114 protein-coding genes (2 of these 114 only partly in view) are annotated in these 113,464 nt (G+C 59.0%); 44 read left to right on the forward strand and 70 right to left on the reverse strand.

Annotated elements, in window-relative coordinates:
* The 8 genes from NOR97_RS09215 to NOR97_RS09250 form a co-directional block, all read right to left on the reverse strand.
* Window positions 1-746, reverse strand: the 5' portion of a protein-coding gene (locus NOR97_RS09215) for a DUF2189 domain-containing protein (protein WP_257598911.1). It extends 40 nt beyond the left edge of the window; the window shows 746 of its 786 coding nt (coding positions 1-746); its start codon is at window positions 744-746; its stop codon lies off the left edge, out of view.
* 26 nt (window positions 747-772) lie between these two features.
* Entirely contained in the window at window positions 773-2,173 is a 1,401-nt protein-coding gene (locus NOR97_RS09220; RefSeq protein ID WP_257600854.1) for an amidase, read from the reverse strand.
* 103 nt (window positions 2,174-2,276) lie between these two features.
* A complete protein-coding gene (locus NOR97_RS09225; protein WP_257598912.1) occupies window positions 2,277-2,981 on the reverse strand; it encodes a M50 family metallopeptidase in 705 nt (234 codons plus the stop codon).
* A gap of 1 nt (window position 2,982) precedes the next feature.
* Window positions 2,983-4,110 (reverse strand): peptide chain release factor 2, encoded by a 1,128-nt coding sequence (gene prfB / locus NOR97_RS09230; RefSeq protein WP_170343977.1) that lies wholly within the window; start codon window positions 4,108-4,110, stop codon window positions 2,983-2,985.
* A gap of 94 nt (window positions 4,111-4,204) precedes the next feature.
* Entirely contained in the window at window positions 4,205-4,597 is a 393-nt protein-coding gene (locus NOR97_RS09235; protein ID WP_257598913.1) for a RidA family protein, read from the reverse strand.
* A gap of 15 nt (window positions 4,598-4,612) precedes the next feature.
* Window positions 4,613-7,102: a penicillin-binding protein 1A gene (locus NOR97_RS09240; protein ID WP_257598914.1), complete on the reverse strand. Its 2,490-nt coding sequence runs from the start codon at window positions 7,100-7,102 to the stop codon at window positions 4,613-4,615.
* Window positions 7,103-7,196: 94 nt separating this feature from the next.
* Window positions 7,197-8,417, reverse strand: coding sequence for an N-acetylmuramoyl-L-alanine amidase (locus NOR97_RS09245; protein WP_257598915.1), 1,221 nt, complete (start codon window positions 8,415-8,417; stop codon window positions 7,197-7,199).
* A gap of 66 nt (window positions 8,418-8,483) precedes the next feature.
* Window positions 8,484-9,647: a pyridoxal phosphate-dependent aminotransferase gene (locus tag NOR97_RS09250; RefSeq protein WP_257598916.1), complete on the reverse strand. Its 1,164-nt coding sequence runs from the start codon at window positions 9,645-9,647 to the stop codon at window positions 8,484-8,486.
* Between NOR97_RS09250 and NOR97_RS09255 the strand changes: the two genes are divergently transcribed.
* Genes NOR97_RS09255 through NOR97_RS09265 form a run of 3 tightly spaced genes read left to right on the forward strand, consistent with a single transcriptional unit; the run spans window position 9,646 to window position 12,878 of the window.
* Window positions 9,646-11,028, forward strand: coding sequence for a M48 family metalloprotease (locus NOR97_RS09255; protein ID WP_257598917.1), 1,383 nt, complete (start codon window positions 9,646-9,648; stop codon window positions 11,026-11,028). The two genes, NOR97_RS09250 and NOR97_RS09255, sit on opposite strands and share 2 nt — an antisense overlap.
* Window positions 11,025-11,783 carry a DsbA family protein gene (locus NOR97_RS09260; RefSeq protein ID WP_257598918.1) on the forward strand — a complete coding sequence of 253 codons (759 nt, stop codon included), beginning with the start codon at window positions 11,025-11,027 and terminating at the stop codon, window positions 11,781-11,783. The genes NOR97_RS09255 and NOR97_RS09260 overlap by 4 nt, the downstream gene beginning before the upstream one ends.
* Window positions 11,784-11,807: 24 nt before the next feature.
* Complete coding sequence (locus NOR97_RS09265) at window positions 11,808-12,878, forward strand: agmatine deiminase family protein (RefSeq protein ID WP_374041573.1); 1,071 nt, start codon at window positions 11,808-11,810, stop codon at window positions 12,876-12,878.
* Window positions 12,879-12,896: 18 nt separating this feature from the next.
* Here NOR97_RS09265 and ispG read toward each other — a convergent pair whose 3' ends face one another.
* From ispG to hemA, 3 genes are all read right to left on the reverse strand, one after another.
* Entirely contained in the window at window positions 12,897-14,018 is a 1,122-nt protein-coding gene (gene ispG / locus NOR97_RS09270) for a flavodoxin-dependent (E)-4-hydroxy-3-methylbut-2-enyl-diphosphate synthase (RefSeq protein WP_170343969.1), read from the reverse strand.
* 71 nt (window positions 14,019-14,089) lie between these two features.
* Window positions 14,090-15,295 carry a helix-turn-helix domain-containing protein gene (locus tag NOR97_RS09275; protein WP_257598920.1) on the reverse strand — a complete coding sequence of 402 codons (1,206 nt, stop codon included), beginning with the start codon at window positions 15,293-15,295 and terminating at the stop codon, window positions 14,090-14,092.
* A gap of 129 nt (window positions 15,296-15,424) precedes the next feature.
* Complete coding sequence (gene hemA / locus NOR97_RS09280; RefSeq protein WP_170343967.1) at window positions 15,425-16,648, reverse strand: 5-aminolevulinate synthase; 1,224 nt, start codon at window positions 16,646-16,648, stop codon at window positions 15,425-15,427.
* A gap of 326 nt (window positions 16,649-16,974) precedes the next feature.
* Here hemA and NOR97_RS09285 point away from each other — a divergent pair, with 326 nt between their 5' ends.
* Window positions 16,975-18,360: a dipeptidase gene (locus NOR97_RS09285; RefSeq protein ID WP_257598921.1), complete on the forward strand. Its 1,386-nt coding sequence runs from the start codon at window positions 16,975-16,977 to the stop codon at window positions 18,358-18,360.
* Between the two features lie 153 nt (window positions 18,361-18,513).
* Here NOR97_RS09285 and lpdA read toward each other — a convergent pair whose 3' ends face one another.
* The gene (lpdA, locus tag NOR97_RS09290; protein ID WP_171328054.1) at window positions 18,514-19,908 is read right to left on the reverse strand and encodes a dihydrolipoyl dehydrogenase; all 1,395 of its coding nucleotides are present in this window, start codon (window positions 19,906-19,908) and stop codon (window positions 18,514-18,516) included.
* Between the two features lie 213 nt (window positions 19,909-20,121).
* On the opposite strand from lpdA, the gene NOR97_RS09295 reads away from it, so the two are divergent.
* Complete coding sequence (locus NOR97_RS09295; protein WP_257598922.1) at window positions 20,122-20,556, forward strand: hypothetical protein; 435 nt, start codon at window positions 20,122-20,124, stop codon at window positions 20,554-20,556.
* A gap of 44 nt (window positions 20,557-20,600) precedes the next feature.
* Here the strand turns inward: NOR97_RS09295 and NOR97_RS09300 are convergent, their stop codons facing one another.
* From NOR97_RS09300 to NOR97_RS09315, 4 genes are all read right to left on the reverse strand, one after another.
* Window positions 20,601-21,176, reverse strand: coding sequence for a DUF924 family protein (locus NOR97_RS09300; RefSeq protein ID WP_170343963.1), 576 nt, complete (start codon window positions 21,174-21,176; stop codon window positions 20,601-20,603).
* A gap of 109 nt (window positions 21,177-21,285) precedes the next feature.
* On the reverse strand, window positions 21,286-22,557 hold the full coding sequence (locus NOR97_RS09305) for an MFS transporter (RefSeq protein WP_170343962.1): 1,272 nt from the start codon (window positions 22,555-22,557) through the stop codon (window positions 21,286-21,288).
* A 111-nt stretch (window positions 22,558-22,668) separates the two neighbouring features.
* Window positions 22,669-23,715 (reverse strand): tRNA preQ1(34) S-adenosylmethionine ribosyltransferase-isomerase QueA, encoded by a 1,047-nt coding sequence (gene queA, locus NOR97_RS09310; protein WP_257598923.1) that lies wholly within the window; start codon window positions 23,713-23,715, stop codon window positions 22,669-22,671.
* 42 nt (window positions 23,716-23,757) lie between these two features.
* Window positions 23,758-27,144, reverse strand: a complete 3,387-nt coding sequence (locus NOR97_RS09315) for a DUF3971 domain-containing protein (RefSeq protein WP_257598924.1) — start codon at window positions 27,142-27,144, stop codon at window positions 23,758-23,760.
* Between the two features lie 68 nt (window positions 27,145-27,212).
* On the opposite strand from NOR97_RS09315, the gene NOR97_RS09320 reads away from it, so the two are divergent.
* The 6 genes from NOR97_RS09320 to aqpZ all read left to right on the forward strand — a co-directional run bounded on the left by NOR97_RS09320 (window position 27,213) and on the right by aqpZ (window position 32,309).
* Window positions 27,213-27,674 carry a peroxiredoxin gene (locus NOR97_RS09320; RefSeq protein ID WP_170343959.1) on the forward strand — a complete coding sequence of 154 codons (462 nt, stop codon included), beginning with the start codon at window positions 27,213-27,215 and terminating at the stop codon, window positions 27,672-27,674.
* An 84-nt stretch (window positions 27,675-27,758) separates the two neighbouring features.
* Window positions 27,759-28,577, forward strand: a complete 819-nt coding sequence (locus tag NOR97_RS09325) for a ferritin-like domain-containing protein (RefSeq protein WP_374041621.1) — start codon at window positions 27,759-27,761, stop codon at window positions 28,575-28,577.
* Between the two features lie 174 nt (window positions 28,578-28,751).
* A complete protein-coding gene (locus NOR97_RS09330; RefSeq protein WP_257598925.1) occupies window positions 28,752-30,083 on the forward strand; it encodes a M23 family metallopeptidase in 1,332 nt (443 codons plus the stop codon).
* On the forward strand, window positions 30,073-30,573 hold the full coding sequence (locus NOR97_RS09335; RefSeq protein WP_117868644.1) for a polymer-forming cytoskeletal protein: 501 nt from the start codon (window positions 30,073-30,075) through the stop codon (window positions 30,571-30,573). Before NOR97_RS09330 ends, NOR97_RS09335 begins: the two co-directional genes overlap by 11 nt.
* 123 nt (window positions 30,574-30,696) lie before the next feature.
* The gene (locus NOR97_RS09340; RefSeq protein WP_257598926.1) at window positions 30,697-31,506 is read left to right on the forward strand and encodes a zinc-dependent peptidase; all 810 of its coding nucleotides are present in this window, start codon (window positions 30,697-30,699) and stop codon (window positions 31,504-31,506) included.
* 113 nt (window positions 31,507-31,619) lie between these two features.
* Window positions 31,620-32,309, forward strand: coding sequence for an aquaporin Z (gene aqpZ / locus NOR97_RS09345; RefSeq protein ID WP_257598927.1), 690 nt, complete (start codon window positions 31,620-31,622; stop codon window positions 32,307-32,309).
* Window positions 32,310-32,369: 60 nt separating this feature from the next.
* Here aqpZ and NOR97_RS09350 read toward each other — a convergent pair whose 3' ends face one another.
* Together NOR97_RS09350 and NOR97_RS09355 are read right to left on the reverse strand one after the other, a co-directional pair.
* A complete protein-coding gene (locus tag NOR97_RS09350) occupies window positions 32,370-32,927 on the reverse strand; it encodes a peptidylprolyl isomerase (RefSeq protein WP_257598928.1) in 558 nt (185 codons plus the stop codon).
* The gene (locus tag NOR97_RS09355) at window positions 32,920-33,426 is read right to left on the reverse strand and encodes a peptidylprolyl isomerase (protein ID WP_257598929.1); all 507 of its coding nucleotides are present in this window, start codon (window positions 33,424-33,426) and stop codon (window positions 32,920-32,922) included. The genes NOR97_RS09350 and NOR97_RS09355 overlap by 8 nt, the downstream gene beginning before the upstream one ends.
* 133 nt (window positions 33,427-33,559) lie before the next feature.
* On the opposite strand from NOR97_RS09355, the gene pgk reads away from it, so the two are divergent.
* The 6 genes from pgk to NOR97_RS09385 all read left to right on the forward strand — a co-directional run bounded on the left by pgk (window position 33,560) and on the right by NOR97_RS09385 (window position 39,483).
* A complete protein-coding gene (pgk, locus tag NOR97_RS09360; protein ID WP_257598930.1) occupies window positions 33,560-34,750 on the forward strand; it encodes a phosphoglycerate kinase in 1,191 nt (396 codons plus the stop codon).
* A gap of 71 nt (window positions 34,751-34,821) precedes the next feature.
* The gene (locus tag NOR97_RS09365; RefSeq protein ID WP_170343951.1) at window positions 34,822-35,166 is read left to right on the forward strand and encodes a lysozyme inhibitor LprI family protein; all 345 of its coding nucleotides are present in this window, start codon (window positions 34,822-34,824) and stop codon (window positions 35,164-35,166) included.
* A 140-nt stretch (window positions 35,167-35,306) separates the two neighbouring features.
* Window positions 35,307-35,606, forward strand: coding sequence for a septum formation initiator family protein (locus NOR97_RS09370; protein WP_170343950.1), 300 nt, complete (start codon window positions 35,307-35,309; stop codon window positions 35,604-35,606).
* 170 nt (window positions 35,607-35,776) lie between these two features.
* Window positions 35,777-36,766 (forward strand): pyruvate dehydrogenase (acetyl-transferring) E1 component subunit alpha, encoded by a 990-nt coding sequence (pdhA, locus tag NOR97_RS09375; protein WP_171328037.1) that lies wholly within the window; start codon window positions 35,777-35,779, stop codon window positions 36,764-36,766.
* A 15-nt stretch (window positions 36,767-36,781) separates the two neighbouring features.
* A complete protein-coding gene (locus tag NOR97_RS09380) occupies window positions 36,782-38,155 on the forward strand; it encodes a pyruvate dehydrogenase complex E1 component subunit beta (RefSeq protein WP_170343948.1) in 1,374 nt (457 codons plus the stop codon).
* A 14-nt stretch (window positions 38,156-38,169) separates the two neighbouring features.
* Window positions 38,170-39,483 (forward strand): pyruvate dehydrogenase complex dihydrolipoamide acetyltransferase, encoded by a 1,314-nt coding sequence (locus NOR97_RS09385; RefSeq protein WP_257598931.1) that lies wholly within the window; start codon window positions 38,170-38,172, stop codon window positions 39,481-39,483.
* 201 nt (window positions 39,484-39,684) lie between these two features.
* Here the strand turns inward: NOR97_RS09385 and cysE are convergent, their stop codons facing one another.
* Entirely contained in the window at window positions 39,685-40,494 is an 810-nt protein-coding gene (gene cysE, locus NOR97_RS09390; RefSeq protein WP_170343946.1) for a serine O-acetyltransferase, read from the reverse strand.
* Window positions 40,495-40,577: 83 nt separating this feature from the next.
* On the opposite strand from cysE, the gene NOR97_RS09395 reads away from it, so the two are divergent.
* Window positions 40,578-40,916 carry a TraR/DksA C4-type zinc finger protein gene (locus tag NOR97_RS09395; protein ID WP_210092498.1) on the forward strand — a complete coding sequence of 113 codons (339 nt, stop codon included), beginning with the start codon at window positions 40,578-40,580 and terminating at the stop codon, window positions 40,914-40,916.
* Here NOR97_RS09395 and NOR97_RS09400 read toward each other — a convergent pair.
* The 16 genes from NOR97_RS09400 to NOR97_RS09475 all read right to left on the reverse strand — a co-directional run bounded on the left by NOR97_RS09400 (window position 40,897) and on the right by NOR97_RS09475 (window position 53,571).
* A complete protein-coding gene (locus NOR97_RS09400; protein ID WP_257598932.1) occupies window positions 40,897-41,193 on the reverse strand; it encodes a hypothetical protein in 297 nt (98 codons plus the stop codon). The genes NOR97_RS09395 and NOR97_RS09400 overlap by 20 nt on opposite strands.
* A complete protein-coding gene (locus tag NOR97_RS09405) occupies window positions 41,193-45,308 on the reverse strand; it encodes a glycoside hydrolase/phage tail family protein (RefSeq protein WP_257598933.1) in 4,116 nt (1,371 codons plus the stop codon). Before NOR97_RS09405 ends, NOR97_RS09400 begins: the two co-directional genes overlap by 1 nt.
* Window positions 45,308-45,754 carry an NlpC/P60 family protein gene (locus tag NOR97_RS09410; protein ID WP_257598934.1) on the reverse strand — a complete coding sequence of 149 codons (447 nt, stop codon included), beginning with the start codon at window positions 45,752-45,754 and terminating at the stop codon, window positions 45,308-45,310. The genes NOR97_RS09405 and NOR97_RS09410 overlap by 1 nt, the downstream gene beginning before the upstream one ends.
* A complete protein-coding gene (locus tag NOR97_RS09415) occupies window positions 45,751-46,638 on the reverse strand; it encodes a DUF2163 domain-containing protein (protein WP_257598935.1) in 888 nt (295 codons plus the stop codon). The genes NOR97_RS09410 and NOR97_RS09415 overlap by 4 nt, the downstream gene beginning before the upstream one ends.
* Window positions 46,638-47,270, reverse strand: coding sequence for a DUF2460 domain-containing protein (locus NOR97_RS09420; protein WP_170343941.1), 633 nt, complete (start codon window positions 47,268-47,270; stop codon window positions 46,638-46,640). Before NOR97_RS09420 ends, NOR97_RS09415 begins: the two co-directional genes overlap by 1 nt.
* 15 nt (window positions 47,271-47,285) lie before the next feature.
* Entirely contained in the window at window positions 47,286-47,948 is a 663-nt protein-coding gene (locus NOR97_RS09425; protein WP_171204954.1) for a phage tail tape measure protein, read from the reverse strand.
* On the reverse strand, window positions 47,935-48,144 hold the full coding sequence (locus tag NOR97_RS09430; RefSeq protein WP_170343939.1) for a rcc01693 family protein: 210 nt from the start codon (window positions 48,142-48,144) through the stop codon (window positions 47,935-47,937). The genes NOR97_RS09425 and NOR97_RS09430 overlap by 14 nt, the downstream gene beginning before the upstream one ends.
* Window positions 48,141-48,461 (reverse strand): gene transfer agent family protein, encoded by a 321-nt coding sequence (locus tag NOR97_RS09435; protein WP_170343938.1) that lies wholly within the window; start codon window positions 48,459-48,461, stop codon window positions 48,141-48,143. The genes NOR97_RS09430 and NOR97_RS09435 overlap by 4 nt, the downstream gene beginning before the upstream one ends.
* A gap of 4 nt (window positions 48,462-48,465) precedes the next feature.
* Entirely contained in the window at window positions 48,466-48,879 is a 414-nt protein-coding gene (locus NOR97_RS09440; RefSeq protein ID WP_170343937.1) for a phage major tail protein, TP901-1 family, read from the reverse strand.
* A 20-nt stretch (window positions 48,880-48,899) separates the two neighbouring features.
* Window positions 48,900-49,313 carry a DUF3168 domain-containing protein gene (locus NOR97_RS09445; RefSeq protein WP_257598936.1) on the reverse strand — a complete coding sequence of 138 codons (414 nt, stop codon included), beginning with the start codon at window positions 49,311-49,313 and terminating at the stop codon, window positions 48,900-48,902.
* Window positions 49,310-49,648, reverse strand: a complete 339-nt coding sequence (locus tag NOR97_RS09450) for a phage head closure protein (RefSeq protein WP_257598937.1) — start codon at window positions 49,646-49,648, stop codon at window positions 49,310-49,312. Before NOR97_RS09450 ends, NOR97_RS09445 begins: the two co-directional genes overlap by 4 nt.
* Window positions 49,645-50,244 (reverse strand): head-tail connector protein, encoded by a 600-nt coding sequence (locus tag NOR97_RS09455; RefSeq protein WP_257598938.1) that lies wholly within the window; start codon window positions 50,242-50,244, stop codon window positions 49,645-49,647. The genes NOR97_RS09450 and NOR97_RS09455 overlap by 4 nt, the downstream gene beginning before the upstream one ends.
* 170 nt (window positions 50,245-50,414) lie before the next feature.
* On the reverse strand, window positions 50,415-51,593 hold the full coding sequence (locus tag NOR97_RS09460) for a phage major capsid protein (RefSeq protein ID WP_257598939.1): 1,179 nt from the start codon (window positions 51,591-51,593) through the stop codon (window positions 50,415-50,417).
* A gap of 34 nt (window positions 51,594-51,627) precedes the next feature.
* Window positions 51,628-52,185, reverse strand: coding sequence for an HK97 family phage prohead protease (locus NOR97_RS09465; protein ID WP_374041622.1), 558 nt, complete (start codon window positions 52,183-52,185; stop codon window positions 51,628-51,630).
* Window positions 52,186-52,199: 14 nt separating this feature from the next.
* Complete coding sequence (locus NOR97_RS09470) at window positions 52,200-52,418, reverse strand: hypothetical protein (protein ID WP_152458319.1); 219 nt, start codon at window positions 52,416-52,418, stop codon at window positions 52,200-52,202.
* Entirely contained in the window at window positions 52,411-53,571 is a 1,161-nt protein-coding gene (locus NOR97_RS09475; RefSeq protein WP_257598941.1) for a phage portal protein, read from the reverse strand. The genes NOR97_RS09470 and NOR97_RS09475 overlap by 8 nt, the downstream gene beginning before the upstream one ends.
* Before the next feature lie 179 nt (window positions 53,572-53,750).
* Here NOR97_RS09475 and NOR97_RS09480 point away from each other — a divergent pair, with 179 nt between their 5' ends.
* The gene (locus NOR97_RS09480) at window positions 53,751-54,719 is read left to right on the forward strand and encodes a cation transporter (protein ID WP_257598942.1); all 969 of its coding nucleotides are present in this window, start codon (window positions 53,751-53,753) and stop codon (window positions 54,717-54,719) included.
* Between the two features lie 19 nt (window positions 54,720-54,738).
* On the opposite strand, the gene NOR97_RS09485 is transcribed toward NOR97_RS09480, so the two are convergent.
* Both NOR97_RS09485 and NOR97_RS09490 read right to left on the reverse strand, forming a co-directional pair.
* Window positions 54,739-55,965, reverse strand: coding sequence for a DNA-packaging protein (locus NOR97_RS09485; protein ID WP_257600855.1), 1,227 nt, complete (start codon window positions 55,963-55,965; stop codon window positions 54,739-54,741).
* Window positions 55,966-56,561: 596 nt separating this feature from the next.
* On the reverse strand, window positions 56,562-56,939 hold the full coding sequence (locus NOR97_RS09490) for a VOC family protein (RefSeq protein ID WP_257598943.1): 378 nt from the start codon (window positions 56,937-56,939) through the stop codon (window positions 56,562-56,564).
* Between the two features lie 39 nt (window positions 56,940-56,978).
* Between NOR97_RS09490 and NOR97_RS09495 the strand changes: the two genes are divergently transcribed.
* Window positions 56,979-57,515, forward strand: a complete 537-nt coding sequence (locus tag NOR97_RS09495; RefSeq protein WP_257598944.1) for a winged helix-turn-helix transcriptional regulator — start codon at window positions 56,979-56,981, stop codon at window positions 57,513-57,515.
* 326 nt (window positions 57,516-57,841) lie between these two features.
* The gene (locus tag NOR97_RS09500) at window positions 57,842-59,107 is read left to right on the forward strand and encodes a DEAD/DEAH box helicase (RefSeq protein ID WP_257598945.1); all 1,266 of its coding nucleotides are present in this window, start codon (window positions 57,842-57,844) and stop codon (window positions 59,105-59,107) included.
* Window positions 59,108-59,191: 84 nt separating this feature from the next.
* On the opposite strand, the gene mltG is transcribed toward NOR97_RS09500, so the two are convergent.
* From mltG to fabD, 7 genes are all read right to left on the reverse strand, one after another.
* Window positions 59,192-60,349, reverse strand: coding sequence for an endolytic transglycosylase MltG (gene mltG / locus NOR97_RS09505; protein ID WP_257598946.1), 1,158 nt, complete (start codon window positions 60,347-60,349; stop codon window positions 59,192-59,194).
* A complete protein-coding gene (fabF, locus tag NOR97_RS09510; RefSeq protein ID WP_257598947.1) occupies window positions 60,350-61,615 on the reverse strand; it encodes a beta-ketoacyl-ACP synthase II in 1,266 nt (421 codons plus the stop codon).
* Window positions 61,616-61,798: 183 nt separating this feature from the next.
* Window positions 61,799-62,542 carry a HisA/HisF-related TIM barrel protein gene (locus NOR97_RS09515; RefSeq protein WP_170343924.1) on the reverse strand — a complete coding sequence of 248 codons (744 nt, stop codon included), beginning with the start codon at window positions 62,540-62,542 and terminating at the stop codon, window positions 61,799-61,801.
* A gap of 123 nt (window positions 62,543-62,665) precedes the next feature.
* On the reverse strand, window positions 62,666-63,205 hold the full coding sequence (locus NOR97_RS09520; RefSeq protein WP_170343923.1) for a GNAT family N-acetyltransferase: 540 nt from the start codon (window positions 63,203-63,205) through the stop codon (window positions 62,666-62,668).
* Window positions 63,206-63,343: 138 nt separating this feature from the next.
* Window positions 63,344-63,577 carry an acyl carrier protein gene (locus NOR97_RS09525; RefSeq protein WP_008756330.1) on the reverse strand — a complete coding sequence of 78 codons (234 nt, stop codon included), beginning with the start codon at window positions 63,575-63,577 and terminating at the stop codon, window positions 63,344-63,346.
* Between the two features lie 206 nt (window positions 63,578-63,783).
* On the reverse strand, window positions 63,784-64,521 hold the full coding sequence (gene fabG / locus NOR97_RS09530) for a 3-oxoacyl-[acyl-carrier-protein] reductase (RefSeq protein ID WP_170343922.1): 738 nt from the start codon (window positions 64,519-64,521) through the stop codon (window positions 63,784-63,786).
* 42 nt (window positions 64,522-64,563) lie between these two features.
* Window positions 64,564-65,502 carry an ACP S-malonyltransferase gene (fabD, locus tag NOR97_RS09535; RefSeq protein WP_170343921.1) on the reverse strand — a complete coding sequence of 313 codons (939 nt, stop codon included), beginning with the start codon at window positions 65,500-65,502 and terminating at the stop codon, window positions 64,564-64,566.
* Window positions 65,503-65,676: 174 nt separating this feature from the next.
* On the opposite strand from fabD, the gene NOR97_RS09540 reads away from it, so the two are divergent.
* Entirely contained in the window at window positions 65,677-66,903 is a 1,227-nt protein-coding gene (locus tag NOR97_RS09540) for a cytochrome b/b6 domain-containing protein (RefSeq protein WP_257598948.1), read from the forward strand.
* Between the two features lie 59 nt (window positions 66,904-66,962).
* Here NOR97_RS09540 and NOR97_RS09545 read toward each other — a convergent pair whose 3' ends face one another.
* Window positions 66,963-67,535, reverse strand: coding sequence for a YceI family protein (locus NOR97_RS09545; RefSeq protein ID WP_170343919.1), 573 nt, complete (start codon window positions 67,533-67,535; stop codon window positions 66,963-66,965).
* A gap of 125 nt (window positions 67,536-67,660) precedes the next feature.
* On the reverse strand, window positions 67,661-68,179 hold the full coding sequence (locus NOR97_RS09550; protein ID WP_117868609.1) for a hypothetical protein: 519 nt from the start codon (window positions 68,177-68,179) through the stop codon (window positions 67,661-67,663).
* 283 nt (window positions 68,180-68,462) lie between these two features.
* Between NOR97_RS09550 and rpsF the strand changes: the two genes are divergently transcribed.
* The 6 genes from rpsF (at window position 68,463) to NOR97_RS09580 (ending at window position 72,247) form a co-directional block, all read left to right on the forward strand.
* Entirely contained in the window at window positions 68,463-68,816 is a 354-nt protein-coding gene (gene rpsF / locus NOR97_RS09555; RefSeq protein WP_170343918.1) for a 30S ribosomal protein S6, read from the forward strand.
* Window positions 68,817-68,844: 28 nt separating this feature from the next.
* Window positions 68,845-69,072 (forward strand): 30S ribosomal protein S18, encoded by a 228-nt coding sequence (gene rpsR / locus NOR97_RS09560; RefSeq protein WP_005608650.1) that lies wholly within the window; start codon window positions 68,845-68,847, stop codon window positions 69,070-69,072.
* 12 nt (window positions 69,073-69,084) lie between these two features.
* A complete protein-coding gene (gene rplI / locus NOR97_RS09565; RefSeq protein WP_257598949.1) occupies window positions 69,085-69,705 on the forward strand; it encodes a 50S ribosomal protein L9 in 621 nt (206 codons plus the stop codon).
* A gap of 156 nt (window positions 69,706-69,861) precedes the next feature.
* Window positions 69,862-70,347 (forward strand): lytic transglycosylase domain-containing protein, encoded by a 486-nt coding sequence (locus tag NOR97_RS09570; RefSeq protein ID WP_257598950.1) that lies wholly within the window; start codon window positions 69,862-69,864, stop codon window positions 70,345-70,347.
* Window positions 70,348-70,583: 236 nt separating this feature from the next.
* On the forward strand, window positions 70,584-71,285 hold the full coding sequence (locus NOR97_RS09575; RefSeq protein ID WP_170343915.1) for an autoinducer binding domain-containing protein: 702 nt from the start codon (window positions 70,584-70,586) through the stop codon (window positions 71,283-71,285).
* Between the two features lie 107 nt (window positions 71,286-71,392).
* Window positions 71,393-72,247 (forward strand): acyl-homoserine-lactone synthase, encoded by an 855-nt coding sequence (locus NOR97_RS09580; protein ID WP_170343914.1) that lies wholly within the window; start codon window positions 71,393-71,395, stop codon window positions 72,245-72,247.
* Between the two features lie 101 nt (window positions 72,248-72,348).
* On the opposite strand, the gene tig is transcribed toward NOR97_RS09580, so the two are convergent.
* The 3 genes from tig to NOR97_RS09595 all read right to left on the reverse strand — a co-directional run bounded on the left by tig (window position 72,349) and on the right by NOR97_RS09595 (window position 76,898).
* Window positions 72,349-73,680, reverse strand: coding sequence for a trigger factor (gene tig / locus NOR97_RS09585; protein WP_257598951.1), 1,332 nt, complete (start codon window positions 73,678-73,680; stop codon window positions 72,349-72,351).
* Window positions 73,681-73,864: 184 nt separating this feature from the next.
* On the reverse strand, window positions 73,865-74,989 hold the full coding sequence (locus NOR97_RS09590) for a porin (protein ID WP_257598952.1): 1,125 nt from the start codon (window positions 74,987-74,989) through the stop codon (window positions 73,865-73,867).
* Window positions 74,990-75,296: 307 nt separating this feature from the next.
* Complete coding sequence (locus tag NOR97_RS09595) at window positions 75,297-76,898, reverse strand: NAD(P)H-hydrate dehydratase (protein WP_257598953.1); 1,602 nt, start codon at window positions 76,896-76,898, stop codon at window positions 75,297-75,299.
* Window positions 76,899-77,069: 171 nt separating this feature from the next.
* Between NOR97_RS09595 and NOR97_RS09600 the strand changes: the two genes are divergently transcribed.
* From NOR97_RS09600 to NOR97_RS09615, 4 genes are all read left to right on the forward strand, one after another.
* Window positions 77,070-77,408 carry a P-II family nitrogen regulator gene (locus NOR97_RS09600; protein WP_170343910.1) on the forward strand — a complete coding sequence of 113 codons (339 nt, stop codon included), beginning with the start codon at window positions 77,070-77,072 and terminating at the stop codon, window positions 77,406-77,408.
* A 41-nt stretch (window positions 77,409-77,449) separates the two neighbouring features.
* Complete coding sequence (gene glnA / locus NOR97_RS09605; RefSeq protein WP_117868600.1) at window positions 77,450-78,856, forward strand: type I glutamate--ammonia ligase; 1,407 nt, start codon at window positions 77,450-77,452, stop codon at window positions 78,854-78,856.
* Window positions 78,857-79,228: 372 nt separating this feature from the next.
* Window positions 79,229-80,023: a lytic transglycosylase domain-containing protein gene (locus NOR97_RS09610; protein WP_257598954.1), complete on the forward strand. Its 795-nt coding sequence runs from the start codon at window positions 79,229-79,231 to the stop codon at window positions 80,021-80,023.
* 197 nt (window positions 80,024-80,220) lie between these two features.
* Complete coding sequence (locus NOR97_RS09615) at window positions 80,221-81,132, forward strand: hypothetical protein (RefSeq protein WP_170343908.1); 912 nt, start codon at window positions 80,221-80,223, stop codon at window positions 81,130-81,132.
* A 36-nt stretch (window positions 81,133-81,168) separates the two neighbouring features.
* On the opposite strand, the gene NOR97_RS09620 is transcribed toward NOR97_RS09615, so the two are convergent.
* The gene (locus tag NOR97_RS09620; protein WP_257598955.1) at window positions 81,169-81,912 is read right to left on the reverse strand and encodes a DUF3445 domain-containing protein; all 744 of its coding nucleotides are present in this window, start codon (window positions 81,910-81,912) and stop codon (window positions 81,169-81,171) included.
* A gap of 123 nt (window positions 81,913-82,035) precedes the next feature.
* Here NOR97_RS09620 and dddP point away from each other — a divergent pair, with 123 nt between their 5' ends.
* On the forward strand, window positions 82,036-83,379 hold the full coding sequence (gene dddP, locus NOR97_RS09625) for a dimethylsulfonioproprionate lyase DddP (protein ID WP_257598956.1): 1,344 nt from the start codon (window positions 82,036-82,038) through the stop codon (window positions 83,377-83,379).
* Between the two features lie 10 nt (window positions 83,380-83,389).
* Here dddP and NOR97_RS09630 read toward each other — a convergent pair whose 3' ends face one another.
* Window positions 83,390-83,584: a hypothetical protein gene (locus NOR97_RS09630; RefSeq protein WP_257598957.1), complete on the reverse strand. Its 195-nt coding sequence runs from the start codon at window positions 83,582-83,584 to the stop codon at window positions 83,390-83,392.
* 273 nt (window positions 83,585-83,857) lie between these two features.
* Between NOR97_RS09630 and NOR97_RS09635 the strand changes: the two genes are divergently transcribed.
* Complete coding sequence (locus tag NOR97_RS09635) at window positions 83,858-85,072, forward strand: bifunctional alpha/beta hydrolase/OsmC family protein (RefSeq protein ID WP_257598958.1); 1,215 nt, start codon at window positions 83,858-83,860, stop codon at window positions 85,070-85,072.
* Window positions 85,073-85,102: 30 nt separating this feature from the next.
* Here the strand turns inward: NOR97_RS09635 and NOR97_RS09640 are convergent, their stop codons facing one another.
* The 3 genes from NOR97_RS09640 to NOR97_RS09650 all read right to left on the reverse strand — a co-directional run bounded on the left by NOR97_RS09640 (window position 85,103) and on the right by NOR97_RS09650 (window position 86,510).
* Complete coding sequence (locus tag NOR97_RS09640; RefSeq protein WP_170343903.1) at window positions 85,103-85,432, reverse strand: hypothetical protein; 330 nt, start codon at window positions 85,430-85,432, stop codon at window positions 85,103-85,105.
* An 11-nt stretch (window positions 85,433-85,443) separates the two neighbouring features.
* Entirely contained in the window at window positions 85,444-86,004 is a 561-nt protein-coding gene (locus NOR97_RS09645) for a hypothetical protein (protein WP_257598959.1), read from the reverse strand.
* Between the two features lie 173 nt (window positions 86,005-86,177).
* Window positions 86,178-86,510, reverse strand: a complete 333-nt coding sequence (locus NOR97_RS09650) for a hypothetical protein (RefSeq protein WP_257598960.1) — start codon at window positions 86,508-86,510, stop codon at window positions 86,178-86,180.
* Window positions 86,511-86,598: 88 nt separating this feature from the next.
* Between NOR97_RS09650 and purB the strand changes: the two genes are divergently transcribed.
* From purB to NOR97_RS09670, 4 genes are all read left to right on the forward strand, one after another.
* A complete protein-coding gene (purB, locus tag NOR97_RS09655; RefSeq protein ID WP_170343901.1) occupies window positions 86,599-87,903 on the forward strand; it encodes an adenylosuccinate lyase in 1,305 nt (434 codons plus the stop codon).
* A gap of 373 nt (window positions 87,904-88,276) precedes the next feature.
* Complete coding sequence (locus NOR97_RS09660) at window positions 88,277-88,819, forward strand: hypothetical protein (protein WP_171328000.1); 543 nt, start codon at window positions 88,277-88,279, stop codon at window positions 88,817-88,819.
* Between the two features lie 96 nt (window positions 88,820-88,915).
* Window positions 88,916-89,989: a flagellar motor switch protein FliG gene (locus NOR97_RS09665; protein ID WP_257600856.1), complete on the forward strand. Its 1,074-nt coding sequence runs from the start codon at window positions 88,916-88,918 to the stop codon at window positions 89,987-89,989.
* Window positions 89,990-90,126: 137 nt separating this feature from the next.
* Entirely contained in the window at window positions 90,127-91,050 is a 924-nt protein-coding gene (locus NOR97_RS09670) for a lysophospholipid acyltransferase family protein (protein ID WP_257598961.1), read from the forward strand.
* Here the strand turns inward: NOR97_RS09670 and NOR97_RS09675 are convergent, their stop codons facing one another.
* Window positions 91,051-91,752, reverse strand: coding sequence for a thioredoxin family protein (locus NOR97_RS09675; protein ID WP_257598962.1), 702 nt, complete (start codon window positions 91,750-91,752; stop codon window positions 91,051-91,053). It abuts the gene before it with no gap.
* 224 nt (window positions 91,753-91,976) lie between these two features.
* Here NOR97_RS09675 and acnA point away from each other — a divergent pair, with 224 nt between their 5' ends.
* The 3 genes from acnA to NOR97_RS09690 all read left to right on the forward strand — a co-directional run bounded on the left by acnA (window position 91,977) and on the right by NOR97_RS09690 (window position 97,132).
* On the forward strand, window positions 91,977-94,667 hold the full coding sequence (acnA, locus tag NOR97_RS09680; RefSeq protein WP_257598963.1) for an aconitate hydratase AcnA: 2,691 nt from the start codon (window positions 91,977-91,979) through the stop codon (window positions 94,665-94,667).
* Between the two features lie 121 nt (window positions 94,668-94,788).
* A complete protein-coding gene (locus NOR97_RS09685; protein ID WP_257598964.1) occupies window positions 94,789-96,291 on the forward strand; it encodes a BCCT family transporter in 1,503 nt (500 codons plus the stop codon).
* A gap of 139 nt (window positions 96,292-96,430) precedes the next feature.
* Entirely contained in the window at window positions 96,431-97,132 is a 702-nt protein-coding gene (locus NOR97_RS09690) for an SDR family NAD(P)-dependent oxidoreductase (protein WP_257598965.1), read from the forward strand.
* Between the two features lie 29 nt (window positions 97,133-97,161).
* On the opposite strand, the gene NOR97_RS09695 is transcribed toward NOR97_RS09690, so the two are convergent.
* The 10 genes from NOR97_RS09695 to yajC all read right to left on the reverse strand — a co-directional run bounded on the left by NOR97_RS09695 (window position 97,162) and on the right by yajC (window position 104,159).
* Window positions 97,162-97,701: a DsbE family thiol:disulfide interchange protein gene (locus tag NOR97_RS09695; protein ID WP_170343893.1), complete on the reverse strand. Its 540-nt coding sequence runs from the start codon at window positions 97,699-97,701 to the stop codon at window positions 97,162-97,164.
* A complete protein-coding gene (ccmD, locus tag NOR97_RS09700) occupies window positions 97,694-97,852 on the reverse strand; it encodes a heme exporter protein CcmD (protein ID WP_257598966.1) in 159 nt (52 codons plus the stop codon). Before ccmD ends, NOR97_RS09695 begins: the two co-directional genes overlap by 8 nt.
* Entirely contained in the window at window positions 97,849-98,622 is a 774-nt protein-coding gene (locus NOR97_RS09705) for a heme ABC transporter permease (protein WP_170343891.1), read from the reverse strand. The genes ccmD and NOR97_RS09705 overlap by 4 nt, the downstream gene beginning before the upstream one ends.
* 61 nt (window positions 98,623-98,683) lie before the next feature.
* Window positions 98,684-99,340 (reverse strand): heme exporter protein CcmB, encoded by a 657-nt coding sequence (gene ccmB / locus NOR97_RS09710; RefSeq protein WP_170343890.1) that lies wholly within the window; start codon window positions 99,338-99,340, stop codon window positions 98,684-98,686.
* On the reverse strand, window positions 99,337-99,951 hold the full coding sequence (gene ccmA, locus NOR97_RS09715) for a heme ABC exporter ATP-binding protein CcmA (RefSeq protein WP_170343889.1): 615 nt from the start codon (window positions 99,949-99,951) through the stop codon (window positions 99,337-99,339). Before ccmA ends, ccmB begins: the two co-directional genes overlap by 4 nt.
* A gap of 144 nt (window positions 99,952-100,095) precedes the next feature.
* On the reverse strand, window positions 100,096-100,449 hold the full coding sequence (locus tag NOR97_RS09720) for an Mth938-like domain-containing protein (RefSeq protein ID WP_257598967.1): 354 nt from the start codon (window positions 100,447-100,449) through the stop codon (window positions 100,096-100,098).
* A gap of 12 nt (window positions 100,450-100,461) precedes the next feature.
* Window positions 100,462-101,226 carry a sulfite exporter TauE/SafE family protein gene (locus NOR97_RS09725; RefSeq protein WP_306975875.1) on the reverse strand — a complete coding sequence of 255 codons (765 nt, stop codon included), beginning with the start codon at window positions 101,224-101,226 and terminating at the stop codon, window positions 100,462-100,464.
* Window positions 101,207-102,175, reverse strand: coding sequence for a protein translocase subunit SecF (gene secF / locus NOR97_RS09730; protein ID WP_170343887.1), 969 nt, complete (start codon window positions 102,173-102,175; stop codon window positions 101,207-101,209). The genes NOR97_RS09725 and secF overlap by 20 nt, the downstream gene beginning before the upstream one ends.
* Window position 102,176: 1 nt before the next feature.
* On the reverse strand, window positions 102,177-103,838 hold the full coding sequence (gene secD / locus NOR97_RS09735) for a protein translocase subunit SecD (protein ID WP_257598968.1): 1,662 nt from the start codon (window positions 103,836-103,838) through the stop codon (window positions 102,177-102,179).
* Window positions 103,839-103,871: 33 nt separating this feature from the next.
* Window positions 103,872-104,159, reverse strand: a complete 288-nt coding sequence (gene yajC / locus NOR97_RS09740) for a preprotein translocase subunit YajC (RefSeq protein WP_117868574.1) — start codon at window positions 104,157-104,159, stop codon at window positions 103,872-103,874.
* A 201-nt stretch (window positions 104,160-104,360) separates the two neighbouring features.
* On the opposite strand from yajC, the gene NOR97_RS09745 reads away from it, so the two are divergent.
* Window positions 104,361-106,025 (forward strand): mechanosensitive ion channel family protein, encoded by a 1,665-nt coding sequence (locus NOR97_RS09745; RefSeq protein ID WP_257598969.1) that lies wholly within the window; start codon window positions 104,361-104,363, stop codon window positions 106,023-106,025.
* Between the two features lie 72 nt (window positions 106,026-106,097).
* Window positions 106,098-107,390, forward strand: a complete 1,293-nt coding sequence (gene serS / locus NOR97_RS09750) for a serine--tRNA ligase (protein WP_257598970.1) — start codon at window positions 106,098-106,100, stop codon at window positions 107,388-107,390.
* A gap of 57 nt (window positions 107,391-107,447) precedes the next feature.
* Here the strand turns inward: serS and NOR97_RS09755 are convergent, their stop codons facing one another.
* Window positions 107,448-108,089 carry a helix-hairpin-helix domain-containing protein gene (locus NOR97_RS09755; RefSeq protein WP_257598971.1) on the reverse strand — a complete coding sequence of 214 codons (642 nt, stop codon included), beginning with the start codon at window positions 108,087-108,089 and terminating at the stop codon, window positions 107,448-107,450.
* A 93-nt stretch (window positions 108,090-108,182) separates the two neighbouring features.
* Window positions 108,183-109,166, reverse strand: a complete 984-nt coding sequence (locus NOR97_RS09760; RefSeq protein WP_170343882.1) for a fatty acid desaturase — start codon at window positions 109,164-109,166, stop codon at window positions 108,183-108,185.
* 511 nt (window positions 109,167-109,677) lie between these two features.
* Here NOR97_RS09760 and NOR97_RS09765 point away from each other — a divergent pair.
* Window positions 109,678-110,043, forward strand: a complete 366-nt coding sequence (locus tag NOR97_RS09765; protein ID WP_257598972.1) for a hypothetical protein — start codon at window positions 109,678-109,680, stop codon at window positions 110,041-110,043.
* 44 nt (window positions 110,044-110,087) lie between these two features.
* On the opposite strand, the gene der is transcribed toward NOR97_RS09765, so the two are convergent.
* The 3 genes in view from der to NOR97_RS09780 are tightly spaced (at most 49 nt apart) and all read right to left on the reverse strand, a layout consistent with a single transcriptional unit that may run on beyond the window.
* Window positions 110,088-111,551: a ribosome biogenesis GTPase Der gene (gene der, locus NOR97_RS09770; RefSeq protein ID WP_257598973.1), complete on the reverse strand. Its 1,464-nt coding sequence runs from the start codon at window positions 111,549-111,551 to the stop codon at window positions 110,088-110,090.
* Window positions 111,552-111,600: 49 nt separating this feature from the next.
* The gene (locus NOR97_RS09775) at window positions 111,601-112,923 is read right to left on the reverse strand and encodes a PQQ-like beta-propeller repeat protein (protein ID WP_257598974.1); all 1,323 of its coding nucleotides are present in this window, start codon (window positions 112,921-112,923) and stop codon (window positions 111,601-111,603) included.
* A gap of 44 nt (window positions 112,924-112,967) precedes the next feature.
* Window positions 112,968-113,464 carry the 3' portion of a hypothetical protein gene (locus NOR97_RS09780; RefSeq protein ID WP_257598975.1) on the reverse strand. 175 nt of this gene lie beyond the right edge of the window, so only the last 497 of its 672 coding nucleotides appear in the window; its start codon lies beyond the right edge, outside the window; its stop codon occupies window positions 112,968-112,970.

Consider the following 113,464-nt stretch of genomic DNA (forward strand, 5'->3'; position numbering starts at 1 on the left):
CGGTACAGATGCCAGCTGGCATGCCCCAGCAGCGGCAGGACCACCAGCAACCCCAGAAACCAGGGCACCATCGCCAGAAATGTCAGCACCGCGATGAACGCGCCCCAGGCCAGCATCACTGGGTAGTTCTTTGACACGTAGGAAAAACTGGTGATCATGGCAGTCACGAAATCCAGTTCACGATCCAGCAGCAACGGAATCGACAGAACGGTGATCATGTACAGAACGGTCGCAAAAACCGCCCCGACTGCCGTGCCGACTGCCAGCATTGTCAGGCCATTCAGCGTCAGAAACACCTCAAGCGAGGTTGACACGTTGGTCATCGTCGCCAACCCCATGAACAGGGCAAAGATCATGTGCCCCAGAAAAAACCAGAACAGAAACACGACGACTATGATCGCGCAGATCGAGGGCAGTTGTCTGCGGCTTTGCTGCATCACGACCCCGAAGATCGCGCCAAAATCGAGCGGCTCGCCTTGTTCCAACCTGTGCGAAACCTCGTACAGACCAACAGCGGCAAACGGGCCGATCAACGGAAACCCGATGGCCGCCAGCACCAGCCAGAAGGTTGTTCCGGTCTGAACTGTCACCCATGCCATCGCCCACCCGGACAGTACGTAAAACCCCGCAAAAACAAGGCCGAACAGCGGTGCGCGGCGAAAGTCGGCCCAGGCGCGCTTCAAAGCAGTGCGCAGCATGGCGGTATCGACCGGTCGCATATCCGGAACACCAAAGGGTTTGTCCATGTTGTCTTCCTCCTCCCTGACCGGCGTTATGGCATCGCCGGCCTCTTGTTCGGCCAATCTGTTTCGGCGTGGTAAGCCGCTCCGACTGACAATAGTTTTCGATCCGATCCTCTGGGTCCGAACAGTTGAAACCCCATGGGCAGCCCCTGCGTGCCAAACCCCGCGGGCGCAGCAAGACAAGGCAGGCCGATCAGGCTGACCGGTACCGTGACATGCATCCATCGGTGATAGGTATCCATGGCCCGGCCCGCGATCTCTGTCGGGTAAGGCAGATCAACCGAGAACGGCCAGACCTGAGCAGACGGCAGAACCAACGCGTCAAACCGTTCGAACAGGTTCGCCGCGCAACGGAACCATTCCGAGCGGATGACACTGGCGTGGTGCACCTCCATCGCACTCATCGCCAGCCCCCGATCCAGCTCCCATTGCGCCGTGTCTTTCAAATGCTCTTTTTGCGAAGCCAAAGGTTCCAGCCCTGCGGCCACGCTGAACGACCGCAAGGTGATCCAGCTGGTCCAGAGTTTTTCAGCATCGAAAGGCGGGGGGATGTCCTCAACCTGCGCTCCACGCGTTTCGAATACGCCCATCGCGTCTTTGCAGATGTCGAGAATACCGTGCTCGGTCGGAAAAGCGCCGCCCCAGTCGCCAAGCCACCCGATCCGCAGCCCGTGCAAATCGGCGGCGGTCACCGGCGACACCGGGGCACTTTCTGCGGCCAACGGCAAGCGCGGGTCCGGACCCGAGATGACATCAAGCAGAACACCCAGGTCTTCGGGGCAGCGCGCCATGGGGCCCAGTGTCGACAACTGGTGCAAAAAACTGTCGCCCACGGGATCGGAAGGCACCCTGCCCCAGCTTGGCCGAAAGCCGTAAACGTTGTTCCATGCAGCCGGGTTGCGCAAGCTGCCCATCATGTCCGAACCATCGGCCAGCGCAACCATGCCCGTCGCCAAGGCAACCGCCGCCCCGCCGGACGAACCACCGCAGGTACGATTGGCGTCATAAGGGTTGCGCGTTGCACCATAGACCGGATTGAACGTGTGCGATCCCAGCCCAAATTCCGGCGTATTGGTCTTGCCGATCAGGATGGCACCTGCGGCCCGCATCCGGGTGGCAATCAGATCGTCAGCGTCCGGCACGAAGCCCTTGAACATCGGTGAGCCCTGAGACGAGACGACGCCCGCCACGTTCACAAGATCCTTGACTGCGATTGGAAGACCGTGCAGCGGGCCGGTGATCGGACCATCGTCACAGGCCTTCGCCTCGGCCATCAAATCATCTGAATCCCTTAGCGCGACGATGGCATTCACCTCACCATTGACCGTGGCGATGCGATCCAGCGAGGCCCGCATCACGTCCGAGGCTGAAACCTGCCGGCTGGCCAACTGTTTCAAAAGGTCTGTAGCCGATATCCGGGTCAGGTCCATGACGCGCCAATCCATTGTCGTTTCCGGCAGCCTAGCGGGCAGTTCAGATCATTTAAACCCACTGTTTAAATGTATCTTTTCAGTGAAGTCCCGGACGGCAATGTCAGCGCGCTGATCCGCGAAAATGCAGGTTGCTGTCAGCCCCAAGCCAATAGCGCAGGCAAAGAGCAATCGCCATGCAGCTGAGCACCAGCCAGATCCCGCCCCACAACATGGCAGAGCCACCGAATTCCTCGGCCAGCATGAATGCATCCGAACGCGCGCCGGACCGTCGGATCGTGTCGTCGAAGATGTCGAAAGGGACATAGATCATGCTGGTCAATCCGATCACGCGCAGCACCAGATCGCTTACATCGGGGCGCAGATACCACGCCGCAGCAATCATCGCAGCCCCGGTTCCGATGCTGAAAACAAGGGCGAACGGGTCGCGGATATACAGCACCGCCACCAGACACATGACACCGCCAAAACCCGCCAGAACGGCGCGGTCGGCCTTTGTTCGCAGGGCAAGGATCAAAAGGGCCATGCCAAGCGCCAGTGAACCAAGATATCCGGCAGACAGGCTGAGAAAGCGATTGCCGCCCCGGCCGAGGACAACGCCGCCCTGCTGCGATGAGATCGAAAAGCTCTCGACCGAGCCGCCCGTCATCAGGATCGTCACCGCATGAGACAGCTCATGCAGAAAGACGACCAGTATCTTCAGTGGAACCGCAACCGGTGTATTCCAGAGCAAAAACACCAGGGCCGTGATCAGGATAAGCTGCCAATGCCCTTTCAGAACGTACAGGAAAGGGCTGTTACGCTTCACCTCAGCTGTCGCCCTGTGCCTCGGAGCGGCTCTTGCCCGCCACGTTCAGGGCCAGTGTGGCCGCCATGAAGCCGTCCAGATCGCCGTCCAGAACACCCTTGGTATCCGAGGTCTCGTAATTGGTCCGCAGGTCTTTGACCATCTGGTAGGGCTGCAAAACATATGACCGGATCTGGTTGCCCCAGCCCGCATCCCCCTTGGCCTCGTGTGCCGCGTTGATGTCGGCGTTCCGGCGGTCCAGTTCCAGTTGATACAAGCGCGATTTCAGAGCCTTCATGGCGATATCGCGGTTCTGGTGCTGCGACTTCTCGGAGGAGGTCACGACAATCCCGGTCGGAATGTGCGTGATGCGCACGGCCGAGTCCGTGGTGTTCACGTGCTGACCGCCCGCCCCCGATGACCGGTAGGTGTCGATGCGGATGTCCGCAGGGTTCACCTCGATCTCGATATTGTCGTCCACCACCGGATAAACCCAGACCGAACAGAACGAGGTGTGCCGCTTGGCCGCCGAGTCAAAAGGCGAAATCCGCACCAGCCGGTGTACGCCGCTTTCGGATTTCAGCCAGCCGTAGGCGTTGTGGCCGGAAATCTTGTACGCAGCCGATTTGATCCCTGCCTCTTCGCCCGGGGTTTCGGACTGAAGCTCGACCGTATAGCCTTTTTTCTCGGCCCAGCGCACATACATCCGCGCCAGCATCGAGGCCCAGTCGCAGCTTTCGGTTCCGCCCGCGCCCGAGTTGATCTCGAGGAAGGTGTCGTTGCTGTCAGCCTCACCGTCCAGCAGCGCCTCAAGCTCTTTCTTTGCGGCCTTGGCCTGAAGCGCCTTGATCGCGGCTTCGGCGTCCTGGACGACCTCTTCGTCTTCTTCCATTTCACCCAGCTCAATCAGTTCGATATTGTCGCTGAGGTCGGTTTTGATGGACTCGTAAGTCTCGATCGCGTCGACCAGCATCTGCCGCTCGCGCATCAGTTTCTGTGCCTTTTCGGGATTGTCCCACAGGTTGGGATCTTCGACACGCGCATTGAATTCCTCAAGGCGATGCGGCGCGGTCTCATAGTCCATGCGCTGCGCCAGCAGCTCCAGCGACTTTTCGATTTCCGCTATGATGTTCTGGGTTTCGGCGCGCATGGTCTTGTCCCAACTTGCTCAATCAGGCCTGCGTGATAGCAAGAGGTGCGAGACACCACAAGACAGGCTGGATGGATGGAGCGACTCTCGTGACTCACTCGGAAAGATGTGCGATCGCCCGAATTTCAACCAAGGCACCCTCCCGTCGAAGTCCCGCAACCTCAACTGCGGTCCAAGCCGGGTAAGGCGCAGGCAGAACCTCAAGGCGCACACGGTCAAACAGATCGAAATGCTTTCGCATGTCAACATGGTAGGTCGTCATCTCGACCACAGTCTCCAAACCTTGGTTCGCTTCCTTTAATACCTCGGCAATCTTGGAAAAGGCGTTCCGGAACTGTAGTTCCGGATCATACGGCATTGAACCGTCTGCCGCGCTCCCGGTCATACCGGTGAGAAACACGTGCCCTCCCGAGATGACACCCGGAGAGATGCTTAGCTGCCCGGGCGCACCCAGCAAAGCATGTGGAATCAGAGGTGTCTTACCCAACTTGGTCAGTCCCTGTCAGTAAAGCCCCCCGGTACTCAGATCGCCTTGCGAGGCCTTGGGCCCGACCGTGATGGTTTCACCCGTCGACGTCTGAACCTGCACACCTGCGCGCTGTGCTTCCTCGAACAAGGGCAGGTCGGAACCAATCGCAAAACCACCGTCATAAACACGGTCGATGAACCCATCGACACCGTCGCGGAAGAATTCGGCCACGACATAGTCGCCGGTGGCGTCATCCGGCAGGCGGGCGCCGCTGAAACGGTCGATTTTGATGAAGTGACCACCTTCTGGAACCTTGAATGGCCCACCGCCATACTTTTCGACGGCTTTTTCCATGAAGCTCTGGAACACCGGGCCGCACAAGGTCCCACCATAAGCCCCCCGCCCCATCGGGCGCGGGCGGTCATAACCGATGTAGCAGCCCGCCACGATATTCGAGGTAAAGCCGATGAACCACGCATCCTTGGATTCGTTGGTGGTTCCGGTTTTGCCGGCCGTCGGCACCGGCAGGTTCACATAGCGCGAGGCCGTGCCACGATCCACCACGCCTTTCATCATGGATGTCAGCTGATAGGCCGTGATGGCATCCATGACCTGCGCGCGGTCCGTGACGAGGGTCGGGGCCTCGTCGGGCTCGAGCCAGGTCGAGTTGCAATTCAGGCATTGACGATCATCATGACGATAGATGGTCTTGCCGAACCGGTCCTGAATACGGTCGACCAGAGTGGGCTCGACCCGCTGACCCCCGTTCGCGAACATCGCATAAGCGGCGACCATCTTGTACAGCGTCGTTTCTTCGGACCCCAGCGAGTTGGCAAGGAACGCGCCCATCCGGTCATAGACGCCAAAGCGTTCGGCGTAACCTGCAACCACCGGCATCGTGACCTCTTGCGCCAGACGGATGGTCATCAGGTTCCGCGACTGCTCGATCCCGGTGCGCAAGGGGGTCGGCCCGTAGAACTTGTTCGACGAGTTCTTGGGCCGCCACAAGCCCTGTGGCGTGTTCACCTCGATCGGTGCGTCCACGACGATGGTTGCGGGGCTGTAGCCGCTGTCCAGCGCGGCGGCATAGACAAAGGGTTTGAAGCTGGACCCCGGCTGGCGCTGTGCCTGCGTGGCGCGGTTGAACACGGTGTCCTGATAAGAAAACCCGCCCTGCATCGCCAGAACGCGGCCCGAGTTCACATCCATCGCCACAAAGGCGCCCTGAACTTCGGGCACCTGACGGGCAGACCACTGCCCCTCTTCGCCCTCGACCACAAGGATCACATCCCCGCGCTTGAAGTTCGCCGCAAAATCACCCTGCATCCACTTGATATCGGACCGCGGAATGGTGCCATCCGCAGGGCCGTCCTCGATCCCGACGGTAAGTTGCTGATCCGAGACATTCAGAACCACGGCGGGATACCAGCGGGTCGGCAGCACCACATCGCGCGGGATTTCCAGAAGCGAAAGCGCCTCGCGCCACTGTGCCTCATCCGCCAGTTTTTCTTCCGGGATCACTTCGCCGGTGCCGCGCCATTTCCCGCGCGACCGGTCATATTTCTGCAACGCCGTGCGCAGGGCCTTCGCGGCTTCGACCTGCATTTCCTCGTCCACCGACGCACGAACCGTGAAGCCGCCGGTAAAGAACTCACCTTCACCAAAGTCCTCGCTCAGTTGACGACGGATTTCATCGGTGAAGTAATCGCGCGGCGGCAATGCGGTGCGGAAGCTTTCGAAATCGCCGTTCTGAACCGAGCGCAGCGGCATCTCGACCTCGGACTCATAGGTCGCCTGATCGATGTAACCGTTCTGGTACATCTCGCGCAGCACATAGTTTCGGCGGGCCAGCAGGCGTTCCTTTTCCCGAACCGGGTGATAATCCGACGGCGCCTTGGGCATTGCGGCCAACATCGCGGCCTCGTGCGGGGCCAGTTCCTGCAAGGTCTTGTTGAAATAGGTCTGCGCGGCGGCCGTCACACCGTACGAGTTCTGACCCAGAAAGATCTCGTTAAGGTAAAGTTCAAGGATCTGCTCCTTGTCCAGTGTGTCCTCGAGCCGGGTGGCGAGGATGATTTCCTTGATCTTGCGTTCTGCCCGGCGGTCGCCCGACAACAGGAAGTTCTTCATCACCTGCTGCGTGATGGTCGACGCACCGCGCACGGTTCCGCCTTTGGTTCGCACCGCTTCGACTCCTGCCGCGATGATCCCCCGCGGGTCATAGCCCTGATGGGTATAGAAATTCTTGTCTTCCGCCGAAATAAACGCCTGCTTCACCAGATCGGGAATTTCCGAGGACGGCGTGAACAGGCGGCGTTCCTGCGCGAATTCGTCGATCAACTGGCCTTCGCCCGAATAGATCCGGCTGATCGTCGGGGGCTTGTACTGGGCCAGGGATTCGTGGCTGGGAAGATCGCGGCCATACATCCAGAACACCGCACCGATCACCAGTGCGACCATGAAAATACCCAAGGTGACGATACTGAAGATCGCCCCGAAAATCGAAAGAATGAACCGGATCACGTTACTGCCTTTTTCTCGCGGTGGTGCCTATATAGTGTTGCACCGCCCAAGGGTCAAAACACCAAGCGCATTCTAGCCGTTTTGCGCCGTAAGGTCACTGGCCAATCAGGGATTTGCGGATCACATCCTGCTGACGCCAGTCTTCGATCCCCTGAAAGATCCCCAACGCCATATTCGCCCGCCATTCCGAATTTCTCAGGTTTTCCCGGTCTCTGGGGCTGGAAAGGAACCCAAGCTCGATCAAAACAGACAGAATATCGGCCGCCTTGAGCACCGAGAACGACGCGGTCCGCAACGGTTTGCGGTTCATCGGCCCGCCCTGCTGGGCCATTCCGTTGGCGATCGCGCTGGCCAGCGACCTGGTCCGCGGCATCGTTTCCTGGCGCGCCAGATCAAGCAAAACATCAGCCACCTGATCATCGGCACCATTCAGATCGATGCCCGAGATCAAATCCCCCCGGTCATGTCGTTCAGCCAGTTTTGAACTGGCCACATCCGAAGCATCGGCAGACAGGGTATAGACGGCCGCCCCATGGGCCTGCCCTTCCGACAGGGAATCCGCGTGCAGCGAAATGAACAGATCCGCGCCAGCCCGATGCGCCAGGGCAATCCGACGTTCCAACGAGACGAACTGATCATCAACGCGGGTCAGGACAACCTCGTAACCTCCTGATCGCAATAACACTTCGCGCAGTTCGCGGGCAAAGGTCAACATCAGGGTTTTTTCATCAACGTCATCGGTTTCGGCGCCCGGATCGATCCCGCCATGCCCCGGATCGAGCATTACGCGCAACGGTCGGTCCGCGGAACGCGAAGGTGCCTGCGGCACATCAGCCGGTTCCGGCAAGTCCCAACCCGGATTGCGCGGCGCACCTGCGGTTGCGTTGAACGTGTCAAAATCCGTGCCCTTGAGGTTCAGAGACAGCAGCGCCGCCCCCGAATCCTCGGCCACCGACAGCTCGGCTGTGTCTACGGCCATCGGTGCGCCCAGTTCCAACACCAGCCGCGACCAACCCGGAACATAGGCCCCGAAGTGCACGCCGCTGACGCGTTCGGATTGCAGAAAATTCGTTCGGTTCAGCCCGGTCCAGTCCACTTCGTTGAAGTCCAGAACCATCCGGTACGGATCCTGCAAGGTGAAAATCCGGTACGGCACCCCCTGGCTCAGGCCGATATCCACGCGAACGCCGGTTCGCCCCACATCCGTGATGCGGCTTTGGTCAGGTTGAATGCGTGCCAGCGCGCTGAAATCCTGCGCGACGGCACTGCCTGCCAGCGCCCAGATCAGGGCGATGCAAAAGATGATCCTGCTCATGGCCTCAAGTTTTCCCGAGATCGCTTGCCGGGCAGCCTATACCACAAGGGCTGATTTGTGAACGGCTCAGGCAGGTTCCCCGATCGCCTTCCGCTCGGTCATGAACAGGCGCAACCGTTCCAGCCCGTCCTGAATGTCGACCGTCGAACGCGCATAGGATAACCGCAACGTCGTATGGCCGCGTTTCGGATCGAAATCCAGACCCGGCGTGACCGCGACACCGGCCTTGTCCAGAATCTCGGCCGCAAATGCGCGGCTGTCATCGGTCAGATCGGACACGTCGGCATAGACGTAAAACGCCCCGTCCGGCGGCGCGATGTTCGTGAAGCCCGCCTTGGGCAGGCCTTCCAGCATCAGCGCGCGGTTTCGGCGGTACACGTCCAGATTGGCCTGCAACTCGTCCTCGCAGTCCATCGCAGCCAGTGCCGCAACCTGACTGGCATGCGGCGCGCAGATGAACATGTTCTGGGATATCCGCTCGACCACGCGCACCTGATCCTCGGGCACGACCATCCACCCCACGCGCCAACCGGTCATCGAGAAATACTTGGAAAACGAGTTGATCACATAGCACTCATCCGTCAGTTCAAGCGCCGTCACGGCTTTGGCTTCATATTCCAGACCGTGATAGATTTCGTCGCTGATGAAAGACGCCCCCTGCCCGTGTGCGGCTTCGATCAGCGACCCCATGGCGGCGTGATCCAGCATCGTGCCGGTAGGATTCGCCGGAGAAGCCACCATCAGCCCCTTCAGGCCCATTCCCTGAATATCCGCTGCAACGGGTTGCAGACGGTTTTCAGGCGCGGTCGGCAGATCGACCGGTTCCAACCCAAGTGCCCTGAGAATCTGGCGATAGGACGGATATCCCGGCGCACCGATTCCAACCCGATCCCCGCTGTCGAACAATGCCGTGAAAGCCAGCAGAAACCCGCCGGACGATCCGGGCGTGATGATCACGCGCCCCGGGTTCAAGTCCACATCGTACCAATCCCCATAAAGCCGCGCGATACGCTTTCGCAGCGCAGGCAAGCCCAGTGACACCGTATAGCCCAACGGGCTTTGATCCATCGCCCTCGCCAGCGCCTCGGTCGCGCCCTTGGGTGCGCCGGTTCCGGGCTGGCCAACTTCCATGTGGATCACATGGCGGCCCGCTTCTTCCGCACGGCGCGCGGCCTCCATCACGTCCATCACGATGAAGGGATCGACCCCGGACCGGGTTGAGTTTCTCATGCCCATCTCCCATGTTGCAGCCATGGCTTTTGAACGCGTATCCCGGCTGACGTCAATCCCGGCTCTGATACTGTCGGTTGCCGTCTGGCTGACGGCGGCAACGCAATCCCATGGGCAAAGCCTGATCCGCGACCCCGATATCGAGCATGGCCTGCGCGAGCTGGCGTTTCCGGTTCTGCGCGCCGCCGGCCTGAACACCAACCGGGTTCAAATCCTTGTGGTCAATGACAACACGTTCAATGCCTTCGTCATCGACTACAACGCGATCTATTTGAATTACGGGCTGATCCTTACGGTCGAAAGCCCCGAAATGCTGCAAGCGGTGATCGCGCATGAGGCGGCGCATATCGCGAATGGTCATCTGGCCCGCCGCGCCGAAAACCTGAAGGCGGCGCGGCGCAATGCAGGCCTCGGCACCGCTTTGGCCCTGCTTGCGGCTGCGGCCGGAGGGGGTGAAGCCGCCATTGGTATTGCCGCAGGCACCCAGGGCGCCGCAATCCGCAGCTTTCTGGGCCATACCCGCGCCGAAGAAGCCTCGGCCGACCGAAGCGCTGCAAGCTACCTGCGATGGGCTCAGATTTCCCCCAGCGGCATGGTGAAGCTGCACAGGAAATTTGCGGGTCAGGAATTGCTGAGCGTCGCCAATCAGGACCCGTATATGCGGTCGCATCCCACCAGTCGTGAACGATTGCGCGCCGCCGAAGCGTTTCTGGATGAGTTCGGCGACAAGGCGGTTCCGAATGCCAATGCCGATTATTGGTTTGCCCGCGTCAAAGGCAAGCTGTCGGCCTTTTTACGCTCACCCAGTTGGACGCTACGACGCGCCAAAGAGGAAACCGCCCAGGACATCCGCCTGATGCGCGAGGCTTCGGCTTATCATCAGAACCGTGATTTGGATCGCGCGCGTCGTGCCATCGACGAGGCCCTGGCGCTGCGCCCGAATGACCCGTATTACTATGACCTGAAAGGGCAAATTCTGTTGGAGAACAGGCAAATAGGCGCGGCTGTTGAAGCGTACGGAAACGCTGTTGAAATGGCTCCGAACGATGCGCTGATCCTGGCTGGATACGGGCGGGCGTTGCTGGCGCAGGGGCAAACCAAACAGGCCTTGAGCGTTCTGGAAAAAGCCCGCGCCCGGGATTACCGGAACGCCAGGCTGTTGCAGGATCTTGGTGTGGCCTATGCTCAGGTTGGCAATGATGGTATGGCATCGACCGTGACGGCAGAGCGGTATGCGCTGCAAGGGCGGTTGAAAGATGCCGGAATTCACGCGAAACGCGCCGTGGCGCGACTGCCCGAGGGCTCACCGGGTTGGCAAAGGGCGCAAGACGTGTTGATTGCGTCGGAACGACTCAACAAAGACAAAAGGAAACGGAAATGATCCTCAGACATGCTGCACCCGCCCTTCTGGGGCTTTCCATGGCGGCAACCTCGGCGCAGGCGCTGGACCTGAACGCGATGAACGATGCCGAAAAAGCGGAATTTGGTGCCCAGGTGCGCGAATACCTGCTGGAAAATCCCGAAGTGATCCTCGAAGCCATCAACATTCTGGAACAGCGCAATGCCGTTGCAGAGGCCGCTGCGGACAAAGAACTGGTCGCCGCCAACTCGGATGAACTGTTCGATGACGGGTACAGCTGGGTCGGTGGCAACCCGGATGGTGACATCACGCTGGTCGAGTTCATGGACTACCGGTGTGGTTATTGCCGCCGGGCCGTGCCCGAAGTGGCCAGTCTGCTGTCAGAAGACGGCAACATCCGCCTTGTGATCAAGGAACTCCCCATCCTGGGTGATGCGTCCGTGCTGTCCTCACGCTTTGCCGTGGCCACCAAACACGTGGCGGGCGATGATGCGTACAAGCAGGTCCATGATGCCCTGCTGGAATTCACCGGCGAGCCAAGCGAAGTTTCCCTGCGCCGCATCTCGGACGGGTTGGGGCTGAACAGCGACGAGATCATCGCGGCGATGGACAGCGATCGCGTCACGGATGAGATCGCGCGCACCCGCGCTCTGGCACAGCGGATGCAGATCTCGGGCACGCCTTCGTTTGTGTTGGGCACAGAGATGTTGCGTGGCTATTTGCCAGCTGATCAGATGCAGCAGATCGTTGACGGCATACGTGCCGAACGCGGCTAAGGCCGGATTTGTCGGCAACGTGCCATGAAGCGGCGAGAATTTCTGGTGGCCGGAGGAGCGTTGGGTATGACGGGTATCTCTGGCCAGTCTATTGCGCAGTCCGCAACCGGCCTCCACGTCCCGGCCGAAGACGCCCGGCATGATCGCACTTTCATGCAATGGCCGGTCAGCCGCAGCGTCTACCCCGACCCCGTTTTTCTGGAAATGGTACAGGGGACCATAGCGGTAATCGCAAACACGATCTCTGCTTTTGAGCCCGTCACACTGCTGGCCGGATCAGAGTATCACGCAGATATCCGCAAACGGCTTTCTGCGGCGGTCGAGATTTGGGATGTCCCGACCGAAGATCTGTGGTGCCGGGACGCAGGCCCGGTGTTCGCGATCAACAACCGCGGTGCGCTTGCAATCAAACAGATCCAGTTCAATGGATGGGGGCGAAAGCAGGTTCACGCACATGATGCGAACATTGCTGGCAGAGTGGCCGAAAGGCTGGGGCTGACCCTGTTGCCGACCGGGCTGATCGGCGAAGCCGGTGGCGTCGAGCAGGATGGGCATGGGACACTCATGGCGCATGAAAGCACGTGGGTGAATGACAACCGCAATCCCGGCCTCACTCGGGACGAGATCGAAGCCCGGTTGTTGGCGGCCTACGGGGCCAACCGCATGATCTGGTCCGAAGGTGTCTGGGGCGAAGATATCACCGATTATCACATTGACAGTCTGGCCCGCTTTACCGGCCCAGGTCACGGCATCATCAACTTGCCGGATAAGCCGGACAATCATGATCCTTTCCACATGGCCGCGTTGGACACCCATGATCGACTGGTTGCCGCGGGCCTGGACATGGACGTGATACCCGAACCGCATTACCGCCGTGTCAAGAACCCGGATTTCGTCGCCTCTTACGCCAATTACTACGTCTGCAATGGCGGTGTGATTGCGGCCCGGTTCGGAGACTCGGAAACAGACAGGATCGCGTCGGAAACACTTGCAAGACACTATCCCGGACGTGACGTCGTAACACTTGACGTTGATCTGCTGGGAGAACTTGGCGGCGGTATCCATTGCGCCACACAACAGATGCCGGGTTTTTAGATGTAGCGAAGAACCCGACTATTCAGCCGCTTCAGCCGCCGCGTCCAGTTCAGCCGCCTTTTTCTCGACCTCTTCCACGATGTGATCGATCATCTGATCGTTCGACATCTTGTGGCTGGCCTTACCGGCCAGATAGACCATGCCGGACCCTGCCCCGCCGCCGGTGAAACCAACATCGGTCATCAGCGCTTCGCCCGGCCCGTTGACCACGCAACCGATGATCGACAGGCTCATGGGCGTCTTGATGTGCTCAAGGCGGTGCTCCAGCGCCTCGACGGTTTTGATGACATCAAAACCCTGTCGCGCGCAGGACGGGCATGAGATGATATTGACGCCCCGATGGCGCAGGCCAAGGGATTTGAGGATCTCAAACCCGACCTTCACCTCTTCCACCGGATCAGCAGACAGGCTGACGCGGATCGTGTCGCCGATCCCCATCCACAGCAGGTTGCCAAGGCCGATGGCCGATTTGATCGTACCGCTGACCAGCCCCCCCGCTTCGGTAATGCCCAGGTGGATGGGGGCATCCGTCGCCTCGGCAATACCTTGATAGGCCGCGGCGGACAGAAACACGTCGCTGGCTTTTACGCTGATCTTGAACTCGTGAAAATCATTGTCCTGAAGGATGCGGATATGTTCCAGCCCGCTTTCGACCATCGCCTCGGGGCACGGCTCGCCATATTTCTCAAGCAGGTGCTTTTCCAGGCTGCCCGCGTTCACGCCGATCCGGATTGAACAATTGTGGTCGCGCGCCGCCTGGATGACCTCTTTCACGCGGGTTTCGTCACCGATATTGCCGGGATTGATGCGCAGACAGGCAGCGCCCGCTTCGGCGGCTTCGATGCCGCGCCGATAGTGGAAATGAATATCCGCCACGATGGGCACGGGGCTTTCCCGAACGATCTGTTTCAGCGCCTTGGACGACGCCTCATCAGGAACCGAGACGCGAACGATGTCAGCGCCAGCCTCAGCCGCCGCCTGTACCTGCGCCACGGTCGCCGCCACATCGGTGGTCAACGTGTTGGTCATGGTTTGAACGGCAATGGGTGCATCGCCACCTACGGCGACGTTGCCGACCATGATTTGACGGGATTTACGACGATAGATGTCGCGCCATGGGCGCACGTGATTGAGGGACATAAGGACGGATCCGCGTCTGCCTGAGTTGCGATTGTAGATAGTTCGGCAACGGGGTTATCGCAATGGCTAGATCACTCGGCGGGCGTTTCTGTCGCCTCGGTTTGCAGTTCCGCCACCAGTTGCTTGAGCGCGCTGTTCTGTTCCGCCTCAAGATCGGCGATGGCATAGGACTCGGATACGGCGTCTTTCGACAGAACGACACCCTTGGCGACCGTGCCCGGAGCACCCGCCGGGCCGTAGTGCTTACCGTTTATCGCGAAGTAAACGGATCCCGATGCGCCCGCACGCAACAACGGCGGTTCTTCCGTCAGGGGCACTTCGAACACACTGCCCTGCTCGACGGTACCCAGTGTGCCTTCGAAAATGACGCTGCCATCCGCAGCCGTCACGCGCATCCATGCCGGATCAACAGCCACGATCTTGAGCGTGGTATCGATCTGTTCGACCACTTGCGGCAGGGCGGGTTTTTCGACCGTGTGCAGTTCAGCCACTTCGAACTGCGGCAATTCGGGCGGGCGGAAGGTTCCAACCTCGCGCGGATCAAGCGTCGAGATCGGAGCATCCCGCGCAACCAGCACCGGAACATCCAGTGCCTGCGGACGATAGAGACGGTCCAGTGCTTCGGCACTTGCCACCTGTGCAGCATCATCCGACACGTTGCTGCGCGCCGCATCCAGCGGATCCAGATCAGACAGAACCACCGGCGCTTGTTCAACCGGGCTGACCTGTACTTGCTGAATTCTGTTCAGAACAGCCCAGCCGCCATAGCCGATGCCACCGATCACCGCCAGCAATACCAGTGACGAACCGATTGCGCGGGGTTCAATCTGGCTGACCAGGGACTCCTTGCCCGGAATATAGGGTGTATTGGGCGAAATGAACGGATCCCGACCCATCGGGCCGCGTGCAGGCAGAGCCCCGGAAGGCTTCCGCACCACCGAGGCCTCTGCGGACATGCCATGCGCGACCTCAAATCCGCTTTCCTGGCAGAAAGTCGCGAAGGTCTCATCGGGGTTCATGCCCAGATAGCGTGCGTAGGAACGCACATACCCGGCGATAAAGCCGGGTGTATCAAACGCATCGGGGTCGGCGTTTTCAATTGCAGCGATATAGTTGGCTTTGATCCGCAGCTCGCGCTGAACATCCAGAAGAGATTTGCCCATCGTTGCGCGTTCACCGCGCATCTTGTCGCCTAGGCGAACTTCATAGTCGTCAAACCCTTTTGGTCTGACATCTACGTCCTCTTCGGATTCGCGCTGAGATCTGCGCCCAATCATCCCTGCTGCCCCATTCTGCCTGTCGCGTATTTCGCGTAAGTGGCGAATCATCCCCACAATGATTCGTCTACTCGTTTTGTTAGCGTAAGCTTAACACGCGGCAAACTCGTTGCACACTTTGGCGTTAGGTTATCCGGCAAGTTCGGCGCGATTTAGCGCACAATGTGACCAAAGTTCGTCCATCGCCTGCACCAGACGGTTCATTTCGTCGGGTCCATGCACCGGAGACGGGGTAAAACGCAGACGCTCGGTTCCGCGCGGGACGGTCGGGAAGTTGATCGGTTGCACGTAAATGCCATAATCGTCCAGCAGCATGTCGCTGAGCTTTTTGGTGTGTACCGGATTGCCGACGATCACAGGCACGATGTGGCTGCCGTGGTCGATCAGCGGCAGGCCCATTCCCTTCAGCCGCAGCTTGAGGATCTTCGCCTGGGTCTGGTGCTGCTCGCGCAGTTCAGGCGCGGATTTCAGGTATGCAACGGATGCCGCAGCCCCTGCGGCAACCGCCGGCGGCAACGATGTCGTAAAGATGAAGCCCGGCGCATAAGACCGCACGGCATCGCACATCTTGGCGCTGGCCGCGATATAGCCCCCCATGACGCCATAGGCCTTGGCCAGAGTGCCATTGATGATGTCGATCCGATGTGCCAGGCGATCCCGCTCGGTCACGCCGCCACCGCGCGGGCCATACATGCCCACCGCGTGCACTTCGTCGATATAGGTCAGGGCGCCGAATTCATCGGCCAGATCACAGATTTCTTCGATCGGACCAAAATCACCGTCCATCGAATAGACGGACTCGAAGGCGATCAGCTTGGGCGCGGCGGGATCGTCCGCCTCGAGCAATTCGCGCAGATGTGCCACGTCGTTATGACGGAAGATGCGCTTGGCGCCCCCGTTTCGGCGCACCCCTTCAATCATCGAAGCATGGTTCAGCGCGTCAGAATAGATGATCAGCCCCGGGAACAGCTTGGGCAGCGTACTGAGGGTGGCGTCATTGGCAATATACGCGCTGGTGAACAACAGCGCGGCTTCCTTGCCATGCAGATCGGCCAGTTCGGCCTCGAGCCGTTTGTGATAGACCGTTGTCCCCGAGATGTTGCGCGTACCGCCCGACCCGGCGCCGGTTGCGTCGATCGCTTCGTGCATCGCTTGCAACACGACCGGGTGCTGGCCCATGCCCAGATAGTCATTGCCGCACCACACGGTGATGTCCTGCTGCGACCCGTCGGGGCGCGTACGCACTGCATGGGGAAACTGTCCGTTGCGACGTTCGATATCGATGAAGGTCCGGTAACGTCCTTCGTCATGCAGCCTGGCAATCGCTGAATCGAGCTGAGCAGTATAGTCCAACGGACCCTCCTTGAATGCCCGTTTCCGGTTTCCCTCGGGCAATTAGTCTGCCACATCCCACAGCTTAACCTGTATCAGCAGCTTTGTGTTACTTTATTCAGCTGGTTACAGCCGAACAGGTGAACCCAACTTTGATTTGCATCAAATATAAGTTTGCAATGCTCACGGCAAGTATAGTTCCGGCCATCGGACGCGTGGAAACGACGCAGCCCGCACAGCGCGATTTCGCGGGCTTGTGATCGCGTGCAGAATTCAGATCAACCGCTCTGGACGGCGCTGTCAACGCTGCTAGGGTTCGCCCGAACACAGACAAGCAGGAGATCCCCATGTCGCTAGACACCGTGCTGAACCGGATTGACGAAGATCTGCAAAAATCGATCGACCGCCTGATGGAGCTGCTGCGCATCCCCTCGATCTCGACCGATCCCGCCTACAAGGCCGATGTCAGCCGTGCAGCCGACTGGCTGGTTGCCGACCTCAACAGTATCGGAATTGCCGCCGAAAAACGGGAAACTCCGGGGCACCCGATGGTCGTAGGCCATGTGGGCGAGGACTCAGATGCACCCCATATCCTGTTCTACGGCCATTATGACGTGCAACCTGTCGATCCGTTGAACCTTTGGACACGCGACCCGTTTGACCCCGCCATCGAAGACACCGAGCACGGCCCGGTCATCCGGGGGCGCGGGGCATCGGACGACAAAGGTCAGCTGATGACATTCGTCGAAGCCTGCCGCGCCTGGAAAGCCGTGCACGGATCCCTGCCCTGCCGCATCACCTTCTTCTTTGAGGGCGAAGAAGAATCCGGCTCACCCTCGCTGGTCCCCTTCCTCGAAGACAACGCGGCCGAACTCAAAGCGGATCTGGCGCTGGTTTGCGATACATCCATGGTATCGCGAGGTGTTCCGTCGATCGCCGCACAGCTGCGCGGCATGCTGAAGGACGAGTTCACCATCATCGGGCCCCGCATCGATCTGCACTCCGGCCATTACGGTGGCCCGGGCCTGAACCCGCTGCGCGAACTGTCGAAAATCGTTGCCTCATTCTATGATGACGAAACCGGTCGTGTCGCGGTCGAAGGGTTTTATGAAGGCGTTCATGAAGTGCCGCAGGACCAGTTGCGTCAGTGGCAAAACTGCGGCTTCGACGAAGCGGATTACCTGAACTCGGTCGGATACACCCAGCCACACGGCGAAAAGGCGTATTCGACGCTCGAGCAGCAATGGGCGCGTCCGACACTTGAGGTGAACGGGCTGTGGGGCGGGTACAACGGCGCGGGTTCGAAAACCGTAATTCCTTCGGAAGCGCATTGTAAAATTACGTGCCGACTGGTCGGCGACATGGACCCCGACGCGCTGCGCAGCAAGATCCGCAAACATGTCGAGGATCGCCTGTCCCCGGATGCAAAAGTAGTCTGGGACAACGATCTGGAAGGTTCGCCCGCTTCGGTCATGAATATCGATCGCCCGGAATTCGAAGCCGCGCGCAAAGCATTGTCGGACGAATGGGACCGCGAAGCGGTGTTTACCGGCATGGGCGGCTCGATCCCCGTCGTCGGGTACTTCAATACCGTTCTGGGGCTGGATTCGATGCTGGTCGGCTATGCCAACGAAGACGACGCCATCCATTCGCCGAATGAGAAATACGACGTCAAAAGCTTCCACAAGGGCATCCGTTCGTGGGCCCGCATTCTGGATGCTTTGAACAGGTAGCGGATTTCAGCGAGGCTCTGCCTCGCGCTCCGGGATATTTGCAGCCAGATGAATAAAGGCCCCCTTGTTCATCTGGCCCAAAATATCCCGGGGGAGCCGCGCGCAGCAAGGCGGGGGCAGCGCCCCCTGCCCGGCCGCAACACGCATACGACGTTACATGTGGATCACGCGGCCATACGCATCCAACACGCTTTCGTGCATCATTTCTGACAGAGTCGGGTGCGGGAAGACCGTGTTCATCAGATCTTCTTCGGTGGTCTCCAGCTGCCGCCCAACCACATAGCCCTGGATCAGTTCCGTGACTTCCGCGCCGATCATATGCGCCCCCAGCAGTTCGCCTGTCTTGGCGTCGAACACGGTTTTGATCAGACCTTCCGGTTCGCCCAGAGCTATGGCCTTGCCGTTGCCGATGAAAGGGAAGCGACCGACTTTGATGTCATAACCCAGCTCTTTGGCCTTGGCTTCGGTATATCCCACCGAGGCCACCTGCGGCTGACAATAGGTACATCCGGCGATGCTTTCGGGCTTGACCGGATGCGCATGCTGGCCTGCGATCAGATCGGCGACCATGACCCCTTCGTGGCTGGCTTTATGTGCAAGCCAGGGCGCGCCCGCGATGTCACCAATCGCATAAAGGCCATCGACACCGGTGCGGCAATATTCATCCGTCACCACATGCGTGCGGTCGATCTTTACGCCCAGCGCCTCCAGGCCCAGGTTTTCGACATTTCCTACGATCCCGACAGCGGAAATCACGGTGTCGAACTCGTGCTTCTCAACCTTGCCCTTGACCTCGATATGCGCGGTCACCTTGCCCTTTCCACGATCCAGTTGCTTGACCATGGCTTTTTCCATGATGGTCATGCCTTGCTTGGTAAAGGCTTTCTTGGCCAGGGCACTGATTTCCGCATCTTCCACGGGCAACACGCGGTCCATCACCTCGACCACCGTCGTATCGGCCCCGAGCGTGTTGTAGAAACTCGCAAACTCGATGCCGATCGCGCCCGAGCCGATGACCAGCAACTTTTTGGGCATCCGGGGCGGTTGCAGCGCGTGCTTGTAGGTCCAGACCAGATCGCCGTCAGCCTCGAGACCGGGCAGTTCGCGGGCCCGCGCGCCGGTTGCTAGAATGATGTTCTTGGCCGTCAGTTCTTCGGTGCCCTTGTCGGTCTTGACGCTGACTTTGCCTTTTGCGGGGATCGTCGCCTCACCCATCACCACGGCGACCTTGTTCTTCTTCAGCAGATGGCCGATGCCGCCCGAAAGCTGCCCGGCAACGCCACGGGATCTCTTGACGACCGCGTCCAGATCGTAACCGATCTTGTCGGCCTTCAATCCGAAATCCTTGGCGCGTTCCATCAGGTGAAACACTTCGGAGGACCGCAGCAATGCCTTGGTGGGAATGCACCCCCAGTTCAGGCAGATGCCACCAAGGTGCTCGCGCTCGACCACGACGGTTTTCAGACCAAGCTGGGCCGCACGGATGGCGGCGACATAGCCACCGGGGCCAGCCCCGATTACGATCAGATCATAGGATTGTGCAGCCATGTGTTCCTCTCGGCGCAGGTGGTGGAAAATTAGTTTACCATTAAACTATTTCCAGAAACGCATCAACACGCCTTCCCGCGACAAATGCGACGCGGGGTAAACCATGCCTGAATATGCGGATTTCAGCCTATACCCCGGCCCGTGCTATGGCTAGAACAGAACCGCCGACGCCGCTCGGACATTTGTGAACACATTGAATTCTAGGGGTTTAACATGGCCAAAACACTAAAAGATCTGGCGCTTGCTCTGCTCAACGCAACTTTGATACTTGTCGCCCTTTGCCTGTTTCTGGGCTGGAAGCTGGTATCGAAAGTCGAAAGCGTCTCGGCAGAATTCTCGGAGACCGTTCAGGTTCTTGCCCCTATTCGGGATGAGGCGAAGGGTATTCGGAGCGAGCTTTCTGCGTTGCGTGGTGATTTGGCGACCTTGAGGAGTGAGAACCAGATCACCGACAGTCAAGCCGCACAAGACATCCAGGCAACGTTGCGCCGCCTGAACGCAGTTGACCAAAAGCTGCAAACTGCGCAGGAGCGGTTCACTGAACTTGCCGAGACACCAGAGGTTCTGATCGCCCAAGCCATACAGACCGGAGCAGACATCGCATCCGAACGCGTCTTGGCGTTCAAAGGATGTGAGCCGGGATCCTGAAGCCACCGCACGAACGACCGAGGCGCACAACCTGTACTGCGTTCTCAGGCCATCGCTTGCAGTTCTCGCACGGTGCTGCCATAGCCGCCCATGTCGACGTAAGCCTCTTCATGCGGGGTCGAGCTGCGCGACAGTGCTTTGTTCCGGTAGGGGAAACGACCGAACTTGCGGATCACTTCACGATGGGCTCGGGCGTGCAGCAGATTGCTTGTATCGCCGCTCAGGTTCTGACAGATCAGACGCACGCAGCGTTCCTGATCGCACAGATTCTCCGAATGCATCATCGGCAGGTAAAAGAACTGCCGGGCCGGTTCATCAATCTTCTTGTCCCAACCTTTGTCGACCGCGCATTTCGCCGCCGCCAAAGCCGCTCGGTCCGTCGCGAAAGCACGCGCTTGCCCGCGGAACATATTGCGTGGAAACTGGTCCGTCAGAATTATGTAAGCCAGTGACCCGCTGGGATAGGTCAGCCAGAGCGAAAACTTGCCCTCGGCCGCAGCTTCCCACGTTGATTGAAAACGTGCGCGGATTTCTGAATCCAGCGCTTCATCCTCAATGTACCAGCCCTTTGGACCCACCTCATCTAACCAAAAACTCAATACTTCTTCAGGCGTTACCATTGCCTTAAACTCCGTCTTGTGCCCGTACTTCGGACGTAACGTCATTTAAGGCCGTTTTACAGAACTGTTACAGTAACATATTGCAACACTTGCGACATAATCCTGTGTCCTAGGCATCTTCCTGCTCAGCCTGCTCGGCCTCGGCCGCTTCGATGGCGACTTCCTGCGCCACTTCAAGTGCAACTGGCGAGGATGTTGGATACAGCGCCGACATTGTGCCGGTTTCGTCCACTGGAATCGAAGCCCGCTGTGTCGTTCGATACAAAGCGTAGAGTGCCATTGCGAGTAACAGTGCCGCAATAAAGAGAAAAAAGCCCGGTGGCCCGAATATGGCATCCCCCATCAACCAGCCGGTGATCACCGGCCCGGCAATTGCGCCCAGACCGTTGATAAACACCAGTCCGCCAGATGCCGCCGCCATATCCTCGTATTCAAGAAAGTCATTCGCATGCGCGATCAGCAATGAGTAGAGCGGGTTGGAGGTGCCGCCGATCAGGAAAGCCGAGGCAAGCAGAATTGGAAACGATCCCCCCATCATCATCGCGATCGTTGCGCCACCGGCACCGGCGAGCGCCACAAGCAGGATCAGAAAGCGGCGATCCATACGGTCAGAGAACCAGCCCAACGGATATTGCAGAACCACTGCGCCGATATAAAACGCCGCAACGAAGGTTGAAATTTCAACAAGCGACAGCCCTGCCCGGGCGCCATACACCGCCGCCATGCCGAACTGCGCCGAAAACACGCCCCCCAGAAGAAACATGCCCACGCAGCCCAGCGGAGAGGTCTTCAGCAATTCCTTCAGGGTCATCGGTTTGGTGGTGTCAAAGGCCGGTGTCGGCGAGATCGACAGCAAAATGGGTGCGAAGGATACCGAAACCAGGATCGAGGCGATCACAAAGGTCTCATAACCGGCCGGGTCGCCGACCAGAACAAGCGCCTGCGCACTGATGATCCCCGTCATCTGGACGATCATATAGAGCGACAGCGCCTGCCCGCGATTTTCATTGCTGGCCGCATTGTTGAGCCAGCTTTCGGCGGTGACATAGACGCCAGAAAAACAGAACCCGATCACCACCCGGCCCAATGCCCACGCGATCGGGTCTGCCAGCATCGGATACATGATCATCACGGCCGAGATGAACGACGCAAGGGCCGCAAAGACCCGCACATGGCCAACGCGCCGGATCATCTCGGGCGCAAGGCGTGAACCGCCCAGAAAACCCAGGAAATAGGCCGACATGACAAATGACATCTCAAGGGTCGAAAACCCTTCGATCTCACCCCGCACACCCAGAATCGTGCCCTGAAGGCCGTTTCCGACCATCAGCAACCCCATGCCGAGCAGCAGCGCCCATGCGCTGGAAAGGACCTGAATCATTGGGGCCTCCGACTAATGCCAACCTGATTTTAGTGTCGTTCTGCGATCAAAGACCGCCTACGTCGCGCTTGTCTACGACATTCCCGATCCGTGATGCCGTATACGCGCCCTTCAGGGGATCAAAAGCGACGCGTCGCCATAAGAAAAGAACCGATATTTTCGTGCTATGGCATGCGTGTAGATATCGCGCATCCGATCCTGCCCCATCAATGCCGATACCAGCATGAGCAAAGTGGACTTCGGCAAATGAAAATTGGTCATCAATGCGTCTGTTACATGGAATTCGAAACCGGGATAGATGAAGATATCCGTGTCGCCTTCCCAGGGTTCGATCTTTCCTGACCTTGCCGCGCTTTCGATCAGGCGCAGAGCGGTTGTCCCCACCGGGATCACACGCCCGCCAGCCGCCTTGGTTGCCTGTATCTGGGCCGCGGCCTCGGGGCTTACCTGCCCCCATTCAGCATGCATCTTATGGGTTGTGACATCCTCAAACTTGACCGGAAGAAAAGTGCCTGCCCCCACATGAAGCGTCACATGCGTGAAGCTTACACCTCGCTCGGCCAACGCCTTCATCAGCGCCTCATCGAAATGCAACGATGCGGTCGGGGCGGCCACGGCGCCGGAACGGTTTGCCCAGATGGTCTGATAGTCCGTTTTGTCACGTTCATCGGCCGGGCGCTTGGCTGCGATGTAGGGCGGCAGAGGCATCGCTCCGGCCTGATCCAGCGCCGCGTCGAAATCCTCGCCGCTGAGATTGAAGCGCAGATAAGCCTGACCGTCGGCAACCCTGTCCAGGGTGGCGCTGAGATCATCCGAGAAGACAATCTCTTCCCCAAGTTTCACCTTTTTGAGCGGCTTGATCAACGCGGACCAGGTACCGTCGGCCTGCGGGTCCAGCAAGGTGGCCTCGATCCCGGCGGAAACCGGCCCCTGCGCGCTGTCGCGATGGCGCCGACCGTTCAGACGCGCCGGAATGACGCGGGTGTCATTCAACACCAGCCGGTCACCGGGCCGCAGGAAATCGGGCAGGTTGAAGACATGGCTGTCCGTGATTGCATCCCCCTGCGCCACCAGCAGACGCGCAGAGGAACGCGGGCTGGCAGGCCGCGTGGCAATCAGGTCTTCAGGCAAGTGGAAGTCAAAATCGCTGAGTTTCATGCCCGCGCCTTACAACCCTGCATCAGATTCGGCCATATCCTGTCAGCGGTCACTTGGGGATGATCCAAATGTGCGTTTGGGTTCATCCGGTTTCTGAGGCACCGCGTTCGGGCCATCCTGAACCTTGGGTGCCGGGGCACGCATCAGGTCGCGCAGGAACAGAGGTGCAAGACCGGACAACGGATTTACCGACACTTTGGGCGAGGCAAGCGGGCCGGTCAGCGTGTAGTTGAAGCCGAAGACGCCTTCGCCCTTGCGCGTGAAAACGCTGCCGACCGCGTTGAGGAGGTAAATTGGCGAGATCGCACCGCGCAGGTTCAGCATTCCGTTCACCGTATCGATGGTGCCGTCAAAAGACAGGCCCATGGATGGCCCGACGGCACTGCCGCTGAGCACCTTGATATCCGTCGGCGTGATCCGCATCCGGCTGTCGATTGCCGCAAAAAAGATACCCTGCCCCGCCATTTCATCCAACAGGCCCACAAGGCTGATGGCATTCAGCAAGGCCGCCATGGCCGGGGCGTCGGTGATCCGCGTGTTGGTGATTTTCAGCATCACGTCATAGCTGCCCGGTGCCGTCACAGGTTCGAGCTTGAGGTTCATTTCTCCGCCCCGCGCCTGTGTCAGAACCCCGGCCGATCGCAGCACGGCCCCTGCTTCTTGCGACGTCAGGTCAACGGCACTTCGGTTCCCTCTGGGGCTCACCTGCCCTCTGACCGGCGCACCGCCATTGACCCGCGCAGTGAAGTTCCCTTGTATGCCGCCGGTCGTCTGGAAAGCACCCCGGAACCCGGTCAGCGCGACGGTTTCCGTAACCTGAAGGCGATCCAGCGTCACGTCCAGTTTCGGCCCGGCACTGCCCCCGCCGCCCGATCCGCCGCTTTCGCCGAAACTCGCGCGGCCCATATCAAGGACGCCGCCAAGGACACGGATATCCGGCATGGCGCTCCCGCGCCCGATCAGCTCTGCCGGGACCGCCAGCCAGTCGCCCAGGTCAAAAGAAGTGAACCGAACCCGGTCAAATTCGCCGTTTTCACGAAACGTAATCGAGGCAGATGTGCGCAAACCCGCCGCATTCAAGCGCAGGCTATCCACCTTCAACTGCGATCCCAAAGTCGCTTCGGCCGTCAGAGAGCCGGTCGCGTCGGCCCCCTTTCTCCAACCAAGTTCGGGTATGGCCAGCGCGACACCCTGCAAATCGGACGTCACGGACAGCTTCGGGGCAACCCCGGCACCGAGCCCCAGGGTGATATCCGCAACCCCCTTGCCGGTCAGCATCCCCGGAGGCAGACCGGCGCCGATCTCGTCCATCAATCGCGGCGACAGTTCGATCTGACCGGTCAGGGTGCTTCGCTGTTCCGACTTGCCGTCTATCGGCTGCCGCCAGAGCGCCGTCAGCGGCACGTCCCCGAACTGCCCCTGCCCCTGAATCTGAACGCCGGACTGATCACCCGAAATATCCAGAAGATCAGCGCTGACATCAAAACCGGGCACCAAGCGGTCACTGAACAGGTTGGCCAGCCTGCCGTTGAAATGGAACTCGGTCTCGTCAAACTTGAGACCCTTTTTCAAGGGCAGGGAAAGGGTTCCCGCCAACGACACGGATCCCTTCGCCACATCAACGGGCAACCCTGCCTTGCTGAGCAATTCCAGCGGAGGCCGGTCCAGCAATGACAACGCGGCCGTCACGCTGCCTTTGGCCTGGATGCGCGCAATCGCCGGCGCGGATTTCTTGATGTCCGTGTCGGGTATGATGAAGGACGTTCCCGATGCATCCACCGCACCACCGTCCTCCGCGATCACGACGCCCTGCTGCGCAGTGACCGTGAACCTGCGGTTGATCAGGCTGGCCTGACCCTGCGCCCTTTCGATCGGCGGCAGCGTTTTGACAAATCGGACCTTCGCCTTCTCAAACCCGAAATCCAGATAGAGATCCGGTTTCGACCCGGGCAACAGGCGCAGGGCAAAGTCCATATCCGACAGAACCCCTTCGTACAGGTTTTTGGTCACCCACTCTCGCGGTTTCGGGGCCAGACGTTCGGGCCAGTACCCCAGAACCTTGTCCGACGTCATTTGGTCCAGATGTGCGTCCAGCTTGACGGCCCAGCCATCCGGCCGCCCGGTCAGGACACCAAAGGCACGCACCGTATGGCCCGGATCTTCGATGGTCATCTGACCCAGATGCAGCTGGAACGGGTTGAGGACCATCTTGAAATCCAGGCTGGCCCGCGAAAGCTGAATAGGTTGCGGGAACAGGTTTGCCGGGTTTACGTTGATTCCGGACAACTGCAACTGCGCAGACAGGCTGTCCAGCACGCCATCTTCCGCACCTTCCAGAAACGCCTTCCCGTCAGCCTGCACCTCGCCCCAGGCCGAGACAACTGAAACTTCGTTGAAGTCCAGCACCTGCCCTTTGGGGTCATAAGTGAAATACGTGCGGGCAGATTCGAAGGGGACCGGGCGTGTTTCGGGGTTTGGCTGAACGGCCCCCGCCCCCAGATTCAGAGTTGCGTATACGGTTTCGATCGATCCTTGTTCATCGATTCCACCCCGCAAGGCACCCGAAATCGGGGCCCGCAGAACCTGCAACCAGGCAAGGGCGGGCGTTTGGCCCGCGATGTCCTCGGCTGGCAGGTCAGTGACCGAGATCCCGAATTGTGCGGCAGGTGTACCCAGAACGCTTGTGTAATTGGCCTCGATGGCACTGACATAGTCTCGCCCCGCCAGAACCGAAAACCCGGTCGCCAAGCGCACTTCGTTGCCGCTTCGGTTGGCTTGAATATGCCCGCCATCCAGAATCCAGGACCGCCCTTGCCGAAGATCGCGATAATCCAGCGTGATCGCATCAAACTCGACCGAGGTCAGTGCAGACAGGGCCGGAGACAGGAAGACCTGATCCGAAGCTGCGATAAGCTGCGCCAGGTTCGGGGCCTCCTGCACCGGTGCGCTGCCGGACCCGACCGTAAGACTCAGCGCCCCGTCCTTGTCCCGGGTCACGGCGATCTGCGCACCGCTCAGAATAATTCTTTTCGGGCGGACGTGCCCCCGCAACAAGGGGCGCATGGCCAGACTGGCGCGCATGTCGGACACCTGCGCAATTTGCCGACCCGCCGCATCGCTGATGGCCACATCGGTCAGACGCAGGCGCGGCCGCCAACCCTCGTGAATGATGAAACTGACATCGCCAAACCGGATTTGCAGCCCGCCCAAAGCCTGCTCAAGCCGCGCCTCGACCCTGTCCCGCAGCCAGACGGGTGCGTGCATTCTTTGCCCGACAACCATGAAACCGGTGAACAACGCCAGCAGCACCAGCACAAAAGCGCCGCGCATGGCCCACAGGCCAGCGGCCCGACGGCGAGACCGACGGCGCACGGGCTTGTCCGCCTGTGCTCCGTCACCGTCTTCGTGCTGCTTCAAATTGCTGTCCACGCCTTCCAACCCGCACGCGTTGCTCTATGATACCAGGCAGCCTTTAAAAACCTTCAGCGGAGTTTCCAATGCCCGACGTTTCAGACATCGCCCCTGACTTCACTTTGCCGCGCGACGGCGGCGGCGAGGTGACGCTTTCGGCGTTGCGCGGTAGCACCGTGGTTCTGTTCTTCTACCCCCGTGATGATACGCCGGGCTGCACCAAGGAATCCATCGGTTTCTCGGAACAACTTCAGGCCTTTGCGGATGCGGGTGCTCAAGTTTTCGGCATCTCGCGCGACAGCGTCGCCAAACATGACAAATTCGTCGCCAAGCATGGGCTGACAACACCGCTGTTGTCGGATGAGAACGCGACCGTCTGCGAGGATTACGGTGTGTGGGTCGAAAAGAACATGTACGGGCGCAAGTCGATGGGGATCGAGCGTTCCACCTTCATCATCGACCCGGAAGGCAAAATTGCCCGCGTTTGGCGCAAGGTCAAGGTTCCCGGTCACGTGGACGAGGTGCTGGAGGCCGTGCGGGCGCTGTAACGCCCTCGACCACGGTCGCCATCCGGTTTAAGAGCCACAGGATCAACCAGGCGGAGAATAATGGTGTCCAAATCGCTGACTCAGATGGCGACCGAAGTTCTTGCAACGGCGGAAGGTCGGGAAAAGACCGCCCTGTCCAAACAGCACGCCGCCGCGTGGTTTGCGTCGCGCAAGGGCGACGCACCGCCGATCGAGATCGGAACCGCGTCACCGCCGCTGCGACCCGCGCGCCCGGACCGGCCCGAACTCCTGTCTCCGCGCGAGGTGCCAAAGCGGAAGCCGGGCACCGAAGCGGGTCGCATCGCCCTGTTGCATGCCGTCGCGCATATCGAACTGAACGCCGTCGATCTGCATTGGGACATCATCGCCCGCTTTGGCCATGTGCCGATGCCGATCGGGTTTTATGACGATTGGGTGAAATGCGCCGAAGAGGAATCGCGCCATTTCGAGATGGTCTGCGATTGCCTTGAACAGATGGGCAGCCACTATGGTGCCTTGCCGGCCCATGCCGGAATGTGGCGTGCGGCCGAGGACACCGCAGACGACCTGATGGGACGGCTGGCGGTCGTGCCGATGGTGCTTGAAGCGCGCGGTCTGGACGTGACCCCCGGCATGATCGAGATCTTTCGCAAGGCCAGGGCCGAGCAGGCCATTGCCGCACTTGAGGTGATCTATGCCGAAGAAGTCGGCCATGTCGCCTATGGGTCCAAGTGGTTCCATTTCCTGTGCGGCCGGGAAAACGCCGACCCGAAGGATGTGTTTCACACTCTGGTGCGCCGGTATTTCCACGGCGTCCTGAAACCACCCTTCAACGAGGAAAAGCGGGCAGAGGCCGGGTTGCCACCGGACTTTTACTGGCCGCTGACCGAAGACCTGCCCGCGCCCGGCGAAATCACAAACTGACACCTCAGCATTGTTTTCGGCAATTTCCCGCCGATCTTTGGGGGGATTTCCACGCTGTTGGCGCCAGACTGATCAACAAACTTGCCCGAACGCTGCCTGCCCTTTATGCAATCGGCCCAAGGAGCGGCCGGCACTCACGACCGGGCCCGATCTTGGGGATGAGAGGTAGGACGCGTGCGAACACGTCTGGCAATAAAAATACACTCTGCACTTGAACGGTTCTTTCCGGAACGCCGGGTTTTTCTGAAGTCTGACAAAGATACACGCTTTATCCGTCTCAGTTCGGAAACACAGGTGGTCGCGGTGGCCGGTGTTGCTGTCATGGTCGGATGGACTGCGGTGGCAACCGCCATTCTGCTGATGGACAGCATCGGTTCGGGCAATTTCCGGGAACAGGCGAAACGCGACCAGGCCACCTATCAGGAACGTTTGAATATCCTGTCCGCTGAACGCGACGCGCGTGCGAAGGAGGCCCTGGCCGCTCAGGATCGTTTCAACGCCGCGCTGGAACAGATTTCGGCCATGCAGTCCGAACTGCTGGCCTCGGAAAACCGCCGTCGCGAACTTGAGACGGGGATCGAAGTCATCCAGACCACGCTGCGCACGACCATGAAACAGCGGGAAGATGCGCGGGCGGAACTGGCGGCGCTGAAGCAGGAAACCAGCAACGCTGACATGTACGTTGCTGCCTCCACCGCCCCGGTGCAGATGGCGTTCATGACGGACGCCCTGGCGCGCACGGCCGAGGAACGCGACCAGATCGCCGCCAACGCCCGAGAGGCACTGGACCAGCGCGATGATCTTGAGCTGGAAATCCGCCTTATGCAGGAACGCAGTGACGAGATTTTCCGCCAGCTGGAAGAAGCCATGGTGATCTCGGTCGAGCCTCTGGACAAGATGTTCCGTCAGGCGGGAATGCCAACAGACCGCATCATCGAAGAAGTCCGGCGCGGATATAGCGGTATGGGCGGTCCGCTGACCCCTTTATCCGTTAGCACGCGCGGTGAGGTGGACGAGTTGTCCGCCGAGGAAGCCCGCGCGAACACATTGCTGCAACAGATGGATCAGCTGAACCTTTACCGACTTGCGGCGGAAAAGGCCCCCTTTGCCAATCCCGTGCATTCGGCCGTGCGTTTCACCAGCGGCTATGGCAGCCGGCGCGACCCCAAAACCGGTGGTCGCCGGATGCATAACGGGGTCGATTTTGCGGGGCCGCAAGGCACGGACATCTTTGCGACCGCAGACGGCGTCGTTACCCATGCAGGCTGGCAATCCGGTTTCGGGCGGCTTGTGAAAATCAAGCACGCATTCGGAATTGAGACTCTTTACGCTCATAACACCAAGATCAACGTGAAGGTTGGTCAAAGGGTCTCGCGCGGGGATCATATTGCTGATATGGGTAGCACCGGACGGTCGACCGGCACGCATCTGCACTATGAGGTGCGCGTGAACGGAAAACCCGTAAACCCAATGACTTACATCAAGGCTGCGAGAAATGTTTTCTAAAAGCAAAATCAACGAGCCCGCATCCAAGGCACCCGAGGCGGCCAAACCAGCCGCTCCGGCGACCCCAGCGGCCCCTGCACCGACCGAGTCGAAACCTGCCACCGCACCCAAGCCCAAGCCGCCTGCGTCGGTTCTGTCTTCGGATCTGCACATCACCGGCAATATCAAGACCTCCGGTGACATTCAGGTGGAAGGCACGGTTGAAGGCGACATCCGCGCCCACCTGCTGACCATTGGTGAATCGGCGACGATCAAGGGTGAAGTCACCGCAGATGACGTCGTGATCAACGGCCGCATCGTGGGTCGCGTGCGAGGCCTCAAGGTACGCCTGACGTCGACCGCACGCGTTGAAGGCGACATCATCCACAAGACCATCGCCATCGAAAGCGGTGCGCATTTCGAAGGGTCGGTACAGCGCCAGGACGATCCGCTGAACCCGGGCCGCAGCGCCAAAGCCGGATCGAACCCGGCAGCAGACGTCAAACAATAATTCGACCCTTGAGGTCAGACCGGAGACGCCGCGGGGAGACCCGCGGTGTCTCTTTTTTTGGGACCGCAGCCGTTGTCCGGGAAACTTGTTTTGATCCCGCCGGGATCACGTTAGGGTCGGGTCATGTTGATTTTCCTGACACTTGTTGCAGTGATCGCGGCAGGTCTGACCCTTTTCTTTTGGTCCAAACGACAGGCGCGTCATGCCCTGTTGGCCGCGCCGTTGACGGACAGTCAACGGCACCTTGTTGACGCTCAGGTCCCGATCTTGCGAAAGTTGCCGCAGGGCCTGCGCGCAAAGCTGGAAGGCAAGATCAACCTGTTCCTTGATCAGGTTGAATTCATCGGGTGCGACGGACTGGACGTTACCGAAGACATGCAACTGTCCATCGCCGCGCAGGCCTGCCTGCTGGTAGTGAATACCGAGCTTTGGTACGACAACCTGACCACCATCCTGATCTATCCCAGCGCTTTCAAATCCAGGCAGAGCCGGCACAGCGGCTATGTCGTCACCGAGAAGGAAATCGTGCGCACCGGGGAAAGCTGGAACCGCGGCCCGGTGATCCTGTCCTGGGCCCACAGCCAGCGCGGGGCCATGAACGATCATGATGGCCAGAATGTTGTGTTTCACGAATTTGCCCATCAGATCGACGACCTGACCGGGTCGGCCAACGGGGTGCCCGTACTTAGCGACGACCAAAGCTTTTCGGAATGGGAAGCCGCGTTCCTGACAGCCTATGACACGCATGTACGCGCCGTTGAATCCGGGCAGCCAACCGTAATCGACCCCTATGGCGCGGAAGGGCACGAGGAGTTTTTCGCCGTTTCGGTCGAAGTGTTCTTTGAGCGGCCAAAGGCCCTGCGCAGGTCGGACCCGGAGGTTTACAAGCAACTGTCCAAGCTGTTTCACCTGGATCCTTCTCAATGGCACTAAAGGTTTTTCGCCCCCTGTTGCGCGGGCGTCGGGAAAATTCCCCGTTCGGCTCAATTTAACAAAAGTTAATTTATGAATTACACTTAAGCGCATTGCATTGTGGAGGAAATTTCATGTCATCAAAACTACTGGCCGAGTTCTTCGGCACCTTCTGGCTGGTTCTCGGAGGTTGCGGCAGTGCCGTATTGGCAGCGGGCGTTGCGGATGTCGGCATAGGGTGGCTTGGCGTGTCCTTCGCCTTCGGCCTGACGGTTCTGACAATGGCCTACACGGTTGGCCATATCTCGGGCGGGCACTTCAATCCGGCGGTCAGCCTGGGTTTGATGATCGGCGGACGGTTTCCGGCAAAGGATCTGCTGCCCTACTGGATCGCTCAGGTCATCGGCGCCATCGCCGCCGCTGTGGTTTTGTACCTGATCGTCAGCGGCGCGCCCGAGTTCACCGGCGTCGGAGGATTTGCGTCAAACGGATATGGCGAGGCCTCACCCGGCGGGTATTCCCTTATGTCCGCTCTGGTGATCGAGATCGTGATGACCGCTTTCTTCATCCTGATCATTCTGGGCGCAACCTCGGACAAGGCACCGGCGGGTTTCGCCCCCATCGCGATTGGTCTGGGATTGACCTTGATCCACCTGGTATCAATTCCGGTCACCAACACTTCGGTCAACCCGGCCCGGTCCACAGGCGTCGCCCTGTTTGCCGACGGACCTGCCCTGTCGCAGCTGTGGCTGTTCTGGGTGGCCCCGCTGATTGGCGGCGCGATCGGAGCGCTCATCTGGAAAGCGATGTCACCGGACGATTGATACGCTTGCAACCAACCATAAAAAAGCCCGGCGTTTTGAGGAGCGCCGGGCTTTTTCATTTCACTCGGTAACGGTGACTTTTTTCATCACGTCGGGCTGGCCCGTAACTTCTCCGTTCTGGCCTGCGCCCCGCTTGATCGCATCCACCACGTCCATACCGTCGGTCACCTGACCGACCACGGTATATTCACCGTCAAGAAACGGGCCGGGTTCGAACATGATGAAGAACTGCGAATTGGCTGAATCCGGGTTCTGCGACCGGGCCATGCCGACCACGCCACGATCAAAGGTCACGTCAGAGAACTCTGCCGGCAGATCCGGGCGGTCTGATCCGCCACGCCCGGCATACCGCATGTCAAAGCCGTCCGCGGTGGAATTGCCGTATTGAACATCGCCGGTCTGCGCCATGAAGCCTTCGATCACGCGGTGGAACACCACGCCATCATACTTGCCATCCGCAGCCAGCGCCGTGATCTGTTCCACATGCTTGGGCGCGACATCCTCGAACAGGTCGATGGTGATCGTGCCATTGGCCCCTTCCCCTTCGACCTCGATCTGCAAACCGCTGGCCAGCGCCGGGCTTGCCAGCAAAGCAAAGGCGGCGGCGAACCTATACATCTGCGGCCACCTTGACGCTGATCATGCGGTCCGGGTTTGCAGGCGGTTCGCCACGTACGATCGCGTCCACATGCTCCATGCCTTCGATGACGCGGCCATAAACGGTGTACTGGCCGTTCAGGAAATGGTTGTCCTTGAAGTTGATGAAGAACTGCGAGTTGGCCGAATCCGGGTTCTGCGACCGGGCGGCGCCCAAAGTGCCGCGATCATGGGGCAGCTTGGAAAACTCTGCCGGAACGTTCGGCAGTGACGAACCGCCGGTTCCTGCCATACGCAGGTTGAACCCATCTTCCATATCGCCATGATGCACGTCGCCGGTTTGCGCCATGAAACCGTCGATCACACGGTGGAAGGCCACGTTGTCGTACTGTCCGTCGCGGGCCAGTTCTTTCATCCGCGCGCTGTGCAATGGCGCCACATCCGGCAGCAGCTCGATGACGACATTGCCGTCTTTCAGCTCGATGATGATAGTGTTTTCGGGATCCTTGATCTCGGCCATGAGGCCCTCCTGTCGTTTATCTTGCGCAAATACCTATGACGCACGCGTACGAATGCCAAGTGACGCATTGACCTGAGGGCAAATTGCAGGAAAAGAACCGCCTAAATCATTTGCAAATGACGAGGATCGCACAATGGGCTGGAAAACGCTGGACGATATGGACCTGAACGGCAAACGCGTTCTGGTGCGTGTGGATATCAATGTGCCGGTCGTGGATGGCGTAGTTACCGACGCCACCCGCATCCAGAGAATCGTGCCCACTGTGCGCGACATTCTGGCCGCAGGCGGCAAGCCGATCCTTCTGGCCCATTTCGGTCGCCCCGGAGGCGAGCGGCGCGAAAACCTGTCGCTCAAGCAACTGGTTCCGACCCTCGAAAGCGCTTTTGGCACCAAAGTCCTGTTTGCTGCCGACTGTGTCGGAACCGAGGCCGAACTGGCGGCACAGGCGTTGCAGCCCGGCCAGGTGCTGTTGCTCGAGAACACGCGTTTTCACGCGGCGGAAACCAAGAACGATGCCGATCTGGCCGCAGGTATGGCCAGGCTGGGTGACGTGTATTGCAACGACGCGTTTTCAGCGGCGCACCGGGCCCACAGCTCGACCGAGGCCATCGCGTGCCTGCTGCCCGCTTGTGCCGGTCGTTTGATGCAGGCCGAGTTGCAGGCACTGGAAAGCGCGTTGGGCGCGCCCAAACGCCCGGTAACCGCAGTTGTGGGCGGTGCCAAGGTCTCGACCAAGCTGGAACTGCTGGGCAACTTGATCGACAAGGTCGATTATCTGGTGATCGGTGGAGGCATGGCGAATACATTCCTCGTCGCACAGGGCATCAGTGTTGGTAAATCACTGGCCGAAACTGCGATGAAAGACACTGCCGCCGAAATCCTCGCCAAAGCCAAAGGCACCGGCTGTCAGATCGTTCTGCCGCGTGACGTCGTGGTGGCCGAAACGTTTGAAGCCAACGCCCCTCATCAGGTCCTGCCCGCAGATCAATGCCCCGAGGATGGCATGATCCTGGACGCTGGCCCCGAAAGCGTGGCCGCGATCATCGAGATATTCGACAAAAGCAAAACCCTGATCTGGAACGGTCCGCTGGGTGCGTTCGAACTGGAACCGTTTGACGCCGCCACCAACGCCGCCGCCTTGAAGGCGGCCGCGCTCAGCCGTTCGGGCCAGCTGATCTCGGTCGCCGGGGGTGGAGACACGGTCGCGGCCCTGAATGCGTCGGGTGCCGCCAAGGACTTCACCTACATCTCGACCGCAGGTGGTGCATTCCTGGAATGGATGGAAGGCAAGACGCTGCCCGGTGTCTCGGCGCTGGATCAATAGGCGTCACTTACCGTTTTTGATCGCCTGATAGGGTTCATGGTATTATCCCCTTTTGAACGGGGGATTTTACCGTGAAGCCAATTTACCTTCTTGTCCTTTCCATCCTGCCCTGCTCTGCCGCAGCTCAAACCAGTTGCGGCGGTCAGACCCAACTTGACGCCAATTTCTGCGCCAAAGAACAATGGGAAATCGCTGATCGTGAACTCAACCAGCTGTGGGCACAGATCAAACCCGCAGCCGATGCGCGCGGCGACGGTGATGCTCTTTTGACCGAACAACGCGCCTGGCTGAAAGCCCGAGACGCAACCTGCGAAAAAGAACTGTCGGGCGGCGGCAGCGCTGCCCCGATGTTCTACTGGACCTGCATGAAAGAGCAGACCGAGGCACGAAACCAGGCGCTGCAAGCGTGGCGCTGACCTGCACCAGAGCGCGCATAAAATACTGATGAAAAAATCGAATCAGGGGATTCACAACCCGAATCACCTGTGACATAGTGCGTTCAGATGTCCGCAAAGGGCACGTTTTTGAGGCAAGTTTTCATACGGCGGTAAACAGAGTGTCCCGTTCCCATCGGCCCGGTTTGGGCTCAATCGTCTTCTTCTCGGTGGCTTTCATGCTTGGTGTGTATTTCACCTTTGCCGCCGTGCAGGGTGACTATGGCCTGTTTCGGCGGGTCGAAATCGCTGCGGAACGGGACGCCCTGTCACACGACCTGGAAAAACTGAATGCCCAAATCGCCGAATTGGAAAACCTGACCCGCCGCCTGTCTGATACCTATCTGGATCTCGACCTGCTCGATCAGCAGGCGCGTTCGGTTCTTGGCATGATCCGGGCGGATGAAATCGTGATCCGCTGATCCTTTTCGGGCCGCCGTAATTCTTCGATACATCGCTGCACCGCTTTGCATTTCAGCACCGCCGCGCCCGCGCGGACGCTGCGTCACATTTCCCCTCGCCAGAAAGCCCCAAATGCTTTATGAGATAGTTTAACGCTAAACTATCTTGCCGAAAGGGGGAGATCGCCACTATGGCTGCGCGAAAAACCACAAAGAAACCAAATGTTTCTGCGGAAGAACTCAAGACATACTACCGCGAAATGCTTCTGATCCGTCGATTCGAGGAAAAGGCGGGCCAACTATACGGCATGGGTCTGATCGGCGGGTTCTGCCACCTTTACATCGGACAAGAGGCGGTTGTTGTTGGGCTCGAAGCGGCAGCTCAGGACGGCGACAAGCGGATCACCTCTTATCGGGACCACGGCCATATGCTGGCCTGTGGCATGGACCCGGGCGGCGTGATGGCCGAACTGACCGGCCGCGAAGGCGGCCTGTCCAAGGGCAAGGGCGGTTCGATGCACATGTTCTCGAAAGAGAAGCATTTCTATGGTGGCCATGGCATCGTTGGCGCGCAGGTTCCGCTGGGTGCCGGTCTGGCCTTCGCCGACAAGTACAAGGAAACCGGCGGCGTGACCTTTACCTATTTCGGCGACGGTGCCGCAAACCAGGGTCAGGTCTATGAGACCTTCAACATGGCCGCCCTGTGGGATCTTCCCGTGGTTTTCGTGATCGAGAACAACCAATACGCCATGGGCACAGCGCAGGCGCGTTCGACCTCGTCACCTGACATATACGTGCGCGGCGAAGCGTTCGGCATTCCCGGCGAGATCGTCAACGGTATGGATGTGCTGGCCGTCAAAGCTGCTGGTGAAAAGGCCGTTGCCCACTGCCGCGCCGGCAAGGGCCCTTACATTCTTGAGGTCAAGACCTACCGCTATCGCGGCCACTCGATGTCTGACCCGGCCAAATACCGCACCCGCGAAGAGGTTCAGAAAGTCCGCGAACAAAGCGACCCGATCGAACATGTGCGCGAGCTGCTTCTGACCGGCAAACACGCGACCGAGGATGACCTGAAGGCGATCGACAAGGAAATCAAAGAGATCGTCAATCAGGCCGCCGAATTCTCGAAAGAAAGCCCCGAGCCCGCCGTTGAAGAGCTCTGGACCGACATTTACGCCTGAGAGGACGAATAAGACATGGCAACCGAAATTCTCATGCCCGCCCTTTCACCCACGATGGAAGAGGGCACGCTGGCCAAATGGCTGGTCAAGGAAGGCGACACCGTCTCCAGCGGTGACATCCTGGCCGAAATCGAGACCGACAAGGCGACAATGGAATTTGAAGCTGTCGACGAGGGTATCGTCGGCAAGATCCTGATCGCCGAAGGCACCGAAGGGGTCAAAGTGAACACCCCGATTGCGGTTCTGGTCGAAGAAGGCGAAGACGCCTCAGCCCTGCCCACGGCTGCACCCGCAGCCGCAGCGGTAGCCGAAGCCGCCCCTGCGGCGGTCGAGGCCCCCGCTCCTGCCGCTGCGGCCCCGGCCGCTCCGGTGGTGGATCTTTCGCCCGACTGGCCCGCAGATGCCGAGATGAAATCCGAAACCGTTCGCGAAGCGCTGCGTGACGCGATGGCCGAAGAAATGCGCAACGACGAAGACGTCTATCTGATGGGCGAGGAAGTCGCCGAGTATCAGGGCGCCTACAAGATTTCCCAGGGCCTTCTGGACGAGTTCGGGCCCAAGCGCGTGATCGATACACCGATCACCGAGCATGGTTTCGCCGGTATCGCCGTGGGGTCGGCCTTTGGCGGGCTGAAGCCGATCGTCGAGTTCATGACGTTCAACTTCGCCATGCAGGCGATCGACCAGATCATCAACTCGGCCGCCAAGACGCTTTATATGTCCGGTGGCCAGATGGGCTGCCCCATCGTGTTCCGCGGTCCCAACGGCGCCGCCGCCCGCGTCGCGGCCCAGCACAGCCAGGACTATGCCGCCTGGTACATGCAGATCCCCGGCCTGAAAGTCGTCATGCCCTATTCGGCGGCTGACGCCAAAGGATTGCTGAAATCAGCTATCCGCGACCCAAACCCGGTGATCTTCCTGGAAAATGAGATCCTCTACGGTCGCTCCTTCGACATGCCACAGGTGGACGACCTGACCATCCCGCTGGGCAAGGCGCGTATCTGGCGCGAAGGCTCGGACGTGACCATCGTCAGCTTTGGCATCGGAATGCAATACGCGCTGGAAGCCGCAGACAAGCTGGCCGAAGAGGGCATCAGCGCCGAGGTCATCGACCTGCGCACCATCCGCCCGATGGATACCGGCGCGATCATCAACTCGGTGATGAAGACCAACCGTCTGGTGACTGTGGAAGAAGGTTGGCCGCAAGGCTCGGTCGGCAGCTACATCTCATCCGTCGTGATGCAGGAAGCGTTCGACTATCTCGACGCGCCGGTCATCAACTGCACCGGCAAGGACGTTCCGATGCCCTACGCCGCAAACCTCGAAAAGCTGGCGCTGATCACTACGGACGAGGTGATCGAAGCCGTCAAACAAGTGACCTACCGGTAAGGAGCGACAGACAGATGCCCACCGAAATTCTGATGCCCGCCCTTTCACCGACCATGGAGGAAGGCACGCTTGCAAAATGGCTGGTCAAGGAAGGCGACACCGTCTCCTCCGGCGACCTGCTGGCCGAGATCGAAACCGACAAGGCCACGATGGAGTTCGAAGCCGTCGATGAAGGCATCGTCGGCAAGATCCTGGTTCCTGAAGGCACCGAAGGGGTCAAGGTGAACACCCCCATCGCCGTGCTGCTGGAAGATGGCGAAAGCGCCGATGACATCGCCGCGGCCCCGGCCAAGGCACCCGAGGCTGCCTCCGCAGCCGACGCGGGCAACGAGGCCGCCGCCCCTGCGGCGTCCGAGGCGCCCGCCCCTGCCCCCGCGCCGGCCGCTCCGGTCAAGGCGGATGGCGGTCGTATCTTTGCGTCCCCTCTGGCACGACGGATCGCCGCTCAGAAAGGTCTCGATCTGGCACAGATCACAGGCTCTGGCCCGCATGGCCGCATCGTCAAGGCGGATGTCGAAGGCGCGACGGCCACTGCGACGCCCCCTGCCCCGGCAGCCACCGCAGCCGCACCTGCGACTGCGCCGGCGGCGGCCTCAGGACCGTCCGCGGATATGGTCGCGCGGATGTATGAGGGCCGCGAATACGAAGAGATTCAGCTCGACGGTATGCGCAAAACCATCGCTGCGCGTCTGGGCGAGGCCAAACAGACCATCCCGCATTTCTACCTGCGCCGCGACATCAAGCTGGATGCACTGCTGAAGTTCCGCAGCCAGTTGAACAAGCAGTTGGAAGGCCGTGGCGTGAAACTGAGCGTCAACGACTTCATCATCAAGGCCGTCGCCAACGCGTTGCAGCAGGTTCCGGCCTGCAACGCCGTCTGGGCGGGCGACCGCGTGCTGCAACTGAAACCATCGGACGTGGCCGTCGCGGTCGCGATCGAGGGCGGGTTGTTCACCCCGGTTCTTCAGGACGCCGACATGAAATCTCTGTCTGCTCTGTCGACCGAGATGAAGGACCTCGCCGCCCGGGCCCGCGAGCGCAAGCTGGCACCGCATGAATACCAGGGGGGCACGTTTGCCATCTCGAACCTGGGTATGTTCGGCATCGACAATTTCGACGCCATCGTGAACCCGCCTCACGCCGGTATTCTGGCGGTGGGTACAGGCGTGAAAAAGCCGGTTGTCGGGGACGATGGAGAACTGACGGTGGCGACCGTAATGTCTGTTACCATGTCCGTCGATCACCGCGTAATCGACGGCGCGTTGGGGGCAGAACTGCTCAAGGCTATTGTCGACAACCTGGAAAACCCGATGGTCATGCTGGCCTGACGACCCGAATAACGCCCGTGCCCCGGACAGCCGGAGCGCGGGCAGCCTCAAGTGTTTGCACTGAGTTGAACTTGCGTGATCGGGGCACCGATTGCCCAGCAGAAAGCCGCACAGGCCAGACGGCAAGAGCTTCGCAAACAAACACGGGAAGAACGGCGGCGAAGCGGCTGGACAAACGCGCCAACCGCTCCCACTAAGCTGTTACTGATCCTTGCCCAGCATATGATCCATCGAGATCGAAGGCTGGTCGCACCCGGCTTCACCAACGATCTTGGCGGGGATACCGGCGACCGTCTTGCAGGGCGGCACCTCTTGCAGCACCACCGAACCGGCCGCGATGCGGCTGCAATGGCCAATGGTGATATTGCCCAGCACCTTGGCCCCGGCGCCGATCAGAACACCGTCTCCGATTTTCGGGTGACGGTCTTCTTCTTCCTTGCCGGTTCCGCCCAGTGTCACCGAGTGCAGCATCGACACGTTGTCGCCAACCACTGCCGTCTCGCCAATCACGATGGAATGGGCATGGTCGATCATGATGCCCTTGCCGATCTTCGCTGCCGGGTGAATGTCGATCCCGAAAATCTCGGATGAGCGCATCTGGAAGAAATAGGCCAGATCATAGCGCCCCTTGCGCCACAACCAATGGGCCACGCGATATGCCTGCATGGCCTGATACCCTTTGAAATAAAGGATCGGCTGCAACAACCGATGACAGGCCGGGTCACGTTCGTAAACGGCCATAAGGTCCGCGCGGGCGGCTTCGAGCAAACCCGGATCGTCGGCATATGCCTCATCCACGACTTCACGCAGGACCATCATCGACATTTCGTTCGAGCACAGCTTGGCCGCCACCCGATATGAAAGCGCGCGTTCAAGGCTGCGGTGATGCAGGATACAGGCGTGCACGAGTCCCCCCATGAGGGGTTCTTTCTCGACGGCCGCATGGGCCTCGGATGTGATACGGTTCCAGACCGGATCAACCGGTGTCACATGGCTGCGCTTTTCGAACATGGCTTTGATCCTTTGCTGCGCCTAGAATGCCATTTAGTGGCAAAAAGACCAAACGCAAACCCATGATCGGTCATGTAACGAAAATGAATGAGTCAGAACGCACCCATTTCGAAACACGAATTCGCGAACGATTGGCGGAATTGCAAGAGGTGTCAGCCTCGGGACAGCAGGCTCAGGCCATAGTCGAACTGGATCAACAGGCCGTTGGACGGCTGAGCCGCATGGATGCGCTGCAAAACCAGGCCATGGCCAAGGCACAGCAGGCCAATCGCGATGTGGAAACACGCCGGCTTCTGGCCGCGTTGGAACGGCTTGAAAGGGGCGAGTTCGGATATTGCGAGGACTGCGGCGAGCGTATTCCGGATGGGCGGCTGACTCTGGATCTGGCCGCCAGCAAATGCGTCAGCTGCGCGTCCGGCTAGCCTGAAATCTGGCAAGCTGGTACAGAACCATCTCAAAACACTGACAATATTGCAGATCGTCAAACCCGGGTTCATCTGCCAGTGTCCTGTTTCGCGCAACGGCCATGAGTGAACCATTACCGTAAACCGGGTGGAGCTTGCCGGTGCGCTCCAAATGCCTGTCCGCCATTTCCGCCTCGTGGATCATCCGCACACACAAAGTCCCCCTGTCCGGCTGCGGCACGGCCAGCAAGGCGCGCGCCGCAGCACTGACATCCCCATGCAGAACCGGCCGCATCAGGCAGCTTGCCCAACCGCAAGACGCGACCAAGCACCCGGTCCGAATACAGCAGATATCTGGGCCACTGCGACCTCATAGCCCCCGGACAGACCATCCGCCGCTTTCATGGCTGTCGAATAGGTCCACCTTGGTTCGGATGTCAGTTCTTCACGCAGAACGGTTCCACCCGCAATGACACGGACCAGATAGGATTCGCTTTCTTCGCCCAGGGGGATCTCCAGCCCCGACCAGTCATCCGCATCCGTTCGGGCACGTCGAATCCACGTAAGCTCATCCCCGACGGCACCAGACCGAACCCGCATGTGCACAGGCGCGTAGGGGCGCAATCCGTTGCCTGCAAACGAGGCAATCAGGTGTTGATAGGACGGATCATCATAGCCGCGGGTCGCAGGCCCAATGCGATAATGTTTGGCAAGACGTCTTTCGTTTCGCAACAGGCTGATCTGTTGCACCCTGTCATTGAGCAGAACGAATACTGATCCATCCGGCCATACATCAGGCATCAAAGCGTCTGTTCCCAGTTGACCCCTGAGCCGCCCGGACAATGCGTATACATCCGTGGCCTCGAGCGCCGCGTCAGAGAACTGAAAAACTTCCCAGTTACCGGGTGTTCCGTCACCGATTGCAGCCAGATTGACGCCATTCATCACCGAGCTGCGCGGGCGGGATTCCAACTGACCTGCAAGCAGTTTGACCTTCAAGGCAGGGCCCTCATCCCAGACACCGATACTGGCGCGTCTCAGCGGTGTTTCGGTCACGCCGACCACGGCCCGCTGGGCAATGACGTCGCTCAGGCGATAGCTATCGTCGCTGGACGAAGAATAGACCGCTGCCGCCCCGGGCCATGGGTCTCCGGTAACGGCCAGATAGGGCGCGTGAGGGGCCTCGGCCCCCGTGATCAAGGGCAGATCCAGAAAGACCGGCAGAACGGGGACCGGCGCGGCATAGGGTTTGACCGTTTCCGGGTCGTCATTCAATTCGGACGCCTTGTACACGCCCTGTTCGATCCGGACCGCTTCAACCAGTTGCAGGTCAGCGGATTCCAACCGGTCAATCCGGTAAACCGGCCCGGTTTCAGCGTCTGTCAAACGAACCAGATCCCCTGCCCCCAGGTGCATTTGAGACGGCGGAAGCGCAAACCGAACCGTATCGCGCGAAACTCTGGCTTCGCTCAACCAGCGTTCGGCTGTTTGCCGCCCCTCGGTGCGGGTCATGGACAGGGGCATCTCATTCACCGATACGGAATGGGTGCGATCATCGGGCAAAACCGCCTCTTCCGCGACGACATCATGATCCGCATCCGACTGAACAAAGCGCAGACGAACGCGCCCGGTCATTTCGGCCTCGGCCTCACGCCGGTGTTCGACCGTCCCTTCAAGATCGCTGCTGATCGCCAGATGATCTGGGTTCAAGGCAACTGCGCCATACCCGTCGCGCATCTGGAACCTCAACACTCCGTCCCTTTCGATCGCATCAAACCCATAGCGCAGCATCAGCGGCTGCAAAGCGGAACGGGCGTTCGTCACGTCTTCGATGACATACCCGCGGACCACACCGTACAGACCAGAAACGTCTATATCCGTGACACCTGCGCCGTGGCAGATTTCGGTCACCACGGAGGCCAACGTACGAGACCCGGACCGACCGTTCAGCCAGTGCCCTCTGGGATAGTTCTCGCCATCGTCCCACTGGCTTTTCAGGTTAGGAAAGGTCGGAAACGGACGGGTATCCCATGCCCAGACATACGCGTTTGCCATGTCCAGCATCGGCGCACCGTAGATGTCCGAGGTCGGATTGACCTTCGGATCGTTCCAATAGCCAAGCATCGCCGTCAGATACTGAACCTGAATGAAGTCGTCGCGCAGCCCGTTTGAATACGCGGGCAACAGCGATTCCGATGATTTCGGGTCCAGGAATTTGTTTGGCTGGTTCGTGCCTTTGTCGATTGCCGCGCAACCCAACTCGGTGAACCAGATCGGTTTCGAGCCGGGCACCCAATCGGTCGGGTTGGGTTGACGCACGCCTCCGACCCGTTCGTGATGCGGATTCGACCACCAGTTTCGCAGGTCCTTGTATCGCCAGATCCACGGCTCGTCATGCCCCTGATCCTCGATCGGAGTCCTGATCTGCGCTTCCGCCTCTTCCGGAGAGGCGTAATACCAGTCATACCCTTCACCGCCTTCGATATTGCTGCGAAGATACCCCAGGTCGTATATCGAAGGCGCGCCGGCCTCGGCGTCCAGATGGTGTTCACCGTCGCGCCAATCGGACAACGGCATGTAGTTGTCGATGCCGATGAAATCGATGTTGTCGTCCGCCCAAAGAGGGTCGAGGTGAAAATACCTGTCGCTGGTGCCCTGTGGCTGGTATCCGAAATACTCGCTCCAGTCCGCTGCATAGCCGATTTTCGTGTCCGGCCCCAGAATCTGACGGACCTCGGCCGCCAAGGCGCGAAGCTGCGCAACGGCTGGAAAGCCCGAAGCCCCCCTGATCTGGGTCAGGCCACGCATCTCGGACGAGATGCAGAATGACGAAACTCCGCCAGCAGCCTTGCACAGCATGGCATAGTGCAGAATGAAACGCCGCAGGCCCCATTCCTGAGGGCCGGAATATGTGATGATTTCTTTGGCCGTGACTCCGCTGTCCCCCAGCAGCCCGCCAAAGGTACCGCCCCCGGAGACCCAGGTTAAACCGGTATCCCCTCTGTCGTCGGGCCGACCACCCGGTCTGGGCCTGACCAGACCACCCGAGCCACCGCCGGAGCCGCCCGATCCGTTCGTATCCTGGTTGATCGCAAAATCCTGCGCTCGAGCTGTTCCGAAGAACGCGGCGACCTGTGCATCGGCCGCGGCCGTCTGGTCCACAGAACCCGGACGCCCCGGCGCCACATCCAGGGTGATCCGCCCACGCCACGGCAGGTGAGGCTGACTTGACGCATCCGACCAGGGATCGGGCAGCCCATTCCCCGGCAATTGCTCCATCAGGATGAATGGGTAAAACATCACCCGCTTGCCGGATTGGTTCAGATGCCGGATCGCCTCGACCACGGCCGCATCCGCCGGAGTTCCCCCATAGACCGGGCGGCCGTTCTGTCGCACCACAAGCCCGGCGCCGCTTCGGGCCTGATCAGATACGATCCAGGGCATATCGCTGCTGTCGATCTCACGCTGTTCGATCTTGGGCCGAATTTCGCATTGCCCGCATCTCAGATCATTGCCGAACCACGACACCACCAATGATGCGGCATCACAATTGGGCAACTCGCTTTCCAGCGCTCGGGTCGAGGAGACAAGATCCGAGGTGCCGGACGCGGAATGTGCGTTGGCAGGCCAGCTTTTACCAGATTGTGAATAATTCACCTGAGAGCTGGCCAGAGCATATTCTCCGGTCCCCGGTATCATGGCGACCCCGCGCACGACCTGAGGCAATGCACTGTCATGATCCGGCATGTCCCGCTGCGTGGGGCGAACAACTTCGAATGAAAACTGCGGCACCCGGTTGCCGAAAGCGCCGAGCGGGAAGTCCTCGATCACGACATAGGCGGTTCCGCGATACGCTGGAACTGTTCCCGCGCCTTCAATCGCCTCGATCAGCGGGTCCGGTAACTGATCCCACGTACCATGGTAAACCCGCATGTTGAGGCTGGATCGATCTTGTTCTTCTCCATCCGCCCAGATGCGCGCGACATCAGCAATCTCACCAGCGCCGACCGCAATCGCCAGCGAAATCGAGTAACTGTACGTGACGGTAGTCACCTCAGGGGTCTTGGGTTTCCCCTTGCCACCCCCGCCACCACCCTCTGTGGTGGTCGTCTGGGTCTCGAGAAAATCCGAAGCCCAAATGACCTGACCACCCACACGCATACGGCCAAACACGGTGGTCACCGGCGCACCTTCGCCGGTTTCCGTCAACCGAAACCGATCCATGCGGCCGGTTTCGACGACTTCACTGCCACTGCCCATTACGGACTGGCTAAAGAACTTCTGGTCAAGGACCCGCCCGACCGTCGCACCGACGGCCCGACCGATAACTGCGGTTGAAAGGCCCGCGACCGTGCCCCCTATCGAACCGCCCAGCGCGGCCCCGGCTGCAGAAAGAAGAATAGTGGCCATCAATGCATCTCCATCGGGAATTCGAAACAGGAAACGATACGGCGGTACCACGGCCTGCTCAGTGCGTTTTCCACCACGCCGTGGCCGGAATACGCGTGAATAAAGCGCGGCTCGGGTTGCGTGGTACTGACGATGCCCAGGTGTTTGGCGACGCTTGTGTCGCGCATCCGAAACAGCAGAACGTCCCCCGATGCCATCTTGCCTATTGGTTTTTCGACCAGATGCCGCCTGGCCGCCACCCACATCCGTTCCTCACCCTGCGGTTCGGACCAGTCCATGCTGTAGGCCGGAACAGATTCAGGTTCCCGCCCGATCACGGCGCGCCAAACGCCCCGCAACAGGCCCAGACAATCCGCACCGGCACCTTTGACCGAGGCCTGATGCACATAAGGCGTTCCAAGCCATTCGCGCGCCTCTGTCACGATATCCTCTCTACGTATTGTCACCGTAAGCTGCCTCCGCTATTGGCTTTGCTTTTCTTGGGAACAGCCATGACCCAGTCTTCGCCCGGAAGATCTGGAAACCCTTGAAAATTCAAAAAGTTGTTGAACTTGAACTGGCAGGTTTCCATGCGCTTGTCGCATCCTGCCCGCAGCTTCACACTGTCGCCGATCGCCAGGCTTGCCCCGAAGCCGGACCAAAGCGTGATCTCGCGCCCGGTTGCCGTCTGCCTGTCGTTCTTGATCGAAGACCACAACCCCTTGGCAGAACCGGACAAAACATCCACGCGCCCCCGTTCGAACCAGCCTTCTTCAATGGTCTGGCCTCCTGCGACATGCAGAAGGCTGCCGCCATCGAAACCCGAGATCACACCGTCGAACCAATACCCCGGCGTGTCGGTGTTGAACCGGCAGGCCCGATCCCCCAACACAGCCGTGCAAGGCTTTTGGTAAACGCGCCCCAAAGGGCGGTTCAGCAAGTCGGTCAGGCCACGCAATTCCGCATGGAACGCGCCGCCAGAGCGGCGCAACTCACCAATTGAACCCCGGAACTGAAGGACGCGTTGATCCAGATCTGTCCAGTTGACCAACCAGGCGCGCACCTCGGCCCCGTCAAAACGCCCCGCTTCGATATCCTCGTCGCGAATGGCCGCATCAGACAGGGCGCCCATCGCTTCCGTGTTGTCGATTGACAGACCCGTAGCCTGCTCGATGGCAGCGGCCGTCAGACCGGTACTGGCCTTGAAGGTCAACCCGTAAAAACTCAGCTCCATGTCGTGGTCGGTGAAACCGTATTCCTGACCGTCCGTGCGTTTGATCGCCCAACAGCGGCAGACCGTTGTCAACCCGCTTTGCAGATGCGCGTGCAGGCCCTGTATATCTTCAGCCATCAGATGCGCACCTCGACCACTGGAACGTTCGGTACGTCGCCGGCCTGGAAACTTGCCACACTGGTCTGGATTTTGTCGGTGTCAAAACGCACCGGCACATCAAACTCAAAACCCGCGGTGATATCGACTTCTTCCGGCGGCGGGTCCGCAAACGTGACCTTACCCGTCGTCAGATCAACGTCAAAATCCACGCCCTCGCGGACCTCATCCTGATCCAGCCCCAGACGCACCGTCCCCAATACCGGTTTCACGATGGGGCGCGCATAGCTTACTCCGCCCGATTGGTAGGTCTTGATCAACTGGAATTCGGTGCGTGTTCCGTCGCCTTTGGCGATCACCTGATCTCCGAAACTGGTGTCCGCCGAGGCCTTGCCGGATTTGAAATCCGACCAGTCTTTCCAGCGAAAGCCGAACATCTGGCCCTGCCGTGCTTCGAAGAAGGAAATCAATGTCTCGATATCGTCCAGCGAACGCATCCCCAACCCCGCATCATATCGGCGGCGCGAATGGGCCCAGGGCGTGTTGCGCTCTTCAAAACCATTGGCCAGCGTCACGATGTCCGTGCGCCGTTCCGGGCCGCCGACCGAGCCAAAGCTCAGGCTGGCGGGAAATCTCACCTCGTGGAAATTCATCAGCTGCTCCCTGATTTATCTGTTGCGATTGCCGCGCCCTAACGCGCGGCTCATCTGGGCCGCTATCTGCCCCTGAGACCGGCGGAACCCTTGCACGTCCGGTGTTGAAATGTTCATCACCACATTCACGGCACGCCCAGCGCCCTGCGTGCGCACACCCAGCTTGCCATCGGCCCCGCGCGCAAGCGGCATGATCGCCTCGGGCCCGGCTTCTCCCATCAGCCCGGTGCCTCCGCGCATGGGAAACGTTGTCGGGCCGCTGACCACACCGCCATTGGCGAAGGGCATCACCCGGCCCTGGCTGAAGCTGCCGCCATCAGCAAAAGGCAGAATTCCCTTCACCAACCCGCCGACCGTGTTGGCCAGCATTCCTCCAAAGTGGTCCGTCACCGGCTTGATCGCGGCCGCATAAGCCGTTTGGATCAAGGAGTTCTTCAGGACATCCAGGGCACCGGAAAGACTCATCCCATCCAGAACGACACCATCGAAGGCCTTGCGCAATCCGCTGGACATGCCGCGCTCCAGCGTGGCGACATCCTTGCCGGTTTCTTCAAATGCGGCGCTGATGCGCTTCATCTGGCTGTCAAACGCCGCCGCCATCGTCGCAGCATCGCCGAGGGAATCGCCCAGCGCTTCGCCTCGTTCTTGCAGGTCATCAAACCCGTCACGATCTGTCATCACGCTCTCCTTGTGTCTTGTCCGGATAAGCCGCCAGCAAGGCATCCAACCCCGCCCGGTTCATTGCAGACGCTCCGGACCCCTGCCCCAGCATCAGCCGCAGCTCTGCCGGGGTCAGACGCCAGAATTGATCCGGCGTCAGTCGCAGCCCCAGAAACCCGGCCCGCATAAGGGCAGGCCAGTCGAACCCGCTCATGTGCCCTCCGGCACCATGAAGGCGCGCGCCAACAATTCGGCTGCGGTTCTGGCGGCAGCCATGGGGCCGCCTTCAATCTCGGCATGCATCAGGTCGGCCCGGGCAATGTTCCAGCCACCGCCCCGCAAACCGGCAACGATCAGCGCCAGAACATCCGCACTGGAATACGCACCGCCCTCGAACCGCTGCACCAGCTCAACCAGCGACCCAGCATTCAGCTCCTGCTCCAGCTCCGCCAAAGCACCCAGCGTCAGTTTGAGCACCCGCTGCTCGCCATCGATGGTCAGCGCCACCTCGCCTGTCCACGGATTGGCCATCGGATCAAAGCGCCGTAAAGGTCAGAGCACCGGCACTGGCCATGCTCATCTCATAGGTCGCCTCACCGTTGTGCGAGCCCGCATATTCGATGCTGGTCACCTGGAACGGACCTTCAACAATCCCGAAATCAGGGATGATGACCTGAAAAGCCGGAGTTTCGCCATCAAAGAACAACTGCCGCGCACGCTCATCCGTGCCGGCATCCTTGAACACGCCAGAGCCAGAGATCGAAGCCGATTTGACCCCCGCCCCGGACAAAAGCTCGCGCCATCCACCCTGGCTTTCCAGACTGGTGACATCCACACTTTCAGCATTGAAACTTATGCGCGTGGCCCGCAGCCCCGCGATGGTCTGGAACAGGCCGGTTCCGTTCATATCCATTTTGACCAACAGGTCTTTTCCGTTCTGGGCAGCCATGTGCTCTCTCCGTTGATTGCTTAGTCATCTTCCACGCGAGCGCGGAACTTCAGGTCGATCTGGCGGATGGTGCCGCCGGTCCCGGTGCGTCGGGCCGAGGCCCGCTCGAACCACAGCCCCACCAAACGCCCGCGAAGCAGGTTGAGTGGCGCGTTTTCCAGCGCGTCACACACCGCGCCGGCCAGTGTTTTGGCAGCACCGAACCCTGCCTCCTGGGACACCACCGAAACGGTGAAGCGGTGTATCGCGCCCGTGCCTGTTCGGTCCGACGCGTCACGCACCTCTTCGGGGCCCAGCGTCACATAGGTCTGCGGCACGGTTCCCGCGGGTACGGCATCATAGATCGCGCCCCCCGATTGGCTGCTGACTGCTGCGTCCGCTGCAAGCTGTTGATACACGGCCGCCTGCAATGCGGCGGAAACGCCATAGCTCATGCCGCCACCTCTTCATCTGCGAAACAGGTCAGGAACTTGCCGCGCGGGTCACGCTCGGCCACGGCGCGGATTACGAAACAGCGATTTCCCTCGCGAAACCGCTGATCCGGCGCGGGGCGCATCGAAGAACCCATGGGCGCACCGCGTACCACGATGCGGTACCCGACACGCGACACGGACGCTCCGGCGATCTGCCGTTCCGCCCCACTGCGCGCCGTCACCTCGGCCCACAGTGTCCCCATCGCAGCCCATGTTTGAGTATAGCCCCCCGCCCCATCAGCAGTTCGCGTTGGCGCCTCCAGCACCAATTTACGGTTCAGATGCGGCGTGTTCATTGCGATACCCCCGCCCCGAAACGCACCATGCGATGGCGCTGGATCAGGCTGGTGACACCAAAGGGCATACAACCCGCGCCCAACGAGGTTTCATCCCGGTATTCATAGTAATGCGCCGCCAGCAGCAGCACGGCTTGCCCAAGATCGGCAGGCAGCCCGCCCCAATCCTGCGCCATCCCCGCGACAAACGAGATCTTTACGGAACCACCCGTTTCGATGGCAGGCAGGCTGGATCCCAATGGGCGTATCCGGGGCCGCTGGCTGTCATGCTCCAGCCGATAGGTCGCAGCGTCTGCAACTGTTTCGGCTCCTTGCTTGTCAGTCAGCGTCACAGCCTGAACTGAAACCACCGGGGCCACAGGCAGCACTTCGCCCGACGGGTCGCGCCACCTGTTCAAACTCCACGAGAAATCCCGTGTGTTCAGAACCGTGCCAGTGCGCGCCTCGATCGCCGCAATGGCGGCCCGCAGGAACCCCTTCAACACTTCATTCTGCACATCATCCTCGGCAAAGCCCGTGCCCAACCTCAGATGCGCCTTGAACTGATCCACCGGCAGCGCCGCATCCGCGATGGCGGTCTCTTCGATCAACATCATCCACTCACTCCGCAATCTCGGACCCCTCCAGGGCCCCATCTTTGGAAATTGGCGGGCACGCGCCGCCCCACGTTGCTCGGACGGAGGGGAGCAGCTAGACAACGCAGAGGATCTCACTCCGGCCCGCGCCCGCCGTCCGAGGGGCCAGGGCCCCCCGGATTCAGCCCGCGTTAAGCGGTGCCGAATTTCAACAGCTTGATCGCAGCAAAATCGCTGACATCGCCGCCGACGCGTTTGGTCGCATAGAACAGGACATGTGGCTTGGCGCTGAACGGATCGCGCAGCACGCGCAAATCAGGACGCTCGGCAATGGTGTAACCGGCCTGGAAGTCACCAAAGGCAATCGAGAAACTGTCGGTTGCCACATCCGGCATGTCCTCGGCGATCAGAACCGGATAGCCCATCAGACGCGCCGGCTCACCTGCGGCCAGACCATCGGACCACAGGAAGCGGCCATCACTGTCCTTCAACTTGCGGATCACACCTGCGGTCTTCGAATTCATCACGAAGGTCCCGTTGACCCGGTATTGCGCGCCCAGCGCATAGACCACATCGACAATCGCATCCGCATCAATACCCGCATCAATACCGGTCGCGACATAACCAAGGCTGCCCCAGGACCAGCCATCATTCGGAACCGCGCGGTGGATCATCAACCCCTTGGGCTTGTCGACGCCATCGCCGTTGATGAAAGCCGCCGCCTCGGCGCGTGCAAACTTGTCGGCAATGCGCCCGGCCAGCCAGCCCTCGACATCGAAGGCGCTGTCATCCAGCAGACGCTGCGACGCTTTGGGCAGCGCGCTCAGCTCGTGCAGCGGGATCGAGATGCGATCGATCGACGGCGTTCCGGTTTCCGCCGTGGCCGAGTTTTCGTCCGCCCAGCCCGCACCTACATCGGTGTGATCGATCAGCACGTCGAACGAATTTGCCTCGACATTCACGACCGATGCAATCGAACGGATCGAGGCGGTCGAGTTCAAAACCGACTTGATCGTCTCGGCAGTCTGCGGATCAACCAGATAGCCACCATCGCTGTTGACCGCTGTTGACAGGGACTTGGCCTCCATCTCGAGTCCACGCAGCCCGTCATCTTCGCCGGACCGCACATAGGCGTCAAATGCCTTCTGATGCGGGGCTCCGTCTTCGATCGAAGCGGCAAGATGCGGGCGTGCCGCGATTGTTGATTTACGATCCAGCATGGTCAGTCGCTCTTCTGTCTGTTGCAGTTTGGTGTTAACTTCGGCTTTCAGGCCCTTGAATTCATTCACGAAGCCAGCCATCGCCTGCTTCACCTCCTGAACCAGGGGCGCACCCTCTCCGGTCAAGGCCGGGGTTTCGGTCTTGCTCATCAGCATGTCCTGTTCTGAGTGGTTTTGAGGCGCGCTAGTTCCGCGCCAGCTCCTGCCGGGCATCGTTGAATACGTCGGCAATACAGCGCAGGGCTTCCTCGGCGTCAGGTGTCCTTCCCTTCGCCGCCACCCGCGCACTGGGCAGCATTGGGAAGGTCACCAATGACACCTCCCACAGCTCCAGTTCGGTCAGGACCCGCTGGCCCTTGTCATTCTTCACGGCCCGCTTGGTGCGATAACCGATCGACAGACCATCCATCGCACCCGCCCGGATCAATTCTGCCGCTTCGCGGCCCTTCTGCGTGCTCTCCAGCAGACGCCCCTTGACCCACAGCCCCTTGTCGTCCTCGCGTACTTCGTCCCACACGCCGATGGGCTGGGTCGGATCGTGCTGCCACAGCATCTTGACCCGCTGACCGGCCGCCTTCAGCCCGTCAAGCGAGCTTTGATACGCCCCACGCTGGACCACGTCACTGCCCTGATCGACCTGCCCAAACAGGCTCGCATAGCCCTCGATTACCGCATCGTCCGTAACCGACAAACTGTCGCCGAACCGTGCGAACTTATGTTCCAAATCCATGAACTTCTCCATGCAACCCATTGAACTCATGGCGCCACCACCAAGAGAGATTGAAACGCCTGCGCCAGGATCACCGCCGCCACGCCATAGACTGTCAGCCACAGCCGGCGCTCCAGCCGCTCCATCATCTCTTCGATCTGATCCAGACGCCGGCACAGATGTGCATGCTGGATCTCGGCCACCCGCTCATGCGCGGCCAGACGCAGACCTGGCGCGCACTCGAACGAGGGATACCCCTCACCCATCCGCGCGCTCCGGCAGGCCCAGCAAGGCACGCTTCTCGGCATCGGTCAGGAAGTCGGCCCCATTGACCCGCGCCCATTGCGCATCCCGTTCTGCGGACAGCGCAGGCACCTGATCCAGGTCAGGCTTCAACACCAGCTCCTCGCCGGTAAAGCCCGCCAGCCAGTCCGACACCGCCGCCGCCACCCGCGTCACCAGAGGCAGAACAGTCAGGCGATAGAACGCCCGGTTGGCCTCCTGATAGTTCGAATAGGTCGCGTCGCCTTGTATCCCCAGCAGCATCGGCGGGACGCCGAAGGCCAGCGCGATCTCGCGGGCGGCGGCTTCCTTGGTCTTTTGAAACTCCATATCGGACGGAGAGAACCCCATCGGCTTCCAATCCAGCCCCCCTTCCAGAACCATCGGACGGCCTGCATTGCGCGCCCCGCGATAGTTCTGCTCGATCTCGTCTGACAGACGCCGGAACTGATCTTCGGCCATCACCCCATTGCCATCACCTTTCCAGACCAGCGCCCCCGAAGGCCGCGCCGCATTGTCCAGCAGCGACTTCGACCAGCGCGACGCGCTGTTATGCACATCAATCGCCATTGCCGCCGCCTGCATCGGCGAGAACCCGTAATGGTCATCCTGAGGGTGGAACGATTTGATATGGCAGATGTTTTCCGCCGCAAACCGATGCTTCTTGCCGCCAACCGCATAGTCATACGCCTTGGGCCACCCATCCGCCCCCGGCACCACGCTCATCCGATCAGATCGCAGCACGTGCAGCTCGACCGGCAGGCCTTCCTCGGCCTGAACCGCCTCGACATAGGCATTGCCCGACAGCAGCAATTGCCCGAACAAGGCCTCCATCAACTCCGCTTGCCCCTGCGCCGCATTCGGACGGCGCATCAGGGACAGGATCGGATGGGTCTCATAGCGCTGCGCCTGATCCTGCAACACCAACGGCAAAGCCGCCGCCGCCTCGGCAATCAGCTTGACGGAACGAAACCCCACCGGGTTCCCCGAAAACCCCGTCCGCGTCAGCGATACTGCATCCCTGGGGCTCCAGGCCACGCGCCCGCCCGTCTGCCACGCCACCACCGGCCCCGCCGCGCTTGCTTTTGCCTCGGGCGCCGCTTCAGCCGATCCACGACGCAAGAAATCGAATACCATCTGTGCTCCTTTCTGCCGCCGCTCTGCCCGGCTTGTTGAAAGGAGTTATGACGGAAAGAAGTTTAGGGCTTTGGAATAGGGCGTACGGGGGTTGGGCAACACGGACAACCAAAGTGGGTGGCCAATTCCGAATGGATGGCTATTGGTAAAAGTACTGAAAGCAAAGCGGGACCGATCGAATGACCCAGCCAGAATTGGCCATCAGAAAACGACTGGAAAGCCGCGCACTCGTGGTAGCAATGGGAGGAAATCTCTTCATGGGTGCCGCTGGAATCCTGGCCAGCATTCTGTCGAATTCGAACGCGATCATGATGGACGGACTGTTCTCACTGATCGGTTTTACTTCAGCCGTTCTCGGCCGAAGGATCAGCCAACGAATTGATGCCGGACCCGACAAGTTAAGACCGTTCGGCTATGCCGCAGACGAAGCCATCTTTTCAACACTCCGCTCTCTATCCTTGTTGGGTCTTGTATTGTTCGCGATCACCAGCGCCCTCAAAAGCATCTACAACTATCTGAACGGCCTGCCCCCCGAACCATTGAGCTTTGCGCCAATGATCCTCTATTTCTCAGGGATCGGGCTGACCTGCACCTTGCTCTGGGCCTTTCATCATTTCACCTGGCGTCGCATCGGTCGAAACAGCTCAATCCTGCGACTGGAGGCCAAAGCGGCGCTTTTTGACGGGATGATCACTGCGGCGGCAGGCATCGGCCTGGCTGCCATCTACTTTTTCAGGGAAGGACCACTTGCTTTGATCGCTCCGATCGGGGACTCCGTGATTGTCCTACTGCTTTGCCTGCTGGCCCTCGGGGCTTATATCCGTGAATTCAAAGGCGGATTGGGCGAGCTTGCAGGGTTAAGCGCCAGCCCTGCCACTATCGCGACCGCGCGCCGCGCAGTACGTGCAACTCTCATTGAATATGGCGGGCGGATCCGGGATCTGTCTGTTACCAAACTGGGCCGTTCCCATTTAGTGACTGTTTACTACGACCCATGTCGTTCCGTTCTCGCGCACGAAATCGACCGCCTCAACCTGGATTTGATACGCGATGTTCGAACCGTATTGGCCGGGGCTGACGTTCTGCTGATTGTCTCTGAACATCCCAGACGATGGCCAGATGAACTCGCCCCTGTCCAAAGCGCTTGATGTGTTTGCCGCAATGGGCTCACAAAGCCCGCACCCTCGGCCTTCTAAACACCCCAGCAGGCCCCACAACCAACTCATGCAGCGCCCAGACCAGCGCGTCGACCCGGTCGGGCGAGCCCTGCCCCTCGAACCCCGTCGCGGTCATCTGGCACATCTGCTCCTCCAGAGCGTCCAGCCCGGAGACATGCGCCACCCGCCCCTGCTCGTACAACGCTGCCACAGGCTCGGCCCGCGCCACCTTACCGCGTGACGCCCGCACCGCCCGATAAGGGACCAGAGGGTCTACCTGCCGCACGACCTCTTCCACCAGTTGCCCGCCCTGATTGACCTCGGCCACCAGCCGCTCGGCCCCGAACTCATCCATCGCGTCAATCGCCGCCTGCGCCCAGCCCGCAGGACCCACGCCCTGCACCGTGCGGTCGGCCAGCACATAGGCCCGCCACGCCTCGGGCGGCCCCTGCACCTGCGCGCCAACCACCACGATCCCGCAAGCATCCGCGCCTGAACCGGACGTCACCGCCGGGTCCAGCGCCACAACGACCCGATCAAGATCGGGCACCTGCGCACAGCGCGCCGCTTCCAGCATGGACCCCGTCCACAGCGCCCCCTCGGCATCCGACAGCAGCACCCCGTCCAACTCCTGCCGCCCCAGCCGCGTGCCCGCATAACGCGCGCGCACCTCTTCCAGAAACGAGTCCGCCAGATTGGCCCGGTTCGCCTCGGTCGGCGCATGGGTCTGCACCGTGGAGGGCGACGCCAGCAAATCCTTCAAAACCTTCACGTTACGCGGTGTCGTGGTCACACAGACCCGAGGCCGCTCGCCCAGCCGCAACGCAAATTGCAGCATGTCCCAGGTCTCACCCGCTTTCTTCCACTTGGCCAGCTCATCCACCCAGGCCGCATCGAATTGCGGGCCGCGCAGCCCCTCGGGGTCATGCGCGGAAAAGGCCTGCGCCTCAGCCCCGTTGGGCCAGACCAGCTTGCGCTCTGATGCCTTCCACTGCGGCCGACGATCCGGAGGCGAGCATTGCAATATCCCGCTGTCGCCAAAGATCATCACATCGCGCACCTGATCGAATGTCTCACCCACCAAGGCCACCCGACAGGCCTGGCCCTTATCCAACGGCAAAGACCCCTCGACCATCTGTCGCACCCACTCGGCCCCGGCGCGCGTCTTGCCCGCACCGCGCCCCCCCATGATCACCCAGGACCGCCAGTCGCCCTCTGGCGGCAACTGATGCGGCAGCGCCCAGAATTCGAACAGGAAAGGGAGGGCACACAGCCCTCCCTCCCCGATCTCACTCAGAAATCTGTTCTGCACCGCAACAGGCGCGGAGGCGAGCCAGCCTGCACCCGACTTCAAACCGAGCTCGGTCAAGGTCGAGCGCGTACCCACCTTGTGCAATTCCGGCTTGTCTGTGATGTTGTTCGACAAAGCTTGTCTCCACTTTCTGACAACTTCGGATCAGCCCCTCTAACTGCCCGAGTTGCTTGGCTGAACCAGCAAGATCTGCATCCTCCCCGGCTCCGATCTGTTTGCGCAGGTCTTCCGCCGCTTGCCGCAGATCGCGAATGGACCTCTCAAGCGACTGCAACAATTCAGCCGTCTGGGAAATCCGCTCTTCCGGGGTAATCAAAGTCATGTTTGCCTGTGACCTCATGCGTGAGTTTTCTCCGCACGAGAGAAGCAAGAAACGGCCACCGGGTCGCCCCGGGGCCGTTGCCCACTTCTTCTAGCATGGCATAATTAGTACGGAATTACGCACGTAATGTCAATAAGTTACGCAACACGAGCGCAACGCAGGGCGACCGCTGTGTTGAGTATTCCTTTACCTGATGCTCTCAGCCCTGGCTTGTCAAATCCTGCGCCAACATTAGCGCATTCCTGTCCGGATCATAGAACGTGGCCGTGCTGACCATCCCCTCAATCGTGTCCGTTTCGCCGTCAAATTCCACTCCAGCCGCCTCCAACTTTCTGCGCGCATCCACGATATCCGCGACTTCGAAGACAGGCACGCAATTCCCCGGAGAGGCTTCGGCCTGTTCGCCCAGCCCCAAAGTGACTCCGTCGACATTCGTCAGCATTTCGCTCCATCCTGCTTCATCAATGTGGTGGATAAGCTCAAATCCCAGCTTGGCAGCGTACCATTCCGCGCTGGCATGTCGATCCCGCACCGACATCGCAAGTGTGATAGTGTTTTTCAATGAAACGAGCGGCATGAGGCTTCCTTTTTATCTAAAATTTAGCTACTATACTTTATGGACATCAATACACTTGTCAAGCTGACATCGCGGGCTTGGTCCCTGAAAATTCTTGCCCTGCTGCACGCCAAAGTTCCGGGCCGGCAAGCCCCGCTTTTGGCAGCGACCGACGCTAGCCGAACGGCCTTTGCAGCCAGCCTTTCTCATCTTATTGAACTTGGAATGATCGAAAGAAATCCCGGCCATGGGCACCCTTTACGTCCAGAATTTCGACTTACGCCATTCGGAACCCAGGCCGCCACGGTCGCCAGCAAGATAATTAATACCGCCCGCTCTGAGGATGAAATCAAACTTCTACGAAAATCATGGACTGTGCCAGTTCTGGCGTTGGCAGGCACCCCGCATCGTTTCTCGGCCATCAAATCAGGTCTTGCGGTTATTACAGATCGGGCGCTGTCCTCATCCCTTCACCAGTTGGAAGCACAAAACTGGATCCGACGCGACATTTACACAGCCGAGAGGATGCCATTTCCAACCTATCAAGCCGTGAATACTGGAATGGCGATCAACAGGGCCGTTGGTTTAACGCACTAATTCAATGGCAGTCCGGTGCCGCGAACAGTGCCTCTTTCAACTCAGAAGACCACCAGAAGACTTACCAGTGCTTGACATTCCATTGCGAAACCCTCATGTGCCCCACATCACAGCGCTGATGCGTGAGCCCGAGCGGACCTCGTCCGCCCCACAGCGCCAACTCATCATTCCAGTTCCCCATCACGCAGGGTTCTTGACGCGACGGCCGGATGGCGCAGGATGCACCTGCTCGTTCCGAGGTCTCGCACAACCCCTGCCGGTCGCCAACGCGCGACCCTTCATGACCTGTCCGCGGGCCAACGCTCCGGGCTGTAAAGGATAGTTATTTGTTCGACTTTGATATGCTGGGCCTTGCCCCGGCACTGAACGAGGCACTCAAACGCGCCAATTTCACTCAACCCACACCGATCCAGAACCAGGCGATTCCGCTTGCTCTGAATGGTCACGACATTCTGGGACTGGCGCAAACCGGCACCGGAAAGACATTGGCTTTCGGCCTGCCTCTGATCGATCACCTTCTGGCCCAACCCGGCAAGCCCGACCCGAAAACCGCCAAGGCACTGATCCTGGCGCCCACCCGCGAACTCGTGAACCAGATCGCCGACAGCCTGCGCACCCTGACGAAGGGCACCAAGCTGCGCGTGGCCACCGTTGTAGGCGGCCAGTCGATCAACAAGCAGATAATGTTCCTCTCTCGTGGCACTGATATTCTGGTCGCCACACCGGGTCGCCTGATAGACTTGATGGAACGTGGTGCAGTAAATCTCGGAGCGGTCCGCCATCTGGTGCTGGACGAAGCTGACCAGATGCTCGACCTTGGCTTTATCCATGCGTTGCGTAAAATCGCGCCGGCACTGGGCACTCCACGCCAAACCATGCTGTTTTCGGCCACCATGCCGAAGCAGATGGAAGAGCTCAGCCGCGCTTACCTGACCAACCCGCAGCGGGTGCAGGTCTCGCCTCCGGGCAAAGCGGCCGACAAGATTACGCAGTCGTTGCACTTCGTTTCCAAACCCGGAAAACCAATCAAGCTGCGTGAAATCCTTTCGAAAGATGTGGATGCCCTGACACTGGTCTTTACGCGCACCAAACATGGTGCAGAACGGCTGATGAAGGGCCTAGTAGCTGACGGCTACAACGCCGCATCCATCCACGGCAACAAAAGCCAGGGTCAGCGCGATCGCGCGATCAAGGCGTTCCGCGCGGGTGAAATCAACATTCTGGTGGCCACCGACGTTGCGGCCCGAGGCATCGACATTCCGGGCGTCGCCTACGTGATCAACTTCGATCTGCCCGAGGTGCCTGACAACTACGTCCACCGTATCGGGCGCACCGCCCGCGCAGGGCGCGAAGGCGAAGCCATCGCCTTCTGTTCCGCGGAAGAAGTTGATCTGCTGCGCCAGATCCAAAAGCTGATGAAGATCGAAATCCCAGTTGCCAGTGGCTCGATGCCCGAAGCTGTGCAACCTGAAAAACCGGCGCGCCGCCCGAACAACCGCCGCCGGGGGTTCAAACCCAAACCCGCCTACGGGGAAGGAAAACCCGCGGCAAACAAGCGGCGACGCCCACGCGGCAAACGTCCGGCGGCGTAAGGTCGGAACGGCACAAAAAAGCCAACGCCGGTTCAATGACCGGCGTTGGCGCAACACGATGAACGGAACCAGATTTCGTTCAGATCAATTTCCCGAATTCCGCTCTGCCTCAATCTGGCGCCACTTGGCGACATTGCGATTGTGTTCCTGCAAGGTTTCGGCAAATGCATGACCGCCCGTGCCATCGGCAACAAAGAACACGAAATCCGTGTCATCCGGCGCAACAGCAGCTTTTAGGCTGGCCAGGCCCGGATTGGCAATCGGCGTCGGCGGCAAACCATCTATCTGATAGGTATTCCACGGCGTTGGTCGGTTCAGCTCGCTGCGGCGCAGCCCGCGCCCCAACGTGCCTTGCCCTTTGGTAACGCCATAGATGACGGTCGGGTCCGTCTGCAACCGCATCCCCTGTTTCAGCCGGTTCACAAAAACACTGGCCACTTGCCCGCGTTCTTCCGGAACTCCGGTTTCCTTTTCGATGATCGACGCAAGGATCAGCATTTCTTCGGGACTTTGCAGCGGCAACCCGTCCTGACGGCTTTCCCAAACGGCATTGATCCGCAATTGTTGCTTGTCCTGCATCGCCTGCAAAATGTCGTTACGGTCCTGGCCCGCCACAACATCGTAACTGTCCGGCGCCAGCATCCCTTCGGCCGGGATCTCGGTCACCTCACCTGTCAAAGCGTCGAACGCCTTCAACGCCTCGACCACCTGCCACGAGGTCACACCTTCGGCCAGTGATACGCGGTAACGGGTGTCCGCCTCGTTGCGTTTCTCGGTATAGGCCTCAGGCACCTCTTCTTCCGAGGGATCAAACGACGCGATTTCTATGAAATCCAGGGTCGCCGGGTTCAACTCGCGCACACGGGTCTGAGCACGCGTCACACCGATACGATACTCAATCTCGGATCCACAGGTGCTGGCACCGCTGCTGGTGATCTCGTCGATGATCTGCTCCATCGACGCACCTTCCCGTACCAGAAAGCTGCCTGCTTTCAACTGCTGCGCCCGATCCGTGTAGTCCGCGGCCATCCGAAAGATCGTGGCACTGCTGATCGCGCCCTGCTCTTGCAGCTGCTGACTGACACGTGTCATGTTCGATCCGCTTCTGACCTGAAGGCAGATTGCGGTTTCAAGCGGGCCCTCGGCCTTGTACTGGCTCTGCCCCCAAAGGATCAGTCCGCCCATCAGGAACAGGCCGACCACCAGAATGGTCAGCGCGTTCGAAGCAATGGCCCGCCACATTTAGCTGGCCTTTCCGAAGATCACGCTGGCATTGGTGCCGCCAAACCCGAACGAATTCGACAAGGCCACATTGATCTCACGCTCGCGTTTTGCGTTCGGGGCCAGATCAATCGGTGTCTCTACCGCAGGGTTGTCCAGGTTGATCGTCGGCGGGGCTACCTGATCACGGATCGCCAGAATCGAGAAGATTGCCTCGATCGCGCCCGCAGCACCAAGCAAGTGACCGGTTGCCGATTTGGTCGACGTCATGGTGGCGTTCGCGGCGTGGTCCCCCAGCAAACGCTCAACCGCGCCCAGCTCGATCGTATCCGCCATGGTCGAGGTGCCATGGGCGTTGATATAGTCCAGATCTTTCGGCTCCAGCCCCGCACTGCGCAGCGCCGCCCGCATCGAGCGTTCTGCCCCGTCACCATCCTCGGACGGTGCCGTGATGTGATACGCGTCACCCGACATGCCATAGCCCAGCACCTCGGCGTAGATCTTCGCACCGCGGGCCTTGGCGTGCTCATAGTCTTCCAGAATGACGATGCCCGCACCTTCGCCCATGACGAACCCGTCGCGGTCCACGTCATAGGGTCGGCTGGCCGCTTTGGGGTTATCGGCATATTTGGTCGACAACGCCTTGCATGCGTTGAACCCGGCGATGCCGATCTCGCAGATGCAGCCTTCACCGCCACCTGCGACCATGACGTCTGCGTCACCTGCGCGAATGATGCGGCTGGCGTCGCCGATGGCATGGGCACCGGTCGAACACGCCGTCACGACCGAATGGTTCGGCCCCTTGAAGCCGTGCCGGATCGACACCTGACCTGATGCAAGGTTGATCAGAGCACCCGGAATAAAGAACGGTGAAACCCGACGCGGGCCCTTGTCGCGGATCAGATTGGCGGTATTCGCGATCGAACCCAACCCCCCGATGCCGGAACCGATCAGAACCCCTGTTCGCAGCCGGTCCTCTTCATCTTCCGGCAACCAGTTCGCATCTTTGCAGGCCATTTCCGCAGCCGCGATGGAATACAGGATAAAGTCCTCAATCTTGCGCTGCTCTTTCGGCGGCATCCAGTCATCGGGATTGAAGGTCCCGTTGGTTCCGTCCCCGCGGGGGACCTCGCAGGCATAGGTCGTGGTGACACCACTGCCTTCCGCATCAAAATGCGTGATGGGACCAGCGCCGGACTCTCCGTCCAGCAGCCGCGACCAGGTTTCCTCGACCCCGCTGGCCAAAGGAGTGACCAATCCAAGACCGGTTACAACGACTCTGCGCATGAAGTGCCTCTTGCCTGCTTCCTGTTATGAGAACCGCTCTTACCCCGGCCCGGGGTGCGGGGGCAAGAGCAACGGCGATTTCAGGCGGGCTTCCCGCCGCCGGGCAACCGAAGCAGTACCGCTTTGGGTTACGGAAACAGGTGCCCGCCCTTTCTCGGATCCGATTGAAAGGGCGAAGCGTGTTTATTGGAACTGTGCCACCGGCTCATGCGCCGTTTTCGCCATTTCCAGTGCATCGGTCAGGTCAAGTGTCTTTCGAAACAGTGCACGTCCCACGATCGCACCCGAGATATTGGGAATATAGGCCAGCCGCGAGATGTCATCCGCAGTACGCACAACACCGCTTGCTATCACCGGGGTGCGCGAATGGCTGGCAAGCCCCGAGATCAAGCCAAGCTGAGCCTCGACGTCCTCCATATCGCTGTCGATATCCGTCACCACGATAGCAGCAAACGGCGCCCCTTCGAATGCGTCGATAAACGCTTCGGGCGTGAATACGCTTTGGCTGCGCCAGCCATCCGTCATTACAAAACCTTGCCAGACATCGACCGAAAGCACGATTTGATCCGGGTAGAGCGTGGCCAACTCCTTGACCAGTTTCGGCTCGCGCGCTGCCAGCGTCCCGATCACAACGCGACCGACGCCCTTGTCGATCCAGCGTTCGACCTGTTCGCGGGTCCGCATACCACCTGCCAACTGAACCGGGATTTCGGCCGCGCGGATAATCTCTTCAATCAATTCGACGTTGGTATCTTTGCCCTCGATCGCGTCGAAATCGGTCAGGTGCATCCATTCGGCGCCCGCTTCGGCCCAGCTTCGCGCCGTTTCGACCGGGTTTACATGCCAAATCATGGCGTTGTCCAAACGACCTTTGTCCAAAGTGACACACCGGCCGTTCTGCAATTCCATAGTGGGGTATATCCTCATGAGCTCGGTCCTCCGCTCAATCGCTCTGAAAATCCCCGGAAGCATACACCTGGAATGCCCTCCCAATATCACTGGGATCGGCACAGTTTGGCCATTTTGCGGCATAGTGTCGAGGTGGCGGATTCACGCCAGCGCTGGTGGCCCATTGCGCCGAAGCAAATGCACCGGGGTTTCATTATACACCCCTTCCCGCATCAATACATAGCCCAGCTTTTTGGCAAGTTTCTGCGACGAGGCGTTGGACGCATTCACCATCGCAACCAATGGCCCGGGAATCACCCGGTCAAACCAGTCATGCGCTGCCTTGGCCGCCTCATACCCCAGGCCCTGCCCCTGCGCCTCGGGCGCCAGAACCCAGCCCGCCTCGGGAAAGCCGTCGAAATCCTCGCCCATCTGACGGTTTCCGTAAAAGAAACCGGCCTGTCCGATCAGCTTTCGATTCGATTGTTGCAGCACACCCCATTGTCCAAACCCGGCCATCTGCCAATGCCCGGCATTGCGCAAAAAGGAATCCCATGCTTCTCCGCGCGATCGGGGTGAGCCGCCAACATGCTGAACGACGCACGGATCTCTCCAGATCTCGGCGAACCGGTCAAAGTCCTCCGGGCGCATGGCACACAGCGTCAAACGCGCGGTATTTATCATGGGAGTGGATCTTATCATGCCCTGTCCACTTTGAATTTTGCCTCAATGGAAACAGTGCGTATCCGAATATAAACGCGCAAGCATGAATTTTGAGCGGGCACAAAAAAACGGCGCCTCCGTTGCCCGGAAGCGCCGCTTTTGATCAGAAGGAAACGCTTAGGACGCTTCGCTGATGAATTTGACCGCGTCGCCGAAGGTCTGGATGGTCTCGGCTGCGTCATCGGGGATTTCGATGCCGAACTCTTCTTCGAAGGCCATGACCAGTTCAACGGTGTCCAGGCTGTCTGCGCCCAGATCATCGATGAAGGACGCGTTTTCCGCGACTTTATCTTCTTCAACACCCAGGTGCTCAACAACGATCTTCTTAACGCGATCTGCGACGTCGCTCATGTCTATTCCTCATTCCTTTACAGGGCGGTCTGCCCGATTCTGCCCTTGCCCGCACGGGTTGGCTTTGATTTGCCCGTTTCGGGCGGTTTGGGTCCCGGCGAACCGGGAAGTCGAAGGCCGACCTGAACAACCGGCCCCGCATAGATGCGCCGCCTATAGCATAGTCGACGCAAGAGGCAAACGCTTTCGCGCTGCCCCTGTGGCGATCACAACATGGCCATACCACCGTTCACATGCAAGGTGCTTCCGGTAACATAGCCCGCTTCGGGACTGGCAAGGTACAGAACAGCCGCTGCAATTTCTTCGGGATCACCCATGCGGCCCGCCGGAACCTTCAACAACAGACCCTTTTTCTGTTCCTCGGTCAGCTTTTCGGTCATTGCAGTCGTGATGAAACCCGGCGCCACGGCATTCACGGTAATTCCGCGCGTTGCCACTTCGTGCGCCAAAGCCTTGGAAAACCCTATCATTCCGGCTTTTGACGCCGCATAGTTCGCCTGCCCCGGATTACCGATTACGGCCACCACGGACGAGACATTCACGATCCGGCCCCAGCGTGACTTCATCATGCCCCGGATCACGCCTTTGCACAGTTTCATGGTCGAGGTCATGTTCACGTCTATCACGCTCTGCCATTCCTCATCAGACATGCGCATGAACAGGTTATCGCGCGTGATACCGGCGTTGTTCACGAGGATGTCCACCGATCCCATCGCTTCGATCGCTTGCTTTGGCAACGCTTCGACGGCCTCCGGATCGCTCAGATTGCAAGGCAACACATGCGCGCGTTCGCCCAGTTCATCTGCCAAAGCCTGCAATGGCTCGACCCGTGTACCGGACAATCCGACTGCTGCGCCAGCACCGTGCAACGCACGTGCAATGTCGCCTCCGATACCGCCCGAAGCACCGGTGATCAGCGCATTCTTACCTGTCAAATCAAACATTCGGTTTTCCTCTTGGTGCGTCGGCCACGACGCGTTTTGAGCTTACGATTCGGCCTGAACGGCCTTTTGAACATCTTCCGGGGTGCCCACGGCCTTGCCCGAAATGGCACGATCGATCTTGCGGATCATGCCGGAAAGCGCTTTGCCAGCACCGATTTCCCATGTCTCGGTCACGCCTTGCGCCGCCATGAACTGCACGCTTTCACGCCAGCGAACCGACCCCGTCACCTGTTCCACCAGCAACTGGCGGATCAGATCCGGATCACTGACGGCTTCGGCGCGCACATTGGCTACCAAAGGCACGGAAGGCGCCTTTATCTCGACGGCAGCAAGCGCTTCCGCCATGACATCTGCCGCAGGTTGCATCAGCGCACAGTGAAATGGAGCACTTACAGGCAACATGACGGCACGTTTTGCACCTTTTTCCTTGGCAATCTCGGCGGCACGCTCGACAGCAGCCTTGGAACCGGACACAACGACCTGGGTTGGATCGTTGTCATTGGCAGCCTGACAGACCTGCCCCTGCGCGGCTTCTTCAGCAACGGCGCGTACCGCCTCCAGATCCAATCCAAGAATGGCCGCCATTGCGCCCTCGCCGACCGGTACGGCACTTTGCATCGCCAGACCGCGGGTGCGCAGCAGGCGCGCGGTGTCCGCAACCGACAAAGCCCCCGCAGCTGCAAGGGCCGAGTATTCACCCAAGGAATGACCTGCCACGAAAGCCGCCTGACCAACCGAAACGCCTTCGGCTTCCAGCGCACGCATTGCCGCCATGGATGTCGCCATTAGAGCCGGCTGGGCATTCTGAGTCAGCGTCAAGTCGGCGATGTCGCCTTCCCAGATCACGTGGCTCAGCTTCTCTCCCAGCGCCTCGTCCACCTCATCGAAGACGGCCTGCGCCGCCGGATAGGCATCGGCCAGTGCTTTGCCCATACCGATGGTCTGGGCGCCCTGCCCCGGAAAAACGAACGCGAGTGTCATTGCAACCTCATGGATGATGTCAGGTTGCGGCGGGGTGTAAACTGACTGATCGTCTGGCACAAGCTCTGCCTGTGTTCTGCATTCTGGCACCTTGGCTGTGCACAAGCGCTTACTTGTGTCGACCTCCGATAACCTTAACTTGGGCGCAGCACAGAATCCCGGAGCGTTGCACCCATGGCCTCGACCAATTCCTTCTCAAGCTACGGAAGTGTCGCAAAGACGTTTCACTGGCTCACCGCGTTGTTGATCTTCACGGCCCTGCCGCTCGGCTGGATTGCGGACAACCTGGCCCACGCCGTATTGCATGCCCCCACAGCCCCAAGCGAGGCCGAAATCGCACGCGCGGCGCGCATGTTCTCATTGCACAAGACCGTGGGCGTCACCGTGTTCTTCGTTGCTTTGGCTCGGATAGTTTGGGCTTTCACGCAAACCAAGCCCGGATTGTTGAATGCCGACAACAAGCCCGAGGCTTTCGCCGCCGAAACTGTCCACTGGCTTCTCTACGGGTCACTGGTGCTTGTGCCACTGACCGGTTGGGTGCACCACGCCGCAACCGAAGGCTTTGCTCCGATCCTCTGGCCCTTCGGCCAAAACCTGCCTTTCGTACCAAAATCGACCATTGTGGCCGAGGTGACAGGTGTCCTGCATTGGCTGTTCATGTGGACGCTCGTCGGAGCGCTGGTCCTGCATGTTGCCGGGGCATTGAAGCATCATGTCATAGACAAGGACAGCACGTTGCGCAGGATGTTGCCGGGTGGGGCGGACGCACCGGAACCTCTACGCCAGCATCATTCCCTGGTCCCCGCCGTCGCAGCGGTGGCCGTTTGGGCGCTTGTCCTCACCGGCGGCTGGGTCTCCGGCGAATTTGCGCGTGAGGCCGACGATGATGACGCCGACGTCCAACTGGCCGAGGTGCAATCAGACTGGCAGGTTCAGAACGGCACCTTGTCCATTACGATCTCGCAATTGGGCAGCCCGGTCACCGGCTCGTTCTCCGACTGGACGGCAGCAATTGCTTTTGACGAACCTACTGACCCCGGCCCGGCCGGGGCCGTCGACGTCACGATTGCAATAGGATCTCTCAGCCTCGGAACCGTAACTGAACAGGCCATGGGGGCGGATTTCTTCGACAACGCCCAGTTTCCGACGGCCCAATTCACGGCTGACCTTTTCAAAACCGAAAGCGGATATGAGGCACGCGGGCCGCTGACAATCCGCGACAAGACGATCGATATCATACTCCCGTTTTCACTGGAGCTTCAGGACAACACCGCGACCATGACAGGCGCGGTTGATCTTAACAGGTTGGATTTCGGCATAGGCGCATCGCAACCCACCGAAGATTCGCTCGGCTTCACCGTCACAGTCGCTGTGGAACTCGCTGCGTCCCGCGGTCAGTAGTGCCAAAAAAACCGCCGGAGATCCTGTCACCGGCGGTTTTCCTGTTCGTCGCCTCGCGCTTATTCGGCTTTTTGCGCTTCGACCGAGATCTGCACCTGCACTTCGTCACTTACAAACGGTGCGAACTGGCCCAGATCAAATTCACTACGGACAAGGGTCGTGGTGGCGTTGAAACCGGCCCATGGCTTGTTTGCCATCGGGTGGGTGTCAACCTTGTTCAGTTTGGCGTCCAGAACAACAGATTTGGTCACGCCGTTCATGGTCAGGTCGCCAGTGATATTGGCAGTGTTTTCACCGGTCACTTCGATACCAGTCGAGGTAAAGGTAATCAGATCGCCCTCGGTCGCACCAAAGAAATCTTCGGTCATGAAGTGATCTTCACGCGGCTTCCAGCCGGTGAACATTTCCAGTACCGGCATCGATACGCTCACGCTGGAGGCGGCGGGATTTTCCTGGTCAAACATGATCTCGCCCTCAAAGCCCGAGAACATGCCGGTTGTGGTTGAAAAGCCCAGGTGGTCATAGCTGAAGACAACCTGGCTGTGGCTCGGGTCCAGCACGTATTTCTCGGCGCTGGCGAATGCCGTGGTCGCCGATACGGCCAGTGCAGCAGCAAGAAGGGTGGATTTCATAACAATCTCCGCGTTTTTGTGAATGCAAACCGTCTGGGTTGCTCACAAACAAAATGTGCCGCCTATCGGCGGCACACAACCTTTTTCGAGTCACAACATCTGTTCCTTTTTGAACAGAATAAAGTTCAGCCGAAAATTGTTACGCTCTTGCTCAATTGTCCCTTCAACGCTCGGCTGACATCCGCCGATTCAAGGGGCAGCTTCATCAAAAGGCTTCCATCCACATCGAACAGGTGAACTTCGTTTTCTTCAAAACGCGCACCACCCAGCGATTCATAGCTGCGGCGCAGCACTGTCTGAGGGCGCCCGTCTTCGTTCTTTTGCAGAACACGGACTTCGCGGCGGATCGGATCAAAATAGGCATCCGGGCGCTGATCAAGAACTTCGATCGTCAGCAAACTGACACCGACGATCAGAAACAGCATCGAGGCCACCATCTTGATCGGCCAGACATCTGCACCCACAATCGAACCCGGCATCAGCCACATCGAAAACGCGGAAAAGATCAGGAACGCTCCGACCAACCGCGCCAGGATCAAACGGGCCTTCCAGTTTGGCGCGAAGGCAATCATTACCGGCACCGAATGCTCAAAGCGCGAGCTTGCCGCCTCTTCCCGGTATGTGTTTGTATTTGTCGCGGTCATAACACTTCACCCTTTATCAGGTTACTGTCGAATTTCTGTTTGGTCCGGGTAACGTCCGGTATGCAAAACAACTTTGAGCCGAAAAGCGTCAGCATTTGGGCACCCCAAAGGAAATTGGGCGGCGTCTCAAAGGCATATGTGGCGGGGCTTGCTCCTGCGGTTCAAACGTGTATATCGGGCCATCCTTCGCAATCAAATGAATCGCGCAGCCTCTCGTGGCAGGGTCGCGAAGGACCGGATGGCCCCGCCTATGAAATGCGCCTTGACATAAACAGGAGTGCACATGCCACTGTATGAGCATGTAATGATCGCGCGTCAGGATCTGTCCAACGCGCAGGCGGAAAGCCTCGTCGAACATTTCGGCACCGTACTGGCTGACAACGGCGGCAAGCTTGTCGACAGCGAGTATTGGGGCGTCAAGACGATGGCCTACAAGATCAACAAGAACCGCAAGGGCCACTATGCCTTTATGAAGACCGATGCGCCCTCGGGTGCGGTTCAGGAAATGGAACGCCTGATGCGCCTGCATGATGACGTCATGCGCGTTCTGACCATCAAGGTTGACGGTCACGAAGACGGCCCGTCGGTTCAGATGCAGAAGCGTGACGAACGTGGCGACCGCCGCGAGCGTCGTTGATCACCGCCTGAGGAAAGGACACTAAACCATGGCCGCAAAACCATTTTTCCGCCGCCGCAAGGTCTGCCCGTTCTCGGGTGAGAACGCGCCGAAAATCGACTACAAGGACACCCGTCTGCTACAGCGCTACATCTCTGAGCGCGGCAAGATCGTGCCCTCGCGCATCACCGCCGTTTCGGCGAAAAAGCAGCGTGAACTGGCCCGTGCTATCAAGCGCGCCCGCTTCCTCGCCCTGCTGCCCTACGCCGTGAAGTAAGGAGAGACTGACATGCAAGTTATCCTTCTGGAACGCGTTGCGAAACTGGGTCAGATGGGCGACGTCGTTGACGTCAAACCCGGCTACGCCCGCAACTTCCTGCTGCCGCAAGGCAAAGCCCTGAGCGCGTCCGAGGCCAATATCGCCTCGTTCGAAGCCCAGAAAGCGCAGCTTGAGGCACGCAACCTGGAAACCAAGAAAGAAGCTGAAGCACTGGCTGAAAAGCTGGACGGACAGCAGTTCATCGTGATTCGCTCGGCATCGGATGCTGGCGCTCTGTACGGCTCGGTCACCCCGCGTGACGCCGCAGACGCTGCAACCGAAGCCGGATTCACCGTCGACAAAAAGCAGGTTATCCTGATCAATCCGATCAAGGAACTGGGCCTGCACTCGGTTGCAGTCAAGCTGCACCCCGAAGTCGAAGTTGAAATCAAGATGAACGTGGCGCGTTCGGAAGAAGAAGCCGAACTTCAGGCCTCGGGCAAATCGATCCAGGAACTGGCCGCAGAAGAAGAAGCAGCCGCTGAATTCGAGATCGCTGAACTGTTCGACGACATCGGCTCGGCCGCGTCCGAGGACGAAGAACTGTCCTCGGAAGCCGCTCCTGCCGAGGAAGACGAAGCCAAAGCCTGATCCGGCAAGGTTTCGAACAAAACAAAGGCCGTGCTTCAGCGCGGCCTTTTTTCTTGTCTCCGAGCCAAACCAGCAAATTTCAGCCCAACTCCATCCACAATCTTGCAGCCAAATACCCAGACCATATCATTGCCACTCGAAACTCCGGAGAAACCAATGCCCCTGTTCAACCGTCGCAATCTCTTGGCACTCTTACTGACAGCCCCGTTGGTTGCCTGCGGTGCAGGAGAAGTATCCAAGGCGGGGACACAACAATTCAATCCTCCGCTCTATCCGAACGAAACGCCGGAACTTCGCGCGTCGATCAACAAATGGGCCGACCACTACCAGCTTCCGCGAGAGCTTGTTCACAAGCTTGCTATTCGCGAAAGCACACATCGCCCCTGGGCGGTCAACCGACCTTATTATGGGCTGCTGCAAATCCTTCCGGCCACCGCGCGATCCATGGGATACACCGGAAACGCCGAAGGCCTGTTGGACGCCGACACCAATCTTGAATTTGCCGGGAAATACCTTCGCGGTGCCTGGCTTCTGTCTGATGGCAACCAGGATCGGGCCATATTTCTTTATGCCAAGGGCTTTTACCCCGAAGCCAAAGCGCGCGGATTGCTGGTGGAAACTGGGTTGAAACCCGCCAAATGACGGTGATTAGCGTCAGAAAACCGCGTGAAATTAGCACTTTTTGCCGAATAGTGACAAAAATGTTCTATTGAGTGTCTCAATGAATGGAATTGCGCAGACAATTAGTACCTCGCCTTGTCATGTTTAGGAAAGTGTGGTGTTCTGACCCGGTGAGGTAAACGGGTTCCACTCTGTGTTATATGCATGCTCGACGACACCATCGGGCTGTAAGATGGGCCGCAGCTAGTAGGCGCCACATGGAAATTGTCGATCTGAGCACTCTGCCGGATTCAGAAGTTCGATACACCGAATTTCTAAGGCAAATCTGTGAGAAGCATGATATGGATCATGCTGCATATGCTGGCATGAACCCTGCGGCCGGTACGGTAGCAGGATTCGTGACATATGACGACGCCTGGAATGAACACTACACAAACCAGGGTCTGATCATGATCGACCCCACTATACATATGGCCCGCCGCAGCATTGCGCCAGTGGACTGGAGTCGCTTGGAGCGCAGCCCCGACTTCCAACGTGTATTCCGGGATGCCCATGATTTTGGATTGCCGAACCAAGGCGTTACAATTCCCGTGCGCGGTCCCTACGGGGATATCGGCCTGCTGAGCGCAACGCGCGATTGCAGCAAAGAGGAATGGCGCAAGCTTTACACGCATGTCATCAGTGACTTGCAGTCCATGGCAGTGCACATCCATGACAACGTGGTTTCATCAGACGAATTGACCAGCGCGCTGTATCATCCAACGCTCTCCAGACGTGAGACAGAGATTTTGCAGTGGGTCGCGGCGGGGAAATCGCAGCAGGATATCGGCGATATTTTGTCAATTTCGCACCGAACCGTAGAAGTGCACTTGCGTTCCAGCCGAGAAAAGCTTAGTGCGCTGACCACCCCTCAGGCCGTTGGCCGGGCGATCGCGATTGGGCTTATTACCCCAAGTTAAACAAAAAAATCGCCAAATTTCGCCAAAATACGGGAAACCCCCAATAGAAAAATCCCCTGTGTCCGGTAACGTCTAAGTTACCGAACAACCACTCGAAGGGGGAAGAAATGATCATCGTGGTAGATGGCCTGAACAGACATTTGTTCAGCGAAGTTCTTGACGAAATGTTCGAGTTGAGAGCACGTGTTTTTGGGGGACGCCTGGGATGGGACGTCAACATTCAAGACGGAAAAGAAATCGACGAGTTCGATCAACTGGACCCGGCATATGTAATCGGACTCGACGATGAGGGGAATGTCGTCGCAGCCGTGCGTGCCCTCCAGACCACCGGACCTCACATGTTGTCGGATGTCTTTTCCGCCATTCTTTGCGGCGAAGCACCTCTTCGCAGCGCAACCATGTGGGAATCCACCCGTTTCTGCGTAGACACCCAACGCCTCACGCGTGGCAAGGAAAAGAACTCGGTCTCCTACGCCACTTGCGAGTTGATGATCGGATCTTTGGAATACGCGAAAAACGCAGGTATTCAGGACATCATCACCGTGATCGATCCGGTCATGGATCGGGTGCTGAAACGTTCGAATTGCGCGCCTTATGACTATGTCGGCAAGACGGTTCCAATGGGCAAAGTTCACGCATTGGCCGCTTTGTTGGACTGCACCGAAGAACGTATCGCCGGTCTGCGTGAATTCGCGGACATTCACAACGACGTCTTCATGGACGACGAAGAGGCGCTGGCCCTGTTTGCCGCGAAGAATGCCGCGGCCAAGAACCCGGCGAACCAGGATCACAAACCACTCACCGATCTAGAGAAATACTTTGTGGAACAGATGAGCGCTGCAAAAACCGAAGCTGAACGGCAGGACGTCCTCAAGCTGATCGAAGCGCTTACGGATACGTTCACGCCCGAGCAAAGAACCGCTCTTTTGGAAACCCCCCGTGCTTTTGCTCATGAGGCCTGACCCCCTCACCTCATAGATACAAAAGCCACCCATGCGGAGCCGTCTGAATGCAGGCGGCTCCGTTTTTTTGTCCCTTCCTCTGAGGAAGGGAAGGAAGAGGATTACTCCTCTTCCAGTGCCTCAACAGCTTTCTTAAGGTCGTCTTTGCTGACTTCCTTGTCAGTGACCTGAGCCAGCTCCAACACGTAGTCCACGACCTTGTCTTCAAAGATCGGCGCCCGCAGCTGCTGTTGCATCTGCGCGTTCTGCTGAACGAACTCAAAGAACTGACGTTCCTGACCCGGGTACTGACGTGCCTGGTTCATGATCGCCTGTGTCATCTCGGCGTCGGTGACTTCAACCTCGGCCTTCTGGCCCAGTTCAGCCAGCAACAGACCCAGACGCACGCGGCGCTCGGCCAGTTTGGTGTGCTCGTCCGTGGGCTCGATCGGATCGTGGTCGTGGCCTTCGACTTCAGGGTTTTCTTCGTGCCACAGTTGATGTGCAATCTGCTTGGCTTCGGCTTCAACCAGCGACGGCGGCAGGTCGAACGACACCATCTCGTCCAGCGCGTCCAGCAAGGCGCGCTTGATCACGGCGCGCGATGCACCGGCATACTCAGCTTCCAGGCGCTCGGCGATCTGCTTTTTCAGAGCTTCCAGATCTTCGGCACCGAATTTTTTGGCCAGCTCGTCGTTCACTTCCGCAGCAACCGGTTCTTTGACTTCCTTGATTGTGCAGGTGAAGACAGCGTCTTTGCCGGCCAGATGCTCGGCGCCGTACTCTTCAGGGAACGTGACGTTGACGTCTTTTACTTCTTCAGCTTTCACGCCAACCAGTTGCTCTTCGAAGCCGGGGATGAAGCTGTTCGAGCCCAGAACCAGCGGGTAATCCTCTGCCGAACCACCTTCGAATTCCTCGCCGTCAACCTTGCCGACGAAATCGAACACGATCTGGTCGCCGTCCTTGGCTTTTGACCCCTTGCGGCGCGCTTTGAAATCCTGAGCGGTTTCCGCCAGATTGTTCAGCGCTTCCTCGACGGCGGCGTCATCGGCCTTGACGGTCAACTTCTCCAACTTGACCGATTTCAGGTCAACTTCAGGGATCGCTGGCAGCGCTTCGTAGGACATGGCGACTTCCACGTCATCGCCTTCCTTCCAGTCCTCATTGGTCATCTTGACCTCGGGCTGAAGCGCGGGGCGATCACCGCTGTCTTCGAAATGCTTGTTCATGGCGCCGTCGATGGTTTCCTGCATCGCCTCGCCCAACAGGCGCTGGCCAAACTGCTTTTTCAGCAGCGCCATTGGCACCTTGCCTTTACGGAAACCTTTCATTTCGATTTCCGGCTGCGCTTCGGTCAGCTTTTCATTGACCTTCTCGTCCAGCTCGGCTGCTGATACAACGATGTTGTAGCCACGTTTCAGACCTTCGTTCAGCGTCTCGGTTACCTGCATTATGGTAGTCCCCATAGGATTCGGGGCGCGCAAATAGGGCGCGCCGGGCAAATTTGAAGCCTTCTATTTGCCCAGCCGCCCACGTGCAAGGGGCAAAGGCTGAATCCAGTGGTATTTGATCACCAAAACCGCAAAAAAGAACGCCCCGGAAACCGGGGCGCTCGCACTTGGCCCAGCCTGACAATCAGAACTTCCAGCGTGCGCCCAGAACCCATGCTTCGTTGTTGTCGAAGGACGAGCCGTCATCGAAATCGTGGTTGCGGTATTTCAGATAGACATCCGTGTTGATCGGCTCGACTTTCTGCACGACCGCGATACCCCAGGCTTTGGTGTCTGACCCGTTGCTCTGGAAATCCGAGCCATCATAGTAATCGATGCCGACGCCGGTCTTGCCCCAGGACACCCAGTTGCCTTCGTACGAGATCTTACCATACCAATAGTTCGGATCCGTAGAGCCGGCCTGATCGTCGTCACGTGTACCGCCCGCGATCGTAAAGCCCAGCCCGCTGGGCAGCAGAACAGACGCCGAACCAATAGTGTCTTTGCGGTCGCCCGAATTGTCATCGCGCTCGCGCACCGAATAGGCAACGGCTGCCGCGAATTCCACTCCACCGGCAAAGGTGTTTTCATAAAACAGGCCGACGTCGTAATAATCGTCATCGTCGCTGCTGGACAAAATGTTCTGACCATAAGCGAATCCAGCGGAAAACCCGTTGAACGATGGCGTATCATACCGCACCCGCCCACGGCGCGCGCCGTCAAAGTTGCTGGAACTGTCACCAACCGTGATACCGCTCAGCATTCCGTTCGTGGCGCGGTAGAAGAAGCCCGAGTTTTCGTCATTGGTAAACGAATACAGCGCCGTTCCGACATAGGACAGGTCCGTTTCCGCTGCACCATCAGACACCATGCTGCCCTGACCAGCCGAGAATTTGCCGTAGTTGCCCTTCATGGCAAAATCCACGTGGCGGATGTCTTCACGGGTCCAGCCACTGAAATTCGTGCCGTTCTGGTTCCACTCGGTCGAGTTCGGCAACCCCAGCGCAGATTCAAATCGGAAGGTGAACTCGTTCTGTCCGAAAGGCTGCATCAGACGCAGGCCGACACGGCTGTTCGACAGATCGTTGTCGAGAACACGGGTCTCGGTATCCTGACCGTCATCTACCGAAATCAAGGCTGGGTTCAGCTGTCCATACAGCAGCACATACCCGCCACTATTGTTTTCGTACTTCAGCTCGGCCACAGCCGGGAATGCGGTCGTCGCAGTCAGAACAGCGGCTACAGATATCGGTTTAATGTTATGGTTCATTTCACTCACCATGAATGGTTCGGGGTTCAGGTACTGTCCATTTGTTTACGAACTGCGAGCGTTCCAGTGGCCCGCATACACTCCCTCGCAAGCATTGCAAATTCGCAACATGGCATGTCGAAAAACGACTATTTCGTATTTTATATCATACGGTTACGAATCCATTCGAAAATCCACGGCACAGTGTGCAAATAAATTGTGACGTCCAGCTATGCATCTGGCAAACATTCGGTCTGCATTATTGCGAACCTTGACGGCGGATTTCCGCTGACTCGCCGCGAATTGAGCCGTTCCACGCCCAACGAACTCAAATATTCAACTTTCTGAAAACCTCCGGCACCTGTTCCGGCAAATCTTCGGCAATCAAACCCGGCCCGAACTGGCGCGCACATTCCACATGCAGCCACGCCGCAGTTCCCGCCGCCTGCATCGGTGCCAAGCCTCGCGCCAGCAGACCTGCGATGAACCCCGCCAGCACATCGCCGGCCCCGGCCGTCGCCAGCCAGGGGGCCGCTCTTTCGTATACGGCCGCGTTGACCACGCATCGTCCATCCGGTGCGGCAATCACCGTGTCCGGGCCCTTGAACAGAACCACGCACCCGGCCCGTTTTGCCGCAGCACACGTCGCGTCCACCTTGGAAAACGCCGGGCCCTTGATCGGTTGCGCCTTCATCTGCTCGGCGATGTCTGGGAATACCCGTGCAAATTCCCCGCCATGCGGCGTCAAAACGCATTGGTCGTGCAATCGCGCGATCAGACCACCGGGATCCTCGGCAAAAGCTGACAAAGCATCCGCATCCAACACGGTCGCCCGCCGCGCAGCCAAGGCCATCGGCACCAGCGCCCGCGCCCGCTCCAATCCCAGCGCAGGCCCCAGGCAGAGCGCATTCAGGCGCGTATCTTCCAGGATTTCAGACAATCCATCGGCCCCATCAACCCTCTGCAACATGAGGGCCGTGATCTGGCTGGCCACCTCCATCTGCGCAGACGGCGGCACGCCCAGCGTCACCAGCCCCGCTCCAACCCGCAAAGCCCCCCGCGCCGCCAACCGCGCGGCCCCTGTTTTGCCCGAGCCCCCGGACAGGATCAAAGCATGGCCATGCGAGTATTTGTGGCCAACCGAAACTTTCGAAAGCTTCACCCTGTCGGCCTGGGTCGTGTGAACGATCTGACCGTCTTCCTGTGTTTCAAGCCCGATCGACTTGGTTCGGACCGTCCCGCAGGTCGCCGGACCATCACCCAGAACATGCCCAAGCTTTTTGCTGTGAAACGTCACCGTCATGTCTGCAACAATCGCCTGACCAAGAATACGACCGCTGTCGGCGCACAAGCCGCTTGGCGCGTCAATTGAAACAACCTTTACACCTCGCTCTCGCAGCAGGGCCCTGACTGACGCATTGGCCAACATGGAAAACGCCCCTGCAAATGGCCGGGTGAGACCAGTGCCAAAAACCCCATCGACAACCAGGTCCATGTCTTCTGGAAGGCGAAGAAAATCACCTTCTAATGGGGCAGAGTCGACGGCGAATACGCGAACCTCGTTCTTTGCCCCCCATCTCTCATAATTCACCCGCGCATCCGGTGGCAGTTTTTCCGGGTTCCCGTACAGAAACACCTCAACTTCCCACCCCAGCGCCTGCAAAAGCCGCGCCACGACAAACCCGTCACCCCCATTGTTGCCCGGTCCGCACAGCACTGTTGCGCGCAGCGGATCCTCTTCATCTGGCCCCAAATATCCCGGGGAGCGCGAGGGGCTGGCCCCTCGCCCGTCCAACATGGGCCATTCCTCGAAAATCGCGTCAACAACACCCTGCCCGGCCCGCTCCATCAGTTCCAGACCGGTCACGTCACCAGAGTTGATGGCGGCTTGCTCAATGGTCCGCATCTGTGCCGCTGTCAGCAATTCCATCCTTCCACCCCTTGCTCGATTCAGTTCTGATTACTTTTTGTGCAAATCGCTCAAAAATTAGCACCAAGCCGTTTTTCCAAGCATCCCGACCCGCACGATATCGCAATCACATTGCCGCCCGATCTTAGACGTGATCACTGCCCCTGAGACAACCATTCAAGGTGAACCGGGATGAAAAAGATCGAAGCGATCATCAAGCCGTTCAAACTGGACGAAGTAAAAGAGGCACTGCAGGATGTGGGCGTCCAGGGCCTCAGCGTCATCGAGGTCAAGGGCTTCGGTCGCCAGAAAGGCCATACAGAACTGTATCGCGGCGCCGAGTATGTCGTCGATTTTCTGCCCAAGGTTAAGGTCGAGGTCGTATTGGACGACGATCAGGTCGACGCCGCGATCGAAGCCATCGTGTCGGCCGCCAAAACCGACAAGATCGGAGACGGCAAGATTTTCGTGTCCCCCGTCGACCAAGCCATTCGCATCCGGACCGGTGAAACCGGCTCGGACGCACTCTAACCCACAAGATTACTGACACATCTATCAGAAGGACCAAGGGAATGAGCGTAGACGCAGTTCTCAATACAATCCGCGAAGAAGACGTCGCCTATGTCGACATCCGTTTCACTGACGTGCGCGGCAAGTTGCAGCACGTGACGGTGGATGTCGATCTGGTCGACGAAGACTTCCTGGAGGAAGGCTTCATGTTTGACGGCTCGTCCATTGCAGGCTGGAAGTCGATCGAAAACTCGGACATGAAACTGATCGCCGACACGACATCGGCTTACATCGACCCGTTCTATGCCGAGAAGACACTGTGTCTGCACTGCTCGATCGTTGAGCCCGACACCGGTGAAGCCTATGGCCGCGACCCGCGCGGAACCGCGCAGAAAGCCGAAGCCTACCTGAAGTCCAGCGGTATCGGTGACGTTGCCTACATGGGCCCCGAAGCTGAATTCTTTCTGTTTGATGACGTTCGTTTTTCAAACAGCATCAACAAAGTATCCTTCGAAGTTGATGCAACGGATGCGTCGTGGAACACCGACACCGAATACGAGATGGGCAACATGGGCCACCGTCCGGGCGTCAAGGGCGGCTACTTCCCGGTCAACCCCATCGACGAAGCCCAGGACCTGCGCTCGGAAATGCTGTCGACCATGAAACGTCTGGGCATGAAAGTCGACAAGCACCACCACGAAGTGGCCTCGTGCCAGCACGAGCTGGGCCTGATCTTTGACAGCCTGACCAAGCAGGCCGACGAGTTGCAGAAGTACAAATACGTCATCCACAACGTTGCGCACGCCTACGGCAAGTCGGCCACGTTCATGCCCAAGCCGATCGCAGGTGACAACGGCACCGGCATGCATGTGAACATGTCGATCTGGAAAGATGGCAAGCCGCTGTTCGCTGGCGACAAATACGCCGACCTGTCGGACGAGGCGCTGTACTTCATCGGCGGCATCCTGAAACACGCCAAGACCCTGAACGCCTTCACCAACCCGTCGACCAACAGCTACAAGCGTTTGATCCCCGGGTTCGAAGCCCCCGTTCTGCGGGCCTATTCGGCACGCAACCGTTCGGGTTGTGTGCGTATTCCATGGACCGAAAGCCCCAAAGCCAAACGTGTCGAGGCCCGCTTCCCCGATCCGGCAGCCAACCCCTATCTGGCATTTGCCGCCCTACTTATGGCCGGCCTTGACGGTATCAAGAACAAGATCAACCCCGGCGAGGCGATGGACAAGAACCTGTACGACTTGCCCGCCGAAGAACTGGCCGACATCCCGACCGTCTGCGGCAGCCTGCGTGAGGCGCTGGAAGCTCTGGCATCCGATCACGACTTCCTGCTTCAGGGCGATGTGTTCACCAAAGATCAGATCGACGGCTACATCGCACTGAAGATGGAAGAGGTGGAAACCTACGAGCACACGCCACACCCGGTTGAGTACGGCATGTACTACAGCTGCTGAGCTGCATTCGAAAACGATTTTCAAGGGCGTCCATTCGGGCGCCCTTGTCATTTCCGCCCACAGGATTTGACGCACCGCCATTGATCCAACAGACTGATGTGGACACTCCCGGTCGGAAATAACCGCATGCGGCCTGGCTTTGTTAAGGCGCTGTCCGATACCCGGATTTTATCCCGGATCGTCCGGGGCAAAAAAGCGTGTCGACACGTTCCATAATACGCTGAAGAAGCTGCCCGTCAGTGTAATTCCCAATGTTCACGGCAAAATGGAAACGCTCAAGGAAAAGGCCGCGTTGGCTTCCACTAACCGCTTTGCCGGAGCCAAGGCTCACGCTAGGCTAATATCAGATTTCAGATCAATCGGATTACGCCCATGTTTCGCCTGACCGCCATTCTTGCCCTTTCTCTTTCCCTGACCTCCCCGGTTCTGGCCGCCCCCTGTGGCAACACCAGCGCAGGATTCGAGGCGTGGAAGGCCGATTTTGCCAAACAGGCACGCAAGGCGGGGGTGAAGAAGAAAGGTCTGCAAGCGCTGTCCCAGACACAATATGCCACGCGCACCATCGCTGCGGACCGCAATCAAAAGAGCTTCAAATACTCGCTGGACAAATTCATGCGAGTCCGGGGGGCCGATACGATTGTCGCTCAGGGCCGCAAACGCAAAGCCGCCAACCCGAACTACTATGCCGCCTTCGAACGGCAATACGGTGTTCCTGCCGGCGTTCTGATCGCCATTCACGGCATGGAAACCGGCTTTGGCAATTTCATGGGCGACAGTCAGGTTGTTTCCGCAATCACAACACTGGCCTATGATTGTCGCCGGTCCGAGTTCTTTATTCCACACGCAATCGGGGCACTGAAACTGGTCGACATGGGCAGCATCACAATGGCGACAAAAGGGGCAAAACATGGCGAACTGGGCCACACGCAATTCCTGCCCGGCAACGCCCTGGCCTATGGTGTCGATGCTACGGGCGACCGGCGCGTGGACTTCTACAACATGACGGATGCATTGGCCTCAACCGCCAATTTTCTTCGCAAGAAGGGGTGGAAACCGGGGCGCGGCTATCAACCCGGAGAACCAAATTTTCGCGTCTTGCAGCAGTGGAATGCAGCCTCTGTCTATCAGCAATCCATCGCAATCATGGGCGCCCGAATCGACAATTAGCGCCGCCGCACCGGCACCACGTGCTGCGCCCGATTTCGCCACATTTCCGCCACAGTGACAAACAAAAGCCTTTAGTTGCTTGGTTTCCAAAGCGTAACCAATCACCGGGAAATTTCACTTTTTTGCATTTTTCGCCAAATTCTCTGCAAGAAGGGGTGCTAACCTTTGGCTGACAGAACGTAAAAAAGGACGGGGCAGTGGCTCGGAAGCACAGCTACCATGGCGGCCTGCAATTTGATGGCGACGCAACCGGCGCGATAGAGCGCTTTGGAACGATCGTCGCCACGACGCTGGAAGACTACGGTCATCTGGTCGAGCGCAAGACCCTGCTCAGCGCAACCGAGGCCAGCATCGTCTCGAGCCAGTATCTTGTGCGGATGACTCTGGATACAGGCAGCTCCGGGCAGCAGGACCGATACGAGCGCATGGATCGCGCCGCGGGGTTGAAAACCATAACGAAACCCCGCGTGTCGCATCCCCAAAACAGGTTGGTCGTGACGTTCACGCCGGTCTCGCCACTTTTGGACGACGCCGAGATTTCCGAACTGATGCTGGTGGTCACTCTGTATCGCATGGTCGATATCTGTTCGACCCGGCGGGTTGAATGGCTGTCGCCGCACACGGTTCTTACCGTCGAGCACTTCATGAGCGCTTTTGACACCCTGACACCAAGCCGAACAACGCGGAATCGAAAGCAGATCTTTAAATCACTGACCGGACAGTTCGCCGGGATGCAGCAGTCTGAACAGGATGACACGATCACTGCCCTTCACGCTCCTGCCGCGCGTCCGATTCAACTGACGGATGAACAATTGCTCAGCATCGCGTTCCGAAACGACGAGCCAGACCTGCCCGCCCAGAGGGATGCAGGCGCGGCCATCGCGGATGATGATGACAAGCCAAGCGACATCCTGCGTCTCAGCAGTTGGTGCATGACCGGAGTTTTGGCCAGCATTTCCGCGCCAATTGCCGTATCGATGGCCGCAGTCAACCTGATCCGGGGCGAGGATTTCCGCCTCAACACACAGGTGCTTGTGTTCACTTTCGCCATTGTCGCGCTGAACGCCAGCAACGCGTTCGCCGATGTAGCGGGCGCCTTGGGCATGTAAAAGAATTATCGAAGACCCTCCTAGGAGGCCCCGCCATCAGGCGGGGTTTTCCGTTTTTGGGATCGCGTTTGCGGCCAGAACGTATGTGTGGATGGAAAACACGACCGCGTTGGTTTTCGGCAAACGCAACAACGTCTGCCGCTCGCTTCGCAGATAAGACGCCTGACGCCGGTCCCGTATTTCGCGCGGCTCACTGGCACTGCGAGGTTGGAACAGCTCCGGGTCTTCGTACCACAGGGCGTTGAAGCGCCACAGCGGGCGACCGGGTTGAATACCGTCAAACAGCCTCTGCACCCGTTTCGCGACATTGGCGTCATAGCTTTCCACAGGCACGTGGATATCAATCAGCGGCCGCATGAATTTCTCGGACAAGCGCCAACTAGCAGGAAAACACAGAATGGCACCCGTCAGAACATGCTCATTCCCCCGTTTCTGAAGGATGCAGAAGTCCTCCTGCACCAGCCTGCACAGCGTATCAAGCGGACGGTCGCGGTCGATCGCGACGGATACGCCATCCGGCCTTGCGGCCTCTGCCACGGCCGTGGAATATGTCTGCATCAGCACCAGATCCAGCAACTCCACCGCGGCAGGTTTGGCCCCAGGATCAAGCGCAAGAACATCGTCGCGCCGCTCAGACAGAATTTCTTCGCGGCGCCGCATCTGGTCGGCAAAAGCCTCATCCTGATGCAGCCAGTTTTCCATGGTTGCCGGTTGAATACCCGGCAAAGCGCGTGGGTTTTCGACATCATACGGGATCTTGTTTTGCAGAATACGAGTCATGTCGGGGGCTTAGCATGCGCAGCATTTCTTGTCGGTCGAAAACGACAACCTCGCCGTCGCATTTTTCTCAGACGATTGGTTGTGGCGGATGAATTGTAATTGGAACAAGCAACGAGGCCAGCCATGAACCAGCACTACCGAGACACGCGCAAGATTGACCCCAGCCGTGGCACGACATTGGGCGACGGTACGCCAAACGAAAATGACCGGATCGAGATTGGCCCGACGCAGCTTGCGTTTGACGAGTGGGCCGCTGCGGGGCTGGAACTTCCCAATCTGGCACGGATGCGGGAACACCGCTGGAAGCGGCTGACACAGGCCATTGTGGATCGCGGCTATGGCGGCTTGCTGATTTTTGACCCGCTGAATATCCGCTATGCCACCGACAGCACGAATATGCAGCTGTGGAACACCCACAATCCGTTTCGGGCGGTTTTGCTGTGTGCAGATGGCTATATGGTGATCTGGGATTACAAGAACTCCCCCTTCCTCAGCACCTTCAACCCACTTGTGCGCGAGCAGCGCTCGGGCGCTGACCTGTTTTACTTCGACCGGGGCGACAAGGTTGACGTTGCCGCGGATGTGTTCTCGAACGAAGTACGCGTACTGATCGAAGAACACGGCGGCGGCAATATGCGCCTGGCGGTCGACAAGATCATGCTGCACGGATTGCGCGCGCTCGAGGCGCAGGGGTTCGACATCATGGAAGGCGAAGAACTGACCGAGAAGACCCGCGCCATCAAAGGGCCTGACGAAATCCTGGCCATGCGCTGCGCCAGCCATGCCTGCGAAACTGCGGTTGCCGAAATGGAACGGTTTGCCCGTGCCAATGTCGGCGACGGCAAGACCTCGGAAGATGATATCTGGGCTGTTCTTCACGCCGAAAACATCAGGCGTGGCGGTGAGTGGATCGAAACCCGCCTGCTGGCTTCGGGCCAGCGGACCAACCCGTGGTTTCAGGAATGCGGCCCGCGCATCACCCAGCAGAACGAGATCATCTCGTTCGACACCGACCTGATCGGTTCTTACGGGATTTGCATCGATATTTCCCGCAGTTGGTGGATTGGCGATCAGAAGCCACGCGAGGACATGATCTATGCCATGCAACACGCCCATGAACACATCATGACCAATATGGAGATGCTCAAGCCCGGTGTGATGATCCCCGAACTGACCGCAAATTCCCACCGGCTGGACGAGAATTTCCAGGCGCAGAAATATGGCTGCCTGATGCACGGCGTCGGCCTTTGCGATGAATGGCCGCTGGTTGCTTATCCGGACAAGGCGGTTGAAGGGGCCTACGATTATCCGCTGGAACCCGGAATGGTCTTGTGTGTCGAAGCCTGCGTGGGCGAAGTGGGTGGCGATTTCAGCATCAAGCTGGAGGATCAGGTTCTCATAACCGAAGACGGATATGAAAACCTGACGAAGTACCCCTTCGATGCCCGGTTGATGGGGCTCGAGTGAGGCCGGCACCTCATTCTGACCAATGTGACCGGCGCACGTTTCCGTGCCAGTCTTCGACAGCTGGACTTGCCTGAGCCTGCGGCCCGCTGAAAACTGCGGGCCGGGATTGCCCGACGGCGAAGCCCAAAAGGCCAGCCAGAACAATCGCCAGAACTTTACCTGGAAGTATCTTGGGAAGGTGTACGGCGGTGTCTGCATGTGTCATCTGTGTCTCCTTTATCAATTGCTGTGGTCAGTAGATGGGCCTGACAGTGACATAAGTGAAACGAATGTTTGTTGTCGATCTCATCACAATTCTTGATTTCATCAACCTACCCCAGGGGTACGACCGCTTCTGCCCCCACCCGAGGCATCTGTCAGATTGCAAAGCGCTCGCTTCGTGCTCACCTTCCCGTGACGCGTTTGACATAAGGGTTGTGACCCGGCGGGCTTGACCACAGTATTGGGGATGTTTCCCCGAACCGCTCAAGGAGCCGACATGCCCACGGAACGCATCACTTTTGCCGGACATGACGGCAGCCAACTGGCCGCGCGGCTGGATTTACCGGATGGTCCGGTCCTGGCGACGGCCCTGTTTGCTCATTGCTTCACCTGCTCCAAGGACATACCTGCGGCCCGGCGCATTTCAGCCCGTCTGGCGGCCATGGGGATAGCGGTGCTGCGGTTCGACTTCACCGGCCTGGGTCATTCCGAGGGAGAGTTCGCCAATACCACCTTCACGTCGAATGTCGAGGATCTGATCTCGGCCGCGCACTATCTGGCCGGGCGAAACATGGCCCCTGCCCTGTTGATCGGTCACTCGCTTGGCGGCGCAGCGGTTTTGCGGGCGCGTGCGGGAATTCCGACGGTCAGGGCGGTGGTTACCTTGGGCGCACCGGCCGATCCCTCTCATGTGTCCCATCATTTCGAAGATGCCCTGCCCCAGATTGAACAGGACGGTAGCGCCGAGGTCACCTTGGGCGGACGCCCGTTTCGAATTGGCAAGGCATTCGTGGATGACATTGCTGAAACGGCCCTGTCGGCCGCGATCGCTGATCTCAAAGCCGCTCTGCTGATCCTGCACGCCCCTCGGGACGAAACGGTCAGTATCGACAACGCGAGCGCCATCTTTCTGGCAGCAAAACACCCGAAAAGCTTCGTCACCCTCGACGATGCCGATCACCTGATCACACGAGCCTCGGATGCTGAATATGCCGCGGATGTCATCTCGGCTTGGGTCTCGCGCTATCTGAAACTTTGCCCACCCGCGCCACCTCCGGGTGCGCCGGAAGGTGTCGTTCGCGTGACCGAGGCTGATCCGAATGGCTTCATGCAGGATATTCAGGCAGGTCCGCACCATCATGCAGTTGCAGATGAGCCTGCCTCTTATGGCGGCACGGATAAGGGCATGTCGCCTTATGGCTTTGTCTCATCCGGTCTCGGCGCCTGCACGTCCATGACGATAAGGATGTATGCGCGCCGCAAAAAATGGCCGCTGACCAGTGTCAGCGTCGATGTCTGCCATGACAAAGTTCATGCTCAGGATGCCGGTTTGGCAAATGAGGGCAAAGTGGATCAGTTCCGCCGCAAGATCCGTCTGAGTGGCCCGCTTGATCAGGAACAAAAACAACGTCTGCTGGAAATCGCGGACAAATGCCCGGTTCACCGGACACTTGAAGGCTCGGCGCATATCACGACCGAACTTCTTTCCTGAGAAAAGGCCGCCCGACAGGCGGCCTTTTGATTATCTGCGGCGTGGTGCCGGGCGATGGATTGGTGGCCGCGCGGCAGGTGGCCGGGCCACCGGGGGCCGCGGCCGCGCAGGAGGTTTGGCAACCGGTGGATTCGGGCGCTCGGGACGCACCGGTCGATCAGGTCGATTTGGGCGCTCCGGGCGGTTGATATCAACATCCACATCAACGTCGTGATAGTAGTCGTTCCACAGCATCGAGTCATAGAACGGGTCATACCCATATCCGACGCCAACCGTTACACCGTCACAGGCCGACAGCGTCAAAGTCGCAGCCCCCAGACCCAATGCGAGTGAAATCCGTTTGATCAGTCTAAAGCTCATCTTACCCCACCTCACAGAAGCGACTGGAACGACGCGAATACGGCATTCAGATCGTCTGCATAATCCGGGTTTGCCCCGTCTCGCAAAATGGCAACGGCTATGGCGACACGATTGCGCGGCAAGTCAATGACGATGGCCGTAAAGCTCACTCCCTTGCCATCCCTGCGCCCGGTCCCGCGATAGACCCGGGCAGGCAACCCTCCGATGCGGGTGTCGCTGGTGCTGGTGATGGTCGGGTCTTTGACCAGAAACTTGTCGATATCCTGCAAGTACCGGACACCATCCTGGATGGTTGCAACTCCGGCAGGCGAAACAAAGCCCATCCAGACCATATCGTCCGTTACCGGACGCAGCCCCATGACCCGAGCCACCGCACGCGGATCATCCGACCCGGTGTCTTCGATCTCACGCGGGCCGCCGGTGCGCAGCACCCAGAAATCGGGCACGTCGAACCGAAACAGCGCGCGACCATCCTCGGTATATGTCACCGGAGTGTCGGCAAATGCTGATCCTGCCCCACCCAGCCAGACAGCGGCGCAAGCGGCAAAAATCGGAGCTGATAAGAAACGCATATCTCAATAACCTGATAATTTCTTCGCCCTCAGCTTGACCCCTGAAAGAGCGACTTGTCCAGCACTGCGTTGCAAAGACCCAGGAAAACCGCGATCAGGTATTGCCGTTTACCACACATGTTGTCCGACTTCTGCAAGCATCGCACCCTAACTTGCAGACAAACGCATGAAATCTATTTTGCGTAAACCCCGACGGTCTGGCCGCCTGCATCATCAACGAAACGGATCGTTTCCCCATTTCGCCAGACGTCGTAGCAAGCCCACAAATCGGCAGGTGGCCATGTCGAGCAGTATTGATCACCTCTCACCGCCCAGCGCCCGACACTGGGCCCGCCCGAGAAGTACTGCGTGGTCATGCTGGCTTCGAAAGCCTGCCAAACACCCGCACCGTATTCCAGCTTCTTGCCCGCCAAGGCCGTCAGGATTTCCTCTCCGGACAGTTTCTGGAAGTCTCCTGCCACCAAAACACCCGGCCAAAGGGCGAAAATCAGGGCAAACCGTCTCATACCTGCTCTCACATCTTGTTCCCTTGCTCACGGGCGGCTAAACCCCGCGCCAACGCCTCATCCCAATCACATAAAGGTGCTGCCGCCAATGATTCCCCGTTATTCCCGCCCTGACATGGTTGCCATCTGGTCGCCCGAAACCAAGTTTCGCATCTGGTACGAAATCGAGGCGCATGCCTGCGATGCCATGGCCGATCTGGGCGTGATCCCGCGCGAGAATGCAGAAGCCGTCTGGAAAGCCAAGGATGTGGAATTCGACGTCGCCCGCATCGACGAGATCGAAGCCGTCACCAAACATGACGTCATCGCCTTCCTGACCCATCTCGCTGAACATGTTGGCAGTGAAGAGGCCCGGTTCGTGCACCAGGGCATGACCAGCTCGGACGTGTTGGACACCTGTTTCAACGTCCAGCTGACGCGCGCGGCCGACCTCTTGATCGCCGATCTCGAAGGGCTTCTGGCTGCACTCAAGCGCCGCGCGTTTGAACACAAGGACACGGTGCGCATCGGCCGCAGCCACGGCATCCACGCAGAGCCCACGACAATGGGCCTGACCTTTGCCCGGTTCTATGCCGAGATGGACCGCAACCTGTCCCGCATGCGCGACGCCCGTTCGGAAATCGCAACTGGCGCGATCAGCGGTGCCGTCGGTACATTTGCCAATATCGATCCCGCCGTCGAGGAACATGTCTGTGACAAAATGGGCCTTGTGCCCGAACCGATCAGCACCCAGGTGATCCCGCGTGACCGCCATGCGGCCTTCTTTGCGACGCTGGGCGTCATCGCCAGCAGCATCGAAAACATCGCCATCGAAATCCGTCACATGCAGCGGACCGAGGTTTTGGAGGGCGCAGAATTCTTCTCGATGGGCCAGAAAGGCTCGTCCGCCATGCCGCACAAGAAAAACCCCGTGCTGACCGAGAACCTGACCGGGCTGGCGCGCATGGTGCGCGCAGCTGTGATCCCGGCAATGGAGAATGTCGCCCTCTGGCACGAGCGCGATATCTCGCATTCCTCGGTCGAACGCATGATCGGTCCGGATGCCACGATCACTCTGGATTTTGCGCTGGCCCGTCTGACTGGCGTGATCGACAAGATGCTGATCTTCCCCGAAAACATGTTGGAAAACATGAACAAATTCCCGGGCCTTGTCATGAGCCAGCGCGTTCTGCTGGCCTTGACCCAGGCAGGGGTCAGCCGTGAGGACGCCTATGCCATGGTCCAGCGCAACGCGCTGAAGGTTTGGGAACACCGCACCGATTTCAAAGAGGAACTGCTGGCGGACGCCGACGTGACTGCCGCGCTCAGCCCCGAGGAAATCGAAGAGAAATTCGACCTCGGCTATCACACCAAACACGTGGATACGATCTTCGCCCGGGTATTCGGCGAATAAGCTGCGAGTCGACATCCCGTTCGCACGGCCCGGCCCGCAATTCGCAGGCCGGGCCTTGTTTTTGCCAGACCGCCCGAAATCGGCTATTCTGTGGATGAACTATTGGAGAGAGGCACCATGATCCGTACCGTTCTTTGCTCACTTGCACTTGTTTGCGCGGCGTCTGCCGGCCTTGCATGCAGCGCTCATTCCAAACAAACGCAATCCTGCGCACCGGGCACAGCCTGGGACACTGAAACGCAAAGCTGCACGAAATCGGTCAACAGCTGACGAATTTCTGTCCGACTTGTGAATAAAAGCAACCGTTCCACTGTTAGCTTTTTTGTAGATCGCACTATGATTTTGAGAACAGCCCCGAGAACGGAGTAAGAATATGCGCCTTTTGTTAGCTTCAGCCCTCGCTTTGCAGGCCTTCGCCTTTGCCCCGGCGGTCCACGCCGCAGGCGGCGACAGCAGCAGCCCGCCGAAACCGACGAATACGACCAAGAAATGTTTGTTCGGTCGGGTCTATGACGAAGCCAGAGGCCGGTGCGTCAAACCCAACAAGACCAACCTGTCGGAAGATCAGCTATACGACGCCGTCCGCGAACTGGCCTATGACGGGCAATACGGGCACGCTCAGGATATCCTGCGGATCATGGATCAGGACGATGACCGCGTGCAGACCTATTGGGGCTTTACCTACCGCAAGATGGGCGAGCTGGAGTTGGCGAACGTCTTTTACCAGAATGCCATCAACGCCAATCCCGACAATCTTCTGGCGCGCAGCTACATGGCGCAAGGCTTTGTAGCCGAAGGCAAAACCGATCTGGCAATCGCGCAATGGCGCGAGATCAAAGCCCGCGGCGGCGAAGGGACCTGGGCCGAGACGTCCCTGCGCGAGGCCATCCGGACGGGGCTGACCTACAGCTACTGAGCTTCAGGGTTATTTAACCCGACTCTCGTTATTCTGCCCGTGGTTCGGAAAACTTGGCACTACGGGCAGATGCAGGACACAAACGCTTTGATACAAATGGCAAATGGGGGGTCAGCGCCGCTTGCCGCGGGGGATGACGGCGCGCCGCAAGTTGTTCCGCGAACATTGACCGGCCGGCAAAAAGCGGCCGTTGTCGTGCGCCTTCTGTTGAACGAAGGCGCCGATATTCCACTTGAGGAATTGCCCGACGACCTGCAAGAGACATTGACCCATCAGCTTGGGCAAATGGGCCTTGTGGATCGGGCAACTCTGGGCGCGGTGGCCCGGGAATTCAGCGAAGCTCTGGACAACATCGGGCTGGCATTTCCGCATGGGCTTGCAGGTGCATTGGATGCGGTGAACGGAAAGATCGCACCATCGACAGCCGCGCGCCTGCGCAAGCTTGCCGGGGTGCGCCAGATCGGCGATCCATGGCAACGCCTGCGTGACGTACCCGTTGAGGATCTTGCCAAAATGGCTCAGGCGGAAAGCACCGAGGTGGCGGCCGTCATGCTTTCAAAGATGGATACCGCGCAGGCAGCACAGATGCTGGCCCATATGCCGGGCCCGGTTGCGCGGCGCATTACCTATGCCATCTCGAAAACAACAAATGTCACCCCCGAAGCGGTTGAACGTATTGGCTGGTCGCTGGCCGCGCAACTGGATCGGCGGCCTGCTCAGGCTTTCGACAATGGCCCCGACGCACGAGTCGGCGCGATCCTGAACCAGTCGGCGGCCGCAACACGCGACGACTTGTTGAACGCATTGGACGAGGACGACGCCGAATTTGCGGATCTGGTACGCCAGTCGATCTTCACCTTTGCCCATATCCCAAGCCGTATCGCGGCCCGCGATGCTCCCGCCATCCTGCGTGAAGTGGAACAGCCGGTTCTTGTCACCGCACTGGCAGGGGCCGCCGCGGATGATGACAAGGCATCCGTTGAATTCATTCTGTCAAACATTTCGTCCCGCATGGCCGACAATCTGCGCGAGGAAATGGCCGAACGTGGGCGCGTCAAACAATCGGAAGCCGAAGACGCCATGACACAGGTCGTGGCCGCCATTCGCACTCTGGTCGACGCCGGTTCAATTACTCTGATCGAAAAAGATGATGAGGAAGATACGGCCTGATACGTGAAACCAGGAGTTTTGCGCTGTCCGGCCACCTGCTGCGGGCTCAGGTTTTCCGCCCGTCTGGGCGCTTGAGCTTGCAGGCATCGGGCTGTATGTCATTCTCAGCAATTCGCAACACGCGGTGAGACACCTCCATGCCCGTTGAAAAGTCGGAGCTCAGCCGGTTTGAGCTTGGGAAATACTATGTCGCCAACCTGTTTCTTCAGGGGGTCATCCGCGTTATGCGCATGCTTCCCTATGAGCGGCGTATTCCAACAATGGGGGCCATCGTGCGGTCTCTGGCACCTGTTGTCGGGTTTCGCAAACGTGTCCGTCGGAATCTGAAGCTGACTTGCCCGGACTTGCCTGAAGCCGAAGTCAGGCAGATCTGCCGCGATGTGCCGGACAATGCCGGTCGTGCAATCATGGAGCATTTTTCTCCGGAAGATTTCATCGAACGCCAGAGCAAAGCCAAGATTTCAGGCCCAGGCATTGCTGCGTTTGACACGGCTGTTGCCGAGGGACGTCCGATCATGATGATTACGGCGCATTTCGGTCACTACCTGGCAGCCCGCATCGCCTTGCAAACCTACAGCGGTCAGCCCATCGGCTGCCTGTATCGGCGGATGGCCAACCCGTATTTCAACGACGCTTATGTCGAGGCCTTCTACAAGACAGGGGCTCCGATGTTCGAACAGGGGCGGCGTGGTATGGTCGAGATGGTACGCTCGTTGAAAAAGGGCGGGATCATTGCCATCGTTTCCGATCTTCACGCAATGGGCGGTGAGGAACTGATGTTCTTCGGCAAACCCGCGGTGACATCCGTGCTGAACGCCGAGCTGGCCATCAAATACAAAGCCGAGCTGATACCGTGTTACGCGGTGCGTCAGCCCAACGGTCTCGATTTTGAGATCGTTCTGCACGAACCGGTTCCGCACACCGACCCAAAAACCATGACCCAGTTCACCAATGACGATCTGGAAAAGATGGTGCGGCAGCATATGGGGCAATGGTTCTGGATTCACCGCCGCTGGAAACACTGGAACGGGTTGGGCATCAAACCGGAAGAGATGCCCTGATCACCTGACCCGGGTGGCGGCAATAATCGGCCCTTCCCCGGCCCTTTGAATCAGAACGACAGCCGGCAAATCTGAACCAAGCTGAACCGTAAATGTTTGCGGCGCAGTTCCATCCCATTGCCCTGCAATCTGCCAGGCCTCAACGACATTGGCATAGTCCAGTTCGTGCCCGGCCAGTTCTCCACGGCGGATCGAAGCGTGCCGCATGGGAGAATACTGAACCACATGCACGTCATAGGTATCGCCTTTCGGCAACTCGACGGGCGTCACATCCACTGTCACCTCATCGGCCGAGCGCACGGCCGTCACCAGCGCTTCGGGCGCTGCTTTCAGATGTGCTTCGATCAATCGATCAAGCTCCCGGGCTTGCGCCCCGACGATGTCGTGCTGCCCGTTGATCACCATCTGCGGGGTGTAGATCATGGAACGCCGCCCCTCGCGCGCATAAGCCCGCTGCCGAAGCGTATGATCGGGGTCTGCGTACTCGTCCTTCCACCCGATATAGTCCCAGTAATCGACATGCAGAGCCAGCCCTATGACGTCGTCGCGCTTGGCCAGATCATGCATGATCCGATCCGCCGGCGGGCAGGATGAACACCCCTGAGACGTGAACAGCTCGACCACAACCGGGTCTTCCCCGGCTGCGACCTTTGCCGCCACAAGGCTGGAAAACACGGTGGTCAAGGCAATGGATCTGAACATGAGAACTCTCGGGTTGAGCGGTTGGATCTCAGGGATAGCTGCTTTGCCACTCAACGACCAATCAAGGTTTCTTGAGACATTGACACACGCTCCAAGGGAAAAAGTGTACAATAGTATACAAATTTACCTCTCAACGCCTGTTGGACCTTGAACACGGGGGCTTGGTGATGCAGATAACACTCAGCAAATCCTAATATCCAAGTCATTTGAGAGGGAGGCCACAGATGCCCATCAAAGTCGGACAGGATACCGCCAAAACGCGCCGCAGTCTGAGCGTGAATGGTAAATCCATTTCCTATTATTCCATCCCCGCCGCGCAAGAGGCGGGCCTGGGCGATTTCTCCAAACTGCCTGCCGCACTCAAGGTAGTGCTGGAAAACATGTTGCGGTTCGAGGATGACGGGTTCTCGGTCTCGGTCGATGACATCAAGGCTTTTGCCGAATGGGGCGCGAACGGTGGCAAAAACCCCCGTGAAATCGCCTACCGCCCTGCCCGTGTACTGATGCAGGATTTCACCGGCGTTCCCGCCGTGGTGGATCTAGCCGCGATGCGGGACGGCATCAAGGCGCTGGGCGGCGACGCGCAAAAGATCAACCCGCTGAACCCGGTCGATCTGGTCATCGACCATTCGGTCATGATCGACGAATTCGGCAATCCGCGTGCGTTCCAGATGAATGTGGACCGTGAATATGAACGCAACATGGAACGGTATCAGTTCCTGAAATGGGGTCAGGGTGCATTCAACAACTTCCGCGTTGTTCCCCCCGGCACAGGTATCTGCCACCAGGTGAACCTTGAATATCTGGCCCAGACCGTCTGGACCGACACCGACCAGAACGGTGAAGAAGTCGCCTATCCCGACACGCTGGTCGGCACCGACAGCCACACCACCATGGTCAACGGCATGGCCGTGCTGGGCTGGGGTGTCGGCGGGATCGAGGCCGAGGCCGCGATGCTGGGTCAACCGATCTCGATGCTGATCCCCGAGGTCGTGGGCTTTGAGCTGACCGGTGATCTGGTCGAAGGCACCACCGGCACCGACCTGGTTCTGAAGGTCGTGGAAATGCTGCGCGAAAAAGGCGTTGTCGGCAAGTTCGTCGAATTCTACGGCGAAGGCCTGGATCGTCTGCCGCTGGCCGACCGTGCGACCATCGCCAATATGGCCCCGGAATACGGCGCGACATGCGGCTTTTTCCCGATTGACGGTGAAACGCTGCGTTACATGCGCAACACAGGGCGCGACGAAGATCGTGTCGCTCTGGTAGAAGCCTACGCCAAGGAAAACGGTTTCTGGCGCGATGAAAACTATGCGCCGATCTACACCGACACCCTGTCGCTGGATATGGGCACGATTGTTCCGGCGATCTCGGGGCCCAAACGCCCGCAGGATTATGTTGCGCTGACCGACGCCAAGGCCGCCTTCACCAGGGAAATGGCCGAGACCTTCAAGCGCCCGATGGGCAAACAGGTTGAGGTCAAAGGCGAAAACTACGGCATGGAATCGGGTAAGGTCGTGATCGCCTCGATCACGTCCTGCACCAACACGTCGAACCCTTACGTGATGATCGGAGCGGGCCTCGTGGCGCGCAAGGCAGCCGCGCTGGGGCTGGACCGCAAACCTTGGGTCAAGACCTCGCTGGCACCGGGGTCGCAGGTTGTATCCGCTTACCTCGAGGCCGCAGGCCTTCAGGAGGATCTGGACAAGATCGGCTTCAACCTCGTCGGATACGGCTGCACCACGTGTATCGGCAACTCGGGGCCAATCCAGAAAGAAATCTCGGAGGCCATTGCGGAAGGCGATCTGGTCGCCACCTCGGTCTTGTCCGGCAACCGCAACTTCGAAGGCCGCATCTCGCCCGACGTGCGCGCCAACTATCTGGCTTCGCCGCCTTTGGTCGTCGTGTACGCGCTGGCAGGCACCATGGATATCGACCTGACATCCGAGCCGATCGGCAAGGACAAGGACGGCAATGACGTCTATATGAAAGACCTCTGGCCAACCCAGCAGGAGGTCGCGGAATTGGTCGAACGGACGGTGACACGCGAAGCGTTCCAGTCGAAATACGCCGACGTCTTCAAAGGTGACGAAAAATGGCAGTCGGTCGAAACCACCGACGCGGAAACCTATGACTGGCCGCCAACATCGACCTATATCCAGAACCCGCCTTACTTCCAGGATATGAGCCCCGAACCGGGCACGATTTCCAACATCGAAGGTGCCAAGGTTCTGGCCATTCTGGGCGACATGGTCACGACCGACCATATCTCACCTGCGGGGTCTTTTGCGACGACCTCGCCCGCAGGCCAGTACCTGATCGAACGTCAGGTTCAGCCGCGTGAATTCAATTCATATGGTTCACGCCGCGGCAACCACGAGGTGATGATGCGCGGCACTTTCGCCAACATCCGCATCAAGAACGAGATGCTGGACGGCGTCGAAGGCGGTTACACCAAGGGTCCGGACGGCGAACAGATGTCAATCTATGACGCCTCGATGGCCTATCAGGCGAATGGCACCCCGCTGGTTGTCTTCGGTGGTGAGCAATATGGCGCGGGCTCAAGCCGCGACTGGGCGGCCAAGGGCACGGCTCTGCTGGGCGTCAAGGCCGTCATCGCCGAGAGCTTTGAGCGTATCCACCGTTCGAACCTTGTTGGTATGGGTGTCATTCCGTTCGAGTTCACAGGAGGCGACAACCGCAAAACCCTGGGGTTGAAAGGGGATGAAACCGTTTCGATACACGGGCTGGATACAATCGAGCCGCTACAGGAAGTCCCCTGCACCATCGTTTATGGCGATGGAACCGAAAAGACCATCACCCTGAAATGCCGTATCGATACCGCGCCCGAGATTGAATACATCGAAAACGGTGGCGTGTTGCATTACGTCCTGCGCAATCTTGCGAAGGCATCGTAACCGATAGCACAGCGCTCAATTCAAACCCCCGGCCATCTGCCGGGGGTTTTTTTTGTATTCTGGTCATTTATTCGAAAACCTGAAACTGTTGGGTAACGTCATCAACGGAAAACCAATCGCCATGAAGAAGCCCAACGCCCTGCTGGTGTGTTCGCTCAGCGTAATTGCAGTGATCGGGATATGGGGTGTCGTGGACATTCAAAGCCTGGTGACCTGGGCCAGTGGCATCGTCCGACAGACCTTCCACAGCCGCGGCTGGTTCGTGATGCTCGCCGCTTCGGGCATGTTGATCGGATGCCTGTTCCTGGCGTTTTCACCCTATGGCAATATTCGCCTTGGTCGGGATGACGAGGAACCAGAGTTTTCCACGGCTACATGGATTTCGATGTTGTTTTCCGCCGGTATGGGCGTCGGTCTTCTGTTTTGGGCAGTGGCAGAACCGTTGACCCATTTCAATTTTATCAACGGCATGGCACCGGATTTCATCGCGGCGCAGCAGGCCATGCTGGCGACGAACTTTCACTGGGGCTTACACGCTTGGGCCATTTACGGTTCAACCGCGCTTTCCATCGCCTTTTTCAGTTTTCGGCGCGGCACCGGAATGATGGTCAGCGCGCCGATCAAAAGCCTGTTTCCCGGCGAACGCTGGGCTGAACGTGTCGGCTGGCTTTCGGATTTCATGGCGATCATCGCCATTGCCATTGGTGTCGGCGGTTCCATGGCCATGGGCGTATTTCAGGTGGCAGACGGCATCGCCGTTCTCGGCGGACGGGAAACCGTCGGCGCCCTTCTGATTGGCGCCGTGTTTCTGGCAATGGTTGCGGCCTATATCCCGGCACTCCTGATCGATCTGGGTCAGGGCATGGCGCGCCTGTCCAATGCCGCCATGCTGATCGCAATCGGCCTTGTTGCCTACACCGTGGTCCTTGGCCCCACCGAATACCTTCTGAATACCATCGTTCAGGGGTTCGGGGACTATGTCACCAATGTCATTCCCAGGGGCTTTCAGACCTTTACGTTCTTCGGCGATGACGTCACCAGATGGTTCAGCGACTGGACCCTTACCTACATGGTCTGGTGGATCGCCTGGGGCCCATTCGTGGGCGTCTTTGTCGCCCGCATCTCTCGCGGTCGCACGATACGGGAATTCGTGATCGGAGTCCTGTTCGCCCCCACGCTGTTTTCAATCCTCTGGTTCGGTGCATTTGGTGGCATTGGCCTGTTCGAGGCGCTCAATGGTGCTGGCGAACTGCTGGCCTATACGCAGACAAACATCGAGCGCGTGACCTTCGCCCTGCTCGACCGACTTCCACTGTCCGTGATCACCACGCTTGCAACGGTACTGGCCGCCTTTCTGTTCATCGTGACCAGCGTCGTAAGTGCGGCATTTGTTCTGGGCACCTTCTCGACGGGCGGGGACGAGAATCCCCCGCCGCGCGTCCGGCTGATCTGGGGAGGATTGCTTGGGCTGCTGAGTGTCGCGATGATCCTTTCGGGATCCGTGGACTCGGTGAAGATCCTCATCTCGCTTGGCGCATTGCCCTTTGTCTTCATTTCAGTCCTGCTGATGGTGTGCTTGTTCCGCGGGCTCAGAGAGGAGGGGCAACGCAATGCTGATCGGTGATCTCACGGACACTCTGATGAACCTTGTCACTTTCGCGTTCATCGCGGCAATGCTCTGGATATTGCTGCGCAAGTGACAGCAATTCGACAGCGCAAAAAACAACGTTGAATCCTGGGCGCTTTGCCGGTCATCTGAGTTCATGGAAAAAGTTGCACTGATAACCGGTGGTGCCCGTGGGATCGGGCGGGCAATAGTCGAAGACCTGAGCCGAGATCACCATGTTGCCTTCACCTGGTTGGCCAGCCAGCCCGATTCTGAAGTGCTGAAAGGCGACGTTCTGGCAATTCAATCGGACCTGACCGAAGACAACCAACCCACCCGGGTCGTCGAAAAGGTCATCGATCACTTCGGACGACTGGACGTGATCGTGAACAACGCGGGTCTTGTTCGCGCCACTCCGAAACAAGCGTTCAGGGTTGAAGACCATCGCGCCATTCTTGACCTCAATCTGCTGGCCCCGGCCGCGTTGCTGGCTGCGGCATTGCCGCATCTGAACCGCGGCGCTTCGATCGTCAGCATCTCATCGATGAACGCGACATTGCCACCGCGCGACGCAGTGACCTATGGGGCAAGCAAGGCCGCTTTGAACCTCTGGACACAGGCCATGGCGAAAGAGCTCGGCCCCGAAGGCATCCGTGTCAACGCGGTTGCGCCGGGCGCCATCAACATCCCCGAAGCCCCCCGTCCTGACGATCTGACATCGCTTTTCGTCAACGAAACGGCGCTGGGCCGGATCGGAACACCCGAAGACATCGCCAAGGTCGTTCGGTTTCTGGCCTCGGACGCGGCGGGGTTCGTAACCGGAGAGGTTCTGCGCGTGACCGGAGGGTATCGCTTGTAAGGTGGCTTAAACCTCGTTTTCCAAATTGCTCAACCGCCCGCAGCCTTTTCCAACGCCGGACGCAGAGTGTTTTCAATCACGCGCTGCGTAATCGGGCCGGCAAAGCGCAGAATGATTGTGCCGTCGCCATCAACCACATAGGTTTCGGGTACGCCGTAAAGACCCCAATCCAATGCCATGCGGCCCTTCTCATCTCGTCCAATCGCGGCGTAGGGGTCACCCAGCTCGGTCAAGAACGCTTGGGCGTTGCCCAACTGGTCTTTGTAGTTGATGCCATAGACCGGGATGCCTTCGGCGGCCAGCGCTTCCAGATTGGGATGCTCGGCACGGCACGGCGCGCACCAGCTGGCCCAGTAGTTGACCAGTTTGACTTCTCCATCCCGCAGCGTGGCATCATCAAACAGCTTCTTTTCCGGGAACTCGGTCAGAACCACGGGCGGAGCCGGTTGGCCTTCGCGGGCAGAGGGCAACGCGTTGGGGTCTTCCCGGAACATACCGATCCCGGCCAACACGGCGAAAGCGCCAAAAATCAAAGGCGGCGCGATCATCAGGGGCGATATCTTAGCCATTGCGCGAAATCCTTTGTTCGATTTTTTCCATCTCAGTGCGTATCTTGCGCCCTCGCATCACGCTGTACACGATCAATGCCACAAGCAGCACGATGGACACGGCATAAGACGACAAAACCGCGTCAGCGTATTTTCCAAGATCGGGGATCATCCGCCCACCCTTTCCCGCGCCTGCAACGCCTTGATGCGACGCGCGCGGATTTCAGTCCCGGTGCGGTACAGCACCAAAGCAATGAACAGCAGAACAAATCCGATGATGCACAGCAACAGCGGATAGAAGTAGATATTGCTGACTTTCTCTTCCGTATCGGCTCCGGTCACGGCAGCCGCCCGCATGACCGATGCGCCCTGATGCAGGCCTTGGTTCCAGAAGTTGACCGCATATCGGCTGAGCAGCGCGAATACGGATCCGACCAGACACAGAACCGAGGTCAGGTCCGCCGCGGTGTCCGGATCCTCGATGGCTTCCCACAACGCGACATAGCCAAGATAGAACAGGAACAGGATCAGAAACGACGTCAGACGCGGATCCCACGCCCACCAGGTGCCCCACATGGGCTGTCCCCAGATCGCCCCTGTCAGCAACGCAATCAGGGTCATCACGATCCCGATCGGTGCAGCCGCCCGCGCCGCCAGCGCGCTGACATGGTGACGCCGCACCAACCAGACCAGAGAAGTCGCCAGCATCATCAGCCAGCAATTGATCGCCATCAGCGCCGCCGGGACGTGCAGATAGATGATCTTGACCGTCGACCCTTGCTTGTAGTCGTCCGGCGTGAAGAAGAACCCCCAGACCAGCCCGACGACGATGCAGATGATCGAGACGATCCAGAAAAACGGCAGGACACGTTCACTGGTTGCAAGAAACTTGCGCGGGTTGGCGTATTCCCAGAGGGCATTGGCTTTGGCTGCTATCGACATGGGCCCTATCTAGTCCGAGTTGGGGGTTTTCTCAATTGACATCAGTCAAAGTTGGGACGGTTCACCGCAGATTGATACGTAACACAGCCGCGCTGGCAAAGGGCAACAATGCTATCGTCGCAGCCGTGATCCCCGCCAGCATCAACAACGGCGTCTGCACGTCCATCCCCGTTGCCCCACGCCGGGCGACTTCGGCCCCGAAAATCAGGGTGGGGACGTAAAGCGGCAGCACCAAGAGCGACAACAGCAGCCCGCCACGCTTGAGGCCGACGGTCAGGGCAGCGCCGAATGTGCCGATCACGCTCATGGCCGGGGTTCCGATCAGCAGCGAGATTACAAGCCAGAAGAAGCCCGGTGCAGGCAGGTTCAGCAAAACCCCCAGAAAGGGCGCGGCCAGAACCAAAGGCAGGCCTGTGGTCAGCCAGTGGGCCAGCGCCTTGATGGTCACAACTGATTCCAGTGGCAGCGGCGCCGTGGCCAGCAGGTCCAGCGATCCGTCCTCCCAATCCAGCGCCAGAAGACGGTCGAGAGACAACAGACACGCCAGCAACGCCCCCAGCCAGAGCACTCCGGGTGCAATGGTGGACAGCAGCGAGGATTGTGGCCCCACTGCAAACGGCACCATCACGGTCACGATCAGGAAAAAGGCCAATCCCAATCCGAACCCTCCGCCTGCACGGAAGGCCAGTTTCAGGTCGCGCAGCAGAAGGGCGATCACAGGAAGCCTCCGTCGAAATCGTCAATGGGTTTGGGTTTGGCCTTGTTCGGGCCGACGTCCAGAACCTCGCCATCCAGGCCAAGGTCGATATGGGTCGCGATCAGGGCTGACCCGCCCTGCCCCAGATGCGCGCGGACTGCATCGGCGAACATTTGCACCGCATTTCTGTCCAGCGAAACGGTCGGTTCGTCCAGCATCCAGATCGGCCGCCCGGTGACCAGCATTCGCGCTAGCCCCAGCCGCCGTTTCTGACCAGCCGACAGGTTCCCCGCATGGCGGTCCGCCAGCTCGTTCAACTGGAACGCGTCCAGCGCCGTCTGGATGCCGTTGGTGCCAAAGACAGAAGCCCAGAACGTCAGGTTCTCGGATACAGTCAGCGTCGGTTTCAGCCCGTCCGAATGGGACGCATATGCGATCTGGTCTTCCGCGCCCTGGATCTGACCTTCCAGCGGCGGCTGCAACCCGGCCAATGTGCGCAGAAGGGTTGTTTTGCCGATCCCGTTCGGCCCACGCAGAATCAGCGCTTTGCCCGGAGGCAGCTGAAAGCTGAGATGCTCCAGGACGGGAATGCCACCACGGGTGATCGACAGGTCGGTTACTATCAGAGTCATGAGACCCGCTTATCGGAATGTCATCAGAGGCAAAAGGTGGGATTTGCCGCAGTTCGGTTACGGGAGCTTTGAGCAGAGAGGTCCGAGTGAGGGGCCAGCCCCTCACACACCCCGGGATATTTTCAGCCAGATGAAGGGGTCCCGTCAGACCGGGATCAGAGCAAGCGCTATGCGGCGACCTTCAGAGAGCAAGACATTGTAAGTGCGGCAAGCAGCCGGAGAATTCATGATTTCGACGCCGACTCCGGCACTTTCCAGCCGGCTGCGCAAAGATTGGGGAATGTGAACCATGTCTTTGCCGGTACCGACAAGCAGAACGTCAATTGCATCGGCCAGTTCCAGAAGTGGCTGCGAATCTTCATAGCCGCCCCAGGTGGCAGGTCCTGCGGGACCGGTCAGAACGGCGCCTTCGAACACATCACCGCCGATGCGGAAAAAACCGGGGCCATAGCCATCAACCGGCTTGGCATCTGAAAACGTAACCTGGTTCAGGCGCATTTCTTCCCTCCTTCAATCCAGGATCGGCAAACCGGACACGACGGCTATCAGAATGACCGAATAAGCCGCAGCGCGATAGATCCGTTCGAGCTTTGGATCGAACAGAGCCTTGCCGATCAGTGTGGTGGTCAGATAGGGCGCACCCAGCAGCAGGACAATCCACAGGATCGACAGATCCGCAGCGCCTCCGATCAGGATACTGAAAACGATGGCCACATCCAGCAACGCCAGGAAGATGATCGTGTTGGCGCGAATCTTGCGCACATCTGAAGAACTGGCCAGATAGAATACGATAACGACCGGGCCGGTCAGTCCGGTCATGCCGCCGATCACGCCCGCGCTGCCTCCGATGGCCAGCCGTCCGGGCACACCCAGTCGTCCCTGCCAGCGCCAGCCAGTGACGATCGCCAACAGGGTCACGCCGGTGATGCCGCAAGCGATCCAGCGCAGAACGACCGTGTCGGCCTGTGCCATGACCCAAAGCCCCAGTGGCACGGTCAATGTCGCTGCAATGCCCAAAGTGCTGATTTCGATCTTGTCGCATTCGTGCCACGCCTGCGGCGCCAGCGCAAAGGTCGATACGATCCCGGTGGCCGCCATCAGAAAGACGACATCGGCAATCGGCAGGAATTGAGTGGCCACCGGCACAAAGATCATCGCGGTGCCAAAACCAGTGAAGCCGCGGACAAGTCCCGCGGCTCCGATGGTAAGTATCAACCAACCCAGCCCCGGCAGGGACAAGGCCTGTTGCAACGCCTCAGGCATCGATATTGGCAAACTGGTTGCCCGCCGTGTTGGACGGCTTGGACCAGTCGCGCTTGACCCCCAGCCACAGCAGGATGGTCGAGGCCACGAAGACCGATGAATAGGTGCCCACGATCACGCCCCAGATCATCGCAAAGACGAAGCCGCGGATCACATCGCCGCCCAGAACATAAAGCGAGATCAACGCCAGCAACGTGGTGACCGAGGTCATGACGGTCCGGCTGAGGGTCTCGTTGATCGAAATGTTCAGCACCTCTTTGAGGTCTTTCTTTTTGTATTTCCGCAGGTTCTCACGCACCCGGTCGAAGACGACCACGGTATCGTTCAGCGAATAACCGACGATGGTCAGAAGGGCCGCGATAATGGCCAGATCAAAGCGGATTTGCAGTTCCGAGAAGATACCGATGGTCAGGATCACATCGTGAACCAGCGCCGCCACGGCCCCCAGCGCGAACTGCCATTCGAACCGAAGCCAGATATACACAAGCACCGCGCCGATCGCCAAAGCCACCGCGATGACGGCGGTCTGGATCAACTCGCCCGAGACCTTGGGCCCCACGGATTCCACTGACACGAACTGAATGTCGGGAACAACCTGCTGCAACGCTTCTTCCACGGCAGTGATGGTCGCCGCTTCCACAGCCTCGGCATCTTCTTGCGCCTGAATGCGGATCATCGCGACGTTTTCGTCATCCGCAAAGGTTGGGTCGAAAATCTCGGTGATGGTCACGTCACCCAGTTCCAGAGGGGCGATGGCATCTCGGTATGTGCCCACATCGATCTCAACCGCGCTTTGCGTCCGGATCGTGGTGCCACCTCGGAAGTCGATGCCGAAATTCAGCCCCTGCAACAGGAACGACGTAAAAGCAACCACCATCATCAGGCCGGAGATGCCCAACCAGACCTTCCAGTGTTTGAAAAAATCGAACGAGGTGTTCTGGGGTACGAGTTTCAGTCTCATGTCAAACCTCGATCGTTTTCGGACGGCGGCGTTCGAACCACATCACGACCATCAGGCGCGTCACGAAGATTGCGGTGAAGACCGAGGTCAGAATGCCAAGGCCCAGAGTAATTGCAAAGCCGCGCACCGGGCCACTGCCCATGGCAAACAGGATCACGGCGGTGATGAATGTGGTCACGTTCGCATCCAGAATGGCCGACAACGCCTTTTCATAGCCCAGTTCGATTGCGCGCGCCGGACCTTTGGCCGATTTCAGTTCCTCGCGGATACGTTCAAAGATCAGCACGTTGGCGTCCACCGCCATACCAACTGTCAACACGATGCCCGCGATACCCGGCAGGGTCAGGGTTGCCCCGATCATGGACAGCAGACCGAACAACAGGCCCACGTTGATGATCAGCGCGATGTTGGCGAAGATCCCGAACAGACCATAGCTGAGCGCCATGAATACCAGCACGGCGACAAAAGCCACGATGGTGGCGACTTTGCCTGCGTCGATACTGTCCTGCCCCAACTCGGGCCCGATGGTGCGTTCTTCGAGGAACTCCAGACCGGCAGGCAGTGCGCCCGCTCGCAGCAGAACGGCCAGATTGGTGCTTTCCTCAACCGTAAAGTTGCCGGTGATAATGCCCGAACCGCCCGGAATATGACTTTGGATCACGGGGGCCGATATCACCTCGTCGTCCAGAACGATGGCAAAGGGGGCTCCGATGTTGTCGCGGGTGTAATCCCCGAATTTGCGCGCACCAGACGTGTTGAACCGGAAGTTGACCGCAGGGCGGCCGTTCTGGTCGAACGCGGGCTGCGCATCCACCAGTTCCTCGCCGGTAACAACCGGAGCGGATTCAATGGTGTAGTAAACACCGCTTTCGTCAATCGACGGCACGATTTCTTCGCCAATGCCTGCAACGGCATCCGGGTCGGTGCCTCGTCCGGCAACCGGGTTAAAGGTCAGCTGTGCCGTAGTGCCGATGATCTCTTTCAACTCACCCGCGCTGCCGATGCCTGGCACCTGAATCAGGATACGATCTGCACCCTGACGCTGAATGGTGGGCTCTCGGGTGCCCACTTCGTCGATCCGGCGGCGGATGATTTCCAACGATTGACGCACTGTGCGGTCGTCTGAGGCCAGTTTTTCTGCCTCGGACAACTGAACGACAATCGTGTCGCCTTCGGCACGTGCCTCGATATCCGTTGCCCCGACACCGGTCAGGGTCTGCACCTGACGGGCAAGACCGCGCACGACTTCCAATGCCCGCGCCATGCCCTCGGGTTGGCTGATGCGCACGCGAATCTCATCGGGAGCCGATTCCTGACGGCGGATCGTCCCGACGGTCGAGCGCTCATCGCGCAGGGCGTCACGGATTTCCGGCCACATCGCCTCCATCCGGGTCTCGTAGACGTCCTGCACCTGAACTTCGGCCAACAGATGTGCACCGCCCCGCAGGTCGAGACCCAGATTGACCAGTGATGAGGGCAACCAGTTCGGCCATTGCCCGGCTTCGGCCTGCATTTCAGGCGTGTCCACGCCCAGCTCAATCGCGGCCTTGGCGTCGTTTGATTGCTCAACCCGCGTGTAAAACGCGTTTGGCAGGGCCATGAGCAGACCAGTCACGCAGACCAGCCAGATCAGAACCCGCTTCCAGGTATCAATGTGCAGCATTACCCTGCCTTTTCAAGGAATTGTAAGGTGGAATTACTTCGCGGGTTCGGTTTTGTTCAGAACCTGAGCAATGGTCGACTTGACCACACGCACCTTTACACCTTCGGCGATCTCGACTTCGATCTCGTTGTCGCCTTCCTTGACCTTCGACACTTTGCCGATCAGCCCGCCCTGGGTGACAACCTGATCCCCGCGACGCACGGCGTCGACCATGGCTTGATGTTCCTTCATTTTCTTCTGCTGCGGACGGATCAGCAGGAAATACATGATCGCAAAGATCAGGATCAGCGGGAGAAACTGGGCGATTGCGCCACCTTCCATGGGATATTCCTTTATTCAGATCTTGCGGCACCGTTCCGCAAATTTGGCCGGAACCTATGCTTTGAAATGCGTGTTTGCAAGCAAAGGTGGTCATGTGACCGGCTGCAACCTGACAAAGGTGCCTCAAGAACCGTTTGAACGTTGCAGATATGTCCTATGCAGATATTTCAGTTTTGCTATAGTCAGACGTCAGGGGGGACAATGAAAACTCGTTACAAGCTGTTCCAATCGTTGACGCTTTTGCTGTCTCTGCTGACCTTGTTCTTGTGCTTGGCAGTGCCGCTAAAGGCCCAGGAAGCACCTGCCGAAATCACCGAGCCCGATGCGGAAGAAACCGAAGGTTTCAAGGCACCTGTCATCGTCGACGGCGACATGTTGTTCTTCTTGCGCGGTTCCAGCGCCCTGCCCGCGCCGGAACGGGCCGAAGGCGTTCAGAAGAAAATTATCGAGGTGGCCGAAGCCTCGGAAAGCCCCACGGTCGACATCACCTTTGAAGAGACCGATCTGGGCATACGCATTCGCGCCGACGATGAGATCGTATCCATCGTGACCGTCGCCGATGCCGAACTGGACCAGATGGAGCTGGACGTCCTTAGCTTTCTCCATGGTCAGGCCATCGAAGAAGCCATCCTTGCCTACCGATCCAACCGTACAGAGCAGGCGCGGGTATCCGGTGCGATTGAAGCTGCGGCATGGACCATTGGCTTTGTCGTCTTCGTGCTGGTTATCCTATGGCTGCACCGTCGGATCAGGCGGCGCACTCTGAAACTGGTAAAGCGTTATTTGCAGGACGTCGAAACGGCGACGGCCAAAAGCGTTCAGGCCGAGGCAATTGCCGCCCTGATCCGATACGGGCTTAACTTTGTCCTGTTGGTCATCTTCTTTCTTGGCTTCTACTACTACCTGTCCTTCGTTCTGCTGGCCTTTGCGGAAACACGCTATTTCGCGCAGCTGCTGCTGACCTATCTGACAGAACCGGTGCTGCTGATATTCAAGGGAATACTCAGCTATATCCCGAACCTGATTATGCTGAGCCTGATCGCATGGGTCACGTTGTACATAATCAAGGGCATGCGCGTGTTCTTCGACGCGGTCGAAGCCGGTTCATTCGAAATGGGCGATTTTGAAAAACACTGGGTCAATCCGACGTTCAACATCGCACGGGTTGTCGTGATCCTGATCGCGCTGGTCTTTGCCGTTCCCTACATTCCCGGTTCGGATTCGGCCGCCTTCCAGGGACTGACCATTCTGGTCGGCGCCATGCTGTCGCTGGGGGCCAACTCGGTCGTGTCCAATATGCTGGCGGGGCTGTTCGTGATCTATCGCCGTTCCACGTCAATCGGCGACCGCATTCAGATCGGAGAGCATATAGGCGACGTGGTTCAGATCAAACTGATGGAGACGCATCTGAAATCCATCAAGAACGAGCTGATTTCGATCCCGAATGCCCAATTGATGAATTCGGACGTCGTGAATTTCTCGAAGAAAACCGATGGCAGTGGTTTGCTGCTGCACACGACGGTTGGCATCGGATATGAAGAACCGCCCGAAAAGATCGAAGCAATGCTGATCGAGGCGGCCAACCGCACCAAGGGGATCAAGGCCAAGCCGGAACCTTTCGTGCTGTGGACGGCGCTGGCCGACTACGCCATCAATTATCAGATCAACGGTTACACCACCCGCGGAAGCATCATTCCAAAAATCCGCTCGGACCTGCATCGCAACATTGTCGCCGTATTCAACGAGAACAAAGTGCAGATCATGACGCCGTCTTACATGGCAGATCCACCGGAACCAAAAATCCCGACAGAAGAATGGGACGGACATCTGGCGCATGAAATCCACGACGAGGCCGATAAGTCGTAACCGGTGCTACACCCCGCCCGACAGATGGTGCATAAGCGGTTTCAGTGATTCACGCATTCAAGGATCTGAGACATGCACGACATCCGCGCCATTCGCGAAAACCCTGCCGCTTTCGACGCCGCTCTAGCGCGCCGTGGGGACGCGCCGGTGTCGTCAGATTTGCTCAGGCTGGACGAAAGTCGCCGCGCCAAGATTCTGGCCGCCGAAACGGCGCAGGCCGAACAGAACAAAGCGTCCAAGGAAGTCGGCGCGGCCAAAGCTCGAGGCGACGAAGCCGAGTTTCAGCGTCTGCGCGCGCTGGTCGCCGAGAAAAAGGCCGAGATCGCACGGATGCAGACCGAGGCCAAGGATCTGGACGCCCTGCTGACAGATCAGTTGATCCGCATCGCAAATCTGCCCGCCGAAGACGTGCCGGATGGCGTGGATGAAAGCGACAATGTCGAGATCAGCCGCTGGGGCACACCGCGTGAACTGGATTTTGCGCCCAAGGAACACTTCGAGATCGAAGCCGTTCAGCAAGGCATGGATTTCGAAACCGCAGCCAAACTATCCGGCTCGCGATTTGTGCTGCTGTCCGGCGGCGTCGCCCGTATTCATCGCGCTTTGGCGCAGTTCATGCTGGATACCCATATCACCGAAAACGGGCTGACCGAGGTGAACGGCCCGGTTCTGGTTCTGTCCGAGATGATGCAGGGCACCGGCCAATTGCCGAAATTTGGCGAAGACAGCTATCAGACCCGCGAAGGCTGGTGGCTGATCCCGACCTCCGAAGTGTCGCTGACCAATATCGTCAACGACACTTTGATCGAGGAAAGCTATCTGCCCCGCCGATACACCGCGCATTCCCTGTGCTTCCGGTCCGAGGCCGGATCCGCGGGCAAAGACACCCGCGGGATGTTGCGGCAGCACCAGTTCGAAAAGGTCGAAATGGTTTCGATCACGCATCCGGACAAATCGGACGAAGAACAAAAGCGCATGCTGCGCTGCGCCGAGGGCATTCTGGAAAAGCTGGGCATTCCTTACCGCACCGTCATCCTGTGCACCGGTGACATGGGCTTTGGCGCCCGCCGCACCTATGATATCGAGGCCTGGTTGCCCGGTCAGGACACCTATCGCGAGATCAGCTCGGTTTCGACCTGTGGTGATTTCCAGGCCCGCCGCATGAACGCAAGGTTCCGCCCCGAAGGTGGCGGCAAGCCGGAATACGTCCATACGCTGAACGGTTCGGGTTTGGCCGTTGGGCGTTGCCTGATTGCCGTGCTGGAAAACGGCCAGAACGCGGACGGCACCGTGACCTTGCCCGAAGTCCTGAGCCCCTATCTGGGCGGCAAACTGACCCTGCAACTGGACGGCACACTGGCCTGAAAAACGCAACCGGCACCACCAGGCGCCGATTCACAAAGAAAGACGGGGCGAAGGAACTTATTTCTTCGCCTTTTTCTTGTCCTTCTTGCGGTTTTTCTTCTTGTCACTTTTTTTCTCGGCCTTCTTGGCGTCTTTTTTGCCCTTCTTGGCGTCTTTTTTCTTGTCGTCCGTCTTCGGCTTTTTGTCCTTCTTGGACTTTGCTTTCACCTTATCCTTGGCCTTGGAAAACGCGGCTTCCATTTCTTTGCGTTTCTTGGCGGCTTTTTCAGCCTTGGCCTTGGCCTTAGCCTTTTTCTTGGCCGCAGCTTCAGCCTTTTCAGCTGCCGCTTTTTCTTCCGCCGCTTTGAGTGCGGCCTCTTCCGCCCGTTTTTCGGCAGCCGCAGCGGCCACGGTCTTGCGCGCGGTGGCTTTTCGGGCGGCTGGTTTTCGGGCGGCTTGTTTTGCAGCTGTTGGTTTACGGACCGCCGGCTTTCGGGCCGGCGCCTTGCGCGCGCCAGGCTTCCCGGCAGGGGGCGTTGCAGCTATTGCCGCTTTTGCGGCTTCGATCAATACGGCGGCGCGGCTCTCTCCGACCCGTGGAACCTTGACCAGATCTGCGGGTGACGCCTTCGCTATCGCTTCTGCGGTCTTAAAGCCATTGGCTGCAAGGGCTTTTTTCAGCGCCTCTCCCACACCTTTAACGTTGGTCACTACGGTCATCCAAGGGTCCTTTCTCCATCGCCCTGCCTCATCGCAAATACACTGGATATGCACATCCGCAAGTTCAGCGCTTGCCTTCCCAAAACCAATGGATCAGCTATGCGCCAGCCCAGCGGTTCGGTCATTTTTCGGGAACGGAACGAGGCGTTTCGCATCCTCATCCCAAAGCTTGAGGTTCAAAGCCGCTACTGCCTCGGGGAACTTGATCCGGCGAGGGGTGAATTCAGGCGGCAGGTTATAGTGGCAGGCCCGCAACCGATAAGATGGGATACGTGCATTGAAATGGTGGATGTCATGCAGCGTGATGCAGGCTACGGCGGTATCGAACCACCATCCGAAATCCAGCGCGGAAGACCCATGAAGCGCCGCGGTCTGCGGGTTCAGATCAGGGCGGCGATCCCAATAGGTGTCTTCAAAATTGTGTTGCAGATACACAAGGAACACACCCAGCATTCCGCCCAGGAAAGAAAACACCAACCAGACCCAAATACCGGTCATGCCCGCGATCAGATACAACAGGCCCAAAAATACGATGATCGAGGCATTGTGCAGCAAAACGCCTTTGACACCGAAACGAACAGTGTTCTTGGGCCAGCGATAGCGAATGAAGTATGTGAACAGGGCACCGACCGGCACCAGAATAAAGGGGTTTCGGTACAGCCTGTAAAACAAACGTGTTTTCCAGTCCGCGTTATTCCATTCCCGCAACGTCATGGTGTGTATTTCACCGGTCTCGCGATGCTCGAGGTTTCCGATCCCAGCATGGTGCAGATTGTGGTTCTGCTTCATCACCTCGAACGGCGCAAAGGTGAAGGGGGAAAGACCGTGCCCCGCCCATTCGTTCTGCATTCGCGTTTCAAACAGCGAATGGTGCCCGCAATCATGTTGCAGCACATAAAGGCGCACTGCCGAAAAGGCGAAGACGATCCCGGCCGGGACCATGATGTACCAGCGATCCACGAATATGATAGCCACAGCCAGCGATGCGAAATACACCGCAAACGTGCCAAAATAGCTCAGTGCAGCCAATCTGTTGTCCTGAACTGCATAGTGTCTTGTGTATTCCCTCAGATCCATCCAGTCCGCTCCCCACGATGGCCCTGTTATAATCCGTTCAAAATCCAGGCGCGGATTGACCGCGTGAAAACAATGCATGTGCTGACAGATGCACACACCTGAATGCTAGCGCGCAGAACAGGGGCTGTCACGCCCCCAGAGCGAAAACGCTGAATATTGGCGCAGTTACGCGCTTGCGTGACGATCACAGGCACCGAAAAACACGCCCCTGACAACAGGGACGCGCCCGAAGAACAAAGCCCCACAGTGTCTCGGAACGCTTCAACAGTATTCACATGCCTCCGAGTTGACGCATGGGAAACTTCCGGTCAGAGTAAGAAGCAGTGTTTTAAGGCCTATTGATTGACTTTATCGAGAAATATATTGCCATTGGCGCCATTGATCTGCGCCGCGCTTGCGGGGTGCTCGTATAACGGTTTTGGCACCTCATCCACAGCCGCCATCGTGACCGGCAATACAGTTGTGCACGAGTTGCGCGGTCGCGGGCTGCACCTCGATTCAGGACCGCAGTTTGGTCTATGGGGAACGCAGCGGCGTGAACATCGCGTTACGCTCTGATCCTGCCAAGGCCTTGCCTGTCGAAGTCAACGCGGGTGTACAGCGCCGCGTGACAACGCTGGTTCCGCCCATATCGCGCAATCAAAACAAACGACCCGATGACGAGGCGGTCAGTTTGGTTTCCACATTTGACCTGACCTATGACAATGCCGACGCTTCCAAAGGTCTTTTCGGAGGTCGAACGCGAATTGCATCGATCTTCACGACAGGTTCAGCCGCGACCGAACTGGCGACGGCCATTGAACAGGGCAATGGGACGTCAGAGGGTATCGCCAACGCCGCAGAAGCGAACTGCGCATTCGTCCTTGGGCACGATTAAATCAGTCTGCCTGTGTCATCAAAGCCCTGATTCCGGTGCGCAGCTTACCCGCGCCCCTTCAGATGCTTGGCCAATGCGCCCGCGTTTTTCTTGCGCCGCCCTTTATATGGGTTCTTGTCCCCCTGCCCGCGCAGAGTCAGGCGGATCGGTGTTCCGGGCATGTCGAAATCCTGCCGTAAACCGTTCACCAGGTAACGGGTATAGCTTTCTGGCATCTTGTCGGGATGCGAACACATCACCACGAACCCCGGAGGTCGGGTCTTGGCCTGCGTCATGTAGCGCAGTTTGATCCGGCGTCCCTGTGGGGCTGGCGGCGGATGTTGTTCCAGCATGGCGGTCAGCCAGCGGTTCAGAGCGGCAGTCGGCACCCGGCGGTTCCAGACGTCATGGGCGCGCAGGATCGCGGCGCGCAAACGCTCCAATCCCCGACCCGTTTTGGCAGATACCGTGATCAGCGGCGCGCCGCGCAGTTGCGGCAGCAGCCGGTCAAACGACTCTTTCAAGTCGCGCAGCTTTTCCTGCTTGTTGTCCTCGATATCCCACTTGTTCACGGCGACAACAACGGCCCGGCCTTCGCGTTCGGCCAGATCGGCAATCCGCAGGTCTTGCTGTTCAAACGGGATGGCGGCATCCAGCAATACAACGACGACCTCGGCAAACTTCACCGCGCGCAGACCGTCCGACACGGAAAGCTTTTCCAGCTTTTCCTGTACTTTTGCTTTCTTGCGCATCCCTGCGGTGTCAAAGATCCGCATCGGAGTGCTTTCGCCATCCGGGTCAGCCCAGTCGATTCGCAAACTGATTGCGTCACGCGTGATGCCAGCCTCTGGTCCCGTCAACAGACGGTCTTCGCCAATGATCTTGTTGATCAAGGTGGATTTGCCCGCGTTGGGACGCCCCACTACCGCAACCTGCAAGGGCTTGGCCGCGGTGATCAGCGGCGTCTCGCCCTCACCGTCTTCGTCCAGTTCAATGTCCGTTTGCGGGGCTTCCTCGACCTGTTTTTCTTCTGCCGCATCCGCCAGAGGCATGAGCTGCGCATACAGGTCCGTCATCCCTTCACCGTGTTCGCCTGACAAGCGGACCGGTTCACCCAGACCCAGATTGTAAGCTTCCAGAACACCCGCATCCGCGGCATTGCCTTCGGCCTTGTTGGCCGCAAGGATCACGTGCTTGGACCGTTTGCGCAGGATCTCGGCGAACATCTCATCCGTTGGTGTCACACCCACGCGCGCGTCGATCATGAACAGGCAGACATCAGCCATGTCCACAGCACGTTCCGTCAAGCGGCGCATCCGACCCTGAAGACTGTCATCCGTCGCGTCCTCAAGACCCGCCGTATCAATCACTGTAAAGCGCAGATCACCCAGACGCCCTTCGCCTTCGCGCAGGTCACGCGTCACGCCGGGCTGGTCGTCGACCAGGGCCAGACGTTTGCCAACAAGGCGGTTGAACAGGGTGGATTTGCCCACATTCGGGCGCCCCACGATGGCGAGGGTCAGCGACATGATACTCAACTTTCAAGACTCAAGAAGCGCCCTTTAGCGCATCTTGCCGTCAACGGAAAGCGTGTAGATCACCCTTGGAGGAAACGACATACAGCGTTTGCCCGGCGACAACCGGCGCCGTTGTTGCGCCTCCGGGGACTTCGACCTGGTGAACCAGTGCTCCGTTAACCGGATTGAAGAAGCGCAGATACCCGTCATTGGACGCAATCACAATACGGCCTCCGGTCAGGATCGGACCGTAATGGGCAAAGATCGGCCCGCGACGGCCTCGCTTGTCCTTGACAAAGCTTGGCAGATCCTGCGCCCAGATGACCGAACCATCGGCCGCGTTCAAGCGCACCAGCTGACTGCGGTCACTGATCAGGAAAATGCTGTTGCCCGCCGGCCAGACAGTGTCGACCGCGCCTTCATCGGCGGTCCAGCGGCGTTCACCGGTGGCGGCGTCAAAGGCTACGGTCCGGCCAGAATGGTTGCCGATAAAGATTGTGTCTCCGACAACCATCGGACTGCCGGTCACGTCAACGATCTGCGCGGCGGCCCGCCCCCGCCGCCCGCCTGCGACCGACGCATTCCAGCGACGGATTCCGCCACGGCGGAAGGTGGCCGCAACATCGCCGGACCCAAATGCAAACACTGCCAGGTCCGAAGCGATCACCGGTGCCGGAGCACCCAGGACGTTACCGACGCTGGGCGTGCCTTCGATTTGCCAGGCAATTTTGCCATCCTTGGCATTGATGGTCCAACCGGTTTCGTCACCCGCGACCAGGTACAACAGCCCGTCATTGACCATCGGCGCGCCGCTCCCGGTTGCTTCCAGTCGCTTCTGCCAGCGCACTGCGCCCGTTTTTGCGTCCAGTGCGGTCAATCGCCCAAACCCGGACGACACATAGAGAACACCGTCCGAATAGGCCATGCCCCCACCTGTGGCGTCCGCATCGCCGTCGCTTGGCGGAATCAGGTCGGTATCCCAGGCCAGCTGGCCCTGCGGTGTAACCGCTGACACGGTCGCCCCCGCATCCAGCGTATAGATCAACCCACCCGCAACCACCGGTTCGGCGGTGATCCGTTGCTTGCGCGAGTCGCCCTGCCCGATGGAAGCGGACCAGATCCGCTGCGGCGTGGCACGCAAGGCCGCGTTCGTGGTTCGGTAAGCAGCCGTCCCCGGGCTTTGCGGCCAGCTGGCATTCGCCTTTTGAGCCGGCAGGCTGATGGGTTGAGAGCCGCTTTTTTCCACCGTTTCCAGATCAGACACCGGACGGATGTCCTCACGTTCTCCGGGCAGGATCGCTTCGGGAGGTTCACAGGCGGTCAATGCGGTCAAAGCCAGTGCCGCAACCGGCCATCCCGCGCGGGAAATAATTCTTGTTACCATGGTGTTCCGAACTCGCCTGTCATAAAGTCTTTTGTCCCGCCTGGTCAGCCCTGTTGCGCCACCAATGGCTCGGGTTCGCCGCCCAAAGCGACTATCAGCTGGGCCGCACGCTGTTGCAGATCAATACCGACCTCGGCGTCCTGACGCAGCGCTTGCAAACGGTCCAGTGCCGCATCGACATTGCCCTCGGACACGTCAATCAGGGCCAGTTGCTCTTCGGCCAGCAGACGCAAAGGCGCACCGGGCGCAGCCAGCGCCTCAAACTGTTGTCGACGGTCGGCAGCAGGCAAGGTGTCGCTTTGCAACAGCAGCGCCTTGAAGCTTGCGATCGCGCGATAAATCTCGGGCAGGTCCCCCTGCATAGCAACCGCGTTCAGGCTGTCGACTGCTTCGTCGCGCGATCCGGCCTCTACCTGCGACGCAGACAGCAGCATCTTCAATACTGCATCCCCGCCCGGCGACTGCGCCTCGATATCCCGCAACCCGGCTGCCCGAGCATCTGAATCGTTTTCCGACAGAGCTGCCAGAAGCGAGTCACCCA

This window comes from Ruegeria sp. YS9 (assembly GCF_024628725.1).
Lineage (GTDB): Bacteria > Pseudomonadota > Alphaproteobacteria > Rhodobacterales > Rhodobacteraceae > Ruegeria > Ruegeria atlantica_C.

Excerpts from the sequence above, each read along its gene's own strand:
- NOR97_RS09220 (WP_257600854.1), bottom strand. The coding sequence starts at position 2,173 with ATGGACCTGACCCGGATATCGGCTACAGACCTTTTGAAACAGTTGGCC.
- prfB (WP_170343977.1), bottom strand. The coding sequence starts at position 4,110 with ATGCGCGCCGAAACCCAGAACATCATAGCGGAAATCGAAAAGTCGCTG.
- NOR97_RS09245 (WP_257598915.1), bottom strand. The coding sequence starts at position 8,417 with ATGAGCAGGATCATCTTTTGCATCGCCCTGATCTGGGCGCTGGCAGGC.
- NOR97_RS09255 (WP_257598917.1), top strand. The coding sequence starts at position 9,646 with ATGCCCATCTCCCATGTTGCAGCCATGGCTTTTGAACGCGTATCCCGG.
- NOR97_RS09250 (WP_257598916.1), bottom strand. The coding sequence starts at position 9,647 with ATGAGAAACTCAACCCGGTCCGGGGTCGATCCCTTCATCGTGATGGAC.
- NOR97_RS09260 (WP_257598918.1), top strand. The coding sequence starts at position 11,025 with ATGATCCTCAGACATGCTGCACCCGCCCTTCTGGGGCTTTCCATGGCG.
- NOR97_RS09265 (WP_374041573.1), top strand. The coding sequence starts at position 11,808 with ATGAAGCGGCGAGAATTTCTGGTGGCCGGAGGAGCGTTGGGTATGACG.
- ispG (WP_170343969.1), bottom strand. The coding sequence starts at position 14,018 with ATGTCCCTCAATCACGTGCGCCCATGGCGCGACATCTATCGTCGTAAA.
- NOR97_RS09275 (WP_257598920.1), bottom strand. The coding sequence starts at position 15,295 with ATGATTGGGCGCAGATCTCAGCGCGAATCCGAAGAGGACGTAGATGTC.
- NOR97_RS09285 (WP_257598921.1), top strand. The coding sequence starts at position 16,975 with ATGTCGCTAGACACCGTGCTGAACCGGATTGACGAAGATCTGCAAAAA.
- lpdA (WP_171328054.1), bottom strand. The coding sequence starts at position 19,908 with ATGGCTGCACAATCCTATGATCTGATCGTAATCGGGGCTGGCCCCGGT.
- NOR97_RS09295 (WP_257598922.1), top strand. The coding sequence starts at position 20,122 with ATGGCCAAAACACTAAAAGATCTGGCGCTTGCTCTGCTCAACGCAACT.
- NOR97_RS09300 (WP_170343963.1), bottom strand. The coding sequence starts at position 21,176 with ATGGTAACGCCTGAAGAAGTATTGAGTTTTTGGTTAGATGAGGTGGGT.
- NOR97_RS09305 (WP_170343962.1), bottom strand. The coding sequence starts at position 22,557 with ATGATTCAGGTCCTTTCCAGCGCATGGGCGCTGCTGCTCGGCATGGGG.
- queA (WP_257598923.1), bottom strand. The coding sequence starts at position 23,715 with ATGAAACTCAGCGATTTTGACTTCCACTTGCCTGAAGACCTGATTGCC.
- NOR97_RS09320 (WP_170343959.1), top strand. The coding sequence starts at position 27,213 with ATGCCCGACGTTTCAGACATCGCCCCTGACTTCACTTTGCCGCGCGAC.
- NOR97_RS09325 (WP_374041621.1), top strand. The coding sequence starts at position 27,759 with ATGGCGACCGAAGTTCTTGCAACGGCGGAAGGTCGGGAAAAGACCGCC.
- NOR97_RS09335 (WP_117868644.1), top strand. The coding sequence starts at position 30,073 with ATGTTTTCTAAAAGCAAAATCAACGAGCCCGCATCCAAGGCACCCGAG.
- NOR97_RS09340 (WP_257598926.1), top strand. The coding sequence starts at position 30,697 with ATGTTGATTTTCCTGACACTTGTTGCAGTGATCGCGGCAGGTCTGACC.
- aqpZ (WP_257598927.1), top strand. The coding sequence starts at position 31,620 with ATGTCATCAAAACTACTGGCCGAGTTCTTCGGCACCTTCTGGCTGGTT.
- NOR97_RS09350 (WP_257598928.1), bottom strand. The coding sequence starts at position 32,927 with ATGTATAGGTTCGCCGCCGCCTTTGCTTTGCTGGCAAGCCCGGCGCTG.
- NOR97_RS09355 (WP_257598929.1), bottom strand. The coding sequence starts at position 33,426 with ATGGCCGAGATCAAGGATCCCGAAAACACTATCATCATCGAGCTGAAA.
- pgk (WP_257598930.1), top strand. The coding sequence starts at position 33,560 with ATGGGCTGGAAAACGCTGGACGATATGGACCTGAACGGCAAACGCGTT.
- pdhA (WP_171328037.1), top strand. The coding sequence starts at position 35,777 with ATGGCTGCGCGAAAAACCACAAAGAAACCAAATGTTTCTGCGGAAGAA.
- NOR97_RS09380 (WP_170343948.1), top strand. The coding sequence starts at position 36,782 with ATGGCAACCGAAATTCTCATGCCCGCCCTTTCACCCACGATGGAAGAG.
- NOR97_RS09385 (WP_257598931.1), top strand. The coding sequence starts at position 38,170 with ATGCCCACCGAAATTCTGATGCCCGCCCTTTCACCGACCATGGAGGAA.
- cysE (WP_170343946.1), bottom strand. The coding sequence starts at position 40,494 with ATGTTCGAAAAGCGCAGCCATGTGACACCGGTTGATCCGGTCTGGAAC.
- NOR97_RS09395 (WP_210092498.1), top strand. The coding sequence starts at position 40,578 with ATGAATGAGTCAGAACGCACCCATTTCGAAACACGAATTCGCGAACGA.
- NOR97_RS09400 (WP_257598932.1), bottom strand. The coding sequence starts at position 41,193 with ATGCGGCCGGTTCTGCATGGGGATGTCAGTGCTGCGGCGCGCGCCTTG.
- NOR97_RS09405 (WP_257598933.1), bottom strand. The coding sequence starts at position 45,308 with ATGGCCACTATTCTTCTTTCTGCAGCCGGGGCCGCGCTGGGCGGTTCG.
- NOR97_RS09415 (WP_257598935.1), bottom strand. The coding sequence starts at position 46,638 with ATGGCTGAAGATATACAGGGCCTGCACGCGCATCTGCAAAGCGGGTTG.
- NOR97_RS09420 (WP_170343941.1), bottom strand. The coding sequence starts at position 47,270 with ATGAATTTCCACGAGGTGAGATTTCCCGCCAGCCTGAGCTTTGGCTCG.
- NOR97_RS09425 (WP_171204954.1), bottom strand. The coding sequence starts at position 47,948 with ATGACAGATCGTGACGGGTTTGATGACCTGCAAGAACGAGGCGAAGCG.
- NOR97_RS09430 (WP_170343939.1), bottom strand. The coding sequence starts at position 48,144 with ATGAGCGGGTTCGACTGGCCTGCCCTTATGCGGGCCGGGTTTCTGGGG.
- NOR97_RS09435 (WP_170343938.1), bottom strand. The coding sequence starts at position 48,461 with ATGGCCAATCCGTGGACAGGCGAGGTGGCGCTGACCATCGATGGCGAG.
- NOR97_RS09440 (WP_170343937.1), bottom strand. The coding sequence starts at position 48,879 with ATGGCTGCCCAGAACGGAAAAGACCTGTTGGTCAAAATGGATATGAAC.
- NOR97_RS09445 (WP_257598936.1), bottom strand. The coding sequence starts at position 49,313 with ATGAGCTATGGCGTTTCCGCCGCATTGCAGGCGGCCGTGTATCAACAG.
- NOR97_RS09450 (WP_257598937.1), bottom strand. The coding sequence starts at position 49,648 with ATGAACACGCCGCATCTGAACCGTAAATTGGTGCTGGAGGCGCCAACG.
- NOR97_RS09455 (WP_257598938.1), bottom strand. The coding sequence starts at position 50,244 with ATGATGTTGATCGAAGAGACCGCCATCGCGGATGCGGCGCTGCCGGTG.
- NOR97_RS09460 (WP_257598939.1), bottom strand. The coding sequence starts at position 51,593 with ATGAGCAAGACCGAAACCCCGGCCTTGACCGGAGAGGGTGCGCCCCTG.
- NOR97_RS09465 (WP_374041622.1), bottom strand. The coding sequence starts at position 52,185 with ATGGAGAAGTTCATGGATTTGGAACATAAGTTCGCACGGTTCGGCGAC.
- NOR97_RS09470 (WP_152458319.1), bottom strand. The coding sequence starts at position 52,418 with ATGGGTGAGGGGTATCCCTCGTTCGAGTGCGCGCCAGGTCTGCGTCTG.
- NOR97_RS09475 (WP_257598941.1), bottom strand. The coding sequence starts at position 53,571 with ATGGTATTCGATTTCTTGCGTCGTGGATCGGCTGAAGCGGCGCCCGAG.
- NOR97_RS09480 (WP_257598942.1), top strand. The coding sequence starts at position 53,751 with ATGACCCAGCCAGAATTGGCCATCAGAAAACGACTGGAAAGCCGCGCA.
- NOR97_RS09490 (WP_257598943.1), bottom strand. The coding sequence starts at position 56,939 with ATGCCGCTCGTTTCATTGAAAAACACTATCACACTTGCGATGTCGGTG.
- NOR97_RS09495 (WP_257598944.1), top strand. The coding sequence starts at position 56,979 with ATGGACATCAATACACTTGTCAAGCTGACATCGCGGGCTTGGTCCCTG.
- mltG (WP_257598946.1), bottom strand. The coding sequence starts at position 60,349 with ATGTGGCGGGCCATTGCTTCGAACGCGCTGACCATTCTGGTGGTCGGC.
- fabF (WP_257598947.1), bottom strand. The coding sequence starts at position 61,615 with ATGCGCAGAGTCGTTGTAACCGGTCTTGGATTGGTCACTCCTTTGGCC.
- NOR97_RS09515 (WP_170343924.1), bottom strand. The coding sequence starts at position 62,542 with ATGAGGATATACCCCACTATGGAATTGCAGAACGGCCGGTGTGTCACT.
- NOR97_RS09520 (WP_170343923.1), bottom strand. The coding sequence starts at position 63,205 with ATGATAAGATCCACTCCCATGATAAATACCGCGCGTTTGACGCTGTGT.
- NOR97_RS09525 (WP_008756330.1), bottom strand. The coding sequence starts at position 63,577 with ATGAGCGACGTCGCAGATCGCGTTAAGAAGATCGTTGTTGAGCACCTG.
- fabG (WP_170343922.1), bottom strand. The coding sequence starts at position 64,521 with ATGTTTGATTTGACAGGTAAGAATGCGCTGATCACCGGTGCTTCGGGC.
- fabD (WP_170343921.1), bottom strand. The coding sequence starts at position 65,502 with ATGACACTCGCGTTCGTTTTTCCGGGGCAGGGCGCCCAGACCATCGGT.
- NOR97_RS09540 (WP_257598948.1), top strand. The coding sequence starts at position 65,677 with ATGGCCTCGACCAATTCCTTCTCAAGCTACGGAAGTGTCGCAAAGACG.
- NOR97_RS09545 (WP_170343919.1), bottom strand. The coding sequence starts at position 67,535 with ATGAAATCCACCCTTCTTGCTGCTGCACTGGCCGTATCGGCGACCACG.
- NOR97_RS09550 (WP_117868609.1), bottom strand. The coding sequence starts at position 68,179 with ATGACCGCGACAAATACAAACACATACCGGGAAGAGGCGGCAAGCTCG.
- rpsF (WP_170343918.1), top strand. The coding sequence starts at position 68,463 with ATGCCACTGTATGAGCATGTAATGATCGCGCGTCAGGATCTGTCCAAC.
- rpsR (WP_005608650.1), top strand. The coding sequence starts at position 68,845 with ATGGCCGCAAAACCATTTTTCCGCCGCCGCAAGGTCTGCCCGTTCTCG.
- rplI (WP_257598949.1), top strand. The coding sequence starts at position 69,085 with ATGCAAGTTATCCTTCTGGAACGCGTTGCGAAACTGGGTCAGATGGGC.
- NOR97_RS09570 (WP_257598950.1), top strand. The coding sequence starts at position 69,862 with ATGCCCCTGTTCAACCGTCGCAATCTCTTGGCACTCTTACTGACAGCC.
- NOR97_RS09575 (WP_170343915.1), top strand. The coding sequence starts at position 70,584 with ATGGAAATTGTCGATCTGAGCACTCTGCCGGATTCAGAAGTTCGATAC.
- NOR97_RS09580 (WP_170343914.1), top strand. The coding sequence starts at position 71,393 with ATGATCATCGTGGTAGATGGCCTGAACAGACATTTGTTCAGCGAAGTT.
- tig (WP_257598951.1), bottom strand. The coding sequence starts at position 73,680 with ATGCAGGTAACCGAGACGCTGAACGAAGGTCTGAAACGTGGCTACAAC.
- NOR97_RS09590 (WP_257598952.1), bottom strand. The coding sequence starts at position 74,989 with ATGAACCATAACATTAAACCGATATCTGTAGCCGCTGTTCTGACTGCG.
- NOR97_RS09595 (WP_257598953.1), bottom strand. The coding sequence starts at position 76,898 with ATGGAATTGCTGACAGCGGCACAGATGCGGACCATTGAGCAAGCCGCC.
- NOR97_RS09600 (WP_170343910.1), top strand. The coding sequence starts at position 77,070 with ATGAAAAAGATCGAAGCGATCATCAAGCCGTTCAAACTGGACGAAGTA.
- glnA (WP_117868600.1), top strand. The coding sequence starts at position 77,450 with ATGAGCGTAGACGCAGTTCTCAATACAATCCGCGAAGAAGACGTCGCC.
- NOR97_RS09610 (WP_257598954.1), top strand. The coding sequence starts at position 79,229 with ATGTTTCGCCTGACCGCCATTCTTGCCCTTTCTCTTTCCCTGACCTCC.
- NOR97_RS09620 (WP_257598955.1), bottom strand. The coding sequence starts at position 81,912 with ATGACTCGTATTCTGCAAAACAAGATCCCGTATGATGTCGAAAACCCA.
- dddP (WP_257598956.1), top strand. The coding sequence starts at position 82,036 with ATGAACCAGCACTACCGAGACACGCGCAAGATTGACCCCAGCCGTGGC.
- NOR97_RS09630 (WP_257598957.1), bottom strand. The coding sequence starts at position 83,584 with ATGACACATGCAGACACCGCCGTACACCTTCCCAAGATACTTCCAGGT.
- NOR97_RS09635 (WP_257598958.1), top strand. The coding sequence starts at position 83,858 with ATGCCCACGGAACGCATCACTTTTGCCGGACATGACGGCAGCCAACTG.
- NOR97_RS09640 (WP_170343903.1), bottom strand. The coding sequence starts at position 85,432 with ATGAGCTTTAGACTGATCAAACGGATTTCACTCGCATTGGGTCTGGGG.
- NOR97_RS09645 (WP_257598959.1), bottom strand. The coding sequence starts at position 86,004 with ATGCGTTTCTTATCAGCTCCGATTTTTGCCGCTTGCGCCGCTGTCTGG.
- NOR97_RS09650 (WP_257598960.1), bottom strand. The coding sequence starts at position 86,510 with ATGAGACGGTTTGCCCTGATTTTCGCCCTTTGGCCGGGTGTTTTGGTG.
- purB (WP_170343901.1), top strand. The coding sequence starts at position 86,599 with ATGATTCCCCGTTATTCCCGCCCTGACATGGTTGCCATCTGGTCGCCC.
- NOR97_RS09660 (WP_171328000.1), top strand. The coding sequence starts at position 88,277 with ATGCGCCTTTTGTTAGCTTCAGCCCTCGCTTTGCAGGCCTTCGCCTTT.
- NOR97_RS09665 (WP_257600856.1), top strand. The coding sequence starts at position 88,916 with ATGGCAAATGGGGGGTCAGCGCCGCTTGCCGCGGGGGATGACGGCGCG.
- NOR97_RS09670 (WP_257598961.1), top strand. The coding sequence starts at position 90,127 with ATGCCCGTTGAAAAGTCGGAGCTCAGCCGGTTTGAGCTTGGGAAATAC.
- NOR97_RS09675 (WP_257598962.1), bottom strand. The coding sequence starts at position 91,752 with ATGTTCAGATCCATTGCCTTGACCACCGTGTTTTCCAGCCTTGTGGCG.
- acnA (WP_257598963.1), top strand. The coding sequence starts at position 91,977 with ATGCCCATCAAAGTCGGACAGGATACCGCCAAAACGCGCCGCAGTCTG.
- NOR97_RS09685 (WP_257598964.1), top strand. The coding sequence starts at position 94,789 with ATGAAGAAGCCCAACGCCCTGCTGGTGTGTTCGCTCAGCGTAATTGCA.
- NOR97_RS09690 (WP_257598965.1), top strand. The coding sequence starts at position 96,431 with ATGGAAAAAGTTGCACTGATAACCGGTGGTGCCCGTGGGATCGGGCGG.
- NOR97_RS09695 (WP_170343893.1), bottom strand. The coding sequence starts at position 97,701 with ATGGCTAAGATATCGCCCCTGATGATCGCGCCGCCTTTGATTTTTGGC.
- ccmD (WP_257598966.1), bottom strand. The coding sequence starts at position 97,852 with ATGATCCCCGATCTTGGAAAATACGCTGACGCGGTTTTGTCGTCTTAT.
- NOR97_RS09705 (WP_170343891.1), bottom strand. The coding sequence starts at position 98,622 with ATGTCGATAGCAGCCAAAGCCAATGCCCTCTGGGAATACGCCAACCCG.
- ccmA (WP_170343889.1), bottom strand. The coding sequence starts at position 99,951 with ATGACTCTGATAGTAACCGACCTGTCGATCACCCGTGGTGGCATTCCC.
- NOR97_RS09720 (WP_257598967.1), bottom strand. The coding sequence starts at position 100,449 with ATGCGCCTGAACCAGGTTACGTTTTCAGATGCCAAGCCGGTTGATGGC.
- secF (WP_170343887.1), bottom strand. The coding sequence starts at position 102,175 with ATGAGACTGAAACTCGTACCCCAGAACACCTCGTTCGATTTTTTCAAA.
- secD (WP_257598968.1), bottom strand. The coding sequence starts at position 103,838 with ATGCTGCACATTGATACCTGGAAGCGGGTTCTGATCTGGCTGGTCTGC.
- yajC (WP_117868574.1), bottom strand. The coding sequence starts at position 104,159 with ATGGAAGGTGGCGCAATCGCCCAGTTTCTCCCGCTGATCCTGATCTTT.
- NOR97_RS09745 (WP_257598969.1), top strand. The coding sequence starts at position 104,361 with ATGAAAACTCGTTACAAGCTGTTCCAATCGTTGACGCTTTTGCTGTCT.
- serS (WP_257598970.1), top strand. The coding sequence starts at position 106,098 with ATGCACGACATCCGCGCCATTCGCGAAAACCCTGCCGCTTTCGACGCC.
- NOR97_RS09755 (WP_257598971.1), bottom strand. The coding sequence starts at position 108,089 with ATGACCGTAGTGACCAACGTTAAAGGTGTGGGAGAGGCGCTGAAAAAA.
- NOR97_RS09760 (WP_170343882.1), bottom strand. The coding sequence starts at position 109,166 with ATGGATCTGAGGGAATACACAAGACACTATGCAGTTCAGGACAACAGA.
- der (WP_257598973.1), bottom strand. The coding sequence starts at position 111,551 with ATGTCGCTGACCCTCGCCATCGTGGGGCGCCCGAATGTGGGCAAATCC.
- NOR97_RS09775 (WP_257598974.1), bottom strand. The coding sequence starts at position 112,923 with ATGGTAACAAGAATTATTTCCCGCGCGGGATGGCCGGTTGCGGCACTG.